Source organism: Bradyrhizobium sp. Leaf396 (genome assembly GCF_001424605.1).
In the GTDB taxonomy this organism is placed as follows: Bacteria; Pseudomonadota; Alphaproteobacteria; order Rhizobiales; family Xanthobacteraceae; genus Bradyrhizobium; species Bradyrhizobium japonicum_C.
Genome location: NZ_LMQJ01000001.1, coordinates 221,893 through 335,725, shown reverse-complemented (window position 1 = coordinate 335,725; position 113,833 = coordinate 221,893). Strand labels below are relative to the sequence as shown.

103 protein-coding genes and 1 tRNA gene (1 of these 104 cut by a window edge) are annotated in these 113,833 nt (G+C 64.7%); 54 read left to right on the top strand and 50 right to left on the bottom strand.

All coding sequences use genetic code 11. The annotated features are described in order from the left end of the window. Positions 1-25 precede the first annotated feature (25 nt). The 3 genes from ASG57_RS38540 to ASG57_RS01655 are packed head-to-tail and all read right to left on the bottom strand — an operon-like array spanning position 26 to position 756. A complete protein-coding gene (locus tag ASG57_RS38540; protein ID WP_035697885.1) occupies positions 26-193 on the bottom strand; it encodes a hypothetical protein in 168 nt (55 codons plus the stop codon). Between the two features lie 5 nt (positions 194-198). Beyond that, complete coding sequence (locus tag ASG57_RS01660) at positions 199-444, bottom strand: hypothetical protein (protein WP_024337820.1); 246 nt, start codon at positions 442-444, stop codon at positions 199-201. 57 nt (positions 445-501) lie between these two features. Further along, positions 502-756 (bottom strand): PilZ domain-containing protein, encoded by a 255-nt coding sequence (locus ASG57_RS01655; RefSeq protein ID WP_024337821.1) that lies wholly within the window; start codon positions 754-756, stop codon positions 502-504. A gap of 220 nt (positions 757-976) precedes the next feature. Here ASG57_RS01655 and ASG57_RS01650 point away from each other — a divergent pair. The 7 genes from ASG57_RS01650 to ASG57_RS01620 all read left to right on the top strand — a co-directional run bounded on the left by ASG57_RS01650 (position 977) and on the right by ASG57_RS01620 (position 6,337). Continuing rightward, positions 977-1,051, top strand: a tRNA-Glu gene (locus tag ASG57_RS01650). A gap of 82 nt (positions 1,052-1,133) precedes the next feature. Further along, a complete protein-coding gene (locus ASG57_RS01645) occupies positions 1,134-1,799 on the top strand; it encodes a hypothetical protein (RefSeq protein ID WP_024337822.1) in 666 nt (221 codons plus the stop codon). A gap of 172 nt (positions 1,800-1,971) precedes the next feature. Continuing rightward, positions 1,972-2,598: a PilZ domain-containing protein gene (locus ASG57_RS01640; protein ID WP_024337823.1), complete on the top strand. Its 627-nt coding sequence runs from the start codon at positions 1,972-1,974 to the stop codon at positions 2,596-2,598. Between the two features lie 105 nt (positions 2,599-2,703). Continuing rightward, positions 2,704-2,976: a hypothetical protein gene (locus ASG57_RS01635; RefSeq protein ID WP_024337824.1), complete on the top strand. Its 273-nt coding sequence runs from the start codon at positions 2,704-2,706 to the stop codon at positions 2,974-2,976. 343 nt (positions 2,977-3,319) lie between these two features. Then, positions 3,320-4,360, top strand: coding sequence for a PrsW family glutamic-type intramembrane protease (locus ASG57_RS01630; RefSeq protein ID WP_024337825.1), 1,041 nt, complete (start codon positions 3,320-3,322; stop codon positions 4,358-4,360). 77 nt (positions 4,361-4,437) lie between these two features. Then, positions 4,438-5,016: an HdeD family acid-resistance protein gene (locus ASG57_RS01625; protein WP_024337826.1), complete on the top strand. Its 579-nt coding sequence runs from the start codon at positions 4,438-4,440 to the stop codon at positions 5,014-5,016. A gap of 235 nt (positions 5,017-5,251) precedes the next feature. Beyond that, complete coding sequence (locus ASG57_RS01620) at positions 5,252-6,337, top strand: 3-deoxy-7-phosphoheptulonate synthase (protein WP_024337827.1); 1,086 nt, start codon at positions 5,252-5,254, stop codon at positions 6,335-6,337. A gap of 56 nt (positions 6,338-6,393) precedes the next feature. Here ASG57_RS01620 and ASG57_RS01615 read toward each other — a convergent pair whose 3' ends face one another. From ASG57_RS01615 to epmA, 3 genes are read right to left on the bottom strand one after another with little or no spacing between them, the layout of a single operon-like run. After that, positions 6,394-6,648 (bottom strand): hypothetical protein, encoded by a 255-nt coding sequence (locus ASG57_RS01615; RefSeq protein ID WP_024337828.1) that lies wholly within the window; start codon positions 6,646-6,648, stop codon positions 6,394-6,396. 41 nt (positions 6,649-6,689) lie between these two features. Continuing rightward, complete coding sequence (locus ASG57_RS01610) at positions 6,690-7,784, bottom strand: lysine-2,3-aminomutase-like protein (RefSeq protein ID WP_024337829.1); 1,095 nt, start codon at positions 7,782-7,784, stop codon at positions 6,690-6,692. Next, positions 7,781-8,833, bottom strand: coding sequence for an EF-P lysine aminoacylase EpmA (gene epmA, locus ASG57_RS01605; RefSeq protein ID WP_024337830.1), 1,053 nt, complete (start codon positions 8,831-8,833; stop codon positions 7,781-7,783). Before epmA ends, ASG57_RS01610 begins: the two co-directional genes overlap by 4 nt. A gap of 162 nt (positions 8,834-8,995) precedes the next feature. Between epmA and efp the strand changes: the two genes are divergently transcribed. The 3 genes from efp (at position 8,996) to ASG57_RS01590 (ending at position 12,275) form a co-directional block, all read left to right on the top strand. Next, the gene (efp, locus tag ASG57_RS01600; protein WP_024337831.1) at positions 8,996-9,562 is read left to right on the top strand and encodes an elongation factor P; all 567 of its coding nucleotides are present in this window, start codon (positions 8,996-8,998) and stop codon (positions 9,560-9,562) included. A 45-nt stretch (positions 9,563-9,607) separates the two neighbouring features. Next, a complete protein-coding gene (locus tag ASG57_RS01595; RefSeq protein WP_024337832.1) occupies positions 9,608-11,206 on the top strand; it encodes a DUF4397 domain-containing protein in 1,599 nt (532 codons plus the stop codon). Between the two features lie 82 nt (positions 11,207-11,288). Then, positions 11,289-12,275 carry a DUF808 domain-containing protein gene (locus ASG57_RS01590; protein WP_024337833.1) on the top strand — a complete coding sequence of 329 codons (987 nt, stop codon included), beginning with the start codon at positions 11,289-11,291 and terminating at the stop codon, positions 12,273-12,275. Positions 12,276-12,302: 27 nt separating this feature from the next. On the opposite strand, the gene ASG57_RS01585 is transcribed toward ASG57_RS01590, so the two are convergent. After that, the gene (locus ASG57_RS01585; protein ID WP_024337834.1) at positions 12,303-12,806 is read right to left on the bottom strand and encodes a cupin domain-containing protein; all 504 of its coding nucleotides are present in this window, start codon (positions 12,804-12,806) and stop codon (positions 12,303-12,305) included. A gap of 21 nt (positions 12,807-12,827) precedes the next feature. Further along, positions 12,828-13,307: a carboxymuconolactone decarboxylase family protein gene (locus ASG57_RS01580; protein ID WP_024337835.1), complete on the bottom strand. Its 480-nt coding sequence runs from the start codon at positions 13,305-13,307 to the stop codon at positions 12,828-12,830. Positions 13,308-13,361: 54 nt separating this feature from the next. On the opposite strand from ASG57_RS01580, the gene ASG57_RS01575 reads away from it, so the two are divergent. Next, a complete protein-coding gene (locus ASG57_RS01575) occupies positions 13,362-13,877 on the top strand; it encodes a MarR family winged helix-turn-helix transcriptional regulator (RefSeq protein ID WP_024337836.1) in 516 nt (171 codons plus the stop codon). A gap of 33 nt (positions 13,878-13,910) precedes the next feature. Here ASG57_RS01575 and ASG57_RS01570 read toward each other — a convergent pair whose 3' ends face one another. Together ASG57_RS01570 and ASG57_RS01565 are read right to left on the bottom strand one after the other, a co-directional pair. Next, the gene (locus tag ASG57_RS01570; protein ID WP_024337837.1) at positions 13,911-14,162 is read right to left on the bottom strand and encodes a hypothetical protein; all 252 of its coding nucleotides are present in this window, start codon (positions 14,160-14,162) and stop codon (positions 13,911-13,913) included. Between the two features lie 65 nt (positions 14,163-14,227). After that, on the bottom strand, positions 14,228-14,482 hold the full coding sequence (locus ASG57_RS01565) for a hypothetical protein (RefSeq protein WP_024337838.1): 255 nt from the start codon (positions 14,480-14,482) through the stop codon (positions 14,228-14,230). A 124-nt stretch (positions 14,483-14,606) separates the two neighbouring features. On the opposite strand from ASG57_RS01565, the gene ASG57_RS01560 reads away from it, so the two are divergent. Further along, on the top strand, positions 14,607-15,836 hold the full coding sequence (locus tag ASG57_RS01560) for a lytic murein transglycosylase (protein WP_024337839.1): 1,230 nt from the start codon (positions 14,607-14,609) through the stop codon (positions 15,834-15,836). 66 nt (positions 15,837-15,902) lie between these two features. On the opposite strand, the gene ASG57_RS01555 is transcribed toward ASG57_RS01560, so the two are convergent. From ASG57_RS01555 to recJ, 3 genes are all read right to left on the bottom strand, one after another. Continuing rightward, complete coding sequence (locus ASG57_RS01555) at positions 15,903-16,700, bottom strand: aldolase (protein ID WP_057195577.1); 798 nt, start codon at positions 16,698-16,700, stop codon at positions 15,903-15,905. A 94-nt stretch (positions 16,701-16,794) separates the two neighbouring features. Next, positions 16,795-17,604 (bottom strand): SDR family NAD(P)-dependent oxidoreductase, encoded by an 810-nt coding sequence (locus tag ASG57_RS01550; RefSeq protein ID WP_024337841.1) that lies wholly within the window; start codon positions 17,602-17,604, stop codon positions 16,795-16,797. A 34-nt stretch (positions 17,605-17,638) separates the two neighbouring features. Then, entirely contained in the window at positions 17,639-19,480 is a 1,842-nt protein-coding gene (gene recJ / locus ASG57_RS01545; protein ID WP_024337842.1) for a single-stranded-DNA-specific exonuclease RecJ, read from the bottom strand. A gap of 288 nt (positions 19,481-19,768) precedes the next feature. On the opposite strand from recJ, the gene ASG57_RS01540 reads away from it, so the two are divergent. Continuing rightward, positions 19,769-20,845 (top strand): methyl-accepting chemotaxis protein, encoded by a 1,077-nt coding sequence (locus ASG57_RS01540; RefSeq protein WP_024337843.1) that lies wholly within the window; start codon positions 19,769-19,771, stop codon positions 20,843-20,845. A 69-nt stretch (positions 20,846-20,914) separates the two neighbouring features. On the opposite strand, the gene ASG57_RS37470 is transcribed toward ASG57_RS01540, so the two are convergent. Next, the gene (locus ASG57_RS37470; protein ID WP_155248295.1) at positions 20,915-21,151 is read right to left on the bottom strand and encodes a hypothetical protein; all 237 of its coding nucleotides are present in this window, start codon (positions 21,149-21,151) and stop codon (positions 20,915-20,917) included. On the opposite strand from ASG57_RS37470, the gene ASG57_RS01535 reads away from it, so the two are divergent. Further along, positions 21,150-22,121 (top strand): MBL fold metallo-hydrolase, encoded by a 972-nt coding sequence (locus tag ASG57_RS01535; protein WP_024337844.1) that lies wholly within the window; start codon positions 21,150-21,152, stop codon positions 22,119-22,121. The two genes, ASG57_RS37470 and ASG57_RS01535, sit on opposite strands and share 2 nt — an antisense overlap. Before the next feature lie 70 nt (positions 22,122-22,191). Here the strand turns inward: ASG57_RS01535 and ASG57_RS01530 are convergent, their stop codons facing one another. The 5 genes from ASG57_RS01530 to ASG57_RS01510 all read right to left on the bottom strand — a co-directional run bounded on the left by ASG57_RS01530 (position 22,192) and on the right by ASG57_RS01510 (position 27,236). Further along, positions 22,192-22,911: a haloacid dehalogenase type II gene (locus ASG57_RS01530; RefSeq protein WP_024337845.1), complete on the bottom strand. Its 720-nt coding sequence runs from the start codon at positions 22,909-22,911 to the stop codon at positions 22,192-22,194. A 171-nt stretch (positions 22,912-23,082) separates the two neighbouring features. Beyond that, positions 23,083-24,084, bottom strand: coding sequence for a class II fructose-bisphosphatase (gene glpX, locus ASG57_RS01525; RefSeq protein ID WP_024337846.1), 1,002 nt, complete (start codon positions 24,082-24,084; stop codon positions 23,083-23,085). A gap of 81 nt (positions 24,085-24,165) precedes the next feature. Further along, positions 24,166-25,482 (bottom strand): homoserine dehydrogenase, encoded by a 1,317-nt coding sequence (locus ASG57_RS01520; RefSeq protein ID WP_024337847.1) that lies wholly within the window; start codon positions 25,480-25,482, stop codon positions 24,166-24,168. A 28-nt stretch (positions 25,483-25,510) separates the two neighbouring features. Continuing rightward, the gene (locus ASG57_RS01515) at positions 25,511-26,731 is read right to left on the bottom strand and encodes an LL-diaminopimelate aminotransferase (protein ID WP_024337848.1); all 1,221 of its coding nucleotides are present in this window, start codon (positions 26,729-26,731) and stop codon (positions 25,511-25,513) included. 229 nt (positions 26,732-26,960) lie between these two features. Further along, positions 26,961-27,236: a hypothetical protein gene (locus ASG57_RS01510; RefSeq protein WP_024337849.1), complete on the bottom strand. Its 276-nt coding sequence runs from the start codon at positions 27,234-27,236 to the stop codon at positions 26,961-26,963. 254 nt (positions 27,237-27,490) lie between these two features. Here ASG57_RS01510 and ASG57_RS01505 point away from each other — a divergent pair, with 254 nt between their 5' ends. Beyond that, positions 27,491-29,299, top strand: a complete 1,809-nt coding sequence (locus ASG57_RS01505; protein ID WP_057195576.1) for a PHA/PHB synthase family protein — start codon at positions 27,491-27,493, stop codon at positions 29,297-29,299. 80 nt (positions 29,300-29,379) lie between these two features. Next, positions 29,380-29,778, top strand: coding sequence for an MAPEG family protein (locus ASG57_RS01500; protein ID WP_024337851.1), 399 nt, complete (start codon positions 29,380-29,382; stop codon positions 29,776-29,778). Between the two features lie 117 nt (positions 29,779-29,895). On the opposite strand, the gene argC is transcribed toward ASG57_RS01500, so the two are convergent. From argC to ASG57_RS01485, 3 genes are all read right to left on the bottom strand, one after another. After that, on the bottom strand, positions 29,896-30,879 hold the full coding sequence (gene argC, locus ASG57_RS01495) for an N-acetyl-gamma-glutamyl-phosphate reductase (protein ID WP_024337852.1): 984 nt from the start codon (positions 30,877-30,879) through the stop codon (positions 29,896-29,898). Beyond that, the gene (locus ASG57_RS01490; protein WP_024337853.1) at positions 30,876-31,541 is read right to left on the bottom strand and encodes an FMN-binding negative transcriptional regulator; all 666 of its coding nucleotides are present in this window, start codon (positions 31,539-31,541) and stop codon (positions 30,876-30,878) included. Before ASG57_RS01490 ends, argC begins: the two co-directional genes overlap by 4 nt. 226 nt (positions 31,542-31,767) lie before the next feature. Then, positions 31,768-32,298, bottom strand: a complete 531-nt coding sequence (locus ASG57_RS01485; protein ID WP_024337854.1) for a DedA family protein — start codon at positions 32,296-32,298, stop codon at positions 31,768-31,770. Positions 32,299-32,570: 272 nt separating this feature from the next. Here ASG57_RS01485 and parE point away from each other — a divergent pair, with 272 nt between their 5' ends. The 4 genes from parE to ASG57_RS01465 all read left to right on the top strand — a co-directional run bounded on the left by parE (position 32,571) and on the right by ASG57_RS01465 (position 37,108). Continuing rightward, positions 32,571-34,613: a DNA topoisomerase IV subunit B gene (gene parE, locus ASG57_RS01480; protein WP_024337855.1), complete on the top strand. Its 2,043-nt coding sequence runs from the start codon at positions 32,571-32,573 to the stop codon at positions 34,611-34,613. A 431-nt stretch (positions 34,614-35,044) separates the two neighbouring features. Beyond that, positions 35,045-35,827 (top strand): outer membrane protein, encoded by a 783-nt coding sequence (locus ASG57_RS01475; RefSeq protein ID WP_024337856.1) that lies wholly within the window; start codon positions 35,045-35,047, stop codon positions 35,825-35,827. Positions 35,828-36,130: 303 nt separating this feature from the next. After that, a complete protein-coding gene (locus ASG57_RS01470) occupies positions 36,131-36,316 on the top strand; it encodes a hypothetical protein (RefSeq protein ID WP_024337857.1) in 186 nt (61 codons plus the stop codon). A gap of 21 nt (positions 36,317-36,337) precedes the next feature. Next, the gene (locus ASG57_RS01465; RefSeq protein ID WP_024337858.1) at positions 36,338-37,108 is read left to right on the top strand and encodes an SDR family NAD(P)-dependent oxidoreductase; all 771 of its coding nucleotides are present in this window, start codon (positions 36,338-36,340) and stop codon (positions 37,106-37,108) included. 111 nt (positions 37,109-37,219) lie between these two features. Here ASG57_RS01465 and ASG57_RS01460 read toward each other — a convergent pair whose 3' ends face one another. The 4 genes from ASG57_RS01460 to ASG57_RS01445 form a co-directional block, all read right to left on the bottom strand. After that, positions 37,220-37,987: an outer membrane protein gene (locus ASG57_RS01460; protein WP_024337859.1), complete on the bottom strand. Its 768-nt coding sequence runs from the start codon at positions 37,985-37,987 to the stop codon at positions 37,220-37,222. A 166-nt stretch (positions 37,988-38,153) separates the two neighbouring features. Further along, positions 38,154-38,390 carry a hypothetical protein gene (locus ASG57_RS39780; protein ID WP_349510051.1) on the bottom strand — a complete coding sequence of 79 codons (237 nt, stop codon included), beginning with the start codon at positions 38,388-38,390 and terminating at the stop codon, positions 38,154-38,156. A gap of 166 nt (positions 38,391-38,556) precedes the next feature. After that, on the bottom strand, positions 38,557-38,772 hold the full coding sequence (locus ASG57_RS01450; protein ID WP_024337861.1) for a hypothetical protein: 216 nt from the start codon (positions 38,770-38,772) through the stop codon (positions 38,557-38,559). 97 nt (positions 38,773-38,869) lie between these two features. After that, positions 38,870-40,384 (bottom strand): caspase family protein, encoded by a 1,515-nt coding sequence (locus tag ASG57_RS01445; protein ID WP_057195575.1) that lies wholly within the window; start codon positions 40,382-40,384, stop codon positions 38,870-38,872. 191 nt (positions 40,385-40,575) lie between these two features. Between ASG57_RS01445 and ASG57_RS01440 the strand changes: the two genes are divergently transcribed. From ASG57_RS01440 to ASG57_RS01430, 3 genes are all read left to right on the top strand, one after another. Continuing rightward, positions 40,576-41,547: an AraC family transcriptional regulator gene (locus ASG57_RS01440; protein WP_024337863.1), complete on the top strand. Its 972-nt coding sequence runs from the start codon at positions 40,576-40,578 to the stop codon at positions 41,545-41,547. Between the two features lie 300 nt (positions 41,548-41,847). Further along, the gene (locus ASG57_RS01435) at positions 41,848-43,368 is read left to right on the top strand and encodes a DEAD/DEAH box helicase (RefSeq protein WP_024337864.1); all 1,521 of its coding nucleotides are present in this window, start codon (positions 41,848-41,850) and stop codon (positions 43,366-43,368) included. A 165-nt stretch (positions 43,369-43,533) separates the two neighbouring features. Further along, positions 43,534-44,601, top strand: a complete 1,068-nt coding sequence (locus tag ASG57_RS01430) for a GGDEF domain-containing protein (protein WP_024337865.1) — start codon at positions 43,534-43,536, stop codon at positions 44,599-44,601. A gap of 63 nt (positions 44,602-44,664) precedes the next feature. Here ASG57_RS01430 and ASG57_RS01425 read toward each other — a convergent pair whose 3' ends face one another. From ASG57_RS01425 to ASG57_RS01390, 8 genes are all read right to left on the bottom strand, one after another. After that, positions 44,665-45,141 carry a TfoX/Sxy family protein gene (locus ASG57_RS01425; protein WP_024337866.1) on the bottom strand — a complete coding sequence of 159 codons (477 nt, stop codon included), beginning with the start codon at positions 45,139-45,141 and terminating at the stop codon, positions 44,665-44,667. Between the two features lie 88 nt (positions 45,142-45,229). Further along, the gene (locus ASG57_RS01420; protein ID WP_024337867.1) at positions 45,230-45,631 is read right to left on the bottom strand and encodes a HesB/IscA family protein; all 402 of its coding nucleotides are present in this window, start codon (positions 45,629-45,631) and stop codon (positions 45,230-45,232) included. Between the two features lie 49 nt (positions 45,632-45,680). Continuing rightward, the gene (locus ASG57_RS01415; RefSeq protein WP_024337868.1) at positions 45,681-46,052 is read right to left on the bottom strand and encodes an SUF system Fe-S cluster assembly protein; all 372 of its coding nucleotides are present in this window, start codon (positions 46,050-46,052) and stop codon (positions 45,681-45,683) included. Further along, positions 46,049-47,296 carry a cysteine desulfurase gene (locus ASG57_RS01410; RefSeq protein ID WP_024337869.1) on the bottom strand — a complete coding sequence of 416 codons (1,248 nt, stop codon included), beginning with the start codon at positions 47,294-47,296 and terminating at the stop codon, positions 46,049-46,051. The genes ASG57_RS01415 and ASG57_RS01410 overlap by 4 nt, the downstream gene beginning before the upstream one ends. Continuing rightward, positions 47,293-48,597, bottom strand: a complete 1,305-nt coding sequence (gene sufD / locus ASG57_RS01405; protein ID WP_024337870.1) for a Fe-S cluster assembly protein SufD — start codon at positions 48,595-48,597, stop codon at positions 47,293-47,295. The genes ASG57_RS01410 and sufD overlap by 4 nt, the downstream gene beginning before the upstream one ends. Before the next feature lie 12 nt (positions 48,598-48,609). After that, positions 48,610-49,359, bottom strand: a complete 750-nt coding sequence (gene sufC / locus ASG57_RS01400) for a Fe-S cluster assembly ATPase SufC (RefSeq protein WP_024337871.1) — start codon at positions 49,357-49,359, stop codon at positions 48,610-48,612. A 134-nt stretch (positions 49,360-49,493) separates the two neighbouring features. Further along, positions 49,494-50,990, bottom strand: a complete 1,497-nt coding sequence (gene sufB / locus ASG57_RS01395; RefSeq protein ID WP_024337872.1) for a Fe-S cluster assembly protein SufB — start codon at positions 50,988-50,990, stop codon at positions 49,494-49,496. Between the two features lie 113 nt (positions 50,991-51,103). Further along, complete coding sequence (locus ASG57_RS01390) at positions 51,104-52,243, bottom strand: cysteine desulfurase family protein (protein ID WP_057195574.1); 1,140 nt, start codon at positions 52,241-52,243, stop codon at positions 51,104-51,106. Between the two features lie 339 nt (positions 52,244-52,582). On the opposite strand from ASG57_RS01390, the gene ASG57_RS01385 reads away from it, so the two are divergent. Continuing rightward, the gene (locus ASG57_RS01385) at positions 52,583-53,230 is read left to right on the top strand and encodes an alpha/beta hydrolase (RefSeq protein ID WP_024337874.1); all 648 of its coding nucleotides are present in this window, start codon (positions 52,583-52,585) and stop codon (positions 53,228-53,230) included. Between the two features lie 25 nt (positions 53,231-53,255). On the opposite strand, the gene ASG57_RS01380 is transcribed toward ASG57_RS01385, so the two are convergent. After that, the gene (locus ASG57_RS01380) at positions 53,256-53,933 is read right to left on the bottom strand and encodes a glutathione S-transferase family protein (protein WP_057195573.1); all 678 of its coding nucleotides are present in this window, start codon (positions 53,931-53,933) and stop codon (positions 53,256-53,258) included. A gap of 95 nt (positions 53,934-54,028) precedes the next feature. Beyond that, a complete protein-coding gene (locus tag ASG57_RS01375; RefSeq protein ID WP_057195572.1) occupies positions 54,029-55,132 on the bottom strand; it encodes an anhydro-N-acetylmuramic acid kinase in 1,104 nt (367 codons plus the stop codon). 164 nt (positions 55,133-55,296) lie between these two features. Here ASG57_RS01375 and tyrS point away from each other — a divergent pair, with 164 nt between their 5' ends. From tyrS to ASG57_RS01355, 4 genes are all read left to right on the top strand, one after another. Further along, positions 55,297-56,550, top strand: coding sequence for a tyrosine--tRNA ligase (tyrS, locus tag ASG57_RS01370; RefSeq protein ID WP_057195571.1), 1,254 nt, complete (start codon positions 55,297-55,299; stop codon positions 56,548-56,550). Positions 56,551-56,606: 56 nt separating this feature from the next. Further along, entirely contained in the window at positions 56,607-57,878 is a 1,272-nt protein-coding gene (locus tag ASG57_RS01365) for an MFS transporter (RefSeq protein WP_057195570.1), read from the top strand. Positions 57,879-58,097: 219 nt separating this feature from the next. Next, positions 58,098-58,508 (top strand): DoxX family protein, encoded by a 411-nt coding sequence (locus ASG57_RS01360; RefSeq protein ID WP_024337879.1) that lies wholly within the window; start codon positions 58,098-58,100, stop codon positions 58,506-58,508. Between the two features lie 389 nt (positions 58,509-58,897). Beyond that, positions 58,898-60,592: a methyl-accepting chemotaxis protein gene (locus tag ASG57_RS01355; RefSeq protein ID WP_057195569.1), complete on the top strand. Its 1,695-nt coding sequence runs from the start codon at positions 58,898-58,900 to the stop codon at positions 60,590-60,592. Positions 60,593-60,753: 161 nt separating this feature from the next. Here ASG57_RS01355 and ASG57_RS01350 read toward each other — a convergent pair whose 3' ends face one another. After that, positions 60,754-64,563 carry a YhdP family protein gene (locus tag ASG57_RS01350; protein WP_057195568.1) on the bottom strand — a complete coding sequence of 1,270 codons (3,810 nt, stop codon included), beginning with the start codon at positions 64,561-64,563 and terminating at the stop codon, positions 60,754-60,756. Positions 64,564-64,758: 195 nt separating this feature from the next. On the opposite strand from ASG57_RS01350, the gene ASG57_RS01345 reads away from it, so the two are divergent. Both ASG57_RS01345 and ASG57_RS01340 read left to right on the top strand, forming a co-directional pair. Continuing rightward, a complete protein-coding gene (locus tag ASG57_RS01345) occupies positions 64,759-65,448 on the top strand; it encodes a peroxiredoxin (RefSeq protein ID WP_082528873.1) in 690 nt (229 codons plus the stop codon). Positions 65,449-65,559: 111 nt separating this feature from the next. Then, positions 65,560-66,915 (top strand): M23 family metallopeptidase, encoded by a 1,356-nt coding sequence (locus ASG57_RS01340; protein ID WP_200948526.1) that lies wholly within the window; start codon positions 65,560-65,562, stop codon positions 66,913-66,915. Positions 66,916-66,979: 64 nt separating this feature from the next. On the opposite strand, the gene ASG57_RS01335 is transcribed toward ASG57_RS01340, so the two are convergent. The 6 genes from ASG57_RS01335 to ASG57_RS01305 all read right to left on the bottom strand — a co-directional run bounded on the left by ASG57_RS01335 (position 66,980) and on the right by ASG57_RS01305 (position 75,008). Further along, a complete protein-coding gene (locus ASG57_RS01335; RefSeq protein WP_057195566.1) occupies positions 66,980-67,891 on the bottom strand; it encodes a DMT family transporter in 912 nt (303 codons plus the stop codon). A 92-nt stretch (positions 67,892-67,983) separates the two neighbouring features. Continuing rightward, entirely contained in the window at positions 67,984-68,772 is a 789-nt protein-coding gene (locus ASG57_RS01330; RefSeq protein ID WP_057195565.1) for a DUF5984 family protein, read from the bottom strand. 90 nt (positions 68,773-68,862) lie between these two features. Continuing rightward, entirely contained in the window at positions 68,863-69,735 is an 873-nt protein-coding gene (locus tag ASG57_RS01325; protein WP_057195564.1) for an NAD(P)-dependent oxidoreductase, read from the bottom strand. 2 nt (positions 69,736-69,737) lie between these two features. Next, a protein-coding gene (gene prfB / locus ASG57_RS01320; protein WP_156402555.1) for a peptide chain release factor 2 occupies positions 69,738-70,869 on the bottom strand; the annotation gives its coding sequence in 2 pieces (ribosomal slippage) (positions 69,738-70,799 and positions 70,801-70,869; 1,131 coding nt in all). A 108-nt stretch (positions 70,870-70,977) separates the two neighbouring features. After that, positions 70,978-73,482 carry a penicillin-binding protein 1A gene (locus ASG57_RS01310; RefSeq protein ID WP_024337888.1) on the bottom strand — a complete coding sequence of 835 codons (2,505 nt, stop codon included), beginning with the start codon at positions 73,480-73,482 and terminating at the stop codon, positions 70,978-70,980. 230 nt (positions 73,483-73,712) lie between these two features. Continuing rightward, entirely contained in the window at positions 73,713-75,008 is a 1,296-nt protein-coding gene (locus ASG57_RS01305; protein ID WP_057195562.1) for an N-acetylmuramoyl-L-alanine amidase, read from the bottom strand. A 705-nt stretch (positions 75,009-75,713) separates the two neighbouring features. Here ASG57_RS01305 and ASG57_RS01300 point away from each other — a divergent pair. Beyond that, complete coding sequence (locus ASG57_RS01300) at positions 75,714-78,872, top strand: Rne/Rng family ribonuclease (protein ID WP_057195561.1); 3,159 nt, start codon at positions 75,714-75,716, stop codon at positions 78,870-78,872. A 61-nt stretch (positions 78,873-78,933) separates the two neighbouring features. Then, entirely contained in the window at positions 78,934-80,166 is a 1,233-nt protein-coding gene (locus ASG57_RS01295; protein ID WP_057195560.1) for an NAD(P)/FAD-dependent oxidoreductase, read from the top strand. Positions 80,167-80,243: 77 nt separating this feature from the next. On the opposite strand, the gene ASG57_RS01290 is transcribed toward ASG57_RS01295, so the two are convergent. Both ASG57_RS01290 and ASG57_RS01285 read right to left on the bottom strand, forming a co-directional pair. Further along, complete coding sequence (locus ASG57_RS01290; RefSeq protein ID WP_057195559.1) at positions 80,244-80,801, bottom strand: biotin transporter BioY; 558 nt, start codon at positions 80,799-80,801, stop codon at positions 80,244-80,246. 93 nt (positions 80,802-80,894) lie between these two features. After that, the gene (locus tag ASG57_RS01285) at positions 80,895-82,082 is read right to left on the bottom strand and encodes a pyridoxal phosphate-dependent aminotransferase (RefSeq protein WP_057195558.1); all 1,188 of its coding nucleotides are present in this window, start codon (positions 82,080-82,082) and stop codon (positions 80,895-80,897) included. A 190-nt stretch (positions 82,083-82,272) separates the two neighbouring features. On the opposite strand from ASG57_RS01285, the gene ASG57_RS01280 reads away from it, so the two are divergent. From ASG57_RS01280 to aat, 10 genes are all read left to right on the top strand, one after another. After that, positions 82,273-83,673, top strand: a complete 1,401-nt coding sequence (locus tag ASG57_RS01280; RefSeq protein WP_024337894.1) for a M48 family metalloprotease — start codon at positions 82,273-82,275, stop codon at positions 83,671-83,673. A 93-nt stretch (positions 83,674-83,766) separates the two neighbouring features. After that, a complete protein-coding gene (locus ASG57_RS01275; protein WP_057195557.1) occupies positions 83,767-84,534 on the top strand; it encodes a DsbA family protein in 768 nt (255 codons plus the stop codon). A gap of 209 nt (positions 84,535-84,743) precedes the next feature. Then, positions 84,744-85,553: a DUF1236 domain-containing protein gene (locus ASG57_RS01270; protein WP_057195556.1), complete on the top strand. Its 810-nt coding sequence runs from the start codon at positions 84,744-84,746 to the stop codon at positions 85,551-85,553. Positions 85,554-85,780: 227 nt separating this feature from the next. Beyond that, positions 85,781-86,248 (top strand): type II 3-dehydroquinate dehydratase, encoded by a 468-nt coding sequence (gene aroQ / locus ASG57_RS01265; protein ID WP_057195555.1) that lies wholly within the window; start codon positions 85,781-85,783, stop codon positions 86,246-86,248. 35 nt (positions 86,249-86,283) lie between these two features. Then, the gene (gene accB, locus ASG57_RS01260; protein ID WP_024337898.1) at positions 86,284-86,778 is read left to right on the top strand and encodes an acetyl-CoA carboxylase biotin carboxyl carrier protein; all 495 of its coding nucleotides are present in this window, start codon (positions 86,284-86,286) and stop codon (positions 86,776-86,778) included. 82 nt (positions 86,779-86,860) lie between these two features. Then, positions 86,861-88,219, top strand: a complete 1,359-nt coding sequence (gene accC / locus ASG57_RS01255) for an acetyl-CoA carboxylase biotin carboxylase subunit (RefSeq protein ID WP_057195554.1) — start codon at positions 86,861-86,863, stop codon at positions 88,217-88,219. A gap of 100 nt (positions 88,220-88,319) precedes the next feature. Next, positions 88,320-89,846 carry a sensor histidine kinase gene (locus ASG57_RS01250; protein WP_057195553.1) on the top strand — a complete coding sequence of 509 codons (1,527 nt, stop codon included), beginning with the start codon at positions 88,320-88,322 and terminating at the stop codon, positions 89,844-89,846. Continuing rightward, positions 89,843-90,283 (top strand): response regulator, encoded by a 441-nt coding sequence (locus ASG57_RS01245; protein WP_024337901.1) that lies wholly within the window; start codon positions 89,843-89,845, stop codon positions 90,281-90,283. Before ASG57_RS01250 ends, ASG57_RS01245 begins: the two co-directional genes overlap by 4 nt. Next, on the top strand, positions 90,280-91,395 hold the full coding sequence (locus ASG57_RS01240; protein WP_024337902.1) for a sensor histidine kinase: 1,116 nt from the start codon (positions 90,280-90,282) through the stop codon (positions 91,393-91,395). The genes ASG57_RS01245 and ASG57_RS01240 overlap by 4 nt, the downstream gene beginning before the upstream one ends. Positions 91,396-91,453: 58 nt before the next feature. After that, positions 91,454-92,134 carry a leucyl/phenylalanyl-tRNA--protein transferase gene (gene aat, locus ASG57_RS01235; RefSeq protein WP_057195552.1) on the top strand — a complete coding sequence of 227 codons (681 nt, stop codon included), beginning with the start codon at positions 91,454-91,456 and terminating at the stop codon, positions 92,132-92,134. Positions 92,135-92,147: 13 nt separating this feature from the next. On the opposite strand, the gene ASG57_RS01230 is transcribed toward aat, so the two are convergent. Next, complete coding sequence (locus tag ASG57_RS01230; protein ID WP_057195551.1) at positions 92,148-93,167, bottom strand: DUF2155 domain-containing protein; 1,020 nt, start codon at positions 93,165-93,167, stop codon at positions 92,148-92,150. A gap of 202 nt (positions 93,168-93,369) precedes the next feature. Between ASG57_RS01230 and lipP1 the strand changes: the two genes are divergently transcribed. The 3 genes from lipP1 (at position 93,370) to ASG57_RS01215 (ending at position 95,777) form a co-directional block, all read left to right on the top strand. Continuing rightward, positions 93,370-94,317 (top strand): LipP1 family hormone-sensitive lipase, encoded by a 948-nt coding sequence (lipP1, locus tag ASG57_RS01225; protein WP_024337905.1) that lies wholly within the window; start codon positions 93,370-93,372, stop codon positions 94,315-94,317. Positions 94,318-94,437: 120 nt separating this feature from the next. After that, complete coding sequence (locus ASG57_RS01220; RefSeq protein WP_057195550.1) at positions 94,438-95,496, top strand: bile acid:sodium symporter family protein; 1,059 nt, start codon at positions 94,438-94,440, stop codon at positions 95,494-95,496. A gap of 26 nt (positions 95,497-95,522) precedes the next feature. Beyond that, a complete protein-coding gene (locus ASG57_RS01215; RefSeq protein ID WP_057195549.1) occupies positions 95,523-95,777 on the top strand; it encodes a PepSY domain-containing protein in 255 nt (84 codons plus the stop codon). A gap of 77 nt (positions 95,778-95,854) precedes the next feature. On the opposite strand, the gene ASG57_RS01210 is transcribed toward ASG57_RS01215, so the two are convergent. Further along, positions 95,855-96,793: a GlxA family transcriptional regulator gene (locus tag ASG57_RS01210; protein WP_057195548.1), complete on the bottom strand. Its 939-nt coding sequence runs from the start codon at positions 96,791-96,793 to the stop codon at positions 95,855-95,857. Positions 96,794-96,888: 95 nt separating this feature from the next. Between ASG57_RS01210 and ASG57_RS01205 the strand changes: the two genes are divergently transcribed. Next, positions 96,889-97,575: a DJ-1/PfpI family protein gene (locus ASG57_RS01205; RefSeq protein ID WP_057195547.1), complete on the top strand. Its 687-nt coding sequence runs from the start codon at positions 96,889-96,891 to the stop codon at positions 97,573-97,575. A 399-nt stretch (positions 97,576-97,974) separates the two neighbouring features. Here the strand turns inward: ASG57_RS01205 and ASG57_RS01195 are convergent, their stop codons facing one another. After that, a complete protein-coding gene (locus ASG57_RS01195; RefSeq protein ID WP_024337910.1) occupies positions 97,975-98,382 on the bottom strand; it encodes an NADH:ubiquinone oxidoreductase subunit NDUFA12 in 408 nt (135 codons plus the stop codon). Positions 98,383-98,611: 229 nt separating this feature from the next. Between ASG57_RS01195 and ASG57_RS01190 the strand changes: the two genes are divergently transcribed. From ASG57_RS01190 to ASG57_RS01180, 3 genes are all read left to right on the top strand, one after another. Continuing rightward, on the top strand, positions 98,612-99,286 hold the full coding sequence (locus tag ASG57_RS01190) for a BA14K family protein (RefSeq protein WP_024337911.1): 675 nt from the start codon (positions 98,612-98,614) through the stop codon (positions 99,284-99,286). A gap of 244 nt (positions 99,287-99,530) precedes the next feature. Continuing rightward, positions 99,531-99,953, top strand: coding sequence for a response regulator (locus ASG57_RS01185; protein ID WP_024337912.1), 423 nt, complete (start codon positions 99,531-99,533; stop codon positions 99,951-99,953). After that, positions 99,950-102,190 (top strand): CHASE3 domain-containing protein, encoded by a 2,241-nt coding sequence (locus ASG57_RS01180; protein WP_057195545.1) that lies wholly within the window; start codon positions 99,950-99,952, stop codon positions 102,188-102,190. The genes ASG57_RS01185 and ASG57_RS01180 overlap by 4 nt, the downstream gene beginning before the upstream one ends. On the opposite strand, the gene ASG57_RS01175 is transcribed toward ASG57_RS01180, so the two are convergent. Further along, the gene (locus tag ASG57_RS01175) at positions 102,187-103,086 is read right to left on the bottom strand and encodes a DMT family transporter (RefSeq protein ID WP_057195544.1); all 900 of its coding nucleotides are present in this window, start codon (positions 103,084-103,086) and stop codon (positions 102,187-102,189) included. The two genes, ASG57_RS01180 and ASG57_RS01175, sit on opposite strands and share 4 nt — an antisense overlap. Positions 103,087-103,884: 798 nt before the next feature. Between ASG57_RS01175 and ASG57_RS01170 the strand changes: the two genes are divergently transcribed. Continuing rightward, positions 103,885-107,655, top strand: coding sequence for a vitamin B12-dependent ribonucleotide reductase (locus ASG57_RS01170; RefSeq protein WP_057195543.1), 3,771 nt, complete (start codon positions 103,885-103,887; stop codon positions 107,653-107,655). A gap of 145 nt (positions 107,656-107,800) precedes the next feature. On the opposite strand, the gene ASG57_RS01165 is transcribed toward ASG57_RS01170, so the two are convergent. Next, a complete protein-coding gene (locus ASG57_RS01165; RefSeq protein WP_156402553.1) occupies positions 107,801-108,034 on the bottom strand; it encodes a hypothetical protein in 234 nt (77 codons plus the stop codon). Between the two features lie 490 nt (positions 108,035-108,524). Here ASG57_RS01165 and ASG57_RS01160 point away from each other — a divergent pair, with 490 nt between their 5' ends. From ASG57_RS01160 to ASG57_RS01145, 4 genes are all read left to right on the top strand, one after another. Further along, complete coding sequence (locus tag ASG57_RS01160) at positions 108,525-109,523, top strand: GSU2403 family nucleotidyltransferase fold protein (RefSeq protein ID WP_057195541.1); 999 nt, start codon at positions 108,525-108,527, stop codon at positions 109,521-109,523. Positions 109,524-109,771: 248 nt separating this feature from the next. Continuing rightward, on the top strand, positions 109,772-111,022 hold the full coding sequence (locus ASG57_RS01155) for a site-specific integrase (RefSeq protein ID WP_230646513.1): 1,251 nt from the start codon (positions 109,772-109,774) through the stop codon (positions 111,020-111,022). A 5-nt stretch (positions 111,023-111,027) separates the two neighbouring features. Beyond that, positions 111,028-112,983 (top strand): hypothetical protein, encoded by a 1,956-nt coding sequence (locus ASG57_RS01150; protein WP_057195540.1) that lies wholly within the window; start codon positions 111,028-111,030, stop codon positions 112,981-112,983. Further along, positions 112,961-113,833: the start of a site-specific integrase gene (locus ASG57_RS01145; protein ID WP_057195539.1), read on the top strand. It continues 1,155 nt past the right edge of the window; only the first 873 of its 2,028 coding nucleotides appear in the window; its start codon is at positions 112,961-112,963; the stop codon falls past the right edge of the window. Before ASG57_RS01150 ends, ASG57_RS01145 begins: the two co-directional genes overlap by 23 nt.

Here is a 113,833-nt window from a genome sequence, read left to right as displayed (position 1 = left end):
TGTTTTCGCGGTTCTGTTTGAGGCCTTAGCGCCAGCCGCGCTCGACCAGCAGCACGATGACGATCAGCACCAGCGTCACCGCGACGGTGGCGAGCCGCGCCGTCCAGCTCATCCCGCGGCCGATCCACCAGAGCAGCGCGCAATACATCAGGACGGGAACGATGAGGTCGAGCCGCAGCAGATCCGCCGGCATGGGCTTCAGCGCCTGACGGCGGTGTCGATGCTGATCGCGCCGCCGATCTTCACGCAGGTCCCGGTGCCCTCGACCATGACGAAGCGCGGGCCGTAGGAGGCGCAGGAGCCCGCCCCGGCCTTTCCGGCGGTGCCCTTCAGCGGCAGGGCCTTGCCTGCTTGCGGGCGCTCGGCAGGCGGCAGGCGCAGGCTCTCAGCCGCAGCTGCGGACGTGGCCATGAGCGAGATCAGGACGAGGAGCGGCATGCGCATTGCCGCCTTGTAGCCCGAACGGAGCGGGCGCGCCATCGGCCCCGCTGCGGCGCGATGTCAGATGAATTTGACGCCGGCCGACTTGCCGCGGCGCCAGACCACCTGGCAGCTCCGCCCCGTGCGGGCGTCGCGTGCGAAGGCCATCCGGATCACGCCCGGAAGCTGGCTCGCGTCCTCGTCCAGCGTGATCCTGGCCCCGGAGTCCGAAATGTCCTGGACCAGGCAATGCCGCGCGGCGAAGCCGCCGTCGAGCGTGATCCAAGCGTGCTGCGACAACAGCTTGCGGGCTGCGCGCTTTTTCGGCGGTGGCATCGGAAATCTCCTACTCAAGCGCTACGCAGGGAACCCTAAGAAACCGTTGAGATCGCTGCCGATCATGCCGAGGCCCGCCGCTGTTCACCGAGGCCCAAAACTCCGTTCCCGAACGGCTTGCCCGGGAGCGCAAAGGCCACTATACGTTCGCCGCTGCAAGCCGCCGGGCGCTGTTCGGCCGGCCAGCGGCCGTGCCGCGGCAAGCGGCAGGGCCCTGTTTGCTCCCTTCGTCTATCGGTTAGGACGCCACCCTTTCACGGTGGAGAGAGCGGTTCGATTCCGCTAGGGAGCGCCAAAGGCGGGAAATCCACCCGCCTGGCATGAACCTCCGCACCTCCGATTTCCGACCAACCTGCGATCGGAACCGGCAAGAGGCCATGGAGCAGCGCCAGACCATCCCGAACGACTCGTCCGGCGCTGCCTCGCCGCCGCCGCCCTGGATGCATCGTGCTGCCGCCCACCCGCCGGACCGCCGGGCCAGGATGCTGGAGCACATGGCGCGCGCCCGATCGCTTCCGCAGCCCCAGGCCGCTGCTTTGCGGCCGACGGCCAAGACGCCGCTCGCGGCGGGCCTCGCCATTCTCGGAGATGCCTGCGGCTACGCAATCCTGTTCGGCACCATCACGCTTCTGTTCCAGTCTCACGTTCCTCTTTACCTCGGCGCGTTTCTTTTCCTTGCCGACGGCAAGCGCATCGAAAGCTTGCTCGGAGCGATCGGCTTGAGGTTCGAGCCTGATGCGATCGGGCCCGATATCGTCAAGGGCTGCGCCTTCTGGTTCGCCTGGATCGCACTGCTCGTCTCCTTGCGGGGCTCTGCCCCCGCCTGGCTCGCGCCGTGGATGCCGCCAGCCGAGTCATGGGCTTCGATCGCCGTCATCATTCTGGCGCTCGCTGCTTTCGATGCAGTCGCAGCGCTGGCGATCCGGCGCGCAGGTGCGCGGTTCGGATTGGCAATCCGCCCCGACAGCCTGATATGGACGACGATCAAGTTCGCCATCGTCGTGGGGCTGCTGGCCTTGCTGGTGCTTCTCGGCGCGGTTTGACACCACCGCCCGGCAATGCACCCCGTTGTGACTTTGTGCCGCGCGTCGTCGCCCCATCTTCGCTCCCCGCATTTACCGGAAATTTACCCCCACTCATGAGCGCGGGTATCAATTGCTTAGAGTTTGCGCCCTACCGTGAAACTACGGGAATAATCCAAGAAGATTGGCGTCCATGTCCGTCGCAGAGTTCCTCAGGCAACGAGCGGTGGACGTGGCGGTGAGCGGCAGCTACTCGCTGCCTCGCTGGTATGATTGCGAGGGCAAGCTCCGCAGCTTCGCTTGCCGGACCAAGCGCGTCTCGCCCTTCCGGATGATCGTGGACGTGCCGGTGGTCGGCAAGGTCGGCGAGCGCGTGACCTCCTACTTCCAGGATTTCGGCGAATTCCAAAGCACCATCAGCGCGACACTGAAGTCGGGCTTTCTGATGGAGCTCGACATGACGCGGGCGCGGCGCGCCTGGATGTCGGAAAAGCTGACGTGGCTCGAGAAGAAACAGAAGGACGACAGCATTCGAGAATTGCGACGTGACGCGCGTTTCGTTCCGCAGGTCTCGCACACCGTCCTGACCCTCGCGGACGGCAGCACTCACCCCTGCTTCATCATCGACGTCTCCACGGCCGGCGTCGCGGTCTCCTCGGAGCATGATCCGGCGGTGGGAACCCCGCTCGCGGTCGGCGCCTGCGTCGGACGGGTGATCCGCAAATTCAACCACGGCTTTGCGGTCAAGTTCGCCGAGAAGCAGCCGCGGGACGACCTCGTCCGCCTGATCGTCCGCGCGCCCATGCTGAAGTCGGCCTGACCCTCGGCACCACCTGCCCTATAGCAGCCCCAATGCCGGATCAGCCTTTCGAGGTCCGTGCCGCGGGCCGGACGTCATTTTGCAGACTTGCGATCGGGGGACCGAATGGCAGTCGACAAGATCACGGTTGATAAGATCAAGGTTGGCAAGATCACCTGGGACAGGGTCGGCCGGGTCACCGAGCCCGGACGCTACATATACACGTTCGGCTGGCTCACCATCACCGCCGGTGACCTCGAAATCTGGAGACGATATCCGCAGGCTGCATTCACGCTGCTGGCCCAGCCTTCCGAATCGCTCGAATCCGTTGGTGAGGAATTCCATCTCGGCGCCTTCGACGTCGCACCCGACGCCCCGCCGCCCATCACCACCCACTGAGCCCGGAGAGCGCGGCCGTCACCAGGGGCGATCAAGCGCGGCCGGCCTGAGCGCTGGCCGACAGGTCCTCGCGGCGGGATGCTGCACGGTGAATCGAAGAAACCTGCGCATTTCCTTGATCTGGCTTGGCTATCTCGATCGATCCAAAGGCGCGCGGACGCTGCCATGGATGGCGAGCATCTTTTGTCATGCAATTGATTGCGCTTGTGTTCTACATCTCCATCGACGCTGCGATTGAACGGGAGCTATCGCACCCATGAAGCGAGCCGACAGCAGGCGCATGACACATGGTCGCATCGGCGAACGTAGATAAGCGGATCAAGGGAACCTATTTTCGGCGCCAATGTATTTGATCGAAGCGCTCCCCACCGTCGTTGGAACTGCCGCCATCGCCCCGGCGCTCCTGATGTTATGGCTCGTCATCGCCGCTGAAGAGCGCCCCGGCCCGCCGGCCCAGGTCTGGACTGCCTTCTTGCTTGGTGCAGCCAGCATTTCGCTCTTGGGCCTCGCCCGCGCCCCCTTCGCCAAGATGGTCGCGGCCCCCGACGACCCGTGGGCCGCGCTTGCGATGCATTCGATCTTCGGCGTCGCGTTACCTGAGGAAGCCGTCAAGGTGATCGCCATCGTGCTGATCTCCTCGACCAAGCGGCGAACCTTTGCCAATCCGATGGACACCGTCGTCTATGGCGCTGCGGTCGGCCTCGGCTTCGCCGCTTACGAGAACCTCGCTTACCTGGTCCAGCACGCGGACATGTGGCGCTCGCTGGCCGCCCTCCGCAGCGTGCTGACCGTGCCGTTCCACGGCGCTCTCGGCATCATCGCAGGCGCCTACCTGACGATCGCGCGCGCGGGCACGGCGCTGGGCGCGAACCGCCATCATCGCGATTGGGCTCGTCTTTCCAGCCGGCTGTTGATCTTCGCTGCGCCGCTCGCGTTGCATTCGGCCTTCGACTTCCCGTTGCTGACGCTCCAGCGCATGCCCGATCTCGATCCGACCCTGCGGATGTGGCTGGGCGCCGCCAGCCTCCTGATCGGCTTCGGCTCGATCGCATTCGCGATCCGCCTGGTCCGGCGCGTCGCGCGCCACCATGCGCCCCGGACCGATCTCGCGCGCGAGCGGCTCAGCCAGCTCCGGCGGATGTGGGCACTGCTGCTCGCCGGCGGCGGCATCGGCTTCCTCGGGCTCGCCTTCGTCCTGACCTCGATCCATCACTGGCTGACCAACCCCGAGCGCAACCTGACGCTGGCTCTGATCCCGATCGGTTTCGTCTCGATCCTGCTCGGCCTGGCACTTCTGATCGTCACAACGGCGATCTACATTCTCGGCCGCAACCGCATCCGCACCAGCGCGGACGGCTTTTCCTCGGCACCCGGCGGCGGCTGAGGCGCGCAATGGCAAGCGCCGGGCGCGCATACTAGATTAGATTGATCTGCAGGGCTGCTTACGGGATCGAGGCAATCATGACATCGCCTGAAGAATTTTCACGGCTGCAATCCGCTATGAACCAGGCGGTCAAGACGCATTGGAAGGCTTTCCTGTTCGAGGGAATCCTGCTTGTGGTTCTCGGCATTGCCGCTTTGATCCTCCCGCCACTCGCAAGCCTTGCGACCACGATCTTCCTCGGCTGGATGTTCCTGATCGGCGGTATCGGCGGACTGATCGCGACCTATTGGGCGCGCAGCACGCCAGGGTTTTGGTGGTCGCTGATCTCCGCCGCACTCGCCGTCCTCACCGGGATGCTCCTGCTGGCGCGACCGATGCAGGCCGTGCTGACGCTCACCATCGTGCTCGGCGCCTACTTCCTTGCCGAGGGCGTTGCCACCATCATGTACGCGCTGGAGCACCGCCGGGAGCTGAGCGGCCGCTGGTCTTGGCTCCTGATCTCGGGGCTTGTCGACATCGCGATCTCGTTCATGGTGATCACGGGACTGCCGAGCTCGGCGGACTGGGCGATCGGCGTTCTCGTCGGTATCAACCTGCTGTTCGGCGGCGCCTCGCTGATCGGCATGGCCCTCGCGGCACGCAAGGACAGCACCTGAAGCGCTCGTCACGTCTTGCGCCGATTTGGGGGGTGACAACCCGCCGGCGGCACGCTATATGGCCTGCCATGATCACCGTCGCCACCAGCTATTTTTGGTACTTTAGCTACGACAGCTCGCTGGCGGCGGGAGGATCGCGCTCAATCTGACACATTGCAGCAGACGTCCGAACAAGCCGCCAGACCTGGCGGCTTTTTTGTTGGCCGGCAGGTTCTAAACCAGACAGGAGCCCGCCGTGCTGAGCACGACAGACGATCTTCGCATCCGTGAACTGAAAGAACTGAGCACGCCGGAAGAGGTGATGCGGGAGGTCCCGCGGACACTCACCGCCACGCGCGTGGTGATGGCCGCGCGCAACGCCATCCATGCGATCCTGAGCGGCCAGGACGACCGCCTCCTGGTCGTGGTCGGCCCCTGCTCGGTGCACGATCCCAAGGCCGCCCTCGACTATGCCGAGCGCCTCGCGAAGCTGCGGGAAGATCTTGCCGACCAGCTCGAGATCGTGATGCGCGTCTATTTCGAGAAGCCGCGCACCACCGTCGGCTGGAAGGGGCTGATCAACGACCCCGATCTCGACGGCAGCTTCGACATCAACAAGGGCTTGCGGCTGGCGCGCAACGTGCTGTCGGCTGTGAACAATCTCGGCCTGCCCGCCGGCACCGAATTCCTCGACATGACGACGCCGCAATACATCGCCGACCTCGTGTCCTGGGCCGCGATCGGCGCGCGCACGACCGAGAGCCAGATCCATCGCGAGCTGGCGTCGGGCCTGTCCTGCCCGGTCGGATTCAAGAACGGTACCGATGGCAACGTGCGGATCGCGGCGGACGCGGTGAAGTCGGCCTCGCATCCGCATCATTTCATGGCGGTGACGAAGCTCGGCCGTTCGGCGATCGCCTCGACCGCGGGCAACGAGGACTGCCACATCATCCTGCGCGGCGGGAGCAAGCCGAACTACGACGCGGCAAGCGTGGCGGCCGCCTGCAACGATTTGACCACGTCCGGCGTCGCGCCGCTGGTGATGGTCGATGCGAGTCATGCCAATTCGAGCAAGAAGCCGGAGAATCAGCCGGTGGTGATGGCCGATATCGCTGCTCAGATCACCGGCGGCGAGAGCCGCATCATGGGCGTGATGATCGAGAGCAACCTCGTCGCGGGCCGGCAGGACGTCGTACCGGGCAAGCCGCTCACCTACGGCCAGAGCATCACCGATGGCTGCATCGACTGGCCCACCACGGCAAGCGCGCTCGAGCAGCTCGCCGACTCCGTCGAGATCCGCCACAACATCCGACGCGCTGGGCGGCACGAGCGGTCGGCCTAGCTCTCGAGCAACCAGCTGTCGCTCCACCACCTCTCCCAACGGGAGAGGTGGAAGCCTCAACAGCCGCGGCAGATGCTCTTGATCTTGCGATCGAGCTCCGCGTCTTCCTTGTTCGCGGGCGTGTTCGGATTGCTCAGATTCTTCTCGCTCGGCACATCGGCCGCGCGCGGCTGACGGTGACCGACCGGCGCCGGCAATACCGTTGCAGGGATCCCACTGCCGGACGTCGGCCCCTTGGAGCCACCGGTCTGTGCCATCGCGCCGTCACCCAGCAAGAGCACAAGCGATGCTGCCAGCATGATCTTTTTCATTTTCGGTGCTCCATTCTTAAATCGGCGCTCTCCACTTCCGCTCAAGTCTCTGGCGGATAAAGATGAACGTCGCCACAATAATCCACGATACGATAGCGCGTTTCGGCTCCCGCATCATCCGCAGGCAGTGCGGTATTTTGCGTCGTCAATAGGTAGCTGGGTCCTACCGGCGACTTGCCGGCGCCGCCGGGAATGTCGATGACATAGTCCGGCTGACAGAGTCCTGACACGCGCCCGCGCAGTTGCCGCATCAGGTCCTGTCCCTGCGCCAACGTCGTTCGCAGATGCGCGGTGCCCGGCGCAAGATCGCCGTGATGCAGATAGTAGGGCTTGATCCTGCATTCGACGAAAGCTCGCATCAAATCCGACAGAGCGACGATGTTGTCATTGACGCCGCGCAAAAGCACGGACTGACTCACCATGGGAACGCCGGCGTCGACCAGACGCGCGCAAGCGGCGCGCGCCGCTCCAGTCAGCTCGCGCGCATGGTTGGCATGCAGCGCGATCCAGGTGGTGGCGCCATCGACCTTCAGTGCAGCGACCATCTCGTCGCTGATGCGCGCGGGTTCGGCCACCGGCACGCGGCTGTGAAGACGGATGATCTTGACGTGTTGGATCGCGGCCAGATCGGCCATGATCTCGCTCATCCGCCGCGGCGACAGCATCAGGGGATCGCCGCCGGTCAGAATCACCTCCCAGATCTCGTCATGTGCCCGGATGTAGTCGATCGCCGCGCGATAGGCGCTGTCGGACAGCGCATTCTCCTTGCCGGGCCCCACCATCTCGCGGCGGAAGCAGAAGCGGCAGTAGACCGCGCAAACGTGAACGAGCTTGAACAACACGCGGTCGGGATAGCGGTGCACGATCCCGGGAACCGGCGAATGCGGATGGTCACCGATCGGATCGGCGTTCTCGCCCGGCTTCAGGTCCAGTTCGGCCGCGGTCGGAACGAATTGTCGCGCGATGGGATCGTCGGGATCCGATGCGTCGATCAACTCGGCCAGATCGGGCGTGACCGCCACGGCATAGCGCGCGGCAACGCGTTCGAGCGCCGGTAGCGCTGCCGCGGGCGCCAACCCCTCGGCGATGAGCTCGGCAGGCTCACGCAGGGTGCGTGCAAGATTCGCCTTCGTCATCTATCATCCGCGGGCGGTGTCCACACCACCTGATCAATTCGTGTTGCGCCGCTCGCCAACATGACCAGCCGGTCGAAGCCGAGTGCGACGCCACTCGCCTCCGGCATTGCGGCAACCGCAGCCAGAAAGTCCTCGTCGAGGGGATAGGCTTCGCCGTATCGGCGCTGTTTCTCGATCATCGACTCCGTGAAACGTTTTCGCTGCTCGTCGGCATCGGTCAGCTCTCCAAAGCCGTTGGCGAGCTCGACGCCGCAGGCATAGACCTCGAAACGCTCGGCGACCCTCGGGTCGTCCGCCTTCGCCTGCGCCAGCGCCGCCTCTGGAGATGGGTATTCAAACAGGATGGTCAAACGCCCCTGCCCCAGATGCGGCTCGACATGCTCCACCAGGACCTTGCTGAAGATGTCGGACCAGCTGTCGTCCTCGGCAACACGGACCTTGGCCCCGGCCGCCGCAGCGAGCGCGGTACGGTTAGCCTCGCCGCCCGGGATTGTCGACAGCAGATCGATCCCAGCGAAACGTTCGAAGGCACCCGCGACGGTCAGAAGCTCGGGCTCGGCGAACGGATCGGCGGTCCGACCGCGGAAGGAGAAGGACCCGATCCCGGTCGCCTGCGCCGCACGGGCGATCACGACGATGCAATCGGCCATGATGGCATCATAGGGCGCGTCCGCTCGATACCATTCCAGCATGGTGAATTCGGGCAGATGCAGGTCGCCGCGCTCGCGGTCCCGGAACACCCGCGCGAACTCGAAGATTCGCGTCTCACCTGCCGCCAGCAGCTTCTTGCAGGCAAATTCGGGCGAGGTCCGCAGGTATCGGCTCGCACGGCTGCCGTCGGGCCGCATGATCTCGGTGCTGGGGGCGTGCAGATGGGTCTCATTGCCGGGGGAGACCTGTAGGACCGAGGTTTCGACCTCCGTGAAGCCCTGTTCGGCGAAAAAGCCCCGCAACGCCCCGGTCACGGCTCCCCTGGCCTGGAGGAACGGACGCCGGTCAAGGTGCCGCGAGGGCGCCCAGAATGGCGACAACGGCTTGTCCCCGGCCATCAACCGGTGGCCCCAGCCGGCAGCAAAGTGCTGGCTTCCAACGGCAAAATCAGTATGTTGCGGCCCGAAACGGGCGCCAAGGTCCGATTTGAGGCCCCAAGTCCCCCATCAATTTGACCACGTCCTGGCCGCAGCCGGGCCAAGCAAGCAGGAAATACAGCCTTGAGAGTCATCGCCAGTTCTATTCGCAAGGGCAACGTGATCGAGCAAGACGGCAAGCTTTATGTCGTCGTGAGCGCCGAGAACATCCATCCCGGCAAGGGTACCCCGGTTAGCCAGATCGAAATGCGCCGAATCTCGGACGGGGTAAAGATCTCCGAACGCTACAAGACCACCGACCAGGTCGAAAAGGCCACGATCGAGGAGCGCAACTACACCTACCTCTACGAGGATGGCGACGGCTACCACTTCATGAACCCCGAGACCTACGACCAGGTCCAGGTCTCGAAGGACGTCGTCGGTGATGCCGCCGCCTACCTTCAGGAGAGCATGACCGTCAAGCTGTCCATGCACGACACCAACCCGGTTGCGATCGCGCTGCCGCAGCGCGTGACGCTGGAAGTGGTAGAGACCGAACCCGTGACAAAGGGCCAGACCGCCTCCTCCTCCTACAAGCCCGCGGTGCTCTCCAACGGCGTGCGCACCACCGTCCCGCCGCACATCACCGTCGGCACCCGGGTGGTGGTGATGACCGAAGACGGCTCCTACGCCGAGCGCGCCAAGGACTGAGCGAGCAATCGAGGATCGGAACAGGTACCGCCGGGGGGCGAGGCAGTGGGCAGAAAGAGTCTCCGCTTCGTCTCGCTTCTGCTGGCGCTGCCGCTTCTCGTTGCCACCCCCCTCGCTGCGGATGAATTCCGCAGCCCCTCGCTCACGGCCCTGCGCGTCGACTGGCGCGCAGCGCTGGACCAACTCCGGATCGAGATCAACAGCCGTCCCCAGATTGCGGGCGAGTTCATCTTCGCACCCCGCCGCTCGGTGCCGCGCTACGATCCGCGCGCGATGCCGGCATTGGTGCAGCTGAATGCGGTCTCTTCGCGCTTCTTCACCGGCATTGCCCGAAGTCCCGTACCTGTGCTGCTGCCGTTCGACGTCGCCGCATACATCGAGGCGCAGCGCAGCGGCGCGCCGGTGACGCTCGCGCTGTCACGCTACCAGGCCGACTTCAATCCCGTCGACATGTTCCATGCCGGTCCGGCCGGTTACAGCGCGACCTTCTCGTTGGAGCCCGGCGCCGGTGAGGGCATGCCGAGCCGGGTGTTCGCAAGGCCCGTGGAGGTACAGATCACCGGCTCGGCACTCGTCTACGACATCGCCGATCCCGCCGGCGGCAAGGGCGAGCCGGTCAAGCCGCTCGCGACAACCTATCCGGATCTGCGCAGGTTCATCCGGGAAGGTTATGTGCGCTACGCTTTCACCCGCTTCGGCGCCGCCTATGTGGTATCGATCCAATGCCTCGACAGCGTCGCCAAGCCGCGGCGGCTCGCCTGCAAGGAGGCCTATCCGGTCGCCGAGCGCTTCCTGAGGGCGCTGCGAGTCGCAGGCGGCCAGCGCATGCGGCCGTTGACGGACATTGCCTCCAACGTCATCGATCGCCCCGCGGCGCGTTCGCCGGATTTCAGCTACCGGCCGAGCGGCGATATCATCCCGAATACCGGCTACCGTAAGCAAGGCGGCCATCCCGACGCGATGGCCTATGCGCAGATCCGCTTTCCGCTCGAGAAGGCACCCGCTTTCGTGCGCTCGCAATCCTACGGCAAGCGCGACAAGAGCGGCGAAGGTCCGACCGCCTATCCCTGGCGCGACAATTTCTGCGAGGCGCGCAGTTTCGAGGTGTGGCAATGCGCCGGCGGATACGGCCATCAGGGCGAGGACATTCGCGCCGCCGACTGCCCGTCGCCCGGCGAAGGCCGCGAGCCCTGCGACCCCAAGCAGCGTGCCGTCGTCGCGGTGCGCGACGCCATCGTGATCCGCGGCGTCAGGGACCAGGCCGCGACGCTGCAGATCAACAGCCGCACCGAGCACATCCGCTTCCGCTATATGCACATGAACCCGCAGGCGATGAACGCCGACGGCCTCGTCAACGGCCGCCTCGTCAGCGAAGGCGAAAAGATCGGCGTGGTCTCGAACTATCTCGACCGTCCCGCCGGAACCTCGCTGCACCTGCATTTCGACGTCCAGGTGTTCACCCGCGACGGCTGGATCTGGGTCAGTCCCTATGTCACGCTGGTCTCGGCCTACGAGCGGCTGATACGCGCCCGCGGCCGCGAGATCGGCCCAGATATCGCAGTCACGTCGCAGCCGGTGGCTCACGCTCTGCCGGAAGACGTGATCAAGCCGCACCGGCGCGAGGGATCGAGCGGCGACAATTGACGGCTTGCTCGTTCCAATGCCTGGCTATGCAAGATTGTCGTCGCGCACCACCGCCAGTTCGAACGAAGAAGGGACAGGATTGATGAGCGTCGGACTGATCGGTCTTCTCGACGATATCGCGGGGATTGCCAAGGTGGCGGCGGCCTCGCTCGACGATGTGGCGGGCCAGGCTGCCAAAGCGGGCACAAAGGCTGCCGGCGTGGTGATCGATGACGCGGCCGTCACGCCGAACTACGTCATTGGTTTTGCATCGAAACGCGAGTTGCCGATCGTCGGCAAGATCGCGCTCGGATCGCTGCGCAATAAACTGCTGATTCTGCTGCCCGTTGCCCTGTTGCTCGGATACTTCCTGCCTGCAGCGGTCACGCCGCTCCTCATGCTGGGCGGAGCCTTTCTCTGCTACGAGGGCGCCGAGAAGGTGCTCGAAGCGGTGCTGCCCCATCATGCGCATCACCACGAAGCTCAGCTCCAGCCGATTGCGCTGAATGCCCGCTCGGTCGAAGACGAGAAGGTCGCGAGCGCTATCAAGACAGACTTCATCCTGTCGGCGGAGATCATGGCGATCACGCTGGCGGCGATTCCGGCGGGCAGCATCTGGACCCAGGCGTTGGTGCTGGCGCTGGTCGGTGTCTTCATCACCGTCGGGGTCTACGGCGTGGTGGCTCTGATCGTGAAGGCAGACGATGCCGGCATGGCGCTTGCGCGCTATGACGGCGCCTCAGTCATCGGCGGCGCGATCCGCATGCTGGGACGCGCGCTGGTCCGCGGCATGCCTATCTTCCTGGCCGTGCTGAGCACCATCGGCACCGCCGCCATGATCTGGGTCGGCGGCGGCATCATCCTGCACGGCATCGAGAAATACGGCCCGCCCGCGGTCGGTCACACCGTCCATGCTGCAACCGAGGCGGCCGCACACCTTCTTCCCTCCGTCGCCGGCATCATCGATTGGTCGGTCGAGGCGGCCATCTCGGGCGTCGTTGGACTGCTTGTCGGCGCGATTGCTATTCCGGTTGTCGAATACGGCCTCTCGCCGGCATGGAAGCTGTTGAGGCGATCGGAGCCGGCTTGAATACGCAGCCGAGACGACGAATGGCGGCTAATCCAAGAAAGTCGTGAGCTGCGCGCCCTCATCCGCGACGAACACCGCGATCAACTCTGCCGGCTCCGTCATGCTGGCATTGGCCGAGACCAGATGCGTCGAGCCGGGCGGCTCGAAGAAGGACTGGCCGACCCCGAACGTCTCGACTGGGCCGCCACCGAGCTGCGAGCGGATCTCGCCCTTGGTGATGTAGGCGGTGACAGAGCCCGCATGACGATGCGGCCGTGAAAATCCGCCGGGACCATAGGACACGCGCACGATGGTCACGCGCTTGCCGGGGACGTTCGGCAGCGCGTAGGAGCCGATCGGCTCGATCTTGTCGAGCGGCGAACTCTCCGCCGCAGTGGCACAGAGCGGGGCTAGCGCGTCTGATACACTGTCGATCGTCACCGGCAGCGCTTTTCCAATCGCAAGCGCGCAGGCGAGTCCTGCAACGACGGCGAGCGCCGTCGAACGTGACGGTGCCGGGTATGGCAGGGCCGAAACGCTGATGGCCGACATCGTGACCTCCCCTTCTGCTGATCAGGAGGCAGCGGCGGCCGCGACGGCCGGTCGCTTCGCCGGCGTCCAGCGATAGGCGGCGCCAAAGCGGTTCCAGACATTGATCGATGCGACGGCCGAGGTCAGGTACATCAGCTCGGTCTCGGAGAACTCGCGGGACGCTTCGGCGTAGACCTCCTCGCTGACGCCCTCGGGCAGACAGGTGAGCGCCTCCGCCCAGGCCAGCGCGGCACGCTCGCGCGACGAGAAGATCGGCGCCTCGCGCCAGACCGCCACCAGGTTGAGCTTGTCCGCAGGCACACCAATCCGTTCGGACAGGAGAATGTGATGCTGCACGCAGAAAGCGCAGCCGTTGATCTGCGAGGCGCGCAGCTTGACGAGTTCGAGCAGCTGCTTGTCGAGCCCAGCCTTGGCCGCGAGCTGGCCGAGCGCCAACACCAGATCATAGGCATCGGGAGCGATCTTCTTGAAATCCTCGTATTCGCTGCGGGCGTGTGACATTGCCGTTCACCTCGTCTTGTTATATGAACCCTTACATCTTATAAGAGCTCTGATATGACGCGCAAGGCGAAACACGTCGTGAGACCGGGACGAAAAGCGCTCGAAGCCGGCACCGTGCATGTTCCTGCTCCGGGCGAAGGCAAGCGCGGCGAGCAGGGTTATCTCGGCTACCTCCTGCGCCAGGCCCATGCCGCGGTCCGGCTGAAGATGGAGCGCACCCTTGCCGATCTCGGCGTAACGTCGCCGCAATTCGCGGTATTGACGATGTTGAATGCCTATCCGGGCCTGTCAGGCGCCGACGTCGCCCGCCTCACCTTCCTGACCCCCCAGACCGTGGGCGTCATCATCCGCAATCTCGATCGCGACGGAGCCATTGCGATGACGCCTCATCCGGTCCACGGCCGCATCCAGCAATGGACACTGACGCTGCGCGGCGCCACGCTGTTGAAGGAGTGCCGGCAGCGTGTGCTCGAACTGGAAAAGCGTCTCGCCAGGGATTTGGATAGGAAAGCTGAAGCCGCAATCCGGCATTGGCTTGCCGCGATTGCGACTGACCTACAGGAGGGTTAGACGACGTCCCCTCGGAGCCGCGGGCGCGCCCCTCTACCCATCTTTCAGCGCATTCTTGACCTCGCCGTCGGGCCAGGTCTCATCGGCCGCGATGACCCGTACACAGCTTTGGTCGGCGGTGTTCACCAGCACATGCGAACTCACACGGTCGGCGCTCCGCTCCAAGTGCAGATCGGTCTCGGGCTTCCAGCTCAGCGTGGCCGCGAGGTCGCCGGGAAAGATCTGCCATTGCGATCCGTCGTCGAGCTCGACAACATGGCTTTCCGCATGCGCGCGTATCTTCATCCGACCCCCGGCTCGATCAATCAATGGTGAAGGAAGGCCCCAGCCAAAGCCGAGGCCCCTATTCGTCAGTCGTTGTCGTGATGAATCACGGTTTTGCTGCGATTGCCGAATTCATCTTCCTTCTTGATCACCGTGGTGCGGCTTGACGGCTCGCGTTCCTTGATGACCGTGGTGCGATCACGCTCGCGGACGCGGTAATCCGGCGACTGGCCCACAGTGACACCGGCACCGACCGGACCAACATGAACGCCGACTTCACCAGCGAATGCAGGCGCCGCGATCGCGGTAGCCATGGCGGCGGCAAACAGAACTTTCCTCATCTTCTCCTCCTCGTTTCCTTCGGAGGGAATGCAGGACTGCGACACTTTGTTCCGCGGGAAACGGGTTGTTCCGGCCCTGTGGGAACCGGCTCACATGGGCCACGTTTCCCGCTAGAATGGCTGGATGACACAAACTGATTCCTGCGCCCAATACACCCGCCGCACCCTCCTGAAATCTGCACTCGGTGCGACCGCCCTGCTTGCGTCGGCGGACCGCGCTCTCGCGGCACCCGCGGGCTTCGACGAGTGGCGCGAGACCTTCCGCGTGCGCGCGACGGCCAAAGGTATCTCCGCCGCGACATGGCAGCGCGCGATGGGACGTGTCGAGCCTGACATGAGCGTGTTCAGGCAGATGCGCAACCAGCCTGAATTCCGCGAGGAGATCTGGCAATATATCAACCGCCGCGTGTCCGACTGGCGCATCATCAACGGCAAGATCGCGCTGAAGAACAACGAGGCTTTGTTCGCGCGCATCGAGCGCGATTTCGGCGTCGAGCGCGGCACGCTGCTGGCGCTGTGGGGCGTCGAGTCCGCCTATGGCGATCCCCTGGTGCAGCAGAATCACATGAGGCCGGTGTTTCCCTCGCTCGCTGCGCTCGCCTGGAACGAGCCGCGCCGCAAGACCTATTGGGAGACCGAGCTGATCAACGCGCTGCGCATCGTCGAGAAGGGTTGGAGCACGCCGGAAGAAATGCGGGGATCCTGGGCCGGCGCCATGGGACATTCGCAATGGATGCCGGAGGTCTGGCTCAATGTGGGCATCGATTACGACGGCGACGGCAGGGTATCGCCGTTCGGCAAGCCCGACGACGCGCTGGGTTCGACGGCAAAATACCTCGTCAACCGCGGCAAATGGCATCGCGGCGAGCATTGGGGCTACGAGGTGCGCGCGCCCGGCAACCTCAGCGGCCGCCGCACCTATGCGGCGTGGCAGGCAGCCGGCGTGACCCGCGCCGACGGCCGTTCGTTTCCGCAGCCGAACGCATCCGCGCAGATGTGGACGCCGGTTGCGGGCGGGCCGACCTTCCTGCTGGGACCGAACTTCTATTCGGTGAAGAGCTACAACCCTTCCATGAACTATGCGCTGGCGATCTGCCATCTCGGCGATCGTTGCCTGGGCGCACCGCCCTTCATCCAGCCGTTCCCCGGCTCCGAGCGCGCGTTGACGCTGGCCGAAGTACAGGAGATGCAGACGCGGCTGACCAAGGCCGGCTTCGACACCGGCGGCACCGACGGGCGCGTCGGCAACGATACGATGAAGGCGGTCAAGGATTTCCAGCAGCGCGCCGGGATCACGCCGGCGGATGGCTATGGCGGGCTGAAGGTGCTGGCCAAGCTGCGGCAGGGGTTGTAGGCCGACGTCCTCTCATACGGTCACTCCGGGTTCGCGCTTCGCGCGCCCGGGAAGGACCCGCTGAGATCAATGCCGATACTGCGGCTCTTCCGCATCGAGCTGCCTACGGATTGCGACGAGATGCAGCCGCGCGGATTCGGCATCCCCCTCGCGCATCTGCCTGTAGGTCTCGGCCGCCACGGCCGGATCGACCGGCAGCACCTTGCGTCCGGTCGACATCGCCAGCACCTGCACCTCGGCGGCGCGTTCGAGGTAATAGAGATCGTCCCAGGCTTCCGCGATGGTCGGCGCCAGCACCATCACGCCATGATGCTTCATGAAGACGATGTCGGCATCGCCGACGGCAGAGGCAATGCGCGCACCCTCGCGGTTGTCCAGCGCGAGGCCGTTATAGTCGCGATCGACCGCGGTGCGGCCATAGAATTTCAGCGCGGTCTGGCCGGCCCAGATCAAGGGGTCGCCTTCAGTCATCGACAGCGCCGTCGCGAAAGGCATGTGGGTGTGGAAGGCGACTTTCGCGCGCGGCAGGCGCTTGTGCATCTCGGCATGGATGTAGAAGGCGGTCGCCTCGGGCACGCCGTCGCCGTCGAGCACATTGCCATGGAAATCACAGATCAGGAGCTTCGACGCCGTCAGCTCGCGGAAGGCGTAGCCGTAGGGATTGACGAGGAACAGATCGTCATGGCCGGGCACCACGGCCGAGAAGTGGTTGCAGATGCCTTCCTCGAAGCCGTTCCGCGCCGCCATGCGGAAGCAGGCGGCAAGATCCTCGCGTGCGGTGCGGATCGCATCGGTCGCAAGGTCCGGCCGGTTGGAGCGGATTGGCGCTGGCGCGGGTGAGGAAGCATGAAGGCTGTGCGCCATGGCGAAGGACACCTCTGTCGGTAAGCTCCCCGCGTTGTACAGGGCTGGCGCTTGCACGTCAGCCCCTTGCGTGCGCCGCCCTGCCCTGCGTGGCTTATGCGCGCCGCGGCACGCCCCCGGCATTCATGCCGCCATCGATGACGAGCTCGCTGCCGGTGACGTAGCGCGAGGCATCGGAGGCCAGATACAGCACGCCCGAGGCGATCTCCGCGGCCTGACCGGCACGGCCGAGCGGCGTCACGACACGGGCGCGCTCCTCGGGATCGATCGGGGCGTTCTGGCCCGCGCCGGTCGCTCCCGTCGGGATCTTTCCCCAGATGGGCGTATCGATAATGCCGGGGTGAACCGAATTGACCCGGATGCCGTCGCCCACCGCCGCACACTCCATCGCGATCGATTTGGCGAACAGCCGCACGCCGCCCTTGGTGAGCGAATAGGCGGAAAGGCCGGGCGCACCGCGCAGGCCCGCCAGCGAGGACATCATGATGATCGAGCCGCCGCCGGTCTTGCGCATCAACGGCAGGCAATGCTTCACCGAGAGAAACACGCCGTCGAGGTTGATGGCATTCTGCTTGCGCCAGTCAGATAACGTCATGTCGACGATCGAGGGCACGGCGATGCCGATACCCGCGTTGGAGACCAAGATGTCGAGCCGGCCGTAGCGCTTCGCAATTTCGGCGACCACCTCCATCCAGCGCTCTTCGCTGGTGACGTCCTGCTCCAGGAAGATCGCCTTGCCGCCGGCTTGGGTGACGCGCCTGGCGAGTTCGGGGCCCCTCAGCTCGTCGATATCGGTTGCAATGACGGTGGCGCCTTCGCGCGCGAACAGCTCGACGACGGCCTCGCCAATTCCGGACGCGCCGCCCGTCACCAGCGCGACCTTGCCCTCAACCTGCCCTGCCATGTTCACTCCCTTTTTTTGTTGTTAGCGACCGTTGCTATCTAATCACGGATGGCCCCTGGTCCGGTAGCGCGACGTCGACGACGCGGAATTGCACGCGCTCGGCACCCTGGTAGCGATCGACCGACAATGATCCCGCGACATGCAGCTGCTGGCCGCGGTTGGCGAGCAGCGCATTGCCGAGCTTCTGGCCGACCGAACGGAATGCGATGCCGTTGACGATGGCGCCGTCGCCCGACTTGAAGCGAAGGCGCAGATGGGCCTGCCCGACCTCGTCGGCAAACACGAGCTGGTGCGCCGGCAGCGCCAGCACAGGCTCCGGGTTGCCGCTGCCGAAGGGACCGGCGCGGTTGAGCGTCGTCGCAAGCTCCGGCGTCACCGCACGTGCGGAGACCGCGCCGTCGATATAGAGCTCGTTGACGTGGCGCGCCTCGGCGACGTCGCGCGCCAGCGCCTGCTCCATATAGGCGCGGAATTCGGACAGCTTCTCTTTCCGCAGTGTCACGCCGGCGGCCATCGCATGGCCGCCGCCCTTGAGCAGGATGCCGTCGGCGACCGCCTGCCGCACCGCCTTGCCGAGATCGACGCCGGCGATCGAGCGGCCCGAGCCGGTTCCGATGCCGCCGGGCTCCAGCGCAATGGCAAAAGCGGGCCGCGCGAATTTCTCCTTCAGGCGGGAGGCGACGAGGCCGACCACCCCGGGATGCCAGCCTTCCGAGGCCGTGACGATCACCGCGAGCTTATCCTCCAGTCCGATCGAGGCCAGCGCCTCCGCTTCAGCCTGCGCCTCCGCGGCCTGCTCGATGACACGGCGCTCACTGTTGAGCCGGTCGAGCTCGGCGGCGATCCGCGCCGCCTCGACGCTGTCGCCCTCGAGCAATAGCCGCACGCCGAGGTCGGCGCGGCCGATGCGGCCGCCGGCATTGACGCGCGGTCCCAGCATGAAGCCGAGGTGCCAGGCCTCCGGCGGGCCGTTGAGCCGTGCCACGTCCATCAGCGCGGTATGACCGACGTGGTCGCGCCGGCGCATCGCGATCAGGCCCTTGGCCACGAAGGCACGGTTGAGGCCGATCAGCGGCGCCACGTCGGCCACGGTGCCGAGCGCGACGTGATGCAACATGCCGAGCAAATCGGGCTCAGGCATCTCGTTGCTCCAGAAGCCACGCTGGCGCAGCTCGCGATTGACGGCGACCAGCGTCACCAGCACGAGGCCGACGGCGGCGAGATGACCCAAGCCGGAGAGATCGTCGGGGCGGTTCGGATTGACCAGCGCGTCGACCTCCGGGAGATCGAGACCGCATTGGTGGTGGTCGATCACGACCACGGACATGCCGAGGCGCTTGGCTTCGGCAAGCGGCTCCATGCTGGTGGTGCCGCAATCGACGGTAACCAGCAGCGTCGCGCCCTTCGCGGCGAGCGCTCGCACCGCCTCGGTATTCGGGCCATAGCCCTCGAAAATGCGGTCGGGAATATGGATCAGCGGATCAAGCCCGCAATGACGCAGGTGCCAGGCGAGCAGCGCAGCAGAAGTCGCGCCATCGACGTCGTAGTCGCCGAAGATGGCGACCTTCTCGGTCCTCGCTGCAGCATCGGCGATCCGCTTGGCGGCGGCCTCCATTTCCGTCACCGTGAACGGATCCGGCAGCAGCTTGCGGATGGTGGGATCGAGAAAATCGGGCACGGCGTCGATATCGACCCCGCGTCCGGCCAGCACCCGCGCCAGCAGCTCCGGCAATTGGTGTCGCTGCACGATGGCGAGCGCCTGGGCCGCCCCGCGCCCGTCCAGACGGTCGCGCCAAAGCTTGTCGGTCAGCGAGCGCGACACGCCCAGGAAAGCCTGGGGCGCTTCGACGGGCAAGGCGGTAGCAGGCGGCGTCATGACGGGAGGCAGGCTGTTGGAACTCGGGTCCAGGCGATCACGCGGACGCACGGTCACTGGGGCTTCCGGGGATTGGCCGGCAATCGGCCCGGATTTGCAACGGCCCGGCCGCACAAAGCGGTGGATGGCCGTCGGCCCGGGAGAGAGTGACTACCATTTAGGCATCCCGTCGAACAGCAAATTAAGCGGGCGTTAGGTGGAATCCTCGAAAAAGAATCGTATTCGATCTGTAATTGATTGTTCCGGGTTCATTGCAGATCAGACCTCATTGCCAAGGGAAGCTCCCCGATGTCTGCTGCGCTGGGTCTGAAAACCAAGCCGAGTGCTACCGAACCCGCGGACGATGATTCCGATGTCTCCGCGCTGATCAATCGCCTTACGGCAGAGGTCAACCAGATCGCGGTCGACAAGACCAAATCGATCCAGCAGATCACCAACCAGATGAAGATGCTGGCGCTAAACGCGCTGATCGAGAGCTCGCGCGCCGGCGCCCAAGGTGCGGGCTTTGCGGTGGTTGCGCAGGAGGTGCGCGGCGTCGGACAGCAGGTCGAGACCATCGCCCGCGAGCTCGAAACCCAATTGACGAAGCGCACCGGCGATCTCGTCGCCTCGATCGAGCGCATGAGCCAGCGCTCCCGCGGGGAACGCATGGTCGACCTGTCGCTGAACGCCATCGAGCTGATCGACCGCAATCTCTATGAACGTACCTGCGACGTGCGCTGGTGGGCGACCGACTCTGCCGTGGTCGATTGCGCGGCCTCGCCCAGCGCTGCCGCCGTCTCCCATGCCTCGCAGCGCCTCGGCGTGATCCTGGGGGCCTACACCGTCTATCTCGACCTCTGGCTCTGCGATCTCGACGGCAACGTCATCGCCAATGGTCGGGCCGATCGCTTTCGCGTCGTCGGCGAGAACGTCGCTCACACCAAGTGGTTTCGCGAGGCGAAGGGTCTTCGCTCCGGTGACGATTATGTCGCCGGCGACGTCGAGAACCAACCGCTGCTCGGCAATGCGCAGGTCGCGACCTATTGCGCCAGCGTCCGCGCCGGCGGCCAGGCCAATGGCGCGCCGATCGGCGTGCTCGCCATCCACTTTGACTGGGAGCCGCAAGCCCGCGCCATCGTGCAAGGCGTCCGCGTCGGCGACAGCGACAAGGCCCGGGTGCTGCTGGTCGATTCGAATTTTCGCGTGATCGCGGCCTCCGATGGTCAGGGCATCCTCAGCGAGCGCATCTCGCTTTCGCTGAACGGCCAGCGCTCCGGCTTCTATCACGACCGCACGGGTACGCTGGTGGCATTCCATGCAACCCCCGGCTACGAGACGTATCGCGGGCTCGGCTGGTATGGCGTGATTGTCTGCGGAGCATGAGGCGAACGCCGCCGGTCGCCTTACGAGATCCTCACGAGATCGAGCAGGTCACGCGACCAGCAGACATGATCACGACACAAACCTTGCTTGTCTTGCGCCGACCCATGGAATCGTTCTGACGGCAAGAACGTCGGCGACGGCGCGTATGCCATGCGCCAGAATTTCCGTGCCAGCTTTGAGAGCAGCGATCAACCCCGAACCAATTCCACTTGCTAGCTTGTTCAAACCAGCGCAGCATCGCGCGGCCGGCTCCAGGCCGGTCGCAACGCGCAAATGGTTGCGAAAAATAAAGCGGAGGAAACGCATGACAATCGATGTCTCTCGTCGGTCCCTGCTCGCACTCGGGGCGGGTCTTGGTGCTAGCGCCATGCTCGGCAGCAGCGCGATGGCGCGGGCGCCCAAGCTTGGTACTCAGACGCCCTACTGGCACCGCTTCGTGCTCGGCGACGCCGAGGTGACCGTCGTATCCGACGGGCCGCTGCCCCTCGGAGACCCCTCGGGGACCTTCACCGGCGTTCCGAAGGAAGAGGTCAAGAAGATGCTCTCCGACAATTTCCTGTCGCCGGACAACGTCGTGCTCGAGCAGAATTCGCCGATCGTCAACACCGGCGACAAGCTCATCCTGTTCGACACCGGCATGGGCAGCTCGAAGATGTTCGGCGCCAGCACCGGCCGGCAGCAGAAGAGCATGACGGAAGCCGGTATCAAGCCGGGCGACATCGACGCCGTCGTCTGCTCGCATGCCCATATCGACCATATCGGCGGCATCGTGGACGAAGGCGGCAAGCCGCTGTTTCCGAATGCCCAGATCTACATCGCCCAGAGCGATTTCGACTTCTGGACCGACGAGGGCAAGCTCGGCAGCGCCGCCAAGGATTTCGTCATTCACGCCCGGAAGAACCTGCTGCCGGTTCGCGACCGCATCGTGTTCTTCAAGGACGGCCAGGAATTCCTGCCCGGCGTACAGGCGATCGCCGCCCCCGGACACACCGTCGGCCACACCATCTTCATGGTCTCCTCGGCGGGGAAATCGTTCGCGTTCCTCGGCGACCTCTCGCACCATTCGGTGCTGCTGCTGGAGCGGCCGCGGATGGAGTTCTCCTATGACTCCGACCCGAAGCAGGCGGCCGAGTCGCGCGTCAAGCTCCTGACGATGCTCGCAACGAACAAGATCCCGGTGATGTCCTATCACTTCGCCTGGCCGGGCTATGGCCATGTCGCCAAGGTAGGCGAAGGCTTCCGCTACTATCCGGAGCCGATGAAAATGACGCTTTAACGCAGATCAGCTCCGGGCGGCGCTTGCGCTGCCCGGACCGATGTTGCCGCGCACATCACCGGAAACGCCGTTAGCACCCCAACCTGTCGGCGATGCCGCCAAAATCCTTCGCGACGATGTCCCAATTGCCGGTCGCCTCGAAGTCAATCTTTTGAAGCGGACCATACTCCGTCGGTCGTGCCACGAAGGCAGTCTTCAGCCCGTTCTTCTGCGCCGCCGCGAGATCGCCGTTGTGGGCAGCCACCATCATCACCTCTTCCGGCTTGAGACAGAGCAGCCGCGCGGCGCCGAGATAGGTTTCCGGATCGGGCTTGTAGTGCTCGAACAACTCGGCCGACAGGATGAGGTCCCACGGGAGCCCCGCAAACTTCGCCATGTTGGTGAGCAGCGCGACATTGCCGTTCGACAGCGGCGAGATCACGAACTTCGTCTTGAGCCGGGTCAGGCCGGCGACGCTGTCCGGCCACGGGTGCAAGCGGTGCCAGCCCTTGGTGAGATAATCGAGATCGGCTTCCGTCAGCCCCTTGATCGCGAACTTCTCGACGAGCTTGTCCAGCGAGCGGCGATGCAGATCATCCAGCATGACATAGCCGCGCTCGGGATGCTGGCGAACGTCGTCCATCGAGGCCATGTACATGCCGCGCCAGCCGTCGACGAGCGCGGTCCAGTCGGCGCTGATGCCGCGGCCTTTCGCCCACCACATGAAGTCGGTGATCAAGCTGGTGCGCCAGTCCACGACAGTGCCGAACACGTCGAAGACGAGGGCTTTGACGGCGGAGAGATCGGACATGGGCGGTTTCCCTGCTTGTTCTTGTTGTCGCTATTGTCTTGTTGTCATTCCGGGGCGATGCGCAGCATCGAGCCCGGAATCCATTTCGCGTCGGAGTCTGCCGCCCGTTGGATTCCGGGCTCTCCGGGCCCGCGCTTGCGCGGTCCCGTCGCCCCGGAATGACGGAAAGCGTCAATCCAAATGGAACTTGGCCAGCTCGCGGTGCTCGGCCTTGATGTAGCGCACGGTGCCGGTGACGGAGCGCATCACGACGGTCTCGGTCTCGATCACGCCATCCTTACGGAATTTGACGCCCGAGAGCAGCGAGCCCGTGGTGACGCCGGTGGCGGCGAACAGGCAGTCGCCGCGCGCCATGTCCTCGATGCCGTAGATCATCTTGGGATCGTTGACGCCCATCTTGGCGGCGCGCTCGCGCTTCTCCTCGGAATCGAGAATGAGACGGCACTGCATCTGGCCGCCGATGCAGCGCAGCGCCACGGCGGCGAGCACGCCTTCCGGGGCACCGCCGGTGCCGAGATACATGTCGACACCAGTGTTATCAGGGTCGGCGCAGTGGATCACGCCGGCGACGTCACCATCCGTGATCAGGCGCACGGCCGCGCCGGTCGAGCGCACGCTCGCGATGATGTCGGCATGGCGCGGACGGTCGAGCACGAGCACGGTGATTCCTTCCGGCTTGACGCCCTTGGCCTTGGCGAGGCGGCGGACGTTGTCGGCCGGCGAAGCATCGAGATCGACCACGCCCCTGTCGTAGCCGGGGCCGATCGCGAGCTTCTGCATGTAGACGTCGGGCGCATGCAGCAGCGTGCCGCCGTCGGCCATTGCCATGGTAGCGATCGAGCCCGGCATGTTCTTGGCACAGAGCGTGGTGCCTTCGAGGGGATCGACCGCGATATCGACCTCGGGCCCCGCCTTGAGGCCGACCTGCTCGCCGATATAGAGCATCGGCGCCTCGTCGCGTTCGCCCTCGCCGATCACGATGGTGCCCTGGATCGGCAGCTTGTTGAGCTCGCGTCGCATGGCATCGACGGCGGCCTGGTCTGCCGCCTTCTCGTTGCCGTGGCCGCGCAGCCGCGCCGACGACACCGCCGCCCGCTCCGTCACCCGCACGATCTCCAGCGTGAGGATCCGCTCAAGCAACGCTTGCGGCGGGACTGAAATATGGGTCGACATCGGCTGACTCCTTCGAAACAGTTTGGGACAGACTTCTCTGCCCGCATCAACTCACAGCACCCACAGTTCGTTCGAACCGTGTCAGTTCTTCTCGATCCGGATCACCTGCGGCCGTCCGCTGATCACCTTGTCCTTCTGCACGGCGGCGAGTGCGCGGCGCACGGCGTCCTCGTGTGTGGCATAGGTGATCAGGATGACGGGCACGGGTGCCGCCTTGCCATTTGCAGGCGCAGCGCCGCCATTGGGATGACGCTGCACGATCGACTCGATCGAAATCTTCTGCTCTGCAAGCCGGGTCGCAATCGCGGCCGCCGTACCGGGGAAGTCGCGCGCGAGCAGGCGGATGTAGTAGCCGCCCTCGTGCCGCTCCATCGGCGCCTTCTTGGTGTCGTGGAGTTGCGAGATCGGCCGGCCGAACGGATTGGCGCGAATGCCGCGCGCAACGTCGGCGATGTCGGCAACGACGGCGGATGCGGTCGCCGCACCGCCGGCGCCGGGCCCGACCAGCGTGATCGGCGGAATGCCCTCGCCGTCGATCGTGACCGCGTTTGTGACACCCATCACCTGCGCGATCGAGGAGGATTTCGGTACCATGGTCGGATGCACGCGCTGCTCGATGCCCTTGGCGGTGCGCACGGCGACGCCGAGCAGCTTGACGCGGTAGCCGAGATCGGCCGCCGCACGCAGATCCTCCGGCGCGATGGATGAGATGCCTTCGACATACACGGCGCTTTGAGCAACTTTCGTGCCGAAGGCGAGGCTGGCGAGGATGGCGAGCTTCTGCGCGGTGTCGTGGCCGTCGACGTCGAAGGACGGGTCGGCCTCGGCATAGCCGAGCCGCTGCGCATCCTTGAGGCATTCGGCGAAGGACAGCCCTTCCTGCTCCATCCGGGTCAGGATGTAGTTGCACGTCCCGTTGAGGATGCCGTAGACGCGGTCGATGCCGGTTCCGGCAAGACCTTCGCGTAACGTCTTGATGACGGGGATTGCTGCGCCGACCGCTGCCTCGAAATTCAGCGCACCACCATGCTTTTCAGCCACCTTGGCGAGCTTGACGCCGTGCTTTGCGAGCAGCGCCTTGTTGGCGGTGACGACCGACTTGCCGGCGCTCAGCGCGGCGTCGACCGCCGACAGAGCGGGATCGCCGGCGCCGCCCATCAGCTCGACGAAGCAATCGACGTCCGGATGGGTGGCGAGCGCGATCGGGTCCTTTGCCCATTCGAAACCGCGCAGGTCGATGCCACGCTTCTTCGCCTTCGAGCGCGCGGTGACGGCAACCACGCGGATGCCGCGGCCGCTACGGCCCGCGAGCACGCGCGCTTGCGTTTCGATCAAACGGACAACCTCGGCACCCACGGTGCCGAGCCCCGCTATGCCCACTTTCAGGGGTGCGACCATGATGCTTCAGAAAACCTGCAGAAGGGAATTAGCGCCGGTTGGCGAGCGGAACCACGTTGTGCAATGTTTCGATGCCGCTTTCAAGGAAGCGGCGCACGCCGCGTGCGGCCTGCCTGATCCGTTGCTCGTTTTCCACCAAGGCGATGCGGACATATCCTTCACCATGCTCGCCGAAGCCGACGCCGGGCGAGACCGCAACGCCGGATTTCTCCACCATTAGGGTCGCGAACTGCATGCTGCCGACGCTGCGGAACGCTTCCGGCAGCGGTACCCACGCGAACATCGAAGCCTCCGGCGGCGGGATCTCCCAGCCGGCGCGGCCGAACGATTCCACCAGCGCATCGCGGCGCTTGCGGTAGGTGTCGCGCATCTCCTTGATGCAATCGTCCGGGCCGTTCAGCGCAGCAGTTGCCGCGACCTGGACCGGCGTGAACGCGCCGTAATCGAGGTATGATTTGACGCGGGCGAGCGCCGCGATCACGCGCTCATTGCCGACCGCAAAGCCCATGCGCCAGCCGGCCATCGAATAGGTCTTCGACATCGAGGTGAACTCGACGGTGCAGTCCATCGCGCCCGGCACCTGAAGCACGGAGGGCGGCGGGTTGCTCTCGTCGAAATAGACCTCGGCGTAAGCGAGATCGGACAGGATCAGAATCTCGTGCTTCTTCGCGAACGCGACGAGATCCTTGTAGAAGTCGAGGCTTGCGACATAGGCGGTCGGGTTCGAGGGATAGCAGACGACGAGCGCCAGCGGCTTGGGGATCGAATGGATGATCGCCCGCTCCGCCGCCTCGAAGAATTGCGGCGTCGGCTCCGACGGCACCGAGCGGATCACCCCGCCCGCCATCAAGAAACCGAAGGCGTGAATCGGATAGCTCGGGTTCGGACAGAGGATGACGTCGCCGGGCGCGGTGATCGCCTGCGCCACGTTGGCGAAACCTTCCTTGGAGCCGAGCGTCGCCACCACCTGGGTGTCGGGGTTCAGCTTCACGCCGAAGCGGCGGCCGTAGTATACGGCCTGGGCCCGGCGCAGGCCGGGGATGCCGCGGGAGGCCGAATAGCGGTCGGTGCGCGGCTTGCCGAGCGTCTCCTTCAGTTTCTCGAGCACATGCGGCGGAGCCGGTAGGTCCGGATTGCCCATGCCGAGGTCGATGATGTCGGCGCCGGCATTGCGCGCAGCCGCCTTGGCCCGGTTGACCTGCTCGAACACGTAAGGCGGAAGGCGGCGAATGCGGTAAAATTCTTCCATGGCTCTCTGGGCTCCGGGCAACCGGTCAGGGACAGAATCGGCAGGCCGCGAGGGCCACTCCAAAACGCGATCGATCTCACCGCGAAAAGTGCTCAAAATCAAATATTTAGAGCAATCATCGACGACGAAGACTGAAGTCGTTCGCCCTGACTCTTGGCTGTACCGACGTCTTTTAGCACGGCAAAGCGGAGGCGCCAGCGATTACCTTGCCAGTCTCCGCCTCCCAGACCTATTTGGCGTCCTTGGTGGCAACGGCCTGACGATCGCGCGCAGCGGCGAGCTCGGCCTCGATCTTGGCGCGCTGCTCAGGCGGGATGATTGCCTCATCGCGGTCCGGCGGCAGATCGTGCACCGGCAGATAGCTGCCGGGCTCCCTGACAGCCGACTGCGCATCCGCGGGTGTCAGATCCGCGAGCTGGCTCGAACAGCCGCCCAGGGCGAGCGCCGCGATCAGCAGCGCGCCGCGGATCGGCAGCGTCTTTTGCAGGTCCCATAACGCCAACACTTGGGAAATCCCCTACTCGTCCCAAAGCACGGCCCCGGGCAACCTTACCCAAGACCGCGCCCAAGCTCAAACCATTGCTGCCCAAATGGTGCGAGCCAGAAAACAGCCCAATGCCCAACAAGCCGAGCGGTGCGGCTCGATTGTGACGGAACCAAGAAGATTTGTCGCAGTGCAACACATCTTCGAGAGTGTTTAACGTCAAACATGCGAGCTTCGCGGTGACGAGTACGGAATGAATCGTTACTGTTCTGCTCATGAGCATGGCCACGACCGAGACGCCGAAATCAGGTACGAAGTTCGACGCGGAAGCCTTCGCGATGAATGTCGCGCGGGCGATGGAGAGCGGCGGCAAGGCACTCGCCGCTTATCTGAAGCCGCGCGAGAGCGGCGAGGTGCAGGATCGGCCACCGGCCGAGCTCGCGGAGATCGTCAAGACGTTCACATCGGTCGCCGAATATTGGCTGTCGGATACGTCCCGCTCCTCCGATCTGCAGACCAAGCTCGCGAAGGACTATCTCGACCTCTGGGGCGCCGCGGTGCGCCGCATGGCCGGTCAGGACGCCGAGCCCGCCATCGCACCCTCGCCGCGCGACAAGCGCTTTGCCGATCCGGAATGGAAGTCGAACCAGTTCTTCGATTTCGTCATGCAGTTTTACCTGCTCACGGCCAAATGGGCGCAGGAGCTCGTGCGCGATGCCGAGGGGCTCGATCCGCATACGCGCCGCAAGGCCGAGTTCTACGTCCAGCAGGTCACCAACGCGCTGTCGCCGTCGAATTTCGTGCTGACCAATCCGGAGGTGCTGCGCGAGACCGTGGCGAGCAGCGGCGAGAACCTCGCGCGCGGTCTGACCATGCTGGCCGAGGACATTGCGGCCGGCAAGGGCATGCTGAAGATCCGTCAGTCCAATCCGGACAATCTAGTCGTCGGCGTCAACATGGCGACCACACCGGGCAAGGTGATCTACCAGAACGAGATAATGCAGCTGATCCAGTATGCGCCCACGACGGAGAAGGTGCTGCGCACACCGCTCCTCATCGTGCCGCCCTGGATCAACAAATTCTACATCCTCGACCTCAAGCCGGAGAAATCCTACATCAAGTGGTGCGTCGACCAGGGCATCACCGTGTTCGTGATCTCATGGGTCAATCCCGACAAGCGGCTCGGCAAGAAGAGCTGGGAAGACTACATGAAGGAAGGCCCGCTCACGGCGATGGACGTGATCGAGAAGGTCACCGGCGAGATGAAGGTGCACACCGCCGGCTATTGCGTCGGCGGCACCATGCTCGCGACCACTTTGGCCTGGCTCGCCGAGAAGCGCCGCCAGCGGGTATCGTCCGCGGCGTTCTTCGCGGCCCAGGTCGACTTCACCCATGCCGGCGATCTCCTCGTCTTCGTTGACGAGGAGCAGATCTCCGCGCTCGAGCAGGACATGAAGACCGCCGGCGTGCTCGAAGGCTCGAAGATGGCGATGGCCTTCAACATGCTGCGCTCGAACGATCTGATCTGGTCCTATGTCGTCAGCAATTACCTGAAGGGCCAGCAGCCGAGCGCGTTCGACCTTCTGCACTGGAACTCGGACGCGACGCGGATGACCGCGGCCAACCATTCCTATTATTTGCGCAACTGCTATCTGGAGAACCGGCTCTCCACCGGCACGATGGTGCTCGACAACACATTGCTCGATCTCTCCAAGGTGAAAGTGCCCGTCTACAATCTGGCCACCCGCGAGGACCATATCGCGCCCGCTGAATCGGTGCTGTACGGCTCGCAATTCTTCGGCGGCCCGGTGAAGTACGTCCTGTCCGGGTCGGGCCACATCGCCGGCGTCGTCAATCCGCCCGCCTCGAACAAGTATCAGTACTGGACCAACGACAACATCAAGGACGTCAACATCGCGCAGTGGATGAAGGGCGCCACCGAGCACAAGGGCTCGTGGTGGCCGGACTGGCGCCAATGGCTGGGCGAGCTCGATCCCGAGGAGGTCCCGGCGCGCGCGGTCGGCAGCGAAGCCTTCCCACCGATCGAGGACGCACCCGGCAGCTATGTCAGGGTTCGCGCATAACGGAAGCTTGCTTGCGCGTGGCGCAATCTTGCGCGCTTTCGTATAGACAGGCACAGCGACGACAGAGGGGAGCGGCACTCATGACACGCGAATTGTTCTGGCTGACATTGACGGTGATCCTGACGGGGGTCCTCTGGATTCCCTACATCATCAACCGATGTCAGGTTCGCGGGCTCAGCGGTGCCATGGCCAATCCCTCGCGCGGCGACAAGCCGCAGGCGGAGTGGGCGAACCGGCTCATGTTCGCACATGACAACGCGGTCGAGAACCTCGTCATCTTCGCGCCGCTGGTGCTGATCCTGAACGCGATCGACTATTCCACGAAATGGACCGTGCTGGCCTGCGCCGTCTATTTCTGGTCACGCGTCGCACACATGATCGTCTATGCGCTGGGCATCCCGGTGTTCCGCACGCTGGCCTTCACCGTCGGCTTCCTCGCCCAGGCCGTGCTGGCGCTGGCGATCTTCGGGGTAGTTTAGCTGCGAAGCTCGCTTCCCCTTGGTGTCATTCCGGGGCGCCTGAAGGGCGAACCCGGAATCTTGAGATTCCGGGTTCGGTGCTGCGCACCGCCCCGGAATGACGGAGCGAGACGTCTCTCACTCCTCCGGCAGGCCCAGCATCAGCCGCATGTTTTGCACAGCGGCTCCCGAGGCGCCCTTGCCGAGGTTGTCGAGCCGGGCGACCAGCACAGCCTGATGATACTTGTCGCTGGCGAAGACGTAGAGCTCGAGCATGTTGGTCTCGTTGAGCGCCTCCGGCTCGAGCCGGCCGCTCTTGGTCGCCTCGTTCTGCAGCGGCATCACCTTGACGTACTTTGAGCCGGCGTAACGCTTGGCCAGCGCCGTCTGCAGGTCGGCACCGCCAGGCTTGCCCGGCAGCGTGTCGAGCTGGAGCGGCACCGAGACCAGCATGCCTTGCCGGTAATTGCCGACCGAGGGAATGAAGATTGGCCGCCGCGTCAAGTTCGCATAGAGCTGCATCTCCGGCAGATGCTTGTGCTCGAAGCCGAGGCCATAGAGCTCGAAGGCCGGCGCGCTGCCGTCCTCGAAGCTCGCGATCATCGACTTTCCGCCGCCGGAATAGCCGCTCACCGCATTGACGGTGATCGGATAGTCCTGCGGCAACAGACCGGCATCGACGATCGGCCGCAGCAGCGCGATCGCGCCGGTCGGATAGCAGCCGGGATTGGAGACTTTTCTCGCGGCCTTGATCATTCCGGCCTGGTCCGGCGTCAGCTCGGGAAAGCCGTAGGCCCAGTCCGGCGCGACCCGGTACGCGGTCGAGGCGTCCAGCACCTTCGGACCGGACGGCCCCATGCTGTCGATGAGCGCGACCGTCTCCCTGGCGGCATCGTCAGGCAGGCAGAGGATGACGAGGTCCACCTCCTCCATCAGCGCCTTCTTTGCCGCGGGATCCTTGCGCTTGTCGTCGGCAATGGTCTTCACCTCGACATCGCTCTGCAGCTTCAGCCGCTCGCTGATGCCGAGGCCGGTGGTGCCGGAGCCGCCGTCGACGAAGACGGTCGCGGGCTTCTTGGCCGCGCTGGTGGTCGGGGCTTTCGTGGTGTCAGCGAGGCTCATGGCGTGCTCCCTTCGAGCAGGTTCGTGTCGGCTTTGAAAGCTTGCGGCTTGGCTTGCCGCATCAGTTGTGAGATCTGCCGGGCGTCGGCATCGCCGCCACCAAGTGCGTCCGCAATGGCTGCATAGTCGGCGTCGGATTTGTGCTGGTTCAGCTTGAAGCTGCCCTCGACCTCCTCGACCATCATGACCAGGCCCACGATCCCCTTCTTCATCGCCTCGAGCCGGCCCGCCGTCATCTTGCCCGAGGTCCAGGGCTTCTTCGGCAACAGCCGGCTCTCGAACTTGTCGCTGAGCGTGTCGACCTGCACCGACAGCTCCTCGTCCGACAGCAGCCGCACCGGCCCGCTCAGATGCACCGACTGATATAGCCAGGTCGGCACCTGGTCCGGCGAGACGTACCAGTCCGGCGATACATAGGCATCGGGACCGTTGACCGCGAGCAGCCATGACGCATCACCGCCAGCCAGCTTTACCAGCGGATTGTGACGGGCGAGATGGAACGCGGCCTGCGGCGTCCCGTCAGCCGCATAGGTCAGATAGAACGGCAGCGGCGAAGCGACGGGCTTGTGGCCGTCGAAGGCGCACATGGTGCCGAAGCCGCGCTGCTCCGCAAATTTGAGGCTTACGGCGCGGTCCTGCTTGAAGAAAGGTGGCGTGTACATCGTAGTCTCCTGCTGGGCCTCCTGAGGAAGCCGCCGGATCAGATCGCGCTGACAGGAGAGAGAATGCCGCGGATCGGATCCAGCGGCAAAGACGATGATCTCAAACGCGATCGACCGCCCTAACCGCTGAAGTGCGGCGGCGGCGACGGGCGAACAGGATGGTCGCGGCGTTGATCATGGTGCGCGGCTATAGGGCCAGGCGCAGTTCCCGTCAAGGTTCAGACCGTCAGATCACGCGCCAGATCCATTCCATGATCTTGGCGAGCACGTCGCCAAACAGCAGGAGCACGGCCGACCAGATCAGGGCCGAGACGAAGTTTGCGGCCTGGAAAGTCCAATAAGGCATTTCGAAAATGCCGGCCGCGAGCGGCACCGAGGCGCGCAGGGGACCGAAGAAGCGCCCGATGAAGATGCTGGGTATGCCCCAGTTACGCACGAACGCCTCTCCTCTGGGCAGCAGATCCGGATAGAGCGAGAGCGGCCACATCTGGGCAACCCTCTCCTTGTAGCGGTAGCCGAACCAATAGGAGACCCAGTCACCCAGCGCAGCGCCGAGGCCGCCGGCGATCCAGACAGGAAAGAAGCTGATGCCGCTGACCCCGATGAGCGCGCCGATCGCCACCAGCGCACCCCAGGCCGGAACGAGCAGCGAGACGAACGCAAGCGACTCTCCGAATGCGAGCAGGAACACGACCGGCGCCGCCCAGGCCTGGTGAACGCGCACGAATTCAGCGAGGGCGTGCGCATACTGCTCCATCAAAAATAGCCTTCCCGCCCCGTCTCAAGGTGCTGCTCGATGAAAAGGACTGGTAAGCCAAGGACTTGTGTGACATCAAGTCACAAAAGCCCACATGGCGAGGTCGGAACGTCAAATTGCCGGGAATTGGCCGGCCTGCGGCGTAAAACCGCCGGGATTGTCTCCCACCCACACCGCCCGGTCCGGCCCCCGGTAACCTTTCCACGTCAGAAGTGGCATAGTCGGCCCGACCGATTCGCCGCCAATGCGGCCCTCAGAACGTATCAAGATATATGGCCAAGCAGTTGAAGCCCAAAGCAAAAGATGACTTTTTTGGCGGCGATGAGCCGAAACCCCGCGCGCCCAAGGCGGCGCCGCGTGGAAGCGGCGGAGAAGCCGACTACACCGCGGCCGACATCGAGGTGCTCGAAGGCCTGGAACCGGTGCGGCGCCGACCCGGCATGTATATTGGCGGCACCGACGAGAAGGCGCTGCATCACCTCTACGCCGAAGTGATCGACAACTCGATGGACGAGGCGCTGGCGGGGCATGCGACCTTCATCGGAGTCGAGCTGAGTGCGGACGGGTTCCTGACCGTCACCGACAACGGCCGCGGCATCCCGATCGATCCCCACCCGAAATTCCCGAAGAAGTCGGCACTCGAAGTCATCATGTGCACGCTGCATTCGGGCGGCAAGTTCGACAGCAAAGTCTACGAGACCTCTGGCGGTCTCCACGGCGTCGGCATCTCCGTCGTGAACGCCCTCTCCTCGCGGCTCGAAGTCGAGGTTGCGCGCGGGCAGAAACTGCATCGCATGATTTTCGAGCGCGGCCACCCCAAGGGCAAGCTCGAGGATCTCGGCAAGGTCAACAATCGCCGCGGCACCCGCGTGCGCTTCAAGCCTGACACGGACATTTTCGGGCCCAAGGCTGCGTTCAAGCCGCAGCGTCTGTTCAAGATGACGCGCTCCAAAGCGTATCTGTTCGGCGGTGTCGAGATACGCTGGAACTGCGCGCCCGAGCTGCTCAAAGGCGTCGAGGACGTGCCGGCCGAAGCGACGTTCCACTTCCCCGGCGGCCTCAAGGATTACCTTGCCGCGGCGATCCACGCCGACACGCTGGTGCACCCGGACATCTTCTCCGGCAAGTCGGGCCGCAACGGCGCGCACGGCGCCTGCGAATGGGCGGTGGCCTGGACCGCGGATGCGGACGGCTTCCTATCCTCCTATACCAACACCGTGCCGACGCCCGATGGCGGCACCCACGAGTCCGGCCTGCGCAGCGCGCTGCTGCGCGGCCTGAAGGATCACGCCGAGCGCGTCGGTCAGGGCAAGCGCGCGGCGTCCGTCACCTCGGAAGACGTGATGGTGGGCGCCGCCGTGATGTTGTCGGTGTTCGTGCGCGAGCCCGAGTTCCAGGGCCAGACCAAGGACCGCCTCGCCACCGCGGAGGCGCAGCGCATCGTCGAGCAGGCGATGAAGGATCCGTTCGACCATTGGCTGTCGGGCAATCCGAACATGGCCAACCGGCTGCTCGATTTCGTGATCGACCGCGCCGAAGAACGGCTGCGGCGGCGGCAGGAGAAGGAGACCGCGCGAAAAACCGCCGGCAAGAAGCTGCGCCTGCCCGGCAAGCTCGCCGACTGCACCGACGCCGGCACCGAAGGCTCCGAGCTGTTCATCGTCGAAGGTGACTCGGCCGGCGGCAGCGCCAAGCAGGCGCGCGACCGCAAGACCCAGGCCGTGCTGCCGCTGCGCGGCAAGATCCTCAACGTCGCCTCCGCCGGCAAGGACAAGCTGACCGCGAACGCCCAGCTCTCCGACCTCGTGCAGGCGATTGGCTGCGGCACGCTCGCGCAATATCGCGAAGAGGATCTGCGCTATCAGCGCATCATCATCATGACCGACGCCGACGTCGACGGCGCCCACATCGCATCGCTCCTCATCACCTTCTTCTACCGGCAGATGCCGCGGCTGATCGACGAGGGCCACCTCTTCCTCGCGGTCCCGCCGCTCTACAAGCTGACGCACGGTACCAAATCGGTCTACGCCCGCGACGACAAGCACAAGGACGAGCTCATCAAGACCGCGTTCAACGCCAACGCCAAGGTCGAGGTGAATCGCTTCAAAGGCCTCGGCGAGATGATGCCGGCGCAGCTCAAGGAGACCACCATGGATCCGGCCAAGCGGACGCTGCTCAAGGTGGTGCTGCTGGCCGACGACCGCGACACGACTGCGGATTCGGTGGAGCGGCTGATGGGCACCAAAGCCGAGGCACGCTTCGCCTTCATCTCGGACAAGGCCGAATTTGCCAGCGAGGAGCTACTGGACGTCTGAGACCTCAACCCAGCCCGCAGCACGCCAAAACAGCCCCGGCCAGCCGGGGCTGTTTTGTTTCGGGGGCCGGGCTGTCTTGCCTGGCAGTTCGCAGGCGCTTTCGTTGATTCCCCGAAAGCGCCGCACGGCGATTCGTCCAACGGCTCATAGGCGCCGAGGCTAAGGCAGGATTGCCTCCATTTCGGACGAGGCCGACTTTGCTAACGAGACGTTATCCGAAACAAGAACTGCGAAAATCTCATAACTACATGATTCTTCATATCTATTTTCTGTTCGATCGAGAGGGCCCGGGTTACCCCAGCACCGCCGTTTTCCGGTAACTGTGCCCACCCGGCAACAGCATTTCGGCGAGAACCGTCTATAGTTCGGGCATCAGATGACACGGACTTAAGTGCGCTCGCGCCACGACAGACCAAGTTGGGGATTTTGACATGAAGAAGATTTTGCTCGCTCTGTCCGCGGTCGCGGCGATGACCGGTTCGGCCTCCGCGGCTGACCTGGGTGCCCGTCCCTACGCGAAGGCTCCGATGGCGGCCCCGGTTGCCAACTGGACCGGCTTCTACATCTTCGGCGGCGGCGGCGGCGGCCTTTCGAACCAAGATCAGCACGTGCAGACCACCGTCGGCGCAGTCCCGCTGACGATCGACCAGCGCCAGGGCGGCTCGGGCTGGTTCGGCACGGTCGGCGCCGGCTACGACTGGCAGTTCAGCGGCACCTGGGTTGCCGGTGTGTTTGCTGACGGTCAGTTCGGCAGCATCCGCGGCACCGTGCAGGATCCGATCTTTGGCCTCACCGGTCACCAGAAGCTGGAGACCTCCTGGGCGGCTGGTGTTCGCCTCGGCTGGCTGGTTGCCCCGAATGTTCTTTCTTACGTCAACGGCGGTTACTCCGGCGCCCACTTTGGTCGCACCAATTTCACCAACCTCGCCGGCACTCCGGCCGGTATCCACCTCGACGGGTATGACCGTCACGGTTGGTTCATCGGCGGCGGCGTCGAGAACAGCCTGAACATCTTCGGCATCACCTCGCCCGGCTGGTTCATGAAGACCGAGTATCGTTCGGCCTTCTACAACGCCACCACTCGTGACGAGCTGTTCGATGCCGGCAACATTCCGACCGGCAACAGCATCCGTACGAACCACTGGAACCAGACGATCTCGACCTCGCTGGTCTACCGCTTCAACTGGACCGGTCCGGTCGTCGCGAAGTACTGATCTGATTTGACCTCACGATCGAACGTCAAAGCCCTGGCATCGCCGGGGCTTTTTCGTTTGGGCGGGGCGACCAACGCTTGACTGCAATACCGCGTCCCGCGAGCCGGGTTTCGCCAGCCGACCATCGGCACTGATTGCCAAGCAGCGAGTTGCCTTTGACGGACACGCTCCCTTCCCGCCGCCAGCCGGGACCGGTGGCGCCATTGTATCCACACCGAAGCTGCGGTTACTGTGCACCCTAAGCCTCGCGGTTGGCGGCACTTCGCCGCCACGCGCGACGGAAGCGGACGATGGGAGGAATGCTTGCGCAGATTTCTGCTTGTGGCAGGCCTGCTTGCGACAGCCGTCGGTCTGCTCTGGATCGGACAGGGCACGGGCACCGTTCCGTGGCCGCGATCGAGCTTCATGGTCAACCAGTTGCAATGGGCGGGCTATGGCGCAGCCATGGCCGGCTTCGGGCTGGTGCTGATCTGGCAGAGCAATCCATAGAAGAAACCAGGGAATACCAGCATGACATCCAGCCGGTTCGATCTCAGCGGCAAGGTCGCGATCGTTACGGGAGGCAATGGCGGCATCGGCCTCGGCATGGCGCGCGGCCTTGCCGACGCCGGCGCCGACATCGCCGTCGTCGGGCGCAACGAAACCAAGTCCGCCGCGGCGGTGGCCGATCTCCGGCAGCGCGGCGTGAAGGCGATCGCCGTCTCCACGGACGTGACGGACATGGCGGCGATCGCGGCCATGATCGATCGGGTCGTCAAGGAGCTCGGCCGCATCGACATCCTCGTCAACAATGCCGGCATGAGCATCCGAAAGCCGCCGCACGAGCTCGAGCTGGACGAGTGGAATAAGGTGATCGACACGAATCTCACCAGCGCCTTCGTCTGCTCGAAGCTGGCCTATCCGGCGCTGAAGGCGTCCGGCAACGGCAAGGTGATCAACATCGGCTCGATGATGTCGATCTTCGGCGCGAGCTTCGCGACCGCCTATGCGGCGAGCAAGGGCGGCATCGTGCAATACACGCGCGCCTGCGCGAATGCTTGGGCGCCCGACAATATCCAGGTCAATGCCATCCTGCCGGGCTGGATCGATACGGATCTCACCCGGGGCGCGCGGCAGCAGGTCTCGGGGCTCCACGAGCGCGTGCTGGCGCGCACGCCCGCAGGGCGCTGGGGGGACATTGACGACTTCGCCGGCATCGCCGTGTTCCTTGCCTCGCCTGCTTCGAATTTCGTCACGGGCACCGCGATTCCGGTCGACGGCGGCTTCTCCGTGATGGCCTGACGCCGCGCCTGCCTGCAATCCGGCAGAGGCAAAAAAGAAGCCCCGGCCTGGCCGGGGCTTTTGAAATTTGCAGTGCTTTTCTTGATCGTTGGTCGCGTTGCGTCGACGTGCTCAGTAGCGGGAGATGGTGGGTGCGTCGAACTTGTAGCTCGCGCGCACCACGGCCCACTGAATGTCGCGCGGCTTGGCATCGAACGTGTAGTTTCCGGAGGTGCCGCCGAGCTGATAGGTCTGGCTGCCGAAGGCAGCGTAGTTGTATTCGAGGCCGACGATCCAGTTGCGGGTGACGCCGTATTCCCAGCCGGCGCCGACAGTCCAGCCGTTGGCCCAGTGGGTTTGTCCGCCCGAACCCGTCGCCACACCGACTGTGTCGGTGACCGAGAGGCGGTTGTTCACGCCGGCATAGCCGCCCTTGATGTAGAAGAGGTTGTTCTGCACGGCGAAGCCGGCGCGGCCGACGATGGTCGCGAGCACGTTGGCGCGCCAGGAGAACACGTCGTCCGCGGCGCCAAACACGTTGTTTACGACCGTGCCCTTGTTGTCGAGGCCGGAAATCGTGCCCTCGATGCCGAACACGTAATTGTTGGCCTGCCAGTTGTAGCCGATCTGCGCGCCGCCCATGATGCCCGATCCGCGCTGGCGATAGCCCTCGCCCGGAATGAGGTCGCCGAACGCCGCACCGGTCCCGTTGTTGATGAACTGCTGGTTGGTCCAGGCGCCACCGATGTGGCCGCCGACATAGAAGCCGGTCCAGGTGAACAATGGCTCGACATAGGCCGGCGCCTTCGTGTAGCGCGCAGCGAGATCGGCGGCAGAAGCCGCGCCGGTCGAAACCAGAGCCGTCGTGCAGGCGAAGGCGGCAATCAATTTATTACGCATGGTACACCCCGTGTCCTTTGATGGGCGCACGGTCACACGCAGGTCTTACTCAAATTTGAATCAACGAAGTTAATGCGCCGGATTGGCCTGCCGCGGTCCTACAATCCATCTGCGCTGTTGCACGCACGCAACGCGCGGGACGCCATTTAATGCGACGTTATCCCTACTAAATTGCTGCGCCAAATCTTGCGGCCTTCGAATGCACATGCTCGGGCCGCGCCACGAGCACAAGCAAGCTCGCCGGCATGCCGCGTAGCCATGGCAGCGCGGTGACGAGGCGCAGGATCGGCGACACCTTCAGCGGCCGGTCGCCGCTCTGCAAGGCACCGCTGATGATGTTGTTCTGCACGACCACCTGCATGCGTTGCGTCATCTTCACCGGACGCTCGCGGCGGCGGCGCACGGCATCGAGCTCGTCCTCGGACAGGCAGCCCTGCTGCAGATTGTCTGCCAGGAGGTTTTGCGGTCGCGACCGGGTCCCGCACGGCGAGATTGACGCCGACGCCGCCGACCGGCGACATCGCATGCGCGGCGTCGCCGATGCACAGCGGAGATCGACGTTCGCGTGACTAGGGCTTTGCCGACTTCCGCTCCCATGGGCGCTTGCCGTCAGCGTCGCGATCCCAAGGGCGCGTGATCGGAGCCACCTTCTCGTCCTCGGCTGCCTTCGCACGATCCGCTTGGACGCGCTCGCGGTCCGTGGGCGGCGGCACGGTGAGAACTGGAGTCGTTTGGGCCAGAACCGGAAACGTCGTAAGAAGCACGACGATGATGAATTTTGTCATCCCCGGCTCTAGCACTTTCACCTTGGCCCGTCGATTAAAGTTCGTCCACTCCGTCAGCCGAGCGTTCCTAACCCCAATCCGCCGGCTGCACAGCCCATCAATTGTTGCTGCGGTTGACGCTCCGGAAGCTCTTGATCTCGGACACGCTGCCATCGCGATAGGTCAACTCGACCGAGACAGTCTGCGTGCTCGGCGCGAGCTTCATGTAGAGCGGCATCCCGGCGCTGATCGCGCTAGGGTCGCGCATGTCACAAGGCGGCATCTTCAGCACCTGGTTGGGAACGGCGGTGTCGATGCCGATGCGCACCTCACGGATTGCGCAACGGTAGGACACGAGGTGGGTGTAGTAGACCAGGAGTCCGTTGAACTCGCGGAACGACAGCCAGCTCGTCGACGTCATGTCGAGAATCTTGCGCTGATCGCGGATCAGCGCAGCCTCGGGATCGAACCTGATCGGGAACGGCCCCTGCAAGTCGCCGGACTGATCGACATAGCGGACCTCGATGGTGCCGGGCTGCGCATCCGGCGGCAGCTCGATCGAGGGGTTCGGCATCCGCTTGCGCGTGCGCGGATCGAGCGTGTCGATGAAGCCGGTCTCGCGGAAATCGCCCTTGCCGGCCATACGCCAGGAAATGCCGAGGGTCGGATCGGCGAAGGAGAACACCACGCTCCAGCCGCCATTGTGCCGGGAGAAGCTCGCGATCGGCGCGTTGAGCGTCTCCTCCTTGGGCAGCTGCGGAACGGATACCGGCGGCAGCGCCGCAAGTTTCTGCGGCGGCGGATCGTCGGAGCGCGCGGCGGTATCCTTCGCCATGCCGCTGAGGAACACGTCGTCGACCATCTGGTCGAAATAAACCGGCACCTGCCTGTGCTTGACGGTCTCGGCCATCTCGCTGACGGCACGGCGGGTGCGCTGCGCCACCTGCACCAGGTTCTCGCCGGGCTTGAGCAGTTCCTTCGCGAAGGTCCGCGTGAACACCGAATTGGGATTGGCATCGTCGTTGGACAGGCGATCGAGCGCGGTCTGGCGGGGGCCTGCCGAGAACACGGAGAACACGCCTTCCGGCAGCTGCGTCATCGGCGCGAGCCCGCCGCCGCCGGCGACTGCGCGGGTGCCCTTGCGCTCGAACGGATTGTTGCGGCAGGCATCGAACACCAGGATCGAGGTGCGCGCCTTCTTGTTCTGGAGGCGCTCGACGATGCGGTCGGCCAGGATCGAAGCGTCACGCACCAGCTCTTCCTGCCCTTCCGTCGCCGCCGGCACGTCGGTCGGCAGCAGATAGTTCTGTCCCGCGATCTCGAAGCCGTGACCGGCGTAGAAGAAGAACGCAGTGTCGCCGGGCTCGATCGCCTTGTCGAAGGCGAGCAGCGTCTCGGAGAATTGTTGCCGGCTCTGGTTCTCGGCGACCATCACCGAGAAGCCGAGCTGCTTCAGCGTGTCGCCCATGGTGCGAGCGTCATTGACCGCCTTGAGCAGCTTCGGGACGTTCCTGTAGTCGTTGTTGCCGACGACGAGCGCAACGCGCTTCTCGGCATAAGCGGGACCTGCCAAGCCGCTCAGGCCCGCCGCGAGGCCAATGGCCGCCAGAATTCCGAAAAGCCGACGCGTCATCGCAAAATTCCTGTTGCAGGACGGCCCTGCCGCCGATCCGTTGGAACGGCAGTTCATTTGACCCCCTGCCGCTGTGTGATAGTCGACCCAGGCGTGAGGACGGTTCAAGGGCCTGGGCTCCGTCCGGCCATGGCGGACTTCGGCGAAATCTGCTTCTTCTTGGACCATTTCGCCGGAAGCGAGGAGCTGCCGTGTTTCGCTGGTGTACCGACGAGGTCGAGCCGAGGGATCGCTTCGACTATTGGCGCGAGGTGCGCGCCAAGGGATTGTTCGGCGTCACGGCCGAGCTCGCGCGCGAACGGCGCGCGGACTTCGTTGGCGAATTCTCGCTGCGCCAGCTCGGCGGTGCCAGCCTCGTCGAGCTGAAGGCATCGCCCTATTCGGTCGAGCGCAGCACGTCCGACATCGCCGCCGCCCCAGGTGACGCGATCTGCGTCTATCAGCAGCTCGGCAGTGGCGGCTGGTTCGGCGGCATTCGCGCAAGCGCCTTTTCGATTGCCAACGGCAGCTTCGCTACCAGTCATACCAACCTGCCCTACCGCACCGCGCCGCTCGGCGCCGGGGGCTTCCATCTGCGCATCCTGAAAATCCCGTTGAGCAACATCCCGGCACAGGACAGCCGCATGCGCGAACTTGCGCCACGAACGTTTTTCGACCCCGCTCTGGCGCCCCTGCTCGCTGCCTGCTTTGCCGATCTCGGCGAGATCGCTGGTGCCGCCACCGATGCTGGCTCTGCCGTTCAGACGCCCTTGGTTCAAGCTTTAGGGCATCTGGCTTTGATGGAGCGCGGTGTCGTGCGGCCCGGCAGCAGGCGCGGACAGGCCGCGCTGCGGACGGCCCGCCTCTCGCAAGCCCGCCGCCTGATCGCGCACCATTTGCAGGATCCCAATCTCGCCCCAGCCATGGTGGCCGATCTGCTCGGGGTGTCCGTGCGACACCTGCACATGCTGTTCAAGACAGCCGAGAAGAGCTTCTCGCAGACGGTGACGGAGGAACGCCTTGAGCAGAGCCGCCGCCTGATGCAGGAGAAGCCGGAGCGGCTGATCGCCGACATCGCGGCATCGTGCGGCTTCGAGAGCCTGGCGACCTATTACCGGGTCTTCAACGCTGCCTATGGCATGGCGCCCGGCGACTTCCGGGCGGGGACCACCGACCGGCGTTAACCCCCCGTCCTGGCCGCTGCGGACGCACTCCCGGCTCCTCGGAAAACCCGAGCCGCGCCCGTAGTTTGAGCAAAAACCTCAGGTTTTTTAGGGCCTTCCCGCGCCCGCTCCATTGACTTTGGCCAATTCCTGCCTATGTTCCGGGTCGACGCGGCTCAGATCGAAGAGCGATTCCTGAGCCTTGCGCTTTGTTCGCGTGTGTCAGCACCCCCAGCTTCTTTGAGAGCGCGCCGTTTCGGGGTGGAACGCGACCAGCCTTATTACCCTCGATTCCGAACGGCGGTTTCGACCAGAGGCTCAATGTCCTTCTCAGATCTCGGACTGTCCGAAAAAGTCCTCGCCGCAGTAGCGGCCACCGGTTACACCACCCCTACCCCCATCCAGGAACAGGCGATTCCCCACGTCCTCGCACGCAAGGACGTGCTCGGCATCGCCCAGACCGGCACCGGCAAGACCGCGGCCTTCGTGCTGCCGATGCTCACCATTCTCGAGAAAGGCAGAGCCCGGGCGCGCATGCCGCGCACGCTGATCCTCGAGCCGACCCGCGAGCTCGCGGCCCAGGTGAAGGAAAACTTCGACCGCTACGGCGCCGGCCAAAAGCTCAACGTCGCCCTCTTGATCGGCGGTGTCTCTTTCGGTGATCAGGACGCCAAGCTGATGCGCGGCGTCGACGTGCTGATCGCAACCCCGGGCCGCCTGCTCGATCACACCGAGCGCGGCGGCCTCTTGCTCACCGGCGTCGAGCTGCTCGTCATCGACGAGGCCGACCGCATGCTGGACATGGGCTTCATTCCCGACATCGAACGCATCTGCAAGCTCGTCCCGTTCACCCGGCAGACCCTGTTCTTCACCGCGACCATGCCGCCGGAAATCCGGCGCATCACCGAAACCTTCCTGCATAATCCGCAGAAGGTCGAGGTCTCCAAGCCCGCCACGACGGCCGTAACCGTGACGCAGGCGCAGGTGCCCGCCGGACGCGAGGCGCACGAGAAGCGCGAGTTGCTGCGCCGCCTGCTGCGCGACGCCAAGGATCTCAAGAACGCGATCATCTTCTGCAATCGCAAGCGCGAAGTCGCCATCGTTCACAAATCGCTTCAGAAGCACGGCTTCAGCGTCGGCGCCCTGCACGGCGACATGGATCAGTCGGCCCGTACCGCGGCGCTCGAACAGTTCCGCAGGGGTGAACTGCCGCTCCTGGTCGCCTCCGACGTCGCAGCGCGCGGCCTCGACATTCCCGAGGTCAGCCACGTCTTCAACTTTGACGTTCCCCATCACGCCGACGATTACGTCCACCGCATCGGCCGCACCGGCCGCGCCGGCCGTACCGGCACCGCAATCTCGATCGTGACCCCGCTCGACCAGAAATCGATGGCAGCGATCGAAAAGCTGATCGGCCAGAGCATTCCGCGGGTCGAAGGCGATTACGAAGCCCCGGCCGAGCCCTCCGAGGCAAGCGAGCGTCCCCGCGAGCAGCGCGGCCGCGAACGTTCACGTGGCGGGCGTGGCAAGCCGCAGCGCGGCCGGGATCGTGAACGCAGCCACGAGCCGCGCGAGGCCCGGGGCGAGGCAAGAATTTCTTCGGAACCAAGACATTCTTCCGAATCAAGGAGCTCGTCGGAGTCGCGCCAGCTCGCCGAGCCAAGGCATCGATCCGACGACAAGCGTCGGGCGGACACACGCCAGCAGGCCAGTACGGCGCACGTGCCCTCGATCGGCCGTCCCGAGCCGCGCCGCCAGCGCGAAGTCGATACCGAGCCGGGCGATCACTCGCATCTGCCGGCGTTTCTGCTGCGGCCGGTTCGCTCCCCTGCGGGAGCCTGAGGCGCGACGCGTTCCGGGTTTCGGTTGAGCGAACCCGGCACACAATTTTTTGGACGCAGTCGTGCACGTAAATTTACGGGGCGTTCACGATCGTCCATTAGTCTACGACCATAGTTTAAGTATTGCTACGGTCGATGGCGCGCCGACCGCTGTGGGGTATGTTCCGTGATCAAGGTGCTCGACGAACACGAACGCACGATGGCGTTCGCCGAGGTGGCGCTCGGTCAGATCCGATCGCTTCGGCAGACGGCAATTCCCCGCAATTACGAGATCTGGTACGTCTACGCCACCGGCTACAATGCTCCGCTCAACAAGATCATCAACGAGACGCTGGCGCGCAGCGGCAAGCTGACCGAGGCCGATCTCGAGCAGATCTACGAGACCTATCTCTCCCACATCAAGACCACCGACCGCATCGACAAGGTTGGCGCGCGCGTCATCGGCGAGATCGACGACGTCATGAAGGTCTTGGGCGATGCCCTCGGCATGACCGGCGCCTATGATGCCAACCTGTCGGGCGCCACCGAAGAACTGTCGTCTGCCAAGAGCCGCGAGCAGGTCAAGGCGATCGTCGAGGCGCTGCTGCGCTCGACCAGCGAGATGCGCGAAGCCAACAAGGCGCTGGAAGACCGGCTGACGCTGTCGAAGAACGAGATCAGCAATCTCCAGCAGAGCCTCGAAGCGATCCGCGCCGAGAGCCTGACCGATCCGCTCACGGGCCTCGGCAACCGGAAATATTTCGACCGCATGATCGGCATGGCCGTGCAGGGCGCACTCGCCTCGGGCGAGCCGCTGTCGCTGCTGCTGTTCGACATCGATCACTTCAAGTCGTTCAACGATTCCTACGGCCATCTCACCGGCGATCAGGTGCTGCGGCTGGTCGGCCTCTCGCTGAAGCAGACCATCAAGGGCCAGGACATCACCGCCCGCTATGGCGGCGAGGAATTCGCGGTCGTCCTGCCCAATACGACGCTACGCCAGGCGCTCACGGTGGCCGACCACATCCGCCGCGCTGTGATGGCGAAAGAGCTGAAGAAGAAATCGACCGGCGAGATCCTCGGCCGGGTCACGATCTCCGTCGGCGTCTCGCTGCTGAAAGAGGGCGACGACACCGACGCGCTGATCGAGCGCGCGGATGCCTGCCTCTATGCCGCCAAGCGCAACGGCCGCAACCGCGTCATCTGCGAATCCGATCCGGAATACGCGGCCGAGACGCACACCCGGGTGGCGTGACATCTCGTCGGATGAGACCATGTAGCCTGAGCAAAGGCTACGGCGCCCACCAGCTCTCCAGCATCACACTCTTGAACGACGCTTCCGCTTACGCTCTGCAAGCCTCGGCGCGCGAGTTGCTTTGTCCACCGGACCCGCCGTCGTCTTGGCAGCGTTCTTGGTCGGACGCTTCTTTGCAGCAGATTTCTTCGCCGCCGCCTTCTTCGCTTTTGGCTGCTTCTTCACCTTGGCGCGCCGGGCTGCGGCGAGTGCCGCCCTTGCCCATTGCGCAAGCTCCGTGGAATCGTCGAACAGGCGTGCGGGAAGCTCCCAGTAGGAGTTCACCATCACGGTTCTGGCGCGCGTCTGATACTGGAACGGCTTGGAGCCCTCGGCCTCGAAGTCCGGGATGGTCATCTCGTCGGCGCGGAAGAACAGGCCGGCACGCAGGGCCAGCGCGAAATTGACGCCGTCGGCGGAGATGCCGTAGCCGGAGAACATCTTGCGGATGGTGACGGGGCCGAAATCGGCGAACAGGTCGGTCAGGAATTCTCGGTCCATCGGGGGTTTTCCTGCGCAAGCAAGCAAACCCTCATAGCATTCTCGTCAATGCGAGCGAAGCAGTCCATACGACCTCCGCGGAGGCGGTCTACCCGTCGATCTTGGCCGGCCGCAGCTCGACCGATTCGCCGCAACCGCAGGCGGAGATCTGGTTGGGATTGTTGAAGACGAACTGGGCCTGCATCTTGTCGGCCTTGTAGTCCATCTCGGTGCCGAGCAGGAACAGCACGGCCTTGGGATCGACCAGGATCTTCACGCCCTTGTCCTCGACGACCTCGTCGGTCGGGCGGATCTCGTGGGCGTATTCGACCGTGTACGACTGGCCGGCGCAGCCGCCATTCTTCACGCCGACACGCAGGCCGACGATCTCCGAGTCTGCACGTTGGGTCAGTTCGGTGATGCGCTGGGCAGCGGCATCCGTCAGCCGCATCACCTGCGGGCGCGGCCGCCGCGGCTTCGGAGTGGAGGATGCTGGTGTCACCTGGGTCATGTTGTTTATGTGGTCCGTTGCGGAGCGAATTCAATGCGGGCTGAGGCCGTCACCACATGTTGAGCACAAGGCGCGCCTCGTCGCTCATGCGTTCGGGGGACCACGGCGGCTCCCAGACGACCTTGACGTCGACCACGCCGACGCCCGGAACGCTGGCGACCGCGTTCTCGACCATGGTCGGCAGTTCGCCTGCGGCCGGGCAGTTGGGCGTCGTCAGAGTCATCAACACGTTGACCGAACGGTCGTCCTTGATCTCGACCTTGTAGATCAGGCCGAGTTCGTAGATGTCGGCGGGAATTTCCGGGTCGAACACGGTCTTGAGCCCCGCGATGATCTCGTTGGTGAGACGCTCGGTCTCCTCAGGCGGCAGCGCCGACTGGGTCTCCATCGGACTAGCTTTGACTTCGGCCGTGTCACTCATGCGAACAAATCCCGCGCCTTCAAAAGCGCCTGTGCCAGATGATCGACTTCTTCCCGCGTATTATACATGCCGAACGAGGCCCGGCATGTCGCGGTCACGTTGAACCGCTCTAAAAGCGGCATCACGCAATGGGTGCCGGCGCGGACCGCGATGCCCTGACGGTCGATCACGGTGGCGACGTCATGAGCGTGCGCGCCCTTGAGCTCGAAGGAGATCACCGGCCCCTTGCCGCGCGCCGTGCCGATCAGCCGCAGCGAGTTGATCTCGCGCAGCCGCTCCTGGGCATAGGTGGTGAGATCGTGCTCGTGCGCGGCGATGCGCTCCTTGCCGATGGAGTTGACGTAATCGATGGCGGCGCCGAGGCCGACGGCTTCGACGATGGGCGGGGTTCCGGCCTCGAACTTGTGCGGGGGATCGCCATAAGTGATGACGTCGCGCGAGACCTCGCGGATCATCTCGCCGCCGCCATTGAACGGGCGCATTGCGACGAGGTGGTCGTACTTGGCCCAGAGCACGCCGATGCCGGTGGGGCCATAGACCTTGTGGCCGGTGAAGACGTAGAAATCGCAGCCGAGATCCTGGACGTCGACCGGTAGATGCACCGCGCCCTGGCTGCCGTCGACCAGCACGGGAATGCCGCGCGCATGCGCGATTCTGACGACGTCCTTGACCGGCACGATGGTGCCGAGCGCGTTCGACATCTGCGTGATCGCGACCAGCTTGGTCTTGGCCGTCAGCAGCTTTTCGAACTCGTCGATGAGGAAATTTCCCTCGTCATCGACCGGTGCCCATTTGATCACGGCACCCTGACGCTCCCTGAGGAAGTGCCAGGGCACGATGTTGGAATGGTGCTCCATGATCGAGATGACGATCTCGCCGCCTTCTTTGATGTTCGGGCCACCCCAGGACGAGGCAACCAGATTGATGGCCTCGGTCGCGTTGCGGGTGAAGATCACTTCCTCGGTGCGGGGCGCGTTGATGAACTCCGCCACCTTGGTGCGGCCGCCCTCATAGGCTTCCGTCGCCGCATTGGCGAGGAAATGCAGGCCGCGATGCACGTTGGCGTACTCGCTCGTGTAAGCCTGCGTCATGCGATCGAGCACCGACTGCGGCTTCTGTGCGGATGCGGCGTTATCGAGATAGACCAGATTCTTGCCGTAAACCTGCATGGCGAGCGCCGGGAAATCCTGGCGCACGCGCGCGACGTCATAAGCGCCGTTCTTGACTGCCGGATGCGTGCTCATGAGCGCCGCTCCAGCCAGCGCTCGGCCATGCCGATCACATGCTCGCGCAAGCCATCGTCGGCGATCTGCTCGATCGCCTCGCCGACGAAGGCCTGGATCAACAGCGCCTGGGCCTGCTTCTCCGGCAGGCCGCGGGCCTTCAGATAGAACAGGAGACTGTCGTCCAGCGCGCCGGCGGTGGCGCCGTGGCCGCAGGAGACGTCGTCGGCGAAGATCTCGAGCTCCGGCTTGTTGTCCGCCTCGGCTTCGTCGGAGAGCAGCAGCGCGCGGGTCATCATCTTGCCGTCGGTCTTCTGCGCGTCGGGACGGACGATGATGCGGCCCTGGAATACCGAATGGGCGCGATCGTCGATCACGGCGCGGAAGGTCTCGCGGCTGACGCAGTTCGGCACGGCATGGTCGACCACCAGCGTGGTGTCGCCGTGCTCGGTCTTTTTCAGGAGGTTCACGCCATTCACCGAGAGCTCGCTGCCCTCGCCCGCCAGCGTGATGAATCCCTGCAAACGGCTGACCGCGGCGCCGCTGGTCATGCTGAAGAGGTTCAGCTTGGTGTTGGCCCCGACCGTGATGAACTGCGACGTGATGTTCACCGCATCGGGCGCATCGTCCATCAGCCGGATATGCGCGACGTCGGCGTTGTCGCCGACCGAGACGATGACGGCGTCATTGACCTGGTAGGCCTTCGCTTCCGCCGCCACAAAAGTCTCGACGATGGTGGCGCGAGCGCCCTTCCCGATCGCGACCCGCGAGCGGGTGAAGGCCGATGCCGACGCGGCAGTCGCGATGTGGATGATCTGGATCGGCGCGGACAATTGCGCGCCGTCAGCGATCGAGAGCACGACCCCGTCGGTCGCCATCGCGGCGTTCAGCGCGATCACCGCATCGGTGCTCGCGGTCTTCAGCAGGCCGGCATCCTTCTCCAGCGTCTCACGCAGGGTCTTGAAGCCTGCCTCGGGGGCGAGTGCCCTCACGTCGGACAGATCGGCCGCGAACACGCCGTCGACCAGCACCACCTTGCGGGCGCCCTCGATCGCATGCGCCTTCACCGCCTCCGCGGCGCGCTTCAGCGCGCCCGCATCGGGGATCGCTGCCAGGGGCAGAACCTCGCCGACCAGCGCGCGCAGATCGGTATACTTCCATTCCTCGATCCGGCGATGCGGCAGGCCGAGACGCTCATAGCTCTCGAATGCCTCGCGCCGCGCCGCGATCACTTCGGGCGAACCCGGCAGCCGGCCTTCGGCGCTGGCGAACAGATCGCTCACCGCGCGGCCACCTCCGGTCTTTGCCACAGCAACGTTCATTGCAACCAATCCTTACGCGGCCTCGAATTGCGCGTAGCCGGACGCTTCCAGCTCCAGCGCCAATTCCTTGCCGCCGCTCTTCACCACGCGCCCCCTCGACATCACATGCACGACGTCGGGCACGATGTAGTTCAGAAGCCGCTGATAGTGGGTGATGACGACCATCGAACGCTTGGGCGAACGCAGCGCGTTGACGCCGTCGGCCGCAATGCGCAGCGCATCGATGTCGAGGCCCGAATCCATCTCGTCGAGGATGCACAGGCTCGGCTCGAACAGCGCCATCTGCAGCACCTCGTTGCGCTTCTTCTCGCCGCCGGAGAAGCCGACATTGACGCCGCGCTTGAGCATGTCCTGCGGGATGTTCAACGATTTCGAGACTTCCCGGACCTTCTTCAGGAAGTCGGGCGTCGAATATTCGCTCTCGCCACGCGCCTTGCGCTGCGCGTTGAGCGCGGTGCGCAGGAAGTTCATGGTGGCGACGCCGGGAATCTCGACCGGATACTGGAACGCCAGGAACACGCCCTTCGCGGCGCGCTCGTCCGGCTCCATCTCCAGGAGGTCCTCGCCTTTGAAAAGGATTTGGCCGTCGGTGACTTCATAGCCGGGCTTGCCGGCGATGACGTGCGAGAGCGTCGACTTGCCGGAGCCGTTCGGCCCCATGATCGCGTGCACCTCGCCCTCGTTCACGGTCAGCGTCAACCCGTGGAGGATCTCACGCTCCTCGACACGAACCTTGAGGTCTTTCACTTCAAGCAAAGCCATCATGTTTTTCCATCTATCCCCTCATCCCAGGGAGCGCCGAAGGCGCGTCTCGAAGGATTGAGGCCAACAATCTTTCCGGTAATCCATCCTTCGAGACGACCGCGTTCCGCGGCCTCTTCAGGACGAGGCCGGTGCTAGCCGACCGACCCTTCGAGCGAGATCGAGATCAGCTTCTGCGCTTCCACCGCGAACTCCATCGGCAGCTGCTGCAGCACGTCCTTGACGAAGCCGTTGACGACGAGGCCGACCGCCTCTTCCTGGCTGAGCCCGCGCTGGATGCAGTAGAACAGCACGTCCTCGGAGATCTTCGAGGTCGTCGCCTCGTGCTCGAACGTCGCCGACGAGTTCTTGGCCTCGATGTAGGGCACGGTGTGCGCGCCGCATTTGTCGCCGATCAGCAGCGAATCGCAGGCGGTGAAGTTGCGCGCCCCGGTCGCCTTGCGGTGCGCGGTGACCAGGCCGCGATAGGTGTTCTGCGACCTGCCGGCGGCGATGCCCTTGGAGATGATCCGGCTCGACGTGTTCTTGCCGAGATGGATCATCTTGGTGCCGCTATCGACCTGCTGGAAGCCGTTCGAGATCGCGATCGAGTAGAACTCGCCGCGCGAATTGTCGCCGCGCAGGATGCAGCTCGGATACTTCCAGGTGATGGCGGAGCCGGTCTCGACCTGGGTCCAGGAGATCTTGGAGTTGGCGCCGCGGCAGTCGCCACGCTTGGTGACGAAATTATAGATGCCGCCCTTGCCTTCCGAATTGCCGGGATACCAGTTCTGCACGGTCGAGTACTTGATCTCGGCATCGTCGAGCGCCACGAGCTCGACCACGGCGGCATGCAACTGGTTCTCGTCACGCTGCGGCGCGGTGCAACCTTCGAGATAGGAGACGTAGGAGCCCTTGTCGGCAATGATCAGCGTGCGCTCGAACTGGCCGGTGTTGCGCTCGTTGATGCGGAAATAGGTCGACAGTTCCATCGGGCAGCGCACGCCCGGCGGCACGTAGACGAACGAGCCGTCGGAAAAGACCGCCGAGTTCAGCGTGGCGTAGAAGTTGTCGGAGGTCGGCACCACCGAGCCCAGATATTTCTGCACCAGTTCGGGATGCTCGCGGATCGCTTCCGAGATCGGCATGAAGATCACGCCAGCCTTCTTCAGCTCGGCCTTGAAGGTGGTCGCAACCGAGACCGAGTCGAAGACAGCATCGACCGCGATCTTGCGGCGGGCCGGGTCCTCCTCGCCAGGCTTGGGCTCGACGCCTTCGAGCATGGCCACTTCCCGCAACGGGATGCCGAGCTTCTCGTAGGTCTTCAGGATCTCCGGATCGATCTCGTCCAGCGAGGAGACCGTCTTCTTCGGCTTCGGCGCCGCGTAATAATAGAGATCCTGGAAATCGATCTTTGGATAGTCGACGCGCGCCCAGGTCGGCTCCTGCATGGTCAGCCAGCGCCGATAGGCCTCAAGCCGCCACTGGAGCATCCAGGCGGGTTCGTTCTTCTTCTCGGAGATAAACTTGACGGTCTCCTCCGACAGTCCCTTGGGGGCCTTGTCGGACTCGATCAGGGTCTCAAACCCATAACGATACTGGTCGACGTCGATGCGCTTCACGCGCTCGACCGTCTCTTGTACGGCTGGCATTCCATCCTCCGCTCGCGGTTTCAAGGACCGCGGTGGATCAAACTCGGACGAGTATTACGATATTTCACTGCGGAAAGCACGGGCTTAGAACCGTTCAAGCCGTGTTTCGTCGCTTAGCCCTTAAGTAGGGTATTACCCAGCTTTCGCCAAGCCTCTAACGCCCTATTGATGTCCTCCGGTTGGGTGGACCAGCCAAGACTGAGACGCACCGCTCCCTGGGCCACAGCGGGATCATAGCCCATGGCCGACAAGACGTGGGATGGCTGGACCCTCCCTGAGGAACAGGCGGAGCCGGAGGAGACCGCTATGCCCTCCAGGTCGAAGCCGATGACGGCGGTTTCGGCCTTCAGGCCCGGCGCGGTGAAGAGCACCGTGTTTGGCAACCGCGCCACATCGTCCGCAAAGACCGTCGCCCCGGCGATGCCGCGAAGGCCATTTTCCAAAAGATCTCTGAGGCTTGCCATTCGCTCCACATCCTTCGCCAGAGCCTGAAGGGCAGCCTTTACCGCCGCCCCGAAGCCGGCGATGCCCGCGACATTCTCGGTCCCGGCGCGGCGGTTGAGCTCTTGTCCGCCGCCTCGCAGGACCGGCTCGAGGCCGCCTATGCCTTCAGCCATCACCAGGGCCCCGACACCCTTGGGGCCGCCGATCTTGTGCGCAGAAAAGGTGGCAAGGTCGGCGCCTACCGTATTGATATCGAATGGGATTTTCCCCAGCGCCTGGATCGCATCGACGTGCAGGAGGCCGCCGGCCGCGTGGACGATGCTTACCGCCTCAGCGACGGGCTGGAGGGCGCCGGTCTCGTTGTTGGCGGCCATGATGGAGACCAGGGCTGGCGGGCCATCCTGCAGCTGGATCTTCAGGCGATCGAGGTCCACCACGCCGGAGCGCGTGACCGGGATGAGGCCGATCTTGTCGCCAGGGAACCGGCCGCCGGCCAGCACCGAAGCATGCTCGACCGCAGAGACCAGCAGCCGCTCGACAGGTCCGCCAGACCGCCCCCGCAGGCCCGGCGAGAGCGCAAGCGCATTGGACTCGGTGCCGGCGGAGGTGAAAACGACGTTGCGCGGCTGAGCGCCGACCGCGCCCGCCAGCGCGGAGCGCGCCTCCTCGACCAGTCGTCGTGCCTCCCGGCCCTCGGCATGGACCGAGGATGGATTACCGATCAGGTCGTATGCAGCCAGAATAGCAGCCCGCGCTTCCGAACGGAGCGGCGTGGTCGCGTTCCAATCGAGATAGACCCGGGCAAGCATTGAGTATTTTGTTACCTCGCATCGCGGGCGGCGTTTCGCGCCGACCCGACATGGGCCGCGGGCGCGCAATTGGCAACCCGATTCCGAGCGAGCGGGCGCCGTGACGCGGTCATGACAAGCTAACGTGTTGAACCCATTGGGGGATGTTCAAGATGCTTGCTTTTTGACCCTCTGCCTATGTTAGAACGCGCTCCGTCAAGTCACCGCGCGCTCTTAGCGCATCACCGCAAGGCGCGCCTTCTCACCCTTCATTCGCGCTTCCGTCGGCATCTGCCGACGAGGCTACAATCGGTTGATTGCTAGGGATCATCTCTCCAGGAAATCAATCAAGAGACACCAATGCCCGAAGTCATTTTCACCGGCCCTGCTGGCCGCCTCGAAGGCCGCTACCATCCGGCCAAGCAGAAGAATGCGCCGATCGCGATGATCCTGCATCCGCATCCGCAGTTCCACGGCACGATGAACCACCAGATCGTGTACCAGTGCTACTACGCGTTCGCGCATCGCGGCTTCTCCGTGCTGCGCTTCAATTTCCGCGGTGTCGGCCGCAGCCAGGGTTCGTTCGACCACGGCACCGGCGAGTTGTCGGATGCCGCCGCCGCGCTCGACTGGGCCCAGACGATCAATCCCGAAGCGCGCGCCTGCTGGGTTGCCGGCTTCTCCTTCGGCGCCTGGATCGGCATGCAGCTCCTGATGCGCCGCCCCGAGGTCGAGGGCTTCATCTCGATCGCGCCGCCGGCCAACCTTTACGACTTCTCGTTCCTCGCGCCCTGCCCGTCGTCGGGCCTGATCGTGCATGGCGAGAAGGATGCGGTGGTGCCGCCCAAGGACGTCAACACGCTGGTCGAGAAACTGAAGACGCAGAAGGGCATCGTCATCGACCAGCAGATCATCCCCGGCGCCAACCACTTCTTCGACGCCAAGCTCGAGCCGCTGATGGAAACCATCACGGCGTATCTCGACATGCGCCTGGCGAACGTGCGCTGAGGGATTCGGCTTGAGCGCGCTGCGCTCAGGCCGCAAGCTTCAAAAGATGCGCGTCGTGCCGTACGAGGAAGGCGCGCAGCAATTGCGGATAGTCGGCGTCGACAGCGCTGCGTACGCTCGGACGCTGCGCAAGCGTGGTCCGCCACGCCCTGACCTTCGGCGCGTCCTGGAAGATGCCGTGCTCGGTTAGTTCGTCGAACAGATCGAAATAGCGGAAGACGGGCGCGAATACCGCGTCGACCAGACTGAATGCGCGGCCCGCGAAATACGGACCGGCGCCGAGCGCGGCTTCGACACGCCTGAATTTCGCAACCAGCGCCTGGCGCTTGCCTTCGAATGTCGCCGGATCGCTCGTGGTTTCCAGCCCCCAGAGGTCGCCGAGGATCGCCGAGCCGAACTCCATCCAGGCGCGGTGCTCGGCACGCTTCAGCGCATCCGCCGGATGCAGCTTCGCACCGGCTTGCGTCTCCTCGAGGTACTCGCAGATCACGTTGCTCTCGAACAGCGCGACCTCGCCCTCCCCGGTGGTCACCACCAGCACCGGCACCTTGCCGAGCGGCGACAGTTTCAGAAACCAGTCGGGCTTGTCAGCCAGATCGATGTCGATCCGCTCGAACGGCACGCCCTTCTCCTTCAGCGCGATCACCGCGCGCTGCACGTAGGGGCAAAGCTTGTGGCTGATCAGTTTCAACGAAACGGTCATGGGCGATCCCGGCGGTTAGATGCAACTGCATTCAATGTAGATGCATTTGCATCTACCCGTCAAGTTGCATGCAGTTGCATTGATCTAGCCTTGCGTCAGGGACGCGCGATCACCCCGCCGGTCACCGGCATCGGCACACCCGTGGTAGTGGGATAAGATAGCGGCAGGCCTTTCATGCCGCGGACCGCGAGGAAGCCGAAAGCCTGCGCTTCGATGGCGTCGGAGGCCCAGCCGAGCGTCTCGGCCGCCTCCACCCTTGCCGAGCCCACCTGCTCCCGCAGCATACGCAGCATGGTGAGGTTGCGGGCGCCGCCGCCGCAGACGATCCAGCTCCGCGGCCGCCGGGGCAAAAGCGGAATGACGCGGGCGATCGCAGCCGCAGTGAAGGCGGTGAGCGTCGCGGCGCCGTCGGCCGGCTCGATGGCGCCGAGCTTGAGTGCAGCGAAATCGTTGCGATCGAGCGATTTGGGTGGGGCCGCCGCGAAGAAGGGCAGTTCCAGCGCCCGTGCGATCCAGGCCTCATCCACCTTGCCGAGCGCCGCGAACTTGCCTTCCGCATCGAACGCCTGATTCATGGTGCGGTACATGAAGTCGTCGAGCAGCGCGTTGCCGGGGCCGGTATCGCAGGCAATCAATGCATCGTTGCCGTCGATATAAGTGATGTTGGAGACGCCGCCGACGTTGACCACGACGATCGGTCCTTCGCGTTCCAGCGAATGAGCCAGCGCGCGGTGGTAGACGGGCACGAGCGGCGCGCCCTGCCCGCCCGCCTCGACGTCGGCGGCACGGAAATCATGCATCACCGGGATATGGATTGCCCTGGCCAGTAACGGCGCATCGCCGATCTGGACGGTCAGCCGCTTCTCGGGCCGGTGCAGCACGGTCTGGCCGTGGAAGCCCACGATATCGATGTCCTCCGGCCTCATGCGGTTCTGCGCCAGGAAGGCGGCCACCGCCTCGGCATGGGCACCCGTCACGGCCTGCTCGGCCTGCGCCAGAATGCCCGGCCGGGCGTCGCGCTGCTGCAGATGCACGGCCTCGCTCAGCGCCTGGCGCAACACGTTGCGCTCGGCCGGGCTGTATGGCCGGTAGCCGGACGGCCCGAACGCCTTCACCTGCTTTCCGTCGGTCTCGATCAGCGCGACATCCACCCCGTCCAGCGAGGTGCCGCTCATCAAGCCGAGTGCCGTCAACATCATGGGATCAGCGTCCTGAAAGACCCCTCCGGCATGCCGATCTTGTGCCAGAGGGACACATCTTATAATGCCACAGCGCCAAGTGGCGGGCGGACATCGGGTTCCCGCGGAAGACCCTTAAATTGCCCCCAAAAGAGTAAACCAAGAATTGTCAGGCACGCCGACAGATGACTGCATTTAAATCGGATTTCCTCAATACCCTGCAGGAACGTGGATTCATCCACCAGTGCTCCGATTTCGAGGGGCTGGATGCGCTTGCCGCCAAGGGTGAGGCCATCGCCTATGTCGGATACGATTGCACCGCCCGCTCCCTGCATATCGGCAACTATCTGACCATGATGATGCTGCACTGGCTGCAGCAATCCGGCAACAAGCCGATCACGCTGATGGGCGGCGGCACCACCATGGTGGGCGATCCCTCCGGCAAGGACGAGACGCGCGCCATGCGCACCATTGCCGAGATCGAGGCCAACAAGGCCTCGATCCGCGGCGTGTTCGCCAAGGTGCTGCGCTATGGCGAGGGCAAGAGCGACGCCATCATGCTCGACAATGCGGAGTGGCTGACCAAGCTGAACTGGATCGAGATGCTGCGCGATGTCGGCCGGCACTTCTCCGTCAACCGCATGCTGACCATGGACTCCGTGCGGCTGCGTCTCGAGCGCGAGCAGGAGATGAGCTTCATCGAGTTCAACTACATGGTCTGCCAGGCCTATGACTTCGTCGAACTCGCCAGGCGCACCGGCTGCCGCCTCCAGATGGGCGGATCGGACCAGTGGGGCAACATCATCATGGGCGTCGATCTCGGCCGTCGCATGGGCACGCATCAGCTGTTCGCGCTGACGACGCCGCTGCTGACCACTGCGTCCGGCGCCAAGATGGGCAAGACCGCGCAAGGCGCGGTCTGGCTCAATGCCGACCAGTTCTCGCCCTACGACTTCTGGCAGTACTGGCGCAACACCGAGGATGCCGATGTCGGCAAGTTCCTGAAGCTGTTCACGACGCTTCCAATGGCCGAGATCAGAAAGCTCGAAGCGCTCGGCGGCTCCGAGATCAACGAGGCCAAGAAGGTGCTCGCGACCGAGGCGACCGCTCTGCTGCACGGTCGCGAAGCTGCGAATGAAGCCGCGGAGACCGCGCGCCGCACCTTCGAGGAGGGCGCGCTCGCCGAGAGCCTGCCGACGGTGGAAATTCCGCGCGGCGAGCTCGACGCCGGTCTCGGCGTGCTCAACGCCTTCGTCAAGGCGGGTCTCGTCGCCTCCAACGGCGAAGCCCGGCGGCAGATCAAGGGCGGCGGCCTGCGCGTCAACGATGCGCCTGTCGCCGACGAGAAGATGGCGCTGTCGGCGGACAATCTGACGCCGGAAGGCGTGATCAAGCTGTCCTTCGGCAAGAAGAATCACGTCCTCATCAAGCCTGCATAGGCGTATGAGCTTTTCACTGCTTGTCAGGGCGCGCATAAGCGCGCTCCCTGATGGCAATGGACCAGAACGCGCCCAAGGAAACGACAGCGGAAGCGAGCAAGGAACAGGTCGGAAGCACCAGGCAGGACGCAGTCCGCATCGCGCTCGTCGTGCTCTGCCTGTGCTTTGCGCTGGCTGTTCTTGGTCGCGGGCTGAGCGAGAGCTTCACGGTCTTCCTCAAGCCGATCTCGGAAGATCTCGGCTGGGACCGTGCCCAGGCCGTTTCGATCTATTCACTGACCTGGCTCATCAGCGGACTGACCGCCCCCCTGGTTGGCCGCCTGTTCGATCATTCCGGACCACGCATCGTCTATGCGCTCGGCTTGCTCTTGCTCGGTTCGGCCTTTCTGAGCGCGAGCCATGCGCAAGCACTCTGGCAATTCCAGCTTTCGATCGGCATCTGCGTCGGCATCGGCGTTGCCTTCATCGGCAATGTGCCCAACTCGATCCTGCTCGGCCGCTGGTTCGGGCCGCGGCTGCCGACCGCGATGGCGGTGGTCTACTCGGCAATGGGCGGCGGCGTGCTGGCACTGCTGCCGGCCTCGCAACTCCTGATCGATCATCTCGGCTGGCGCGAGACCTACCAGGTCTACGGTCTTGCCGCGCTCGCCCTGCTGGTGCCGCTGCTGCTCCTGCCTTGGCGCCTGTTCGCGGCCGGCTCGCCGCATGTGGCCAAGAAGAGCGATCCGGACTTCGTCGACAACGGCTGGACGCTCGTGAGCGCGATGCGCCACCACGCCTTCTGGGCGCTGTTCTCGACGTTCTTCTTCACCGCGGTCGGCATGTATGCCATCGCGGCGCAGATCGTGGCCTATCTGATCGACGCCGGCTTCCCGCCGCTCCAGGCCGCGACCGCCTGGGGCTTCTCCGGCGTCGTGCTGGTGTTCGGGATGCTGGGTGTTTCTGCGCTCGACGGCTTGATCGGACGCCGCCCGTCGGTGCTGCTCAGCTACGCGATCTCGATCCTCGGCATCGTTCTGCTCTGGCTCCTGCAGTACTATCCGAACGTCGTCCTGCTCACCGGCTTCGTGGTCTGCTTCGGCAGCATGATGGGCTCCCGCGGGCCCCTGATCACCGCAACTGCGATGAAGATCTTCCGCGGCAAGCGCGTCGGCACCATCTTCGGGACGATCTCGATCGGCAGCGGCCTGGGCTCGGCGTTCGGCTCATGGAGCGGCGGCCTGATTCACGATGCGACTCACGGCTACGATCTCCTGCTCATCTTCGCGCTTGCGAGCGTCGTGCTCGGCATGATTCCGTTCCTGGTCGTTCCCGCCTTGCGGGAGTAGGTCTCCCCTACGTAACCTGCATCCCCGGACATCACCGGAATAGTACGTACCGACCACAGGTGAACACGTTCGAAAAACCGCGGCGCGTGCGGATCAACGACCGCTACTGCGATGTTTTGTCCGACATGACGAAAATGTCAGGGCGCATTGATCCCAAGTGGCTTGCGAGACGAAACTGAATACGGTCCAAGTCGCGCATTGGATGGAGGGCACAAACCAATGGACTTTCCCTATCTCACCCGCTTTCAGCCGGTTCTCCTGAGCCTGTTTCGCTTCATCACCGGCCTGTTGCTGTTTCAGTACGGCGTCGCCAAGCTGTTCAAGTTTCCGGCTGTTCCGATGTTCGCCAAAGTCGAGCTGATGTCGCTTTACGGCGCGGCCGGGGCGCTTGAACTGGTGCTTGGCGCACTACTGATGATCGGCCTGTTCTCGCGGCTGTCGGCCTTCATCCTGTCCGGTGAAATGGCTTTCGCTTATTTCATGGGCCATATGTTCAGGGGCGAAACCCCGGTGTTCCTGCCATTGCTGAACAACGGCACTCTCGCGATACTCTTCTGCTTCGCGTGCCTGTATCTCTCGGCAGCTGGCGGCGGCCCGATCAGCGCCGACGCCGCAATGGGCAAGAAATAAGTGCTGCACCGGCGCAGCCCGCACCGCGCTGACACACTCAACTTATCCCGCTAAGCACGGCGGCACCGGCAGACCTCCGGTGCCGCTTAGCGCGCGCCCAGCACATTCCAGATCAGAACGAGGGCCGCGACGAGCAGCAGGGACATGACGGCGCGATGAACGAATCGATTCATTGCCTGTCCAACCTGTCTCTTTGGCTACCAAGGTCCATGTCGATTTTCGACTCCGGATCGGCCGCCGCCTGCCGGCAAGAGCAGATTCGCCTGCACGGTTGCGCATAAGCCTGCGGCAGCCGTCCCGCGCGGCAGGCCGGCCATGCCTACGTTCATGATTGGTAAGAACTTCATGCTACCCATGCGAGCAATAACAACCATTCCGTAGGGGCTGTGATGAATCTGCTGAGTCACCTGAAGATCCGCACCAAGCTTGCCAGCATGGTCTGCCTTGCGGCGCTCACAGTCACGGCCATCATCGGCGTATCGTCGGTGCTCAGCAAGAGCCGCATGATGGAGGACCGCGTCGAGCAGATGCGGACCGCGGTAGAGCTGCTCTACAACTATGCACAGTCGCTCCAGGACGAGGTCACAGCAGGCAAGCTGACGCCGGCCGAGGCCAAGAGCATGTTCCACCAGCGCGGTCGCCGCATGAGCTTCAACGGCGGCCAAGGCTACCCGGTGGTCTATAATGAGGACACCTCCCTGGTCGTCAACGGCGCCAATCAGCAGCTCGAAGGCAAGATCACCGGCGCCAAGGATTCCAATGGCGTGCTGATCGCCGACGCCATTATCAAGGCGGGCAGCGAGACCGCGCAGGGCGGCGTGACCTCCTATCTCTACCCGCGCCCCGGCCAGACCGAGCCGGTCCGCAAGACCGTGTTCGCGCGCAAATTCGCACCATGGAACGTGACCATCAGCTACGGCGTCTACGTCGATGATATCGACGCCGACGTGCGCGGCTTGACGCTGGAGCTGGCCGCGATCGGCGGCGGCCTGATGTTGTTGATGGCGGCGCTGTCCTGGCTGATTGCTCGCGACGTGCTCGGCGCGCTCGATCGCCAGAAGAATCGCATGCAGGAGATTTCCGAAGGAGCCATCGACAAGCCGGTCGAGGAGACCGACCGCGGCGACGAGATCGGCCGCATGGCCGAGACCCTCGAAGTGCTCCGGCAGACCGCGCTGACCGCGCGCACGCTGGAAGCCGAGCAGGTCGCCATCAAGGCCCGCACCGAGCAGGAGAAGCGCGACGCCCTGATCGCCCTCGCCGATCGCTTCGACGCCTCCGTCGGCCAGCTCGTGGGCCTGATGGCCTCCGGTTCCGGCGAGCTCGAGAACACCGCCAAGTCGATGTCCTCGACTGCCGAGGGCACCAACCGCCGCGCCGCCGTGGTCGGCTCCGCCGCCACCGAGGCCAGCCAGCGCGTCCAGACGGTGGCAGCTGCCGCCGAGGAGCTCTCCTCCTCCATCACCGAGATCAGCCGTCAGGTCGCGCAGTCCGCGGAGGTCACCGGCCGCGCCGTGGACAGCGCTCGCCGCACCGACACCATCGTCCGCGCGCTGTCGGACGGTGCGCAGCAGATCGAGCATGTGGCCGAGCTGATCTCCAGCATCGCGGCCCAGACCAACCTGCTCGCGCTCAACGCCACCATCGAAGCCGCGCGTGCCGGTGAAGCCGGCCGCGGCTTTGCCGTCGTCGCTTCCGAGGTGAAGTCGCTGGCGAGCCAGACCGCGGAAGCCACCCGCGAGATCGGCGACAAGATCGCCCAGATCCAGGGCGCAACCAAGGAAGCTGTGGACGCGATCGGCGGCATCACCGCCACCATCGAGGAGGTCAGCCGCATCGCCACCTCGATCGGCGCCGCCATCGAGGAGCAAGGCGCCGCCACCGCCGAGATCGCGCGCAGCGTCTCGCAGACGGCGGAGGCGACCAGGGAGGTCACCACCAATATCGGCGTGGTCTCCACCGCCGCAAACGAGACCGGCAACGCCGCCGGCATGGTGCTGGCAGCAGCTTCGAGCCTCTCAAAACAGGCCGAGCAGCTCTCCGGCGAAGTCGGCACGTTCCTGGCCGGCGTGCGCGCGGCGTAGCCGCTCGTTCACCTCTCCCGCTTGCGGGAGAGGTCGGCGCGAAGCGTCGCGTGAGGGCTTTCTCCTCGTTGGGAGCCGCTCTGTGGAGGCCCCCTCTCCCCAGCCCTCTCCCGCAGGCGGGAGAGGAGCGCACCTTGCATCGCGGCTGCAACTGGATCGCGCTACTGCCGCCGCGAGACGCTGCAGCCGCTCGACAGCTGACGGGTCGATGCCGTCGAGCCGTCGTTCGACTGCGACGGGAATTCATCGAACGGCGAGTTCTGCTTGCCGGTGTTGAATTCGAATATCTTGCGGAACAGGCCGGGCGCCATCGCCGAGATCGGATTGACGCGCATCACGGGCGCGGCCGGTGTACCGACGACCTCGTAGGTCACGCCGATCAGCCCCTCGTTGTTGCCGCCGCCGAGGAAGATGCCGAACAGGGGGATCTGGCCGAAGATGTTGTTGACGCCATACATCGGCACGAAGGTGCCGCTCATGCACACCTGGTTGCCGGGATAGTCGATCGAGCCCTCGATGGTGGCACCGATCATCGGCCCCTTGACCACGCCGTCTCGGATCGTCAGCGCGCCGTTCTGCCGGGTGAACTCGGCACGGAGCGCGTTGAATGAGACTCCGTTGCCGGTGCCGTTGGGCGCGCCGGCGGCCACGCGCTCGAGCTGCGCCTCGCCCTTCACCGTGAAGTCGCGCACGTTGATGAGCCCCTCGCGGGCGGTGTTCGGCTCGGATGTCGGCGGCTCCATCGCCACCACCATCTGGCCGCCGACCGCCTTGGTGTAGGTGTCGGTGAAGCGCAGCAGCGCGCCGGCATCGTTGGTCTGGAGATAGATCACTTCGCGACTGCCCTGCGCGCGGCCGCCGCGAAGATCGGCTGCCACCGGCGTGTCGCGGCCGATCTTGCCGCTCAGCGTCAAGGCTTTCACGGCGCCGTTGCGCTTCGACATCTTGGCATCGACGCTGCGCATGGCCTCGCCGTTGAACCCGGCCACGGCACCGAGCTTCACGTCGATATCGAAATCGACGTTCTTCAGCTTGCTCTTGTCCTCCTTGGAATGGCCGGAGATCGCCGACTTCAGGAAACCGCGGCCGTCGAACACGTCGCCACGCATCGTGCCCTTGATGACGCCCTCCTGGCTGCGCTCAACTCTGAGCGAGGCCTTGTCACCGTCTGTCGGCGCGTAAATCGGGAAATTCGCGTTCATGAGATCGCCGTTCGCGTCGACCTCGAGTGAGCCCTTGATCGAGGCACCGCCGCCCTCGATCAGGATGTCCTCGAAACGCGTCGATTGCGCCGTCGGCACCACCTTGAAGCTGGCCTTCGCGGACTTGCCCGGCAGCTTGACCCAGCCGGGCAGGATGTTGTCGAGCCGCACCGACGTCAGGTCGGCCTCGACGCCGAGCTTCGTGGTCTGATCCGCGCCGCTCGCGATCTTGCCCGACAGCCTGATCGGCAACGATCCGCTGACGGCGGGGCTGAGATCGAAGCCGAGGCGCGCGCGGCTGGCATCGTCCAGCGTCGCCTGCAGCCTCACGTCCGCGTCGCCCTCAGCCGGCTTGCGATAGTCCAGCGAGGCTGCCTGACCGTTGATCTTGACGTCGCCCTTGACCTGGTAGCCCTGGTTGTTGGCGATGATCTTGAGGCTGTTCGCCTCCAGCTTCTGGTTCATCACCAGCTTCTCGGCGGCGAAGCCGTTGAGGTCGGCGGTGACGGAATAGGTGGTGTCGGCCTTGGTCAGCTCGCCCTTGACCGGCATGCCGAGCTGGATGTTCGCGGTGAACGTCCCCTTGCTGGTGTTGGGATCGATGACCGTCGCGGAGAGATCGCTCAGCCGGTCATTGGCGAGCATTTCAGCGGCGGCAGGCACCGGGCCATCGACGCGGAACCGGCTTCGCGACGGCGACGGCTTGGGCGCCATGTCCGGCACCTCGAACACGAAGTCTGAGATCGTAACCTTGCGGCCCGAGGGCGTATCGGCAACGCCCTGCCCGATGTTCACGGTCGCGGTGCGCCCGGTCACGCGCGCCCTCAGATCGGCATCGCGCACCACCGGCATGCCATCCACGGGGCGAACTGCGACGCCGCTCGCCACGATGTTGACGGACAGGCCGTCGTCCGGGATCGGCGGTCCCTTGCGCGGCAGGTTCTTCGTCGGCGAGTTGACGCCGATCTCGATGCGCTGGAGCGTTCCGCGCTCGATCCGCTCGATCACCCATTCGCGCAGTTCGGGGACGATCAGCGTCGGCCACATCCGCTTCAAGGCGGAAGCCGACATCGGCGTTCCCGCAAAGCCGAGAGTGAGCCGGGGCTCGCCGGAATAATCGATGGCGCCAGTGCCGGCAACGCCGATCTCGCCGTTGGAGACATCCGCCTGTGTCAGCAGGAGGCGCTTGTGATCGGTGTCGAAGCGAAAGCCGATCGCAATGCGGTTGAAGACGAGCGGCGGCTCGTTATCGATGCCGCCAAGCAGGATCGAACCGCCGCTGAATCCGAGCTGCCAGTCATTCCTGGTGCCGTTGGGCGGCTCGAGATGGGCCAGCAATGTCAGGCGGTTCGCGCCGGAGAGGATTTTGAAGGGTGCGACCAGCACGCGCCGGTTGGCGTCCCACTCGACGTTGATCTCGGCCGAGTCGATCCCCATCGGATAGTCGGGCGTATCGGTGTCGATGATGTTGCCGGCACCCACCGCGATCTTGCCGCGGAAGAAGGTCGGCACGCCGTCGCGGCCGAGCTCGCCCTTGAGCTCGCCCGTCAGCGGCATATCCGCCGTGTAGGTGAGGTCCTTCACCCGCAGCGCCAGGAGGATGTTGGAGGTCGAGACCTTGTCGGCCTTGATGTCGACGGACCGCACGCCGTTCTCGGCAGGGCCGATCGTGGCGCGCAGCATCCACGGGCGCGCGCCCTCCTCGCCGAGGCTGAGCGCGATACCGCCGCGGCTCGGCCGGCGCAGGCTGAGGGTGATGTTCTCGAACGACCATTTGCTGCCGCGCTGCTGGTCGTCGACGATCAGATTGCCGTTCTTCAGGCCGATCTCGTTGAGGTTCTGGCCGTCGAGTCCCGTCATGCTCAGACTGTCGAGCCAGTCGAGGCTTTGGAGGATGCCGCTCTGCCCCGCCGCCTGCGGTGAGGCCTGCGGCGCTTCGGGACTCGTTGGCTGAGCAGCGAACGGCGGCGGGGGAACCCCGTTGCGGGGGAATGTCGGCGGCAGGCCCGCGTCCTTCTTGGACGCGACGCCGGTCGCAAGCGGCTTGGTGGTGTCGCCGGCGGACACGGTGACAGTGCCATCAGGCGCGATGCGGATCGCGAGCTCGGCATCGACGAGATTGAGGCTTTCGGCGCGCAGCCGCCCCATCAGCAGACCCGCACCCGACAGCTTCACCTCGGCCTTCGGCGCGCTGGCAACCACGGCCTGATCGCGATCGCGAACGATGATGTCCCGGATGCGTACGGCGATGCGAACCCGGCCGGCGCGCTCGATCTGGGTACCGCCGACCTCGACCGTGTTGCCGTGACCGATATTGTCTTCGATCGCGGCCGCCAGCCATGGCGTTGCGATATCCAGATTGATCGGACCGGCGCCGAGCCGCCACCACAGCGCACCGAAACAGCCGACGAAAATGACGAGCACGGCGCCGACGACAACGGCCAGACGCTTCAGCCAGCGGCCTCCACCCATCCAACGGCGCAATGAACCGAATCCGTCTCCGAAACGATGGAAACCCGAACCGGAACGCGCCAGCAGCCGGCGTGCGCGATGGCCCGCCGCCGCTTCCTGATCCGGATCCCACTCGGCATCGTCCCATTCCTGCGGCTCGTATTGGCCGCTGCGCCGATCAAAATTCCGGTTGTAGTCCTGGGGCGACGTATTCCTTGCCATTGCCTCTTGATACAAGCGCCCGTCGTAGGGGTGAGCGCCGCCGGGACCGCAGCCGTCCACAGGACGCGAAGCCCCCTGCGCCGGCACTGCCGCCATACCTCGAATATTCCTGCTGTTCGTCATTTCGCCCCGGGAGCGCGTTCAACGAGCAGTGGGGTGGTGCGTGGAATTCCTTGTAACCATACTCCGGCGCCGCCAAACTTGCCCAGCCGAGGGCGCGATTCCAGCACGCCGGACGAGAGCTGCAATACCGCTTCGGTTGACCCGCCGAAAGCGTCGAAAGGAAGGCGTATGTCCAAGAAATCCCGCAAGAAATCGTCCAAAACGTCCTCCGGCAGCCCGACCGCCAAAAAGAAGACCGCAAAAACGCAGGCATCGACTCAAACAAGGTCCGCGAAAACACAGCGGACGCCGGCAAGCAAATCAACCGGGACCATAGCAAAAGCAGGATCACATAAGGCCGCATCGAAACAGTTAAATACGTCCAAATCGTCTCCCCCACCCGCTCGGGCGAAGTCCGGCCTGGCCGAAGGCCAAAAGGCCCCCGGCTTCAGCCTGCCGCGCGACGGCGGCGACACCGTCACACTGGCGGACTATGCCGGCCGCAAACTGGTCCTGTTCTTCTACCCCCGTGCCGATACGCCTGGCTGTACCCGCGAGGCGATCGACTTCACTCGCCTCGCCGAAGCCTTCTCTGCCGCTGGCACTGCCGTGCTCGGCATCTCCGCCGACCCGTTGAAGGCCCAGGAGAAATTTCGCGACAAGCACAAGCTCGCCATCCCGCTCATCTCGGATGAGAAACATGAGGTGCTCGAGGCCTATGGCGCCTGGGGCGAAAAGTCCATGTATGGCAAGAGCTTCCTGGGAGTTCTTCGGACAACGATCCTGATCGGGGCCGACGGTAAGGTGGCACGAATCTGGCGCAATATCCGGGTCGATGGTCATGCCGACGACGTGCTGGAGGCGGCAAGAAGCCTTTAACCAGTCCGTCGAATTCGCGCGTTCCCATTTCCGGAAAATTAACCATGACCGGCCCAGATTGCTGCGGCAATTGAGCCGCAAGGAACCCATCCGACCGGCGCGGGAGTGCCGATGTCGAAAAGTTCTGCCCAATACTCGCAGTACCCCCAACATCACCCTCACGATCACGGACGAGCCTTCCAGCGCCGCCCGGCTGCTGCGGCGGCGGCAACTGCGATTCCCCTGCCCGCCACCGACGATGCCTACACCATCGTCCATGCCGGCAAGCAGGTCCGCTTTGGGCCCGTCGTATTCTGGATCGTCGTTGGCACCGTGGTGCTGCTGGGGCTGTGGTCGGCGGCGACGGCCACCTATTTTGCCTTCCGCGACGACGTTCTGACCCGGCTGATCGCCCGCCAGGCCGAGATGCAATACGCTTATGAAGATCGAATCGCCGAGCTGCGCGCCAGGGTCGACCGCACCACCAGCCGCCAGCTGCTTGACCAGGAGCAGTTCGACCAGAAGCTAGACCAGATCATGAAGCGCCAGACGGCGCTGGAGTCCCGGGCCACGGCGCTCGGGGCCATGCCCGACGTGACTGGCTCGATTCCCCGCTCGGCCCCACAGCGCGGCGACGCAACCCATACCACACCGAAGCCATCGCCGATCAGCGACACCGTCATCTTCGTGGCGCCGCCGGACCGGGAAGCGCGCCTCGAATCGCGCGCGCCGACCGTGGTGGCAGCGCCGAGCAGTCAATTTGCCCGGAATCAAAGCTTCGAGAACGTGCTGGTCCGGCTCACGAACTCGCTTGACCAGGTCGAGCGGCGCCAGATGGCGGCGCTCAGCGCCGTCGAGGAAAGCATGGACTCACGCATGCGGCGGATGCGCGGCGTGGTCAGCGATCTCGGCTTGAACCTTGCCCATCTCGAAGCCGCCGTGCCGCGCACCGCGATGGGCGGGCCGTTCGTGCCCATCAAGCTGACGGCCAATGCCGGACCGTTCGAGAAGCAGCTCCATCGTATCAACACCACACGCGCCGAGATGGATCGTCTCAATCGCACGCTGGCGTTGGTCCCCTACCGCAAGCCCGTCATCGGCGAGGTAGAGTTCACCTCCGGTTTCGGCGTGCGCAGCGATCCCTTCCTGGGCCGGCCCGCGATGCACACCGGCCTCGATTTCCGCGCTGCCACCGGTGACCCGGTCCGCGCCACGGCCTTTGGAAAGGTGATTTCCGCCGGCTGGTCCGGCGGCTACGGCCGCATGGTCGAGGTCGATCACGGCAATGGGCTTTCCACCCGCTACGGCCATCTCTCCGAGATCAACGTCAAGGTCGGCGAGATAGTGAAGATCGGCCAGGTCATCGGGCTCGTCGGCTCGACCGGCCGTTCGACCGGTCCCCACCTGCACTATGAGACCCGCATCGAAGGCGAAGCGGTGGATCCGCAAAAATTCTTGCGCGCTGGCGTCCGGCTCAGCGCGGGTTGAGCCTGCGCTTCTCTCATCGGAACGTCGGGGCGAAAGCCATTGGAAGCGACTGGTGGCCAAGAGCTCATGCGCCGCGGCGCAGCAGGCCAACCGCACGTCCGTCGATCACGAGCAGCGCGCTGCCGATGACGATCGCGCCCACGATCGCACGCATGGAAATCGGCTCCCCCAGCACCAGCCATCCCAGAAGGATGGCGGTGACGGGAATGAGCAGCGTCACCAGCATCACGTTGCTCGCGCCCGAGCGCCGCACGATCTGAAAGAAGACGATATAGGCAAGCGCGGTCGAGAGCGTGGCGAGGCCAAGCACGGCAAGCCAGGTCGCAAGGGCCGGCATCGGCAGTTGCCAGGGCCGCTCCACAGTGCCGGCGACCACCGCCATCATCACGGTTGAAGCCATCAGTTGAAATGTCGCCGTTCCGAGCGGGGCTGAGTTTTTCAGCAACCGGCGCGCGGCGAGCGCTGCAAGACCGTAGCTGAAGGCGCCGCCGAGGCAGAGCAGGATGCCGAGCCCCTGCCCAGGCCTTGCCTCAATACCCCATCCGCGCAGGATGACCACGCCGACGATCCCCAATGCGACGCCGGCAATCCGCCGCATCTGCAACGTCTCTTCGCCTGCCATCGCCATGACGATGACGGTGAACATCGGCGTGGTCGCGTTCAGGATCGACGCCAGCCCGCTCGGAATGAACGTCTGGCCGATCACGATCAACGAGAACGGGATGACATTGTTGAGCAGCCCGATCGCGACGAACGGCGTCCACTCCGCCATGCTCTTGGGAAAGCCGATCCCCTGCATGCGGAGCAATGGCGCAAGAATGGCCGCTCCGAACGCGACACGCAGCAACACGAGCGTCAGCGGCGGCAATTCGCGCAGAGCCGCGCCGTTGAAGAAGAACGAACCGCCCCAGAGAATGGAGAGCGCCGCAAGCAGCGACCAGTCCCGACCATCGATCCTGTTGGCATTGATGGTCATACGCGGCTCATCGACAAGCTAACGATCACAAAGGCCGGCAGGAGACAGCAAAGCCGGCGGCGAAATTCAGGGCGCCTGGCCTCTAGAAGGGCCTACAGCCCGTTTCGCGCAACGAGGATTTCACCGACAGCTCTTTCGACCTGTTGCCAGTCCGTCGCCGGAACGATCTTCAAGGCAGCGTCGAGCGAGCACGTCCGTTGTTCGTGCTCTCTCGCCAGTGCTGCCAGGTCGATCTGTATCTCGGATCGAAGTTGGCCTGATGCCACCTGCTCGATCCGGGCCGCCATCTGCTCCATGAGGCGAACGTGAAACGAGTTCATCTCTTCGATGAATTCGCCTCGCGACACGCGATAGGAGCCGAGGCTCGCCGACCACGCCGGCGATCCACCGAGTTGGCGATCGCGATTATCCCACTCGATGTGCACATGCTCTTCATCGGACCAGATTGCGATGTTGGCCGATGGAGCCAGGTACGAACTGTCCAGACGACGCTTTCCAACCCACATGATTGCAACGTCGGCAAAGTCAAAAAGGCCATCCTCATCGGGGACGTCATCGGCTCTCTCGCACCAGGCCTCGTGGGCGCTTCGCAGAATTCCGGCCCCGTCGCCGGAGATGTACGGCACGAGCGCATCAGGAACCGGCTCGAGTATGTAGGGAAGCATGTCCATCAAGTCCTCGTAGAGGCGGACGACTTGATAGGTGCAATAGCGCTCTGCACCGGCAGCCCGGGCATGGTCGCTGTATTCGAAGAGTGTGGCTTCACCGGCTTGTATCCAATACTCGCCGAAAGTGAGACCAAACCAATGAAGGCAATAGCTCCCCGGCTGGCCCCAGGGGATGATCTTTTCGAGTGGCGCGAGCGTGAAGTTGATGAGCACGACGAACCCTGGCCTGACTACGGAGAGACAGATCTAGTCCACCGCGATCGATCTTCCCACCCGATTTCAGGCAGCAGGTTCGTGAGCCCGCTACTTCCGCCGCGACACCAGCTCGATCATCCGCCCCTCATCGTCGTCAGGCATCGCCGCCTTCGCTTTCGCATAGGCCTCGACCGCCGCTCGTGCAACGATCGGCTTATCGGCGAGCAGGCTCTCCGCTAGCTTCACAGCGTAGGCGGCATCCTTGTGCCGCAGCGCTGCCGTGAAGGTCGCGCCGGAGAAATCGCGGGCGACCATGCGTTTGGAGTGACGCTGCACCTGGGGGCTTGCGGCAACGCCAGCCTGGATCGATTCCAGCACGAGGTTCATGTCGAGACCGGCCTGCTCGGCGATTGCGAGGCCTTCGGCGAGTCCGGCGATCTGGATAGCGCCCATCAGATTGTTGATGAGCTTGTAGACCGTGCCGGCACCGACCGGGCCGAAATGGCGGATGGTCGAGCCGATCGGTTCGAGATAGGGCCGCGCACGTTCGAGATCGGCTGCGTCGGCGCCGGCCAGGAGAGTCAACTTCCCGGCCGCGGCTGCATCCGGCAATCCGGTCACAGGGCAGTCGATGTAGATGAGCCCGCGCGCGTTCAGCTCGCGGCCCATCTCTCGCGCGTGGTCGTAGGAGACGGTGGAGCATTCGATCGCGATGGTGCCGGCCTTCGCGGTCTTGGCGGCGCCTTTCGGCCCGAGCCAGACCGCACGCGAGGCCTCGTCGTCGGCGACCATGGTCACGACCGCGTCGGCATCGATCGCGGCATCCTCCGGCGAGGTCGCCCAGTGCGCCCCGCGCGCGATCAGGTCTTCCGCCTTGGACTTGCTGCGATTCCACAGCGTCACCGTGAAGCCGGCATCGAGATAGCGGCCGGCCATGCCGTGACCCATTCGCCCCAATCCGATGAAGGCGACACGGGGCATGGCTAGTCCACGTCCTCGATCTCGCCGGTCGTGGTGCCGAACGCGCGCTGCGCCAGCGTCGCCGCCATGAACTCATCGAGATCGCCGCCGAGCACGCCCGCGGTGTCGGAGGTCTGCACGCCCGTGCGCAGATCCTTCACCATCTGGTACGGTTGCAGCACATAGGAGCGGATCTGGTGGCCCCAGCCGATGTCGGTCTTGGCAGCCTGGTCGGCGGCGGCCTTCTCCTCGCGCTTCTTCAGCTCGATCTCGTAGAGGCGCGCGCGCAGCATGTCCCAGGCCTGGGCCCGGTTCTTGTGCTGGGAACGGCCGGCCTGGCAGACCACGGCGACGCCCGTCGGGATATGCGTCAGCCGCACCGCGGATTCGGTCTTGTTGACGTGCTGGCCGCCGGCGCCGCCCGAGCGCATGGTGTCGACGCGCACGTCGGATTCCTTGATGTCGATCTTGATGCTGTCGTCGATGACGGGGAACACCTGCACGCTCGAGAACGAGGTGTGCCGCCGCGCGTTGGAATCGAACGGAGAGATTCGAACCAGACGATGGACGCCGGCTTCCGTCTTCAGCCAGCCATAGGCATTGTGGCCGGAGACCTGGATCGTCGCCGATTTGATGCCGGCCTCTTCGCCCTCGGACTCTTCGAGGAATTCGACCTTGAAACCGTGATTTTCCGCCCAGCGCGTGTACATGCGCAGCAGCATCTGCGCCCAATCCTGACTCTCGGTGCCGCCGGCGCCGGCATGGATCTCGAGATATGAATCGAAGCGATCGGCCTCGCCCGACAGCAGCGCCTCGAGCTCGCGCCGCGCGACCTCCTTCTTGAGGTTCTTCAGCGCAGCTTCGGCTTCGGCGACGACGCCCTCATCGCCCTCGGCCTCGCCGAGCTCGATCATGCCGATATCGTCTTCGAGCTCCTGCTCGACCTTGCCGATGCCGGACAGCGCATCCTCAAGCGAGGTGCGCTCCTGCATCAGCTTCTGGGCTTTCTGGGGATCGTTCCAGAGATTGGGGTCTTCCGCGAGCTTGTTCAGCTCAGCAAGGCGCGCCGTCGATTTCTCGACGTCAAAGATGCCTCCTCAGCAGCCCGACCGACTGCTTGATCTCTTCTACCAACCGTTCGATTTCGGCGCGCATGTTGTTCTCTGTCTTGCGGAATCCCGCGTGCAGTTCGAGAGGGGGATGTAGCGGCGGCGGCCGCAAAGCGCAACCGCCGGAACCGTGATCGTCGGCCTTATCCGCGGCCTACCACAGCCCGCCGGTGCCCGGCCGAATGAGGAAGCCGGAATCCGGCTGCTGCTGCTGCGAGAGCGGCATGCCGCGTCCGTCGGCGTCGGCAACGCCGATGACCGAATAATTGTCCGGCGGCGCCGTGCCGGGCTTGAAGGCTTCGAGGATGGTTCCGCCGGTCTCGCCGGGGCCGGCGCGCATGCCGGTCTTGGCGACGACGCGGACCAGCTTGATGCCAGCCGGCACCTTGAACGGGACCGCAGGCTTGTCGGCAAGCGCGAGCTTGAGGAAGTCACGCACGATCGGCGCAGCGAGATGGCCGCCGGTCGCCGCATTGCCCCTGCCGAGAGGGCGCGGCTTATCAAAGCCCATGTAGACTGCGACCGCGATGTCCGGCGAGAAGCCGACGAACCAGGCATCCTTCGCCTCGTTGGTGGTGCCGGTTTTGCCCGCGACCGGCTTGCCAACATCCTTGATCACGGTGGCCGTTCCAGCCTGCACCACGCCTTCCATCAGCTCGGTGATCTGATAGGCCGTCATGGGATCCAGCACCTGCTCACGGCGGTCGATCAACTGCGGCTCGGGCTGGTTCTTCCAACCGCCCGGCGCGTCGCAGCCGCGGCATTCGCGCTGGTCGTGCTTGAAGATGGTGTGGCCGTAGCGGTCCTGGATGCGGTCGATCAGGGTCGGCTTCACGCGGCGGCCGCCATTGGCGAGCATTGAGTATGCCGTGACCATGCGCATCGCGGTGGTCTCGCCGGCACCGAGCGCGTAGGAGAGATAGTTCGGCAGTTCGTCGTAGACGCCGAAGCGGCGGGCGTATTCGCCGATCAGCGGCATGCCGATGTCCTGCGCGAGGCGCACCGTCACCGTGTTGAGCGACTGCCGCAGCGCGTTGCGCAGCGTCACGGGACCCTGGAACTTGCCTGAGGAGAAATTTTCGGGCCGCCACACGCCGGCGCCCTGACCCTGGTCGATTTCGATGGGAGCATCGAGCACGACCGTCGAGGGCGTATAGCCGTTGTCGAGGGCGGCCGAATAGACGATCGGCTTGAACGACGAGCCCGGCTGCCGATAGGCCTGCGTGGCGCGATTGAACTGGCTCTGATCGAAGGAGAAGCCGCCGACCATCGCGAGCACGCGGCCGGTCCAGGGATCCATCGCCACCATGGCACCGGAGACTTCCGGGATTTGGCGGAGCCGGTACTGGCCCTCGACGGGGTGGCCGTCCTTGTAGAGCGGATCGGCATAGATCACGTCGCCGGGCTGGAGCACCTGCGACACCGCTGTTGGAGTCTTGCCCCTGGTGCCGCCTTGCAGGGGCCGTGCCCAGCGTACGCCGTCGACCGTGACGATTCCGGTCTCGCGCTGCTTGCTGACGGCGCCGCCGAGCTCGCGGCCAGGCTGGAAGCCGATCCGCGCCGACTGCTCGCTGGTCTCCAGGACCACCGCCATGCGCCATGGCGAGATGTCGGAGAGCGATTTGATCTCAGCGAGCCTCACGCCCCAGTCGCCCGAAATATCGAGCTTGCTGATGGCGCCGCGATAGCCCTGCTGCTCGTCATAGCTCACGAGGCCGGCCACCATGGTCTTGCGCGCCATGACCTGGATCTTCGGATCGAGCGTGGTGCGAACCGACAGACCGCCCTCGTACAGCTTCTTCTCGCCGTAGCGCTCGAAGATGTCGCGGCGGACTTCCTCGGCGAAATATTCGCCGGCGAAGGTGTGGGCGCCGTTGGAGCGGCTGGTGACCGCCAGCGGCTCCTTGCGCGCCTTGTCCGCGTCGGCCTGCTTGATCCAGCCGTTTTCAAGCAGACGGTCGACGACGTAATTGCGGCGCTCGATGGCGCGGTCGCGGTTGCGCACGGGATGCAGGGTGGCCGGCATCTTCGGCAGCGCGGCCAGGTAGGACGCTTCCGCCACCGTCAGCTCGTTCACCGACTTGTCGAAATAGACCAGCGAGGCGGCCGCGATGCCGTAAGCGCCGAGACCGAGATAGATCTCGTTCAGATACAGCTCGAGGATCTTGTCCTTCGAGTAGGTCTTCTCGATGCGCATCGCCAGCAAGGCTTCCTTGATCTTGCGGGTGAAGGAGACCTCGTTGGTGAGCAGGAAGTTCTTGGCGACCTGCTGGGTGATCGTGGAGGCACCCTGCGGACGGCGGTTGGAGCCGTAGTTCTGAATGTAAACCAGACCGGCGCGCGCCATGCCGGTGTAGTCGATGCCGCCATGCTCGTAGAAATTCTTGTCCTCGGCCGCGAGGAACGCGTTGATCACGAGCTTGGGCACGGCCTGGATCGGCAGGTACAGCCGCCGCTCCTTGGCGTATTCGCCGACCAGCGAGCCATCGACCGCGTGCACGCGGGTCATCACCGGCGGCTCGTAATCCTGAAGCTGAGAGTAGTCCGGCAAGTCCTTGGAGAAATGCCAGATCAGGCCTGCCACGGCCCCGACACCGACAAGGAACACCACCGTTCCCGCGGCGAACAGGAAGCCCATGAACCGCACCAGCAAGCGCATTATCTGTTTATCCGTTCAAACTCTGGATCAGCCCAGTACCAGCCCTTTGGCACCCCAAACAGGCGCCAACCTCACGTCGCGAATTCACCGGCTTTACGCAATCACATCGATGCCGGACTCAAGACGCTCGCCGAACGGGATTCTCGCCGATTCCGGAACCCTCTGCGGCGGTTTTATAAAGCGTCCGCTGTGGCCAAACTAGGGCCTTTGGGTCGGGAGGGAAAACCCTTTCAGTTCGAGGTGCCGGCCGTGGCCATCCGCTTGGTCAGGAACCCGTCGATCGCCTGGGCCATCGAGCCCACGGCGCGGGATCGCCATCCCTCGGAGACCAAGTGTTCCAGGTCCCCCTTGTTGGAGACATAGCCGATCTCGACCAGGACCGAGGGTACATCGGGCGCCTTGAGAACCCGGAAGCCTGCGGACTTCAAGGGATGCTTGTGCATCCGCACCGTCTGCTTCATTTCAGTCATCAAAAGGCGGGCGAAACGGTTTGAAAAAGTGCGGGTTTCCCGCTGCGTGAGGTCGATCAGGATGTCGGCGACGTCGGTCGGCTCTTCCGCGAGGTTGAAGCCGGCGATCGCATCGGCCCGATTCTCCGCATCCGCCAGCCGCTGGGCCTCGGCGTCGGATGCCTTGTCGGAGAGCGTATAGATCGTCGCGCCTTGCGCGTCGCCCTCCGTCCGCGGCAGCGCATCGGCGTGGATCGAGACGAACAGGGCCGCCTTCAGATTGCGGGCAATCTTGGTCCGGTCACCGAGCGGAATGAAGGTGTCGTCGTCCCGCGTCATGACCACGCGGTATTTTCCGGCCTTCTCCAGCTTGTCGCGCAGCGCCAGCCCGAAAGCCAGCACCAGGTTCTTCTCGCTCTCGCCGCTCGACTGTGTCCCGTTGTCGATGCCGCCGTGGCCGGGATCGATCACCACCACTGGACGGCCGTCGGCCTTCTGTTGCGGAGCATCCGGCGTCGGCGCGCTGGGAGCGGCGGCAGGCGGCGATTCCGCGATTGCGGGCCGCAGTTCAGGACGGCTTTCTGGCTGCGACGAGGAGGCAAAGGCGGTGCGATCAACCTCCTCCAGCTCGAGCACGAGCCGAGCCGGTTGGCCGTTGGCGGCCTCCACGACGTAAGAATTGGCGATCTTCGCGGGCCCGGTCAGGTCGAACACGATTCGCGAGCCGCCTGGCATCACGAGCCCGTAGCGGAAGGCCTTGACGAGCCCCCGTCCTCCGCTGCCGGTACCGGCTGGCAGCCGAAAATTGACTTGCGGCACATCCACCACCACCCGGTAGGGGTCGGCCAGCGTGACCGCGCGGAAGGTGACGGCCTGGTCGATGTCGAGGATGAAGCGCGTGTGCTTGCCGTCGCCGGCCAGCCGGGCGGCCGACGCGACCGGAAAATTCGCTGCTGCGTGAGCGGGTTGCTGCTGGCTTTCCGCAGCAACGAGGCGCGAGGAATCAGCACACGGCAATGCCGCGATGCACAGCAACACGCCTCCCAGCAAAATCCGTCGATTTGTGCGGCTCGCCACCGATTCCGTGCCTCCGAGCAGCCCTCTTAACGCAATAGAACCACAGGGTTAATCGCTCCTTAATGACGGACGCGCGAAACTCGCTGAGTGTGACCGCCGTGCGACGCTCCCTTGCACGGCTGGCTCATTCCTCGTATGTACGGAATGCTGACGGCCGATATTTCCGGTTGTGTCGCATTCAGCCTCCCGGTGCAGCGCCGGAACTCTCAAGGTTTGGGAATTCCAGCGTTTTCCGTTTCCCTCCAGACCAGCGCGGTGCGCGGCAGCGAGGTGGAGCGGGGTCAAGCGCCGGCGGTAGAACGGTCCCGCGTTACCACTCATGTACCGGGATGGTTCTGACAGCGACGTAACCCATTACCCGGTCCCTTGATCCCAAGGGAGCGGTTCGTGATCCCCAAGGCGAGCGCGCTCGCGCCGTGCCTGGCCAGCAGCAACTGATTGAAGGGCGGCCTCACCGTCCAGTGTTTCATACGGGCCGACGCTTGATGCGCCAGACTGTGCCGACGAAATCTGAAGGACCATTCGCAACGCTGCGGAGTGACAATGCCGCGCGTCGCATTGGTCCTGAAGCTTCCGGTTCGGCACGGCGCGAGAGACGGCGTTTCGGCCTTCCCCTCACCCCCGAATCAGGTGGACCGTCGCGTCACCCGGCGGCGCGATACGCGCCCACGGTTTATCGCGCCCGCCGCCGCCAAGAGTTAAGACATGCCCAACAAGATGTTGATCGATGCCACCCACCCGGAAGAGACCCGGGTCGTCGTGGTCCGCGGCAATCGCGTCGAAGAGTTTGATTTCGAGACCGCGCAACGCAAGCAACTGCGCGGGAACATCTACCTCGCCAAGGTCACAAGGGTCGAACCCTCGCTCCAGGCCGCCTTCGTCGAATATGGCGGCAACCGCCACGGCTTCCTCGCCTTCAGCGAAATCCATCCTGACTACTACCAGATCCCGGTCGCCGACCGGCAGGCGCTGATCGAGGCCGAGGAACAGGCCCATCGGGAGGCGGAGGAAGAAAGCGAGAATCGGTCGCACGGCCGCCGCCGTTCACGCCACCGCAACGCCCGCCGCCGCGGTCATGGCGAACGCGTGCGCAGCGACATCGTCGAAGGCCTCGATGCCGGCGCCGATCCCGTGGCCCAGCGCGTGGAGGGCGAGCCCCCGCATGGCGAGGGCACGCCGCACGAGGGCGAGCATCTGCATGCCGACGCGGAGCATCACGGCGAGCACGACGCCCATCATGAACATGATCACGACAATCATCATCATGATGACGAGCACCACCACGGCGACGTTGGCAATGGCCACGAGCACGATCATCACGACCATGACCATGCCGATGAGACGCCCGCGCCTGTCGCGGCCGTCGGCGCCGAACCGGTGCTTGCGACCGAAGCCGTTGCCGAGCCCCAGGAATCTCACGCCTTCGAAGCTCATGTCTCCGAGACACCAGCTTCCGAGGCACCCACGGAGGCCCTGGCGGAAGCGGTAACGTCAGCCGCGGAGCCGGCCGATGCCGTCTACGCCGCCGGCGAGAGCACTGAAGCGTCGCAGGCCGAAGCCGCGGAAGCAGCCGGCGATGATGATGATGACGACGACGATGATGATGAAGAGGACGAGGACGGCGAGGAAGCCGAAGAGGAAGTCGTCGAATCCGTCGGCGGGGACGACGTGCTGGAGGAAGTGCCGGAGCGCACCTTCCGTCCGCGCCGTCAGTACAAGATCCAGGAAGTGATCAAGCGCCGGCAGGTCATGCTGGTGCAGGTCGTCAAGGAAGAACGCGGCAACAAGGGCGCCGCGCTCACGACTTACCTCTCGCTCGCCGGCCGCTACGCCGTCCTGATGCCGAACACCGCCCGCGGCGGCGGCATCAGCCGCAAGATCACCAGCGCGCAAGACCGTTCGCGCCTGAAGGAAGTGGTGCAGGATCTCGACGTGCCCGAGGGCATGGGCATCATCCTGCGCACGGCAGGCGCCTCCCGCACCAAGCCCGAGATCAAGCGCGACTTCGAATACCTCATCCGCATGTGGGAAACGGTGCGCGATCTCACGCTGAAGTCGCAGGCCCCGACCCTCGTCTATGAGGAAGGCTCGCTGATCAAGCGCTCGCTGCGCGATCTCTACAACAAGGAGATCGACGAGATTCAGGTTGCCGGCGAAGCTGGCTACCGCGAGGCGCGCGATTTCATGAAGATGCTGATGCCCGCCAATGTCGGCGCGGTGAAGCAGTATCGCGACGGTCAGCCGCTGTTCTCGCGCATGGGCGTCGAGAGCCAGCTCGATGCGATGTTCTCGCCGACCGTGCAATTGCGCTCCGGCGGCTACATCGTGATCAACCAGACCGAAGCGCTGGTCTCCATCGACGTCAACTCGGGTCGCTCGACCCGCGAGCACCACATCGAAGACACCGCGCTCAAGACCAACCTGGAGGCGGCCGAAGAGGTCGCCCGCCAGCTTCGCTTGCGCGACCTCGCCGGCCTGATCGTCATCGACTTCATCGACATGGACGAGAAGCGCAACAACCGCGCGGTGGAGCGCAAGCTGTCCGATTGCCTCAGGCAGGATCGCGCGCGAATCCAGGTCGGCCGTATCTCGCATTTCGGCCTGCTCGAGATGTCGCGCCAGCGCATCCGTGCCAGCGTGCTGGAGAGCTCGACCGATCCATGCCCGCATTGCGGCGGCACCGGCCATGTGCGCTCGGTGTCCTCGGTGGCACTGCAGCTGCTGCGCGGCCTCGAAGAGATCCTGATGAAAGGCGCGACCCACAATCTCGTGGTCCGCACCCGCACCGACGTGGCGCTCTATGTGCTCAACCACAAGCGCGGCCATCTGCGCGACCTCGAGAACGGGTTCAAGGTCACGCTCTCTGTCATCGCCGATCCCGGCGTCAGCGGCCCACAGGCTTATGTGATCGACCGCGGTGAGCAGGTCCATACGCTCGAAGCCGCCAAGGCCCTGCTTGCTGCGCAGGCCGCCGCGAGCCCGCCGCCACAGGCCGAAGAAGCCTATGACGACGAAGATGGCTTCGACATCGAGACTGAATCCGAGGTCGAAACCGACGAGACCGAGGGTCTTGCCGACGAGCAGGCGGCCGGCGAGTCCGCCTCCGAGCAGGACGGCCAGCGCCGCAAGCGCCGTCGCCGCCGGCGCGGCCGCGGTGGCCAGCGCGAGGGCGAGTTGCGCGAGGATACGGCCCCGACGCTGCCCGAGCCTGCGATGATCGCCGGCGAAGCCGAGGACGAGACCGAGGCCGAGCAGGACGGCGAGGAGGGCGAGGAACAGGCCGCCCGCGGCGAGCAGCAGGGCAGCGATCGCAGGCGCCGGCGCGGTCGCCGCGGCGGACGTCGCCGTCGCGGTGGCGGCGAGGAAGGCCTTGCCGGCTCCATCAACGACGAACTCGGCACCGGCCAGCCTTCGGAAGCTGCCGACGCGGTCGCCGATTTTGACGGCTTCTCCAGGGAAGCTGCGCCCTCTATCGCGCAGGTCGAGCACGCCCAAGCCGAGCACGGTCAAGCCGAGCACATCGCGGAGCAAACCGCTGAGCCGCAAATCGCGCAGCCTGAGCCGCACCTCGAGGCGCAGATCGAGGTGGCCGCGAAGCCGGAGCCGGAGCCGGCTCCTGCTGCCGCGACGGCAGAAGAGCCGGCCGACGACAAGGCCACGCGCCGACGTTCGACGGTCCGGGAAAAGGTGAGCTTCCTGTCGAACGGCCGGAGCGAGCCGACAGCGCCGGTTGCGCAGGCAGCCGAGCAGGTCGCTCCGCCCGCACCGGCGGCCGAACCCGCGCCGCAAGCCGCAAGCGAAACCCCCGCGGCCCCGCGCCGCGCCGGCTGGTGGTCGCGCCGCTTCGGCGGTGGCGGCGAATAGGAAGCGAAATCGAGATCAAACCGCCCGGCCAAACCGGGCGGTTTTTGGTTGGTGAGGTCAAATGAACAGTGCAATCGTTCTCGGCGGCGGCATGATCGGCGTGAGCGCGGCACTGCATCTGCAGCAGCGCGGCTGGGCCGTCACGCTGGTCGATCGCAGGGAGCCGGGCCGCGAGACCAGCTACGGCAACGCGGGGATGATCCAGGCGGAAGCGGTGCGCCCCTATCCGATGCCGCGCGACTTCGCTTCACTGTTGAAGATCGCGACCGGCCGCACCAACGACGTGCGCTACAGCCTCTCCTCACTCCACCTCCACGTCGAGCCCCTGCTCCGCTACTGGTGGCATTCGGCGCCGAAGCGGCATCGCGAGGCGATCGAGGCGTGGGCACGGCTGATCGCCTATGCGACGGCCGAGCACGACGTCTTGATCCGCGAGGCGCACGCCGACAACCTCATCCGCCGCGCCGGCTACCGCGCGTTGTTTCGCGACTCCGCGTCATTGAATCTCGCGCTCAAGGCTGCGGAGGAAGATCAGCGCGAATTCGGCGTGAACTTTCGCGTGCTGTCCGGCAGCGAGCTTGCCAGGGCCGAGCCGATTTTGCGCGACGATCTTCCTGGAGCGATCCATTGGCTCGACACCTGGACCGTTTCCGATCCCGGCGCGCTGGTCACGGCCTATGCCGAGTTGTTCGAGCGGCTCGGCGGCAGGGTCGTGCTCGGTGATGCACGCTCGCTGCAACAGACCGCGACCGGCTGGTCAGTCGACACCGACCAGGGGCGCATCGATGCTCCCCACGCGGTCGTGACGCTCGGGCCGTGGTCGCCCGACCTCCTCCACAAATTCGGCTATCGCATTCCGCTGGTGCGCAAGCGCGGCTACCACATGCATTACAGCGGCGGCGCCTCGCTCGACCTGCCGCTCATCGACAAGACTGGCGGCTATGCCATGGGTCCGATGGCCAAAGGCATTCGCATCACCACGGGTGCGGAATTGACCGGCGCGGACGCGCTGGCGACACCGGTGCAGCTCGCCAGCGCCGAAGCCTCCGCGCGCGAGCTGATCGACCTCGGCAAGCGGGTCGAACCGGATCCATGGTTCGGGACGAGGCCCTGCACGCCCGACATGCTCCCCGTGCTCGGCCGCGCTCCGCGTCACCCAGGCCTCTGGATGAACTTCGGCCATGGCCACCAAGGCTTTACGCTGGGACCCGCGACCGGACGCCTGCTGGCGGAGATCATGAATGGCGAGACGCCGGCCGTCGATCCCACGCCGTACCGGCCCGAGCGCTTCTAGCCCTCACAAGAAAGCTGATCGAGGATCTCGATCAGCCCTTTTGCTTCATCGTCCGCCAGTGTGGTTGTAGCGCGTCTTTACCCGCGGCGCTCGACGATCCGGCGCGCTGCCGGCAGCAACGCCGCGCCCAGCGCATTCTTGACGAGCGAGGCCGCAATGAACGGCACGATGCCGACCTGCCAGGCTTTCGCGGCGCCGAGGCTGAGGCCAAAAGCCAGCCAGCCGAAGCCGGCGGCCAGAATGGCGACATGGCCAACCGCCATCGCGGCAAACAGCAGCAACACGCTGCGATCCCAGCCGCGCTCGGCGAGCCAGCCGGTCACGAATGCAGCCAGCACGAAGCCGAACAGATAGCCCGCTGTCGGGCCGACCAGCGGCGCAATCCCGCCCACCGGCCCGGCGAACACCGGCAGGCCGAGCGCCCCCTCGGCGAGGTAGGCAATCATGGTTGCACTGCCGAGGCGCCAGCCATAGGCGGCCCCGATCATCAGCACCACCAGAGTCTGCAACGTCATCGGCACATAAGGCAGCGGCAGATTCACCTTGGCGGACAGCGCCATCAACGCCGTGCCGAGCGCGACCAGCACGATGGCGCGCAGCGCGCCGACGGATTCGCCTGGCCGGGTCGGCCACATCAAGGCGGCGAGAGGGGAATGTGGCGCAGCGGCGGATGGGACGGAACGGTCTGACAAGCTGAACTCCGGAAGGGTGAAGAAAAACTGTCGCAGTCATTTAAGCCAATCAGCAATCCGGTCAACTGCCTCACGCATCTCCCCTGGCGAGCGCGCATAGGAGAAACGAATGAACGAGCGGCCGTGAACGGGATCGAAATCGACTCCGGGCGTTGCCGCAACGCGTGCCTGCTCCAGCATCTGCTTTGCGAACGCGAAACTGTCCGAGGTGAAATCCGAAACGTCGGCATAGAGATAGAATGCACCATCGGCGGGCAAGAACTTGCTGAGACCTGCCTTCGGCAGACCCTCGCTCAGAATGCGCCGGTTTTCCTGATAGCCGTGCTTGATCGCCTCCATCTCGGCCGCGCCGTCGAAGGCGGCCTCTGCCGCGATCTGCGACAGCGCCGGCACCGAGATCGAGAGGTTCTGTTGGAGTCGCTCGATCGGCCGCACCAGAATCTCGGGCACGACCATCCAGCCGACGCGCCAGCCAGTCATGCAAAAATACTTGGAGAACGAGTTGATCACGATTGCGTGCTCGGTCAGCGCCGCCGCCGTGACGGCTGGAAACGCATAGTCGAGCCCGTGATAGATCTCATCCGAGACGAAGCGGATGCCGGCATCTTCCGCCGCCGCGATGAGGCCGGCGAGCGCTTCGCGTGACATCATCGTGCCGGTTGGATTGGCGGGACTGCCCACCAGCACGCCCTTCAGCGGCGCCTTGCGATGCGCCGCGAGCAGCGCCTCGCCTGTGAGCGCGTGGCGCGTCTCGTTCGTGGTTTCGATCAAGACCGGCTCGCAGCCGAGCGCGGTGAGGATGTGACGGTACGGGGGATAGCCCGGCACGGTCACGGCGACGCGATCGCCGGGCTCGAACATCGAAAGGAAAGCCAAAATGAAGCCGCCGGAGGAGCCAGTGGTCACGACGATCCGCTCGGCGCTGAGATCACAGCCATAGGTGTCGCGATAAAGCCGCGCGATGCGCTCGCGCAAGGATGGGATACCGAGCGCGGAGGTATAATCGATCCGTCCCGCCTCGAGCGCGGCATGGGCGGCCGCGATCGCGGTGCTCGGCGCGCCGGCCGCGGGCTGGCCGACCTCCATGTGAATCACATGGCCGCCGGCGGCCTCGATTCGGGCCGCCGCGGCCATGACGTCCATCACCATAAAGGGGGGAACATCACTGCGGCGGGAGGGCTCGAGCCATTGCCCCAACCGGTTCCTCAATGTCGCGTCGTGCATCGATTTCTGCTATTCGCTGGCGAACCGACCGTCCGGTCCGAAAAACGGGGCGCTTGCGCCCCAGACTGGCCGCATTGTACGGCTCATAAAGGGCACGGCTTACAAGGGCATATCGCGTATCCGGTCCGCCGCCAATCGCCAAACCAATCACGCAACTGCTTGACCAAGACCGTTTGACCAAGACCGCTTGATGTTGCTCCAGATCGCATTGCGCCGGAAGGCCTCCGCCCTCACCGCCCTCGTGACGGCCGCCGCCATCGCGCTGACGCCATTCTCGTCTGCGCGGGCGCGGGCCAAGGGACCGCCGGTCCTGCGCGACACAGAGACCGAGCAGTTGCTTCGCGAATATACGCGCCCGATCCTCCGCGTCGCGGGTCTGGAGAAGCAGAACATCCAGATGGTGATCATCAACGACAGCTCGTTCAACGCGTTCGTCGCGGACGGCCGCCGCATATTCGTCAATTGGGGCGCGATCCTGCAGTCGGAGACGCCGAACCAGATCATCGGCGTGCTCGCGCACGAGACCGGCCATCTGGCCGGTGGCCATCTCTCCAAGCTGCGCGAGCAGCTCGCCGCCGCCCAGACCCAGATGATCATCGCGATGCTGCTGGGTGCCGGTGCCATCGCAGCCGGCAGCGCGCAGCGCAGCGGCGCCGGCAACAATGGGCTCGCCAATGCCGGCGCGGCCGCCATTGCAGCTCCGCAGGAGATGATCCGCCGCACGCTGTTGTCCTACCAGCGCCAGCAGGAGGAGAACGCCGACCGCGCCGGCGTGAAATTCCTCACGGCGACCCAGCAATCGCCGAGGGGCATGTACGAGACGTTCAAGCGCTTCACCAGCGAGAGCCTGTTCGCGGCCCGCGGCGCCGATCCCTATCTCCAGTCGCATCCGATGCCGGCCGAGCGCGTCGCCGCGCTTCAGGAGCTCGCCAGCTCCAGCCCGTACTGGACCAAGAAGGACGATCCCGCGCTGCAGCTCCGGCACGACATGGTCCGCGCCAAGATTTCCGCCTTCATGGAGCGGCCGGAGACGGTGTATCGCCGCTATCCGCAGACCAACGACAGCCTGCCGGCGCGCTATGCCCGTGCGATCAGCACCTATCTGCACGGGGATCTGCGCAGCGCCCTCGCTCAGATCGACGCACTGATCCAGGTGCAGCCGAACAACCCCTACTTCTACGAGGTGCGCGGCCAGGCACTTCTGGAGAGCGGCAAGCCGGCCGAGGCCATCGCTCCCCTGCGCAAGGCGGCGCAGCTTTCGAACAATGCCCCCCTCATCGAGATGTTACTTGGGCAGGCTCTGGTTGGAACCGATAATAGGGCCTACACCGACGATGCCGTCCGGATTCTCCGTGCCGCGGTCGCACGAGAGCCAGAGGCGGCGCTCGGCTATACCCAGCTCGCGATGGCCTATGGCCGGAAGGGAGACTATGCCGAGGCGGATCTCGCCTCCGCCCAGGCCGCTTACCTGCGCGGCGACAACAAGACTGCCCGCGAGCTTGCTACGCGCGCGAAAACCCGTTTCGCCGTCGGCACGCCCGGATGGGTCAAGGCCGACGACATCGTGGCGGCAAAGCCGCCGCGCAACTGACGTAACGTAACCGACGCCCCTACACGACGTCACGACATCGAGCTTGAGTTCGCGACGTTTTATCGACACCTGCTTTGGATAGAGGATTTGCCCATGCTTTCGCTGCGCCTGCTTGCTCCCGCGCTGTTCGCGCTCGCCATGTTCGGCGCATCCGCCCCTGCGTCGGCCGACAGCTTCTCCGATGCGCAGCGCACCGACATCGAGAAGATCGTCAAGAACTATCTCGTCAGCCATCCCGAGGTGCTGGAGGAGGCCATGGCCGAGCTCAGCAAGCGCCAAACAGCGGCCGAGACGCGGAAGCACGAGGCCAGCATCGCGCAGAACGCGGACGCGATCTTCAACTCGCCGCGCCAGGTCGTACTCGGCAACAAGGACGGCGACGTCACGTTCGTCGAGTTCTTCGATTACAATTGCGGCTACTGCAAGCGCGCCATGGGCGACATGCTCGACATCATGAAGAGCGACCCGAAGCTGAAGGTCGTGCTGAAGGAGTTTCCGGTGCTGAGCCAGGGTTCGGTCGAAGCGGCCCAGGTTGGGGTCGCCGTGCGCATGCAGGATCCCACGGGCAAGAAGTATCTCGACTTCCACCAGAGGCTGCTGAACGGCCGCGGTGCCGCGGACAAGGCGCGCGCGATCCAGGCGGCCAAGGAAGCCGGCCTCGACACCGCGAGAATCGAGAAGGATATCGCCAGCCCCGAGGTCCGCGCCACCATCGAGGAGAACTTCAAGCTCGCCGAAGCGATGGGCATGAACGGCACGCCGAGCTACGTGATCGGCAAGCAGATCGTAATCGGCGCCGTCGGTGTCGAAGCCCTCAAGGAAAAGATCAGCATCGCACGCTGCGGAAAGGCGACTTGCTGATCGCACGTTGTAGGATTACCGAGAACATCGAGGGCCGGCAGAAAAGCCGGCCTTTTTCTTTCGCCGAAGGCTGGCCGCTTCGTGCAAAGTCATTCATCTGGCGTTCAACAAACAAATGCCGCGGAACAGCCGAAGTTCCGGAACAACTCAAATCTCCTTTCGTTGTCGGCGCGGGCAATGACGCGAATGAACACGTGAGGAGAATTTCGATGTTGAACCGCTTTATGATCTCGGTTGCCGCGGCCGCACTCGTTGCGGGCACCGGCCTGGCGAATGCACAGGGCACCATGGGCCGCGACAGCGGTGGCGGCGCCGGCGGCGCACAGATGCAGCAGTCGCAGCCCTCCGGCGGCGGCGCCGATCGCGGCGGCTCGATGGGCCGCGACTCCATGAGCCACGACAAGGGGACTGTCGGCCAGTCCGGCGGCTCCGACACCATGAAGTCCGGTCGGGCTTCGGAGGACAAGTCCGGCGCGACGAACAAGAACGCGGCCGACGACAAGTCGGGCACCAAGGGCCAGCGCACCGACGACCGTGCACAGGGCCAGACGGACAAGTCGCAGCAGGACAAGTCCAAGAGCATGAGCCAGGACACCAGCAAGTCCGGCAGCAAGGACCAGAAGGACATGAAGGCTGAGGGCAGCAAGAGCGGCGCCTCGACCAACAACGCCGAGACCCGCCAGGGCACCGGTGCGAGCACCAACCAGAATGCGCAGGGTCAGGGCTCGTCCTCGACGACGGTCGGCCAGGCCGGCGCCGCTGCCAAGCTCTCGACCGAGCAGCGGACCCAGATCACCTCGGTCATCCGCGAGCAGCGCGTCGCTCCGGTGACGAACGTGAACTTCTCGATCTCGGTCGGCACCCGCATTCCGCGGGAGGGCATCACCCTTCACTCCCTGCCGTCCCGGGTCGTGACGATCTATCCGGAGTGGCGGAGCTACAAGTACGTCCTGGTCCGGGAAGAGATCGTGATCATCAATCCGGATACCTACGAGATCGTGGCCGTCCTGAACGTCTAAGGGCGCATACCGGCAGCCTCAGGGGGCGGGCAGCAATGCCCGCCCCCTTTTCGTTCGGCCGACATCCACGTTTTCGACTGGTTAACAAGCAATTTCCGTGGCTTCCGCACAAGTTTTTGCACACCGGATGAGGCGCCTGATCCCTCCCCTGAGGCCCTTCAAGGCTTCCCCTCACGCGCTTTGTTACCTATAACCCGCCACGCCGAAGCACCTCCGCCGGGATTGGAATGGCCGAACCTGCAACCGACACGATCCTCGTCCTGAACGGGCCGAACCTCAACATGCTGGGGACGCGCGAGCCCGAAAAATACGGCCATGCGACACTGGCGGACGTCGAGGCGCTGTGCCGGGACGCGGCGGCGAGCTTCGGTCTCAAGGCCGACTGCCGGCAGTCCAACCGCGAAGGCGAGCTGATCGACTTCATCCACGAGGCGCACCGGCGCAAGATGAAGGGCATCATCATCAATGCCGGCGGCTATTCACACACCTCGATCGCACTGCACGATGCGCTGCTCGCGGTGCAGATTCCGGCGGTCGAGGTGCATGTGACCAACATCCACGCCCGCGAGAGCTTTCGTCACCATTCCTACACCGCGCGCGCGGCCTTCGCGTCGCTGTGCGGTTTCGGCATCGAAGGCTACCGCCTCGCCATCCAGGGCCTTGCCGCCAAGCTCGGCATCAGGCCCAACGCCTGACGCCCCCTTCCAACAGAACATTCGGATCAAACAACATGGCGCGCCAGCCAGACGACAAAGCAGCCGCAAAGTTTTCCAGCGAGGATTCCGCGCTCGTCCGCGAGCTGGCCCTGCTGCTCGATGAGACAAGCCTGACCGAGATCGAGATCGAACGGGCGGGCCTGCGCCTGCGCGTCGCGCGCAACATCAGCGTTGCCGCGACCATGCCGATGCCGATGGCACCCGCTCCCGCCGCCGTTCCGGTGGCAGCAAGCGCCGCCGCGTCCGCCCCAGCCGCCTCCGATCTGTCGAAGCATCCCGGCGCCGTGACTTCGCCGATGGTCGGCACCGCCTATTGGGCGCCGGAGCCGGGCGCAAAACCGTTCATCGATGTCGGCACCAAGGTCTCTGTCGGCCAGACGCTGCTGATCATCGAAGCCATGAAGACCATGAACCAGATCCCCTCGCCACGCGCCGGCACGGTGACGCAGATCCTGGTCGAGGACGGCCAGCCGGTCGAGTACGGCGAGCCGCTGGTGATTATTGAGTGACGCGAATGGGGAATAGCGAATAGCGAATGGCGTCAGCCTTCCCTACTCGCCATTCGCCACTCGCCATTCGCTGCAGGACAATATGTTCGACAAGATCCTCATAGCCAATCGCGGCGAGATCGCGCTTCGTATCCTCAGGGCCTGCAAGGAGCTCGGGATCGCGACCGTCGCGGTGCACTCCACCGCCGATGCCGATGCCATGCATGTGCGCCTGTCGGACGAGAGCGTCTGCATCGGGCCGCCGCCCTCCAAGGACAGCTATCTCAACGTGCCCGCGCTGCTCGCGGCCTGCGAGATCACCGGGGCGGACGCAGTGCATCCCGGCTACGGCTTCCTCTCCGAGAACGCCCGCTTTGCGGAAATTCTCACAGAGCACAATCTGCATTTCATCGGCCCGAAGGCCGAGCACATCCGCCTGATGGGCGACAAGATCGAAGCGAAGAAGACTGCCAAGCGCCTCGGCATCCCCGTGGTGCCCGGCTCCGAGGGCGCTGTCGGTCCCAATGACGACGCGATGGCGATCGCCAGGGAGATCGGCTTCCCGGTGCTGGTCAAGGCGGCCGCCGGCGGCGGCGGCCGCGGCATGAAGGTCGCGCACAGTGAGGCCGACCTCCAGCTCGCGCTGTCGACCGCGGCCAATGAGGCCAAGTCCGCCTTTGGCGATGCCTCCGTCTACCTGGAAAAATACCTCCAGAAGCCGCGCCACATCGAGATCCAGATCCTCGGCGACGGCCGCGGCGGCGCGATCCATCTCGGCGAACGCGATTGCTCGCTGCAGCGCCGGCACCAGAAGGTCTGGGAGGAAGGTCCATCGCCCGTATTGGCCGCCGCCGCGCGGGCCAGGATCGGCGAGACCTGCGCCAAAGCGATGCGCGAGATGAAATATCTCGGCGTCGGCACCATCGAGTTCCTGTACGAGGACGGCGAGTTCTACTTCATCGAGATGAACACGCGAATCCAGGTGGAGCATCCCGTCACCGAGAGCATCACGGACATCGACCTCGTGCTGGAGCAGATCCGCATCGCCGCGGGCGGCGACCTGCCGGCCAAGCAGGACGAGGTCCAGGTCATCGGCCACGCGATCGAGTGCCGCATCAACGCCGAGAACCCGCAGACCTTCCGCCCGTCACCAGGGCGCATCCTGCAATATCATCCGCCCGGCGGCCTCGGCGTCCGGATCGATTCCGCGGTCTATCAGGGCTACACGATCCCGCCCTATTACGACTCCCTGGTCGGCAAGCTGATCGTGCATGGCAAGACCCGCGCCGAATGCCTGATGCGGCTGCGCCGGGCGCTGGACGAGATGGTGGTCGAGGGCATCGAGACCACGCTGCCGCTGTTCCGCGCCCTGGTCCGTGAAGCCGACATCATCAACGGCGACTACCACATCCACTGGCTGGAGCAATATCTCGCCGGAAAGATGGAACCCGCCCAGAGATAATTCTCCTCCCGAGGAACTATTGGGGCCCAATCGCGTTCTGGACGGTTGGGCAGTTCCAAGGGGGCGTTTTGAATTCCACTGAACTTACAGGTGACCTGTCGTGACGGCTGAGGCCCAGCGACGGCGGGCGTTTTGGCAGGTCCTGCTGTTTTCGGCGGGCCTTTTGGTGCTGACCGCGATCAGCGCCGGCTCGGTCTACTTGGTCAACAAGGCCCGGCAGGACGCCGAATGGGTGGTTCACACGATCGAGGCGCAGAACCAGATCAACGCTCTGCTGCTCGAAATCCGGCGTGCCGAGAGCACCGCCCGCGGCTACCTGCTGACGCAAGCGACGGACTTCAAGGCCGACCATGAGAAGGCCGTGGCGGCAATCATCCCGGCGCTCGACAGGCTCACGCGTCTGACCGGCGACAACCCTGCACAACGTGCGAACATCGAGAAGTTGAGCGCGGCGATCGAGACCCGGCTCGGCCAGTTCGCTCAGGAGATGGATTTCATAAGTCAGGGTCATCCGGACAAGGCAGCAGCGGTGGTCCGCGAGGTCGGCTCCACCGATACCACTGCCGCGATTGCCAAAGTCGCGACGGCAATGATTCGGGAAGAGGAACGGCTGTTCCGGCTAAGAACGGTGAACTCCGACCGCAGCCAGACTCTGGCCGCATCGATGACCGGCATCGGCTCCGGGCTCGTCGTGGTGTTGGCGCTGATCTCCATTTGGCTGGTGCGCCGCTCGGCGCTCGCCCGTGACGAGGCCGAAGCACGCTTGCGCGATGCCAATGTCAATCTGGAGGCCGTAGTCGACGAGCGCACTGCCGACCTGCGCGAAGCCAACAACGAGATCCAGCGCTTTGCCTATATCGTCAGCCACGACCTGCGCTCGCCGCTCGTCAACATCATGGGCTTCACCAGCGAGCTCGAGGAGCTCGGCGGCGACATCTTCCGCCGTATCAGCAGCCTCGCCCGCGCTCGTGGGGATGGGACGCCGCCGGCGCCCGCAGGACCCGGTGAGATCGCGCTCGAAGGCGCCGACAAGCAGCTCTCGGAGGATTTTTCCGAAGCGCTCGGCTTCATCAAGTCGTCGATCGCCAAGATGGACCGCCTGATTTCGGCCATCCTCAACCTCACCCGCGAGGGCCGGCGCGAATTCCAGCCGGTGAAGATCGACACACGCGAGCTGATCGCGGCCATCGTCTCGACAGTGGCGCACCAGGCGGCGGAGGCCCGGGCCGAGATTCACCTCGAGCCTCTGCCGGACATCGTGAGCGATCGTCTCGCGCTCGAGCAGATCTTCTCCAATCTGATCGACAACGCGGTCAAATATCTCAAGCCGGGCGTGCCCGGCGAGATCAGAATCAGCGGGCGGACCAAGCTCGGTTACGCTATCTTCGAGATCAGCGACAACGGCCGCGGGATCGATCCGAGGGATCACCAGCGGATATTCGACCTGTTCCGCCGTGCGGGAACCCAGGACAAGCCCGGCCAGGGCATCGGGCTTGCGCATGTGCGTGCACTTGTGCGTCGCCTCGGCGGCACCATGTCGGTATCATCGGAACTGAACGCGGGCAGCACCTTCACCATCACCCTGCCCATCGCCTGGAATGTGAACAACCGGAACGCAGATCGATGACCCAGCCTGTCACCATCATCATGATCGAGGACGACGAGGGCCATGCCCGCCTGATCGAGCGCAATATCCGCCGCTCGGGCGTCAACAACGAAATCGTCTCGTTCGCCAACGGCACCGACGCGATGCTGCACCTGTTCGGCGCCGACGGTTCCGGGCTCGTGCAGAAGGGCAATGCGCTCCTGATCCTGCTGGACCTCAATCTGCCAGACATGACCGGGATCGACATCCTGAGGCAGATCAAGGAGAACAAATATCTGAAGGCCTCGCCCGTGGTGGTGCTGACCACCACCGACGATTCCCAGGAGATCAAGCGTTGCTACGAGCTCGGCTGCAACGTCTACATCACCAAACCGGTCAACTACGAGAATTTCGCCAATGCCATCCGGCAGCTCGGCCTGTTCTTCTCGGTCATCCAGGTCCCGCCAGCCGCCACATGAACCAGAGCACGCCGACACTTCTCTACATCGATGACGACGACGCGCTGGCGCGCCTGGTCGATCGCGGCCTGACGCGGCGCGGCTACAGGGTCGTCCATGCCGCGAGCGGCGAGGAAGGCCTCGAGCGCATCCGCCGCGCCGGCGCCCAGGGCAGCATTGAAGACAGCATCGATGTCGTGGCACTCGACCAGTACATGCCGGGCCTCGACGGGCTGGAAACGCTCGAGCAGATCATGGCGATCCCGGACGCGCCGCCGGTCGTATTCGTCACGGCGTCGCAGGATTCCAGCATCGCGGTGACTGCACTGAAGGCCGGGGCGGCCGATTATCTGGTCAAGGACGTCCATGGCGATTTCATCCCGCTGCTGCATGTCGCCGCCGACGGCGCGCTGCGCCAGGCCGAATTGCAGAGGGCGCGCGAGGAAGCCGAGGCCGAGATCCACGCCTCGCGCGACCGCTACGCGGCGCTTGCCGCCGAACGCGAGCTTCTGCTGCGCGAGGTCAACCACCGCGTCGGCAACTCGCTTCAGATCATCGCCTCGTTGCTGCACCTTCAGGCAAGCTCCGCCGCGCAGGACGAGGTCAAGGCGGCGCTGACCAATGCGATGGGCCGCGTTGCCGCCGTCGCGCAAGTGCACCGCCGCCTCTACACCTCGCAGGACCTGAAGAGCGTGGTCCTGAACCAGTATCTGGACTCGCTGCTCGAGGATCTCCGCCGCTCCGCCGAGGGCAACCGGATGTCGCGCCTGACGTTGAAGGCCGAGCCGATCGAGATCGATCCGGATCGCGCGGTCGCCGTCGGCATCATCGTCAACGAGCTGGTGATGAACGCGGTCAAGTACGCCTATCCGGACGGCGCCGGCCCCATCCATGTCGAGCTGATCTCGCGGGGCGACGATCTCCAGCTCTCGATCTCCGACGACGGCGTGGGCGACAACGTCAAGGCCGATCCGCGTTCCACCGGCATGGGTCAGCGCATCGTCGCGGCCATGGCTTCCAAGCTCGACGCCACGGTCGAACGCGATCCCGCGCATTCCGGAACCCGGATCGTGCTGAAATTCGGCCGCGTGCCCGCAGTCCCCGGCAAGACCAGCACCGCCGCCGCAAGCTGACCTCGCGCCCTGCCGCGCCACCCATCGCAACCGCAATGCGATCCTGCTATGATGGCGCATGACTTCGCGCGACTCCGCCCCGTCTGAAATCACGCCGGCCGTGCTGCTGCGCGCTTATGCCTGCGGCATCTTTCCGATGGCGGAAAGCGCCGACGATCCGACCCTGTTCTGGGTCGAGCCGGAGTTGCGTGGCGTCATCCCGCTCGACGGATTTCGCGTCGCCTCGCGGCTGGCGCGCACGGTGCGCTCCGACTCGTTTCGCGTCACCGTCAACACTGCGTTCAAGGCGACGATCGCCGGCTGCGCCGCGCCGCAGGCCGGGCGCGAGGACACCTGGATCAACAAGCGCATCCGCGACCTCTATGGCGGCCTCTTCGAGCTCGGCCATTGCCACAGCGTCGAGGCCTGGCAGGGCGACGATCTCGTCGGGGGGCTCTACGGCGTCAGCCTGGGACGTGCCTTCTTCGGCGAGAGCATGTTCCACACGGCGCGCGACGCCTCGAAAGTGGCGCTGGTGCATCTGGTCGCGCGGCTCATTTACGGCGGCTTCGAGCTGCTCGACACCCAATACGTCACCGAGCATCTGAAGAGCTTCGGCGCAGTCGAGATTTCGCGGCGGCGCTACACCGCGCTGCTCGACAAGGCGCTCGCGGGCGAGCCTGGCGATTTCCTGAGACTCTCCGCCGGTGAGCCGATCCCCGGCGCACGCGCGCTCGAGATCATCGCCTCGCGGCAATGATCGACAGCTGGGGTTAGCGCCCGAACCCGGGGATACCGAACAGACCTGGCCGTTGCTCCGGCGGCGGAGGCGGCGGCGGTGCCGGTTGCTGCTGCTGGATCGGCGGCAGCGGCTGCGGCGCACGCTGCTGCGCCTGCTTGGGCGCGGCCTTCTTCTGTGCGGGCGGCGGAGGTGCCGGCTTGGCCGCCGGGTCCGGTGCCGCAGTCGCGATGGTCTGCTGCGGCTCTTTGCAGTCGGTCAGCCAGATGTCGTAGATCGGATGCTCGACGCCGTGCAGGCCCGGGCTCGCCGCGAACATCCAGCCCGAGAAGATGCGCTTCACCTCGCCCTGCAAGGTGATCTCGTCGACTTCGACGAAGGCGTCGGTGTTGGCGGCCTCCGTGGCCGGACGCGTATAGCAGGCGTCGGTCTTGACCCGGAGCGCACCGAATTGGACGGTCTCGCCGATCTCCTCGTCGAAATTGATGATGCGCCCGGTGATCTTGTCGAGGCCCGAAAAGGTCGCCTTCTTGTTCGCGATCTTCTGGGCCGGCGGCTCGGTAACGACCTCGTCGCCCGGCTGCAGGCTCGCCGGCGTCTGCGGGACAGTGCCCGGCGCGCCCTTCTGCTGGGGCTGGCGCTGACCGGGGACGCCTTGCGGACCGGACGGGGTGATCGCCGCGGAAGGCGGCTGGTTCGGCGGCGCGAGGGTGGAGCCCGGCGGCGGGGCCAGCGGCTGGCTCTCGACCGGCCCCGGCATCACGTTACCTTGGCGGCCCGGGGGCAGCGGCATCGGGCGCGACGGCAGCACACGGCCCTGCGGCGGCAGTTCCGGCACCTCCTCGTCGTCCTCCGGGATCTGCTGCAGCTGGCCGCGCGGAATGCTGCCCGGCGGCCGTAGCGGCGGCGGGTCGGAGAAAATCGTGCCGATCTGCGCCTGAGCCGGCGTCGCGACCGTGAGTGCGGTGGCGGCCAGCAGTGCCGCAAGGCCTGTCAGGGTAAAGGTTCGAAACATCTCGCGCGGCTTCAACAGCGAATCGGGCTTGTTGGACATTCTACAGGGGATACCGCCGCTCGCAGGCCCTCCGGTTAACACGCCGAATACGGCGGGGAAAGGGCGGCATCCCTGCCCTTCCCGGCGCGGTCTGGCCAGGCCAGCTGCCGGATGGGATAGTCATGAGCCCCTCACCAGGCCAGGGCGGGCGTCGCCCGAAAATGACACCCAATGATAACTGGAAACCCCGAGGTCCCCGTTCATGCCCGTTGTGCTCGATCCCGATGCCGCTGCCGTCTACAAGGCATTCCAGGAGGCCGGCCGCCCTGCCTACGAGACGCTGACAGCTCCGGAAGCACGCGCCTATTATTCGCAGGCCCGCTTTGCCACCAACCCTGACGCGCCGGAGCTCGCCCGCGTCGCACCGCTGGCGATCCCGGCGCCGCACGGCGTGATCCCCGCCCGCCTCTACGTGCCCAAAGAACCGCGCCAGCGCGACGGCCTGTCGCCGGCGCTGGTATTCTTCCATGGCGGCGGCTGGGTGATCGGCGACCTCGACTCTCACGATGTCGTCTGCCGCCAGCTTGCGGTCGAAGGTGCGCTGATCGTGATCTCGATCGACTATCGGCTTGCGCCCGAGCACAAATTTCCCGCTGCCGCAGAGGACGCCGTCGCCGCAACGCAATGGGTCGCTGGGAACGCGCGCGAGCTCGGCATCGACGCCTCGCGCCTCTCGATCGGCGGCGACAGCGCCGGCGGCAATCTCACCGCGGTCGTGGCACTCGCGGCGCGCGATGCCGGCGGCCCTGCGCTCGCAGGCCAGGTGTTGATCTATCCGGCGACCGATTTCGCCATGACGCACGGCTCCCACAGCGAGCCCGAGACCAGCGTGCTCCTGACCCACTCGGTGATCCGCTGGTTCCGCGATCACTATCTCAACAGCGCGGCCGACATCCACGACTGGCGCGCCTCGCCGGCGCGCGCGCAAAGCCTTGCCGGCCTGCCGCCGGCCTATGTGCTGACCGCCGGTGCCGATCCCCTGCGTGACGAAGGCGACGAATACGCCGACCGCCTCAGGCAGGCCGGCGTGCCCGTGACGACCAAGCACTATCCCGGCCAATTCCACGGCTTCTTCACGATGGGCAAGCTGCTGGCAAAGGCCAATGTTGCTGTCGGCGAGATCGGCGCCTGGCTGAAAGGATTGGGCTGACAGCAGTCCCCTCCCACATGAGCGCAGCAACCTGCGGGACCGCTCTTACCGCGGCAATAGCTTCTTCCGGATATCGCCGCGCTCATTCGGGCTACGGGTTGGACTGATGCCACACTCAAGATGACTTCCGTTCTCCAATCCATCTTCGCTCTTCCCCTGCGCGGCCTGACATGGCTCGGCGGCCAGGGCACCCGTGCGGTGGCCGCCGTCGCGTTCATCGCAGTCGCGGTGCCGCCACTTGGGGCGTTGCTGCGCCCTTACGTCACCGAGGCGATTGTCCTTCTACTCTGCATCTCCTTCATGCGCGTCGATTTCGCCGCGCTGCACGGCCATCTCCGCAGGCCGGCGCTGGTCGTAACGGCTACGGCCTGGACGATGATCGGTGTTCCGCTGATCGTCGGGCTGATCACCCATGCAATGGGACTGACGAGCCACTCCCCCGGCCTTGCTCTTGCGCTGATGCTCCAGGGCATGGCCTCGCCGATGATGGCCTCGCCGGCACTCGCCGCGCTGATGGGGCTCGATGCCACCTTGGTGCTGGTCACGCTGGTGACATCGACTGCGCTCGTTCCCTTCACCGCTTCACTGTTTGCAGCCCTGTTTCTCGACGGAATGCTCAGCATCTCGCCGCTGACGCTCGGCCTCAAGCTCCTCGGCATCCTCGCCGCATCGCTGCTGGCCGCGACCGTCACCCGCTGGGTCTTTGGCGCGGAGGCGATTCAGCGCGCGAAGCGGCCGATCGACGGCTTCAACATCATCATCCTCTTTGTGTTCGCCTCCGCGGTGATGGGCGACGTCGCCGGCGCCTTGGTAAGCCAGCCGCTGTTCACCATGGGCCTCGCGCTGCTGTCCTTCGCGATCTATTTCACCCTGCTCGCCATCACCGCACTGCTGTTCCGCCGCATTGGGTATGAGCGCGCGCTGGCGCTCGGGCTGATGGTCTCACAGCGCAATCTCGGATTGATGCTGGCGGCGACGGCCGGCGCATTGCCGCCTAGCACCTGGCTTTATTTCGCGATGACACAGTTCCCGATCCACCTTGCGCCGTACATGCTGATGCCGATCGCAAGGCGACTGACTGCGGACGTAGACGCGCTCAACGGGACGACCAAGGCTGACGCTCGCTCGTTCGCGTCGCACCGACGCAGGGGAGGAACATCAGTTCAGGACCCCGGTTGAAGCCTCTCACCGCAAGGAGGTTCGCGATGAAGTTTGTCATGATTCTGGTTCTCGGCTCGCTCGCCATGGGCTCGGCAGCGAGGGCCGATCAACCCGGACCTGACTGGATGCCGATGGAGCAGGTGAAATCCAAGGTCATGGAGTCCGGCTATTCACAGGTCACCAAGCTTGAAGCCGACGACGGCCAGTGGGAAGGCGAAGGCGTCAAGAACGGCCAGAAAATGGAATTCCACGCCGATCCCAAGACCGGCGCCATCGTGCGCGAAAAGCCGGATAAGTGACCATCGCCGTAGCCCGCTCCTGAGCGAAGCAGGCCTGGCCATTCCGCACGGAGCGCCAGTTCAGGAGTACACGGCTGCTAGCCCGCGCGCGCCGCGCGCCGCAGCGCCTGCGGCGGCTGGCCGAAGGCGCGGATGAAGGCGCGCCGCATGCGCTCGGGATCGCGGAAGCCGGTCGTTTCCGCAACGAGCTCGATCGCCTCGCGGGAGGACTGGACGCGCTCCCGGGCGGCCTCGAGCCGCAATCGCTCGACCGCCTTGGATGGTGTCGTGCCGGTCTCGGCGGCAAAGGCGCGGGCGAAGTGCCGCGCGCTCATGCCGGCGCGGTCGGCGAGATCTTCCACCGTCAAAGGCGCATCGAGGTTTTCGCGCGCCCAGGACAATAGCGGGCCGAAGCGCCCGCTCGGCGTCTTCAGCTCCAGGAGCGACGAAAATTGCGACTGGCCTCCGCTGCGGCGGTGGTACAGCACGAGCTGCCGCGCGGTCTGTCGTGCGATCTCCTCGCCGTGGTCCTCAGTGATCATCGCGAGCGCGAGGTCTATGCCTGCGGTAATTCCCGCCGAGGTCCACACATTGCCGTCGCGGGTAAAGATCTGGTCCGGCTCGAACTTCACCTTGGGAAAGCGCGAGACGAAATCGCGCGTGCGCCCCCAATGCGTGGTGGCGCGGCGCCCGTCGAGCAGGCCTGCTTCGGCCAGCACGTAGGCGCCCGAGCAGACGCTCGCGACGCGTACGCCGCGCCTTGCGAGCCGTTGCACGAAAGCGCGCGTGGCGTCGCAGCGCGCGGCATCGGCCACCCCGGTCCCGCCCGCAACGACCAGCGTCGTGATCGTGCTGGCCGACTTGAGGTCACGCGCCATCATCTCGACTCCGGACGAACTGCGCACGAGTCCGGGCTTCGCCGCCAGCACGCGAATGAGAGGCGCCTTGCCGATGCAGCGCGCTGCGATCTCGAACGCCGAGATCGGGCCTGCCGCATCGAGCAGCTGGAAGTCGGGGAAGATCAGGATGCCGATCATAGGTATGTCCGAAAGTGAGGGAATTACGCCATTCCGGACAGAAAGGCACCATGCCATCCTGCCCGCGTCAAGCTCGCAATTGAAGGACCCTGTCTATGTCGTCCCCGCTTCAGATTGGCCTCCTGGTGTTTCCGCGCGTCACCCAGCTCGATTTCACTGGTCCCTTGCAGGTGTTCGCCATGGTTCCCGACGCAAAACTGCACCTGATCTGGAAGCGGATTGAACCGGTGCCGAGCGACTCCGTGATGACGCTGACGCCGACCACGACCTTTGCGGATTGCCCCCAACTCGACGTGATCTGTGTGCCCGGCGGCCACGGCACCAACGACCTGCTCAACGATGAGGAAGTGCTCGATTTCCTGCGCCGGCAGGCTGATGGCGCCAAATACGTCACCTCGGTGTGCACGGGATCGCTGGCGCTCGGCGCCGCCGGCCTCTTGAAGGGATACCGCGCCGCCACCCATTGGAGCGCAATGGACATGCTCGCCGAGTTCGGCGCGACGCCGACGAAGACACGCGTCTGCATCGACCGCAATCGCATCACTGGCGGCGGCGTCACCGCCGGGATCGATTTCGCGCTGACGCTGGTGTCGATCATGGTCAATCGCACCATGGCGGAAGCGATCCAGCTCCAGATGGAATACAATCCAGCCCCGCCATTCAATTCGGGTTCGCCCGACACCGCACCCGCCGAGGTGATGGCGTTGCTCGGAGCGCGCGGCGCGCAGAACCAGGCGCGGCGACTCGAGGCGGTCAAGCGGGCTGCCGAGCGCGTGATGTAGACTCGCTCTCGTGTCTGGCATGCGGTGCAGCGTGCAACGTTGGGGAACGAGCATGCAGGTCCTAAAAGAAAAAGGCCGCTCGGTTTCCCAAGCGGCCTTTCCTGTCTCACGGCGGCTGCACATTCACATCGGGCGATTTCGGAGCTTCAAGACCGGGGGCCTATCTCCCGGTCGAGTCCTTCCTCGGCGGCCGCTGCATCTCGGGACAGTCGCGAGCTGTTGCCCGAACCGAACGCGATGGTCTCCCATCTCCGCAAGATGGGATCATTGAGCTCCATCGCCCGCGTCAAAGCAACGCCGGCGCACGCGGCATCCCCGCTGTTCCCATTGTCCACAGCGGCATGGCGCGGATGCATGTGCATCCGCTTCGGCACGATGGCGGTTGCGGGTGGCTGAAAGCTAACCGGGCGTCCAGGGCTGATAGTCGCCGGTTGCCTTCGGGCGCCGGCCGCTGGCAAGCGTCGAGCCGGAAGGACGATAGGCCTTCGCCGTGCCGGTGAGATTCGGCTGGTGCGGCTTTTCCCACTCGCGCGGCTGATAGTTGATCTCGGTCGGCGGCATGTCGACGACGTGATGAATCCAGCCGTGCCACGACGGCGGAATCCGGCTCGCTTCCGCGTAGCCGTTGTAAATCACCCAGCGCCGCTCGAAACCGAGCGCCGGATCGATGGCTCCGCCGCGGGTGCGGTAGTAGCGGTTGCCCTGCTCGTCCTCGCCGACCAGCTCTCCGTACCGCCTGGTCCAGAGTTGGGTGCCGAAGGTCTGGCCATTCCACCAGGTGAAGAACTTGAGGAAGAACTGTTTCATGCGGCAAGGGCCCTGCTTTCGTGGGGTCCTGATGCCATCCGGGCGACGAAATGTCCAGTTCGACAGGGCTCACGATGTGCCGCTGCGACAGGTATTGCCGCAAATCGGACGCGATCCGTTCATGCCGGGTACAGCGGCTGCGCGCGAGGCTCAATTCCCGCGCAAACTGGCATGGTCCCAGGAACTCCTGCCCACTCATGGGGTTTGCTTGCGGGAAAGGAGTTGAACCATGAACACTTTGAAAGTTTTGAGTGCTGCCGCAGCGCTGGCGCTCGTTCTACCCATGACCTCTCCGAGCTTTGCGCAGGGGCTGAGCCCCGGCGGCGCTCGCGGTGGCGGCGGTGGCGGTGGCGGCGCATCCATCGGCGGTGGTGGCGCCTCCATCGGCGGGGGCGGGGGCGGTGGCGCGCGGATGGGGGGCGGCGGCCCCGCGTTTCAAGGCGGTGGCGGCGGTATGGGCGGTGGGGCCGGCATGCGGCCGAGCACCGGCAATTTCGCGGCGGGCCCCGCGGCCCGTCCCGGCGGCGGCAGCTTCGTAGGCGGTTTGGCATCCCGTCCCGGAGTCGCACCGTCCTATAGCGGGTCTCGCCACGTTGCGACGGGCGGCAACTGGCATGGAGGCGGCGGCCGCCACTGGCACCGTCATCATCGCCGCGGCGGCTTCTGGCCCGGCTTCGCGGCTGGCGCCGCAATCGGAGGAATCGGCTCGTACGCTTATTACGGCAGCGGCTACGGCTATTACGATGATCCCTATTACTACGGCTATTATGACGAACCGTCGGTTGCGGTGGTGCAGGACGGCGGTGGCGACTCCGTGGCCTATTGCTCCCGGCGCTTCAAGTCCTACGACCCGGCTTCGGGCACCTATCTCGGCTATGACGGCAAGCGGCATCCCTGCCCGTAAGCGGATCGCCGACGCATGAGGCGAGAGGCGTCGCAGCGATGCGGCGCCTCTTTCGCGTTGAGGTGTATGTAGCCTGTTTTCGGTTCCCTCATGCTCCGTGCCCCGCGAGGCTGCGTACGAAATGCAAATGCACCTTTATGCACTGCGCCGTGCATATCCTCAGTGATCCAATCCAAAATTGACCCGACCCACGATTCGCGGATATCACAAAAAGCAGAGGGGACTTTGATTGCTGGGAAGTGTCATGCCGCGTGTTCTCGTGGTTGATGACGATCCGATGGTCGGTGCGACCATCGAGGTCCTCCTCCAACGTCAGGGCTTCGACGTCACGCTGGCCGATGGCGGCGAAACCGGGCTGGCGGCGCTCGAATCGCAGGTGTTCGACGTGATGCTGGTCGACATCTTCATGCCGCATATGCGCGGCTTCGAATCCATCCGCATCTTTCACGAGCGCGCGCCGACCACTCCGCTGATCGCGATGTCTGGCTACGCCTTTGCCTCGTCCGCCTCGCCTTCTCCCGATTTCCTGCGCATGGCCCTGGAACTCGGCGCAACGCGCTGCCTGCGCAAGCCGTTCACGCCGGAAGCGCTGCTGACGACGATCCGGGAATGCCTCGCCGGCGCGGGCGAGAGCGCGCAGCCGAAGGACAAGAAAGAGGCCCCTTGATTCCAACGCAGCGCGTCATTCTGGGTGCCGGACTTGCCATCCTCCTGATCATCACCGCGGCCTCGATCGCTCTCGACGTCAAGTCGCGGTCCGACGCGGCACGGGTCAATCATACGATCCAGGTGCAGAAGAAGATTTCCGATCTGCGCGTGCTGTTGCGCCGCGCCGAGAGCGCCGCGCGCGGCTTTGAGCTTTATCGCACGCCGGGCTTCAACGATGAGTTCCGGACAGTGCAGGCCAGGATCGCGCCTGCCCTCGCCGAGCTCAAGCGCGACGTGCGCGACAATCCGGACCATGTCGCGCTGCTGGAGGGCACCGAGCCGCTGGCGCTGCGCCGGATCGAGATCGCCGCCACAGCGATGCGCCTGCGCGCCGAGAACGACGAGGCCGGCATTGCCGCGCTCATCAGCAAGGCCGAGGGCCGCGGCCTCATGGACACCGTGATGGGCAATCTCGACCGTCTGGGTGCCCAGGAAGAACGCCTGCTCACCGAGCGCACCCAGGATTCACGCCGCACCGGCATCGTGCTGCTCGGCATCGACGTCGCCGGCGCCCTGCTCATCCTGCTGCTCGTCGCGCTGGTCTTGCGCGAAAGCCGGCGCGCCACGGGCGAGCTTCAGAGCTCGCTGGCGCAGACGCAAGCCGCGAAGGCGGCGCTCGAGGCTGCGGTGGCCGAGCGGACCGAGCACCTCGTCACCGCGCATGACGAGCTCCGCCTGTCGGTCAACGTGCTCCAGAGCACGTTTCGCAGCATGGCGGAGGCGGTGCTCGTCATAGACGCCGAGGGCACCGTGCTCCTCTCCAATCCGGCGGCCGAGCGCATGCTGCTGCATCGCACCGGCATGAGCGTGAGCAATCTGCGCGCGCTGTCCGACGTGTTTCACGGCGACGGCGTCACGCCGCTCAAGACCGACGAACTGCCATCGGCGCGCGTGCTGCGCGGCGAGCACTTCGAAGAGCTGGAGATGATCGTCCGCCCGCACAGCGGCAATCCCACCCGCCATCTCATGATCAGCGGCCGGCCGATGCGGGACGGGCAAGGCAACGTCTCCGGCGCGGTGCTGGTCTATCACGATGCGACGACCTCGCGCGAGACCGAGCGGCAGCTGCACCAGTCGCAGAAGCTGGATGCGGTCGGCAAGCTGACCGGCGGCGTCGCGCACGACTTCAACAACATGCTGACCGTGATCTCCGGCAACACCGAGACGCTGGTGGAGGGCCTGAAGGACCAGCCCGAGCTTCAGCGCACGGCGCGGCTGATCGACGATGCCGCCGAGCGCTGCGCCGAGCTGATCCAGCATCTGCTCGCGTTCGCGCGCAAGCAGCCGCTCGAGCCGCGCAACGTCGAGATCAACGCCGCGATCGCGGATATCGCCAAGCTCCTGCGCCCCACCCTGGGCGAGCAGATCCAGATCGAGACCGTGCTGGAACAGGGGACGATGAAGACGCACATCGATCCGTCCAGGCTCACCAACGCCGTGCTCAACATGGCGATCAACGCCCGCGACGCCATGCCGAACGGCGGCAAGCTATTGCTGGAGACGCACCGCGTCGTGCTGGACGAGGCCTATGCGCAGGCCAATGCGGACGTGACGCCCGGCCCCTACGTGATGCTCGCGGTCAGCGACACCGGCACCGGCATGCCGCCCGAGGTGCAGCAGAAGGCGTTCGAGCCGTTCTTCACCACCAAGGAGGTCGGCAAGGGATCCGGCCTCGGCCTCTCCATGGTCTACGGCTTCGTCAAGCAGTCCGGCGGCCACATCAAGATCTACAGCGAGGAAGGCCACGGCACCACGATCAAGCTCTATCTGCCGCCGGGCGAAGGTGCGGCGGACGCGGCCGCGCCCGTCACCCCGGCCGCCGAGGGCGGCGCCGAGACCATCTTCGTGGTCGAGGACGACAATCTCGTGCGCAATTTCGTCACCACGCAGCTGCAGAGCCTGGGCTACAAGACCGTGGCCGTGCCGGACGGCAGATCCGCGCTGGACCTGATCGACGCGGGCCAGGCGTTCGACCTGTTGTTCACCGACGTCGTCATTCCCGGCGGCATGAGCGGACGCGAGTTGGCCGAAGAAGTGGCCAGGCGCCGGCCGGGCGTGAAGGTGCTCTACACCTCCGGCTACACCGACAACGCCATCGTCCATCACGGCAAGCTCGACGACGGCGTGATGCTGCTGACCAAGCCCTACCGCCGCAACCAGCTTGCCGAGATGATCCGCAAGGCGCTGGGCAACTAGCCGCGCGTCGCCAGCACCACCGCCGCCAGCGTGAAAACCAGCGCGGCGATCTGCCCTGCCCCGAGCGGCTCGCCGAGCGCGACCGCCGACGCCACGACGCCGATCACAGGCACCGCCATGGTCCCGATCGCGGCGACGGAGGCCGGCAGCCGCGCCAGCGCTGCGAACCAGCTGACATAAGCGATGCAGAACTGCACCACGGTCGAATAGACCAGCAGCCACCAGCCGAGCGGCGTCACCTTGCCCAGATCCGTGGTCTCGACCAGCAGGCCGACGATCGAGATCGGCAGGCAGCCGATCCCGATCTGCCAGGCCGCGGCCGTGATCGGCGGCAGGTGGATCGGGTACTTCTTGGAGAGCACCGTGCCCAACGCGAAGCCAAACGCGCCGACGAGCACCATGATGATTCCAGGCGCTTTCTCCGCGCTGGCGGCGATCCCGTTGCCGCCCATGATCGAGGCGAGACCCGCGAAGGCCAGCACCAGCCCCAGCGTGCGCAAGACCGTCGGCCGCTCGCCCAGCACCGGCCAGGCGATGATCGAGGCCCAGACCGGCATCGTGTAGGCGATCAGCGCCGCCTCGCTCGCCGGCAGCCAGAGCAGCGCCAGCCCCATCAGCACCATCCAGCCGGTGACGTTGAGCACGGCGGCGGTGAGGAGGCGCGGCCAGGTCGCGCCGTCCACGCGCAGGCTCTGCCGCCGCATCACCGCGAACAGCGCCAGCAGCACCGCGCCGAGCACGCCCGTGACCCCGCGCAGGGTCAGCGGCGGCAGCTCCGCGAGCAGGAACTTGGTCACGGGCCAGTTGAAGCCCCAGCCGATCGAGGTGATCGCGAGGAACATCAGGCCGGCCGGGGCGATGCGCGGCCGCGCATCCCGGCGAGTCGAATCATGCATGAGGGCAGTCCGGCAAATCTGACGGCAGCTTGGCCCGGATTCGCCGGCCGAACCACCGCCCTGGCGGGCATGCCTGCCCCCGCCTTCCGTAGGGCAACGTGAGTCCCGCAGACGCAATCCCAATCGCCAAAAATATACCTGGCCTGTGAACAGCGGGATGAAGGCCCGCATCACCCCGAGACGCAAATTTTTTCAGTTGGGAATCCCTGAGGACTCACTGATACTTGGCCCAAGACAGGCGCGGCGAAGACCCCTGTTATCCCCCACAATCCACCATATTTAGTATTTGATTCAGGAACTCGCACTAGTTCTTGACGGGCGCAACGGAGAGTCCTAGCTTTCGGTCCGTTCGGCGCGAGTGAGTTTGCGTCCCGCCGGCACTCCCCCAAAGGGCACCGCAAATTTCAGCTCCGCCGGCCAGCCAAAGGCAGCGGATGAGGGCTTGTCTGCCCTCGAAAGGCGGGACTCCTGGGGCGCCAGAGCGGGCCGGCAACAGGCTCGGATGGCAGACTTCGCGGTGGTTTCGAGTGACACCTGCGTGAAGTGAGAGAAGTAGCGGCGTTGTGGGGCGTTGATCGCATGTCGGGCTCATCCCCTTGGGGGCGGATGGGTCTGGACAGGCAGGCGGGATGTGAGGTGCGCGCACCGAGCCATCGCGTCGGGAGAACAAGGGCCGGGTCCACCGGCTGAGCTGCGGAGCCCGAAGCCGACGGCCGAGGGACTCGCGAAGTGAAATGACGACCCGGGACGCCTTCAACGAGGGGCGCGACCGGTCAAAGATGAAAGACGGGGCAAGACATGCGGATTGAGCGGCGCCACACCAGTGCGGGACAGTCACCTTATGCGGGAATCGAATTCCGGCTCACCACGTCGGAGATTCGCAATCCCGACGGCTCGGTCGTGTTCAAGCTGGACAATGTCGAGGTGCCCTCGGAGTGGTCGCAGGTCGCCTCCGACGTGCTGGCCCAGAAGTATTTCCGCAAGGCCGGCGTTGCCGCGCGCCTGAAGAAGGTCGAGGAGGAATCCGTCCCCTCCTTCCTGTGGCGCTCCGTGCCCGACACCGAGGCCCTCGCCGCGCTGCCCGAGAAGGAGCGCTATGTCAGCGAGCTCAGCGCCAAGCAGGTGTTCGACCGTCTCGCCGGCTGCTGGACCTATTGGGGCTGGAAGGGCGGCTATTTCACCTCCGACGACGACGCCCAGGCCTTCTATGACGAGCTCCGCTACATGCTCGCCATGCAGATGGTCGCGCCGAACTCGCCGCAATGGTTCAACACCGGCCTGCACTGGGCCTACGGCATCGACGGTCCCGGCCAGGGCCATTATTACGTCGACCCCTTCACCGGCAAGCTGACCAAGTCCAAGTCGGCCTACGAGCATCCGCAGCCGCACGCCTGCTTCATCCAGGGCGTCGGCGACGACCTCGTCAACGAGGGCGGCATCATGGACCTCTGGGTCCGCGAAGCCCGCCTGTTCAAGTACGGCTCCGGCACCGGCTCCAACTTCTCGCGCCTGCGCGGCGAGGGCGAAAAGCTCTCCGGCGGCGGCCGCTCCTCCGGCCTGATGAGCTTCCTCAAGATCGGCGACCGCGCCGCGGGCGCCATCAAGAGCGGCGGCACCACCCGTCGCGCCGCCAAGATGGTCGTCGTCGACGTCGATCACCCCGACATCGAGACCTATATCGACTGGAAGGTGAAGGAGGAGCAGAAGGTCGCCGCCCTCGTCACCGGATCCAAGATCAACCAGAAGCACCTCAAGGCGGTGCTGAAGGCCTGCGTGAACTGCGAAGGCTCGGGCGACGATTGCTTCGACCCCGAGAAGAACCCTGCCCTGCGCCGCGAGATCAAGCTCGCCCGCCGCAGCCTGGTGCCCGACAATTACATCAAGCGCGTCATCCAGTTCGCCAAGCAGGGCTACAAGGACATCGCGTTCGACACCTACGACACCGACTGGGACAGCGAGGCCTACCTCACCGTCTCCGGCCAGAACTCCAACAACTCGGTCTCGCTCAAGGACGACTTCCTGCGCGCGGTCGAGACCGACGGCGACTGGAATCTCACCGCCCGCACCTCCAGGAAGGTGACCAAGACGCTGAAGGCGCGCGACCTCTGGGAGAAGATCGGCTACGCGGCCTGGGCCTCCGCCGATCCCGGCCTGCACTTCAACACCACGATGAACGACTGGCACACCTGCAAGGCGTCCGGCGATATCCGCGCGTCCAATCCGTGCTCGGAATACATGTTCCTGGACGACACGGCGTGCAACCTCGCCTCCGCCAACCTGCTGACGTTCTACAACACCACAACCAAGCGCTTCGACGTCGAAGGCTATGAGCATCTCTGCCGGCTCTGGACCCTCGTGCTCGAAATCTCCGTGATGATGGCGCAATTCCCGTCGAAGGCGATCGCCGAGCTCTCCTACGAGTTCCGCACGCTCGGCCTCGGCTACGCCAATATCGGCGGCCTGCTCATGACCATGGGCCTGCCCTATGACAGCAAGGAAGGCCGCGCGCTCTGCGGCGCCCTCACCGCGGTCATGACCGGCATCACCTACAAGACTTCCGCCGAGATCGCCTCCGAGCTCGGCACCTTCCCCGGCTACAAGAAGAACGCGCCGCACATGCTGCGCGTGATCCGCAACCACCGCCGCGCCGCGCACGGCCAGTCCAACGGCTACGAGGCGCTCAGCGTCAACCCGGTGCCGCTCGACCTCGTCTCCTGCCCGCAGGCAGACATCGTCAGCCGTGCCCAGGCGGCCTGGGATGCGGCGCTCGAGCTCGGCGAGAAGCACGGCTATCGCAACGCCCAGACCACGGTGATCGCGCCGACCGGCACGATCGGCCTCGTCATGGATTGCGACACCACCGGCATCGAGCCCGACTTCGCGCTGGTGAAGTTCAAGAAGCTCGCCGGCGGCGGCTACTTCAAGATCATCAACCGCGCCGTGCCGGCCGCGCTGCGCACGCTCGGTTATCGCGAAGCTGAGATCGCCGAGATCGAGGCCTACGCCGTCGGCCACGGCTCGCTGGCGAACGCCCCCGGCATCAATGTCACCACGCTGAAGGCCAAGGGCTTCACCGACGAGGCGATCGCCAAGGTCGAGAAGGCCCTGCCGACCGCGTTCGACATCAAGTTCGCCTTCAACAAGTGGACCTTCGGCGAGGACTTCATCCGCGAGCAGCTCGGCATCGGCGCCGAGGCGATCGCGGCCCCCGGCTTCGACCTGCTCCAGGCCGTCGGCTTCACCAAGCGCGAGATCGAGGCGGCCAACGTCCACATCTGCGGCGCGATGACGGTGGAAGGTGCCCCGCACCTCAAGGCCGAGCATTATCCGGTGTTCGACTGCGCCAATCCCTGCGGCAAGATCGGCAAGCGCTATCTGTCGGTCGAGAGCCACATCCGCATGATGGCGGCGGCGCAGCCCTTCATCTCGGGCGCGATCTCCAAGACCATCAACATGCCGAACGACGCCACGGTGGAGGACTGCAAGTCCGCCTACATGCTGTCGTGGAAGCTCGCTTTGAAGGCCAACGCGCTCTATCGCGACGGCTCCAAGCTGTCCCAGCCGCTCAACTCGCAGCTCATCAGCGACGATGAGGACGAGGACGATGCGGTCGAGGCGCTGCACGAGAAGCCGATGGCGGCGCGCGCCACCCACGTGGCCGAAAAGGTCGTCGAGAAGCTGGTCGAGCGCATCATCGTGATGCGCGAGCGCGAGAAGATGCCGGACCGACGCAAAGGCTACACCCAGAAGGCGGTCGTCGGCGGGCACAAGGTCTATCTCCGCACCGGCGAATATGACGACGGCCGTCTCGGCGAGATCTTCATCGACATGCACAAGGAAGGCGCGGCGCTCCGCTCCTTCATCAACAACTTCGCCATCGCGGTGTCGCTCGGCCTGCAATACGGCGTGCCGCTGGACGAATATGTCGACGCCTTCACCTTCACCCGCTTCGAGCCGGCGGGTCCCGTGCAGGGCAACGACTCGATCAAGTACGCGACCTCGATCCTCGACTACGTCTTCCGCGAGCTGGCGGTGAGCTATCTCAGCCGCTTCGACCTCGCCCATGTCGATCCCAACGAGACGGGTTTCGACGCGCTCGGCAAGGGCGTCGACGAAGGCAAGGAGCCGGACGACGACGGCGGCCACCACGCCACCAAGCTGGTCTCGCGCGGCCTCACCCGCTCGCGCACGGACAATCTGTTCGTGATGCGCGGCGGCTCGGCCGCGGTCAGCCAGGGCAGCGACAGCGCGCCCTCCGGCGGCAGCAAGGTCACCGCGATGGCCTCGCATGGCGCCAGCGCCCGCGTCGGTGATGCCCTCGAAGGCGCCGTCGCCCTGAAGCAGGAAGTCCAGCACGACCTCTCCCCGACGGAGAAGCTGGAGCAGCTCCAGTGGAGCAAGGCCGGCAGCGCCGCGACCGCCGTCCCCAGCAAGGCCGAGCGCCGCGCGGAGGCGAAGGCCAAGGGCTACGAGGGCGAGATGTGCTCGGAGTGCGGCAACTTCACGCTGGTGCGGAATGGCACCTGCATGAAGTGCGATACGTGCGGTTCGACAACCGGCTGCTCCTGATATTCCGACTTGGACGAAATCGGCCTTCTCGGCAAACTGTGCTGATTGTGAAGTCCCTCGATTTCGTATTCCGACTTAAAGCAGAAAAAACCCCGCCGTCACCGGCGGGGTTTTTGTGATTATCCGGATTGTCGTGTTGGAGGGCTCACGAGCCTGAGCCTTTTGCCGGTGTAGAATTTTCGCGGAGAATCCACGCCTCTTCGGCATCGTCTCCAGCGATCTCATCGAGATCCCTAACAATCTGTTGCATTCTCTCGACATCTCTCAACTGCACTTGGAGCAGCTCGTTTATGTAAGTCTCGACGTGTTTTCCTTCGCGCGATGCCGCAGTGGCCGCGCGCGCGTACAGGTCGTCGTCGATTTGAACCGGCTTTGGCATAGCTAGATCCTCCATCACACAAAGCGGGAGATGGCTGCACCACTTAGAGAATACCACGCGATAAACTGCCGCTCAGCATGGCGCTCTCTTCCAGGTTCACAGGCACTCCCACCTTCGCGATATTCGATTGAACCTGAAGTCTGATGCGCGCCTTCAGGAGCGCTTGCACCCCAGCTCCCTCGCCGTTTCAGCCATCGTGTCGGCTATCCACCTATGGTGTCTGCGTTGGCCTCGGCATGGTTGCGATAGCGGTACTCGCCTTTAGGCGCACGGATAAAGGATCGTTGAGCGCTTACCTGGCTAGGACGAACCTCGTTTTCCGTAACGGGCACCCGTGCCCGATGTCAGGTAGCGGCTGCGCCCGGTTGCCTCACCACACACCATCGCGCCCTCCGGATCGGCCATATAGGGGTCGAGCCTAGACTCTTCGTTGCTACTATGGTAGTTTATATCACGATCAGTCAGTTCGTCCACGAGCTAAAATCGCTCAATGTACACCCCGATGACCAGGGAGCAGCGGCGGCTGGCGGAGACCATGCGCTCCACCACGCTCGAGTTTGCCGCGCTCTCCCGCTCGCGGGACGAGTTCGGTGGCGGCATGCAGTGGCTGAAGGTCAAGAAGTTTGAATACCTGACCCGGTACCGACGGGATCCTCTCACTGGCGAGCAGAAGGCAGCTTCAATCGGCCGCCGGTCGCCCGAGACCGAGGGGATCTACGACCGTTTCATCAAAGAACGGGCCGAGCTGGATCGCCAGATCGCGGCCCTACGGCCGACAATCGCCGAGCAGACCAGGATGGCGCGGGCGCTGCGGCTCACCCGCGCCCCGGAGGAAGTCGGCGCTGTGGCGCGCGCCATAGGCATGTCCGGACTGATCGACCACGTCACCATCATCGGTGAGGCTGCCATCTACGCCTACGAATGCGAGATGGCCGCGCTCCTGCCGCGCGAGATGCTGCCCGAAGGCGGCATGGACCTTCTGGTCGCCGGCGTACACCCGACGGACGTGATCAACGAGCTCGTAGGAGTGCTGAGACGAGCCAAGATAGAGGTGCAGCGCGCCAAGCTCAGTGCCGACAAAGCGGCGGTCGAACTCCGGACCGAAGAAGGCCTCAGCCTCCGGCTCTATACGGCATCGACCCTTGGCGGCTTGATCGACCAATATGCGGAGAGTTCGGCGTACGGGGCGGAGGCGGTGCAGTGGGGTCTCGACCTGCCGGTGATGCATTCGATGCTGGTCGACCGCAACGGGCGGGCCGCCGCCGTCGCGGTTCTCGATCCGCGCGCCTACTGCATGCTTCGTTTCATGGCCCTCGACGTCGAGGAGATGTCGCTCATCCGCCGTGAGGTGTCCACCGAACTCAATGCCGCGGTAGTGAAGCTCGTCCACGAGCGGTGGACCGAGCCATTTATCGAGGAGCACGTTCAGAGCATTGGCCCGCTCCACGATCTTTTGGAAGACGGCTTCCCCTCGGCACCGAGGATGTAGACGCGAGCCACTTCAAGGATTCGATTACCACGCCGGCATGCCGGCGGGGAACGCTAACTTCTGGTTGAGGTTTGGGCGTGATGTTGCGACCAGGTTCAAGTACAGGGGGCGCGGATCCGGCAAAGACCGGAGCGTTTCAGATAAATCGCGATGGAGCCTCAGCTAGAGGCGCACACCGTCCTATTCCGAAGCGTACCAGGTCCAAAACGCGCCCTCGCAGGGCGCGCGATGCCGGCCGCCAGTGCGGCATGGTCAAGGTCTTCCAACCGAACGCTGACAGGATCGCGAAGCTCGGCTTCGCGTCCGTTGCCCACGTGCCGGTGATTTTCGACAGTCGTCAGCGTTATTGCCGGGAATACAATCGCTATCTTCGCGAGCGCGCGGAATTGGACTGGCGCCCCGCGGCGGGTTTTCACGATCGTCCGCGGCCGCGCACACTCAAGACCATCGCCGATCATCTTACCAATTGGATCCGTTGGTGTGAGTCCAAGGATGTTGCGTGGCAGAAGGCCACTTACGATCACGTGCTCGTCTACCAAGACGAACAACACTCAGGCATCTGGTCCGCTTCAGGCGAGCGTTTGGCAGCTAGTACGTCAAACGGGAGAGCAGACAACGCCACCCATTTTTTGACCTGGGCCGCAGATCGAGGCCTGCGGGGTGAGTTTAAAGTCAATCTCACCGTTCAACAAAAAAGGATCGGCGGCCGCATGCGGACCGTAACCGTCAGGCCTGGACGTCTGAAGGAGCCGCTGGGCGAAAGCCAGATCGACACGTTCAGGCTTCCTCAGCCTGTCGAAGTTCGTGACTGGTTGGCGGCTGTGCGACGTTGTCGCGGCTACGCGAAATATCTCGTCTGCCGTTTCATTTTAGAGACCGGTGTACGGCTCGGCGAGGCCGAGGCCTTTCCCGTCGCTGATTGGCCTTCGGTTGAGAAAATTGAAGAGGCCGCGTTTCGCCGCGATGTCTTTGTGCCGGCGAATCTCACGCGCGGCACAAAGGGTGGACGTCCCAGGACCATCCGCGTCCCCATCGAACTTGCCAGGGAAATACGCGTCTGGATCGACGGGCCCCGCAATAAGTACGTTTTTGCACTCTACAAGCGGGACGGAAAGCGCACCGACAACCTGTTCGTATCCGATGCGCCGGGTTTCATCGGCATCCCGATCCTGCGGCATACGATTGGCGACTGCTTCGCCAAGGTTACGCCCCGTCCGAAGGTTTGGTCGCCGCACAAAGGACGACATGCGTTTGCCTGCTTCTTCATCCTGTACGCACTCGAGGCCGAAGCGCGCGCACACAAATCGACACCTGCCGGCATGGGCGTGAATTGGGTTCATAACCGCGGTTCCGAATGGTTGAAGATGCTCCAGCGGCAGTTCGGCCATGTCGACGAGGTCACCACCCAGATCTACCTGAAATGGCTCGCCACAGCGCTCAATCTCGCAGAGACGGCTAACGGTTGGCACCGCTTTCTAGCGGGTGACGAGGAGCGCTGATCGCAATGAATGTCGTCCCCTTCAACGCCGGGTCGCTGAAGCTGACCATCAAAGCTCAAAGCGGCATCGTTTACGACGTCGATTTGAGCGAATTCTCCGTCGGCGGAAAGCTGGAAAATGTTCTGCCCAAGTCAAAGCACATCTGGGCAGGAGATTTTTCTGGCCGTCCATTGTTTGCGCTGGAGATCGCAGAGCGTTTTCGGATCGAGCGACCGGAGCCCGTAGCATCGAAAAAGGTACGGCATGTCTTCCGGGGGATTTTCCGTTTTTTGGATGCGGTAGAGACCAAGCATGGCGCTCCAGTTACTTGTATCGCTGATATGACCGACGCCCACGGTCCCATGATGCTGGAATGGATAGCGTCCGGAAATTCGCTTGAATACCGGAGTGCCAAAGGAGAAATTGACGCCCTGCGCCGCTTTCGCGGCTTGCCCCCGCTCTTTTGGTCAGCGCGCGCGGCTGACAACGTGTCCACGACAGAGCCGGTCAACAGGGAGGCGGTTCGGCACCTCTACAATGCATTCAAGCATGAAGCCCGCTGCATCAAGAGAATGTTCAAAGAGGGCGAGCTACTAGCCGCTGCGGGACGAGATCCCCGCAGCGACACGCGCGTTTCCGCTCAATGGACTGTTCGGGAAAACAGAGCCTGGATCATAAAGGAGCTGACGCAACAGCACCTTCTCGACAAACAGGAGTTGAAGGACGTGGGTGCCTATTGGGGCATGGTTCAACCAGGCCGAAAGGGCCCCGACTATCTTGCGCCGGGCATGACGGAACGGGGCCGAGAAGGCGTCGTTGGAGCCTTACGCTGGTTCTATCCGAGCTATCAGGACACCGCTGTCTTTCTGTGGCTCTTCCTGCTCGGAACAGGCTGGAATCTCTCGACAGCACTTGGGCTCGACGTGAGTGAAGATGATGCCTGGTGTCAGGCCCATCCACACCGCGAGCAGTTTACGGTCATCCATGCCTTCAAGGCGCGCGCGGACCGGCATCAGTTCACGCTATCGATGACCGAGCCTGAGTGGCACCCCTACCAGATCGTTCGAGAAATGATCAAGCGCACCAAGATCCTGCGCGCCACTGTCAGCCATCGGCTGGAGCTGGCTCGCAAGGACCACGCCCTCTCTCCCACACTGGCGAAGTCGGGCAAGATCGCTGAACTTGAGGCGCTGGTCCGCAGCCCCTGGCTTTACCATACGGTCAATAAGATCGGCGAGGTGTCCGCATTCAATAACGCCGATTCCAGCCATCTCAATCTCATCGCCCGGACCGTCGCCGCCGGTCTCATCGAGCGCCATCCTTCGCTCGAAAAGATCGCGACGTCCGATGCCCGCGATGCCTGGATTGGGTTCGCCTACGTTCAGTCTGGTTATCATGTCTTGCTTACTCAGCTGGCCAGTCAGCACAGCAACATCCGGACGCTCAAGCATTACCTGAAGTCCAAGCGATATCGTGAGTTCAGCGAGAAGCAGGTCCGAAAGGTGCAGGATACCGTCTTCGCTGAAATCTCTACCGGCGGCGTGGTCGATCCCACGCGGCTGCGCCTGTTGGTCGCCAACGGGACCATCACGGCCGAGCAGGAGCGTCGGCTGCAGGATTTCAGGCAGCGGACCCGACTTGGCCTCGGATGCCTCGATCCCACTAATCCGCCGCGCCAGATCGCGCCCGATCACAAGAGCGGTGCCCTCTGTCGAGTGCAGCGCTGCACCGGTTGCCAGCATGGCGTCGTGTTTAAGGAGAGCCTTGGCCCCCTCGCCCGCGCGTGCGCCGAGCTAATCCACATTCAGCGCACCATTCCATACGCCGCGTGGAGCGGATCGAGCTTGGAGGACGAACTCGCGTCGATCGAGGAGACGCTCAAGGGCTTCGATCAAACCGAGGTCGCAGCGGCCATCCAGGAATGGTCTCACAAGCTCCAGACGGGAGAGGTCAAGGCGCATGACACGTATCCGATCTATTGATCCTGCGGAGCGCGCCCAAGAATGGCGTATCAAGACCCTTCCAACGCTCGGAAACTACTCCGAGCTCGCGGCAAAGCCTTGGGAGGAATTGCGCGAATACGAGATCTTCGAGGGCTGTCGGCTCGGAGACGAGGAACTCGTCGTGCCGGAGGATTGGGTGCCGCCCACGTCCGTGAGCCGGCTGTCAAAGAGGACAGTTTGCCCATCCGATGCTGGCGTGCCGGCCGACCCTTCCGCGGCCGAGCGGCGCGACGAGGCAATTCGCCGTGCGCTGTTGGCACTCTGGCTTCCCCGGATGACCGATACCGGCGTCAGGAAATACAAGCCGGGCCCTTGGATCGATGCCGCCAATCTGCTGCTGCGTCTTGCCAAATGGCAATTCAACAACGTGCCGACGGAAGACGGCTCGGTTTTTGGTGGATTCACCATCACCAACATCCTCCAGGAGGTGCTTCCCGCCCTGGCGCCAAGGGAGAAGGGGCGAGACGCGATACGGGCCCTCTTCCGCATTCTCGTTGACGCCGGAATACGTGGCCGCATCTCTGATTGGCCTCGCCTCTATGCCGACGGCGACTTCGCCAATGGGAACGATGACCCTACGATCGAGCGAAACCGGCATGGCCGGGCCGCCCCTGCCCCCGTCGAAAAGACAGAGCAGCGCAACTGGCAACCGTTCTCGGACACTTTTGTCACCGAATTCATCCGCCGTGCTCTCTGGGTCCATGCGAACTTGGCTGACCAGCTTCTCCCACTGTGGGCTGAGCTGCGCGAAATTACGGCCAGCGAGGCGGCGCGGGGACGCTCGACCTCCCATCCTTCGGTCATTGCTCTGCGCAATGCCGCCATTGAA

Bases quoted from the DNA above. Each gene is read 5' to 3' on its own strand.
- aroQ (WP_057195555.1), top strand. From the start codon at position 85,781: ATGGCCGAACCTGCAACCGACACGATCCTCGTCCTGAACGGGCCGAAC.
- ASG57_RS01635 (WP_024337824.1), top strand. From the start codon at position 2,704: ATGGCAGTCGACAAGATCACGGTTGATAAGATCAAGGTTGGCAAGATC.
- ASG57_RS01555 (WP_057195577.1), bottom strand. From the start codon at position 16,700: ATGGCGCACAGCCTTCATGCTTCCTCACCCGCGCCAGCGCCAATCCGC.
- ASG57_RS01365 (WP_057195570.1), top strand. From the start codon at position 56,607: ATGGACCAGAACGCGCCCAAGGAAACGACAGCGGAAGCGAGCAAGGAA.
- ASG57_RS01165 (WP_156402553.1), bottom strand. From the start codon at position 108,034: ATGCCAAAGCCGGTTCAAATCGACGACGACCTGTACGCGCGCGCGGCC.
- ASG57_RS01195 (WP_024337910.1), bottom strand. From the start codon at position 98,382: ATGAAACAGTTCTTCCTCAAGTTCTTCACCTGGTGGAATGGCCAGACC.
- ASG57_RS01580 (WP_024337835.1), bottom strand. From the start codon at position 13,307: ATGTCACACGCCCGCAGCGAATACGAGGATTTCAAGAAGATCGCTCCC.
- ASG57_RS01345 (WP_082528873.1), top strand. From the start codon at position 64,759: ATGTCCAAGAAATCCCGCAAGAAATCGTCCAAAACGTCCTCCGGCAGC.
- epmA (WP_024337830.1), bottom strand. From the start codon at position 8,833: ATGGCCGGGGACAAGCCGTTGTCGCCATTCTGGGCGCCCTCGCGGCAC.
- ASG57_RS01390 (WP_057195574.1), bottom strand. From the start codon at position 52,243: ATGCTTGCCCGGGTCTATCTCGATTGGAACGCGACCACGCCGCTCCGT.
- ASG57_RS01375 (WP_057195572.1), bottom strand. From the start codon at position 55,132: ATGATGTTGACGGCACTCGGCTTGATGAGCGGCACCTCGCTGGACGGG.
- ASG57_RS01295 (WP_057195560.1), top strand. From the start codon at position 78,934: ATGAACAGTGCAATCGTTCTCGGCGGCGGCATGATCGGCGTGAGCGCG.
- ASG57_RS01610 (WP_024337829.1), bottom strand. From the start codon at position 7,784: ATGACGAAGGCGAATCTTGCACGCACCCTGCGTGAGCCTGCCGAGCTC.
- argC (WP_024337852.1), bottom strand. From the start codon at position 30,879: ATGAGCCTCGCTGACACCACGAAAGCCCCGACCACCAGCGCGGCCAAG.
- parE (WP_024337855.1), top strand. From the start codon at position 32,571: ATGGCCAAGCAGTTGAAGCCCAAAGCAAAAGATGACTTTTTTGGCGGC.
- ASG57_RS01205 (WP_057195547.1), top strand. From the start codon at position 96,889: ATGTCGTCCCCGCTTCAGATTGGCCTCCTGGTGTTTCCGCGCGTCACC.
- ASG57_RS01170 (WP_057195543.1), top strand. From the start codon at position 103,885: ATGCGGATTGAGCGGCGCCACACCAGTGCGGGACAGTCACCTTATGCG.
- glpX (WP_024337846.1), bottom strand. From the start codon at position 24,084: ATGTCGACCCATATTTCAGTCCCGCCGCAAGCGTTGCTTGAGCGGATC.
- accC (WP_057195554.1), top strand. From the start codon at position 86,861: ATGTTCGACAAGATCCTCATAGCCAATCGCGGCGAGATCGCGCTTCGT.
- sufB (WP_024337872.1), bottom strand. From the start codon at position 50,990: ATGCCAGCCGTACAAGAGACGGTCGAGCGCGTGAAGCGCATCGACGTC.
- ASG57_RS01640 (WP_024337823.1), top strand. From the start codon at position 1,972: ATGTCCGTCGCAGAGTTCCTCAGGCAACGAGCGGTGGACGTGGCGGTG.
- ASG57_RS01625 (WP_024337826.1), top strand. From the start codon at position 4,438: ATGACATCGCCTGAAGAATTTTCACGGCTGCAATCCGCTATGAACCAG.
- ASG57_RS01505 (WP_057195576.1), top strand. From the start codon at position 27,491: ATGAGCATGGCCACGACCGAGACGCCGAAATCAGGTACGAAGTTCGAC.
- ASG57_RS01465 (WP_024337858.1), top strand. From the start codon at position 36,338: ATGACATCCAGCCGGTTCGATCTCAGCGGCAAGGTCGCGATCGTTACG.
- ASG57_RS01615 (WP_024337828.1), bottom strand. From the start codon at position 6,648: ATGAAAAAGATCATGCTGGCAGCATCGCTTGTGCTCTTGCTGGGTGAC.
- ASG57_RS01500 (WP_024337851.1), top strand. From the start codon at position 29,380: ATGACACGCGAATTGTTCTGGCTGACATTGACGGTGATCCTGACGGGG.
- ASG57_RS01155 (WP_230646513.1), top strand. From the start codon at position 109,772: ATGGTCAAGGTCTTCCAACCGAACGCTGACAGGATCGCGAAGCTCGGC.
- ASG57_RS01175 (WP_057195544.1), bottom strand. From the start codon at position 103,086: ATGCATGATTCGACTCGCCGGGATGCGCGGCCGCGCATCGCCCCGGCC.
- ASG57_RS01515 (WP_024337848.1), bottom strand. From the start codon at position 26,731: ATGGAAGAATTTTACCGCATTCGCCGCCTTCCGCCTTACGTGTTCGAG.
- ASG57_RS01190 (WP_024337911.1), top strand. From the start codon at position 98,612: ATGAACACTTTGAAAGTTTTGAGTGCTGCCGCAGCGCTGGCGCTCGTT.
- ASG57_RS01590 (WP_024337833.1), top strand. From the start codon at position 11,289: ATGAGCGTCGGACTGATCGGTCTTCTCGACGATATCGCGGGGATTGCC.
- ASG57_RS01245 (WP_024337901.1), top strand. From the start codon at position 89,843: ATGACCCAGCCTGTCACCATCATCATGATCGAGGACGACGAGGGCCAT.
- ASG57_RS01565 (WP_024337838.1), bottom strand. From the start codon at position 14,482: ATGAGGAAAGTTCTGTTTGCCGCCGCCATGGCTACCGCGATCGCGGCG.
- ASG57_RS38540 (WP_035697885.1), bottom strand. From the start codon at position 193: ATGCCGGCGGATCTGCTGCGGCTCGACCTCATCGTTCCCGTCCTGATG.
- ASG57_RS01445 (WP_057195575.1), bottom strand. From the start codon at position 40,384: ATGACGCGTCGGCTTTTCGGAATTCTGGCGGCCATTGGCCTCGCGGCG.
- ASG57_RS01360 (WP_024337879.1), top strand. From the start codon at position 58,098: ATGGACTTTCCCTATCTCACCCGCTTTCAGCCGGTTCTCCTGAGCCTG.
- ASG57_RS01290 (WP_057195559.1), bottom strand. From the start codon at position 80,801: ATGTGGCCGACCCGGCCAGGCGAATCCGTCGGCGCGCTGCGCGCCATC.
- lipP1 (WP_024337905.1), top strand. From the start codon at position 93,370: ATGCCCGTTGTGCTCGATCCCGATGCCGCTGCCGTCTACAAGGCATTC.
- recJ (WP_024337842.1), bottom strand. From the start codon at position 19,480: ATGACGCCGCCTGCTACCGCCTTGCCCGTCGAAGCGCCCCAGGCTTTC.
- ASG57_RS01285 (WP_057195558.1), bottom strand. From the start codon at position 82,082: ATGCACGACGCGACATTGAGGAACCGGTTGGGGCAATGGCTCGAGCCC.
- ASG57_RS01655 (WP_024337821.1), bottom strand. From the start codon at position 756: ATGCCACCGCCGAAAAAGCGCGCAGCCCGCAAGCTGTTGTCGCAGCAC.
- ASG57_RS01325 (WP_057195564.1), bottom strand. From the start codon at position 69,735: ATGCCCCGTGTCGCCTTCATCGGATTGGGGCGAATGGGTCACGGCATG.
- ASG57_RS01435 (WP_024337864.1), top strand. From the start codon at position 41,848: ATGTCCTTCTCAGATCTCGGACTGTCCGAAAAAGTCCTCGCCGCAGTA.
- ASG57_RS01520 (WP_024337847.1), bottom strand. From the start codon at position 25,482: ATGGTCGCACCCCTGAAAGTGGGCATAGCGGGGCTCGGCACCGTGGGT.
- ASG57_RS01240 (WP_024337902.1), top strand. From the start codon at position 90,280: ATGAACCAGAGCACGCCGACACTTCTCTACATCGATGACGACGACGCG.
- ASG57_RS01270 (WP_057195556.1), top strand. From the start codon at position 84,744: ATGTTGAACCGCTTTATGATCTCGGTTGCCGCGGCCGCACTCGTTGCG.
- ASG57_RS01550 (WP_024337841.1), bottom strand. From the start codon at position 17,604: ATGGCAGGGCAGGTTGAGGGCAAGGTCGCGCTGGTGACGGGCGGCGCG.
- ASG57_RS01160 (WP_057195541.1), top strand. From the start codon at position 108,525: ATGTACACCCCGATGACCAGGGAGCAGCGGCGGCTGGCGGAGACCATG.
- ASG57_RS01420 (WP_024337867.1), bottom strand. From the start codon at position 45,631: ATGACCCAGGTGACACCAGCATCCTCCACTCCGAAGCCGCGGCGGCCG.
- ASG57_RS01340 (WP_200948526.1), top strand. From the start codon at position 65,560: ATGTCGAAAAGTTCTGCCCAATACTCGCAGTACCCCCAACATCACCCT.
- ASG57_RS01355 (WP_057195569.1), top strand. From the start codon at position 58,898: ATGAATCTGCTGAGTCACCTGAAGATCCGCACCAAGCTTGCCAGCATG.
- ASG57_RS01230 (WP_057195551.1), bottom strand. From the start codon at position 93,167: ATGTCCAACAAGCCCGATTCGCTGTTGAAGCCGCGCGAGATGTTTCGA.
- ASG57_RS01540 (WP_024337843.1), top strand. From the start codon at position 19,769: ATGTCTGCTGCGCTGGGTCTGAAAACCAAGCCGAGTGCTACCGAACCC.
- ASG57_RS01560 (WP_024337839.1), top strand. From the start codon at position 14,607: ATGACACAAACTGATTCCTGCGCCCAATACACCCGCCGCACCCTCCTG.
- ASG57_RS01485 (WP_024337854.1), bottom strand. From the start codon at position 32,298: ATGGAGCAGTATGCGCACGCCCTCGCTGAATTCGTGCGCGTTCACCAG.
- ASG57_RS01490 (WP_024337853.1), bottom strand. From the start codon at position 31,541: ATGTACACGCCACCTTTCTTCAAGCAGGACCGCGCCGTAAGCCTCAAA.
- ASG57_RS01335 (WP_057195566.1), bottom strand. From the start codon at position 67,891: ATGACCATCAATGCCAACAGGATCGATGGTCGGGACTGGTCGCTGCTT.
- aat (WP_057195552.1), top strand. From the start codon at position 91,454: ATGACTTCGCGCGACTCCGCCCCGTCTGAAATCACGCCGGCCGTGCTG.
- ASG57_RS01275 (WP_057195557.1), top strand. From the start codon at position 83,767: ATGCTTTCGCTGCGCCTGCTTGCTCCCGCGCTGTTCGCGCTCGCCATG.
- ASG57_RS01460 (WP_024337859.1), bottom strand. From the start codon at position 37,987: ATGCGTAATAAATTGATTGCCGCCTTCGCCTGCACGACGGCTCTGGTT.
- ASG57_RS01380 (WP_057195573.1), bottom strand. From the start codon at position 53,933: ATGACCGTTTCGTTGAAACTGATCAGCCACAAGCTTTGCCCCTACGTG.
- ASG57_RS01220 (WP_057195550.1), top strand. From the start codon at position 94,438: ATGACTTCCGTTCTCCAATCCATCTTCGCTCTTCCCCTGCGCGGCCTG.
- ASG57_RS37470 (WP_155248295.1), bottom strand. From the start codon at position 21,151: ATGCGTTTCCTCCGCTTTATTTTTCGCAACCATTTGCGCGTTGCGACC.
- ASG57_RS01530 (WP_024337845.1), bottom strand. From the start codon at position 22,911: ATGTCCGATCTCTCCGCCGTCAAAGCCCTCGTCTTCGACGTGTTCGGC.
- accB (WP_024337898.1), top strand. From the start codon at position 86,284: ATGGCGCGCCAGCCAGACGACAAAGCAGCCGCAAAGTTTTCCAGCGAG.
- ASG57_RS01210 (WP_057195548.1), bottom strand. From the start codon at position 96,793: ATGATCGGCATCCTGATCTTCCCCGACTTCCAGCTGCTCGATGCGGCA.
- sufD (WP_024337870.1), bottom strand. From the start codon at position 48,597: ATGAACGTTGCTGTGGCAAAGACCGGAGGTGGCCGCGCGGTGAGCGAT.
- ASG57_RS01410 (WP_024337869.1), bottom strand. From the start codon at position 47,296: ATGAGCACGCATCCGGCAGTCAAGAACGGCGCTTATGACGTCGCGCGC.
- ASG57_RS01475 (WP_024337856.1), top strand. From the start codon at position 35,045: ATGAAGAAGATTTTGCTCGCTCTGTCCGCGGTCGCGGCGATGACCGGT.
- ASG57_RS01215 (WP_057195549.1), top strand. From the start codon at position 95,523: ATGAAGTTTGTCATGATTCTGGTTCTCGGCTCGCTCGCCATGGGCTCG.
- ASG57_RS01185 (WP_024337912.1), top strand. From the start codon at position 99,531: ATGCCGCGTGTTCTCGTGGTTGATGACGATCCGATGGTCGGTGCGACC.
- ASG57_RS01280 (WP_024337894.1), top strand. From the start codon at position 82,273: ATGTTGCTCCAGATCGCATTGCGCCGGAAGGCCTCCGCCCTCACCGCC.
- ASG57_RS01425 (WP_024337866.1), bottom strand. From the start codon at position 45,141: ATGGACCGAGAATTCCTGACCGACCTGTTCGCCGATTTCGGCCCCGTC.
- sufC (WP_024337871.1), bottom strand. From the start codon at position 49,359: ATGGCTTTGCTTGAAGTGAAAGACCTCAAGGTTCGTGTCGAGGAGCGT.
- ASG57_RS01645 (WP_024337822.1), top strand. From the start codon at position 1,134: ATGGAGCAGCGCCAGACCATCCCGAACGACTCGTCCGGCGCTGCCTCG.
- ASG57_RS01630 (WP_024337825.1), top strand. From the start codon at position 3,320: ATGTATTTGATCGAAGCGCTCCCCACCGTCGTTGGAACTGCCGCCATC.
- ASG57_RS01450 (WP_024337861.1), bottom strand. From the start codon at position 38,772: ATGACAAAATTCATCATCGTCGTGCTTCTTACGACGTTTCCGGTTCTG.
- ASG57_RS01570 (WP_024337837.1), bottom strand. From the start codon at position 14,162: ATGAAGATACGCGCGCATGCGGAAAGCCATGTTGTCGAGCTCGACGAC.
- tyrS (WP_057195571.1), top strand. From the start codon at position 55,297: ATGACTGCATTTAAATCGGATTTCCTCAATACCCTGCAGGAACGTGGA.
- ASG57_RS01310 (WP_024337888.1), bottom strand. From the start codon at position 73,482: ATGCGCTTGCTGGTGCGGTTCATGGGCTTCCTGTTCGCCGCGGGAACG.
- ASG57_RS01535 (WP_024337844.1), top strand. From the start codon at position 21,150: ATGACAATCGATGTCTCTCGTCGGTCCCTGCTCGCACTCGGGGCGGGT.
- ASG57_RS01300 (WP_057195561.1), top strand. From the start codon at position 75,714: ATGCCCAACAAGATGTTGATCGATGCCACCCACCCGGAAGAGACCCGG.
- ASG57_RS01660 (WP_024337820.1), bottom strand. From the start codon at position 444: ATGCGCATGCCGCTCCTCGTCCTGATCTCGCTCATGGCCACGTCCGCA.
- ASG57_RS01575 (WP_024337836.1), top strand. From the start codon at position 13,362: ATGACGCGCAAGGCGAAACACGTCGTGAGACCGGGACGAAAAGCGCTC.
- ASG57_RS01385 (WP_024337874.1), top strand. From the start codon at position 52,583: ATGCCCGAAGTCATTTTCACCGGCCCTGCTGGCCGCCTCGAAGGCCGC.
- ASG57_RS01350 (WP_057195568.1), bottom strand. From the start codon at position 64,563: ATGGCGGCAGTGCCGGCGCAGGGGGCTTCGCGTCCTGTGGACGGCTGC.
- ASG57_RS01150 (WP_057195540.1), top strand. From the start codon at position 111,028: ATGAATGTCGTCCCCTTCAACGCCGGGTCGCTGAAGCTGACCATCAAA.
- ASG57_RS01585 (WP_024337834.1), bottom strand. From the start codon at position 12,806: ATGTCGGCCATCAGCGTTTCGGCCCTGCCATACCCGGCACCGTCACGT.
- ASG57_RS01415 (WP_024337868.1), bottom strand. From the start codon at position 46,052: ATGAGTGACACGGCCGAAGTCAAAGCTAGTCCGATGGAGACCCAGTCG.